At 66.3% G+C, this 114,339-nt stretch carries 97 protein-coding genes and 1 pseudogene (2 of these 98 only partly in view); 51 read left to right on the top strand and 47 right to left on the bottom strand.

The features are described 5' to 3' along the window. A protein-coding gene (locus AC1RJW_RS16390; protein ID WP_493045849.1) for a nitrate reductase subunit alpha crosses the window boundary here: on the bottom strand, positions 1–2,291 show its 5' portion. It extends 1,417 nt beyond the left edge of the window; only the first 2,291 of its 3,708 coding nucleotides appear in the window; it begins with the start codon at positions 2,289–2,291; its stop codon lies off the left edge, out of view. Positions 2,292–2,534: 243 nt separating this feature from the next. Here AC1RJW_RS16390 and AC1RJW_RS16385 point away from each other — a divergent pair, with 243 nt between their 5' ends. Further along, on the top strand, positions 2,535–2,906 hold the full coding sequence (locus AC1RJW_RS16385) for a ribonucleotide reductase subunit alpha (protein ID WP_070223625.1): 372 nt from the start codon (positions 2,535–2,537) through the stop codon (positions 2,904–2,906). Here the strand turns inward: AC1RJW_RS16385 and AC1RJW_RS16380 are convergent. From AC1RJW_RS16380 to AC1RJW_RS16370, 3 genes are read right to left on the bottom strand one after another with little or no spacing between them, the layout of a single operon-like run. After that, positions 2,892–3,587, bottom strand: coding sequence for a carbonic anhydrase (locus AC1RJW_RS16380; protein WP_493045848.1), 696 nt, complete (start codon positions 3,585–3,587; stop codon positions 2,892–2,894). The genes AC1RJW_RS16385 and AC1RJW_RS16380 overlap by 15 nt on opposite strands. A 56-nt stretch (positions 3,588–3,643) precedes the next feature. Next, positions 3,644–5,029 (bottom strand): NarK family nitrate/nitrite MFS transporter, encoded by a 1,386-nt coding sequence (locus AC1RJW_RS16375; RefSeq protein ID WP_493045847.1) that lies wholly within the window; start codon positions 5,027–5,029, stop codon positions 3,644–3,646. Further along, the gene (locus tag AC1RJW_RS16370) at positions 5,026–6,270 is read right to left on the bottom strand and encodes an MFS transporter (protein ID WP_493046054.1); all 1,245 of its coding nucleotides are present in this window, start codon (positions 6,268–6,270) and stop codon (positions 5,026–5,028) included. The genes AC1RJW_RS16375 and AC1RJW_RS16370 overlap by 4 nt, the downstream gene beginning before the upstream one ends. A 282-nt stretch (positions 6,271–6,552) precedes the next feature. Here AC1RJW_RS16370 and AC1RJW_RS16365 point away from each other — a divergent pair, with 282 nt between their 5' ends. Both AC1RJW_RS16365 and AC1RJW_RS16360 read left to right on the top strand, forming a co-directional pair. Continuing rightward, positions 6,553–6,999 carry a GNAT family N-acetyltransferase gene (locus AC1RJW_RS16365; RefSeq protein ID WP_493045846.1) on the top strand — a complete coding sequence of 149 codons (447 nt, stop codon included), beginning with the start codon at positions 6,553–6,555 and terminating at the stop codon, positions 6,997–6,999. Between the two features lie 87 nt (positions 7,000–7,086). Continuing rightward, entirely contained in the window at positions 7,087–7,464 is a 378-nt protein-coding gene (locus AC1RJW_RS16360) for a SirB2 family protein (RefSeq protein WP_493045845.1), read from the top strand. Between the two features lie 15 nt (positions 7,465–7,479). Here AC1RJW_RS16360 and AC1RJW_RS16355 read toward each other — a convergent pair whose 3' ends face one another. The 3 genes from AC1RJW_RS16355 to AC1RJW_RS16345 all read right to left on the bottom strand — a co-directional run bounded on the left by AC1RJW_RS16355 (position 7,480) and on the right by AC1RJW_RS16345 (position 11,513). After that, the gene (locus AC1RJW_RS16355; protein WP_493045844.1) at positions 7,480–9,942 is read right to left on the bottom strand and encodes a TonB-dependent siderophore receptor; all 2,463 of its coding nucleotides are present in this window, start codon (positions 9,940–9,942) and stop codon (positions 7,480–7,482) included. Positions 9,943–10,026: 84 nt separating this feature from the next. Then, complete coding sequence (locus AC1RJW_RS16350) at positions 10,027–11,001, bottom strand: FecR domain-containing protein (RefSeq protein WP_493045843.1); 975 nt, start codon at positions 10,999–11,001, stop codon at positions 10,027–10,029. Further along, a complete protein-coding gene (locus tag AC1RJW_RS16345; RefSeq protein ID WP_070223639.1) occupies positions 11,001–11,513 on the bottom strand; it encodes a sigma-70 family RNA polymerase sigma factor in 513 nt (170 codons plus the stop codon). The genes AC1RJW_RS16350 and AC1RJW_RS16345 overlap by 1 nt, the downstream gene beginning before the upstream one ends. Before the next feature lie 249 nt (positions 11,514–11,762). Between AC1RJW_RS16345 and AC1RJW_RS16340 the strand changes: the two genes are divergently transcribed. Continuing rightward, complete coding sequence (locus tag AC1RJW_RS16340; RefSeq protein WP_493045842.1) at positions 11,763–12,275, top strand: hypothetical protein; 513 nt, start codon at positions 11,763–11,765, stop codon at positions 12,273–12,275. 10 nt (positions 12,276–12,285) lie between these two features. Here AC1RJW_RS16340 and AC1RJW_RS16335 read toward each other — a convergent pair whose 3' ends face one another. The 5 genes from AC1RJW_RS16335 to AC1RJW_RS16315 form a co-directional block, all read right to left on the bottom strand. Beyond that, positions 12,286–13,593: a DUF3472 domain-containing protein gene (locus AC1RJW_RS16335; RefSeq protein WP_493045841.1), complete on the bottom strand. Its 1,308-nt coding sequence runs from the start codon at positions 13,591–13,593 to the stop codon at positions 12,286–12,288. Positions 13,594–13,723: 130 nt separating this feature from the next. After that, entirely contained in the window at positions 13,724–15,115 is a 1,392-nt protein-coding gene (locus tag AC1RJW_RS16330) for a Gfo/Idh/MocA family protein (protein ID WP_493045840.1), read from the bottom strand. Positions 15,116–15,181: 66 nt separating this feature from the next. Beyond that, positions 15,182–18,223 carry a TonB-dependent receptor gene (locus AC1RJW_RS16325; RefSeq protein ID WP_493045839.1) on the bottom strand — a complete coding sequence of 1,014 codons (3,042 nt, stop codon included), beginning with the start codon at positions 18,221–18,223 and terminating at the stop codon, positions 15,182–15,184. 491 nt (positions 18,224–18,714) lie between these two features. Next, positions 18,715–21,660 carry a TonB-dependent receptor plug domain-containing protein gene (locus AC1RJW_RS16320; RefSeq protein WP_493045838.1) on the bottom strand — a complete coding sequence of 982 codons (2,946 nt, stop codon included), beginning with the start codon at positions 21,658–21,660 and terminating at the stop codon, positions 18,715–18,717. 99 nt (positions 21,661–21,759) lie between these two features. Further along, positions 21,760–25,110 (bottom strand): TIM-barrel domain-containing protein, encoded by a 3,351-nt coding sequence (locus tag AC1RJW_RS16315; protein WP_493045837.1) that lies wholly within the window; start codon positions 25,108–25,110, stop codon positions 21,760–21,762. Between the two features lie 356 nt (positions 25,111–25,466). On the opposite strand from AC1RJW_RS16315, the gene AC1RJW_RS16310 reads away from it, so the two are divergent. The 8 genes from AC1RJW_RS16310 (at position 25,467) to AC1RJW_RS16275 (ending at position 35,574) form a co-directional block, all read left to right on the top strand. Beyond that, complete coding sequence (locus AC1RJW_RS16310) at positions 25,467–26,603, top strand: AgaS family sugar isomerase (RefSeq protein WP_493045836.1); 1,137 nt, start codon at positions 25,467–25,469, stop codon at positions 26,601–26,603. Continuing rightward, positions 26,590–27,537 (top strand): ROK family protein, encoded by a 948-nt coding sequence (locus AC1RJW_RS16305; protein ID WP_493045835.1) that lies wholly within the window; start codon positions 26,590–26,592, stop codon positions 27,535–27,537. The genes AC1RJW_RS16310 and AC1RJW_RS16305 overlap by 14 nt, the downstream gene beginning before the upstream one ends. A 5-nt stretch (positions 27,538–27,542) precedes the next feature. Then, positions 27,543–28,886 (top strand): D-tagatose-bisphosphate aldolase, class II, non-catalytic subunit, encoded by a 1,344-nt coding sequence (locus AC1RJW_RS16300; protein ID WP_493046053.1) that lies wholly within the window; start codon positions 27,543–27,545, stop codon positions 28,884–28,886. Between the two features lie 35 nt (positions 28,887–28,921). After that, on the top strand, positions 28,922–29,689 hold the full coding sequence (locus AC1RJW_RS16295; protein WP_034781637.1) for a DeoR family transcriptional regulator: 768 nt from the start codon (positions 28,922–28,924) through the stop codon (positions 29,687–29,689). A gap of 3 nt (positions 29,690–29,692) precedes the next feature. Continuing rightward, on the top strand, positions 29,693–30,787 hold the full coding sequence (locus AC1RJW_RS16290; RefSeq protein WP_493045834.1) for an N-acetylglucosamine-6-phosphate deacetylase: 1,095 nt from the start codon (positions 29,693–29,695) through the stop codon (positions 30,785–30,787). Between the two features lie 38 nt (positions 30,788–30,825). After that, positions 30,826–32,619: an MFS transporter gene (locus tag AC1RJW_RS16285; RefSeq protein ID WP_493045833.1), complete on the top strand. Its 1,794-nt coding sequence runs from the start codon at positions 30,826–30,828 to the stop codon at positions 32,617–32,619. 211 nt (positions 32,620–32,830) lie between these two features. Beyond that, the gene (gene bcaP, locus AC1RJW_RS16280) at positions 32,831–34,228 is read left to right on the top strand and encodes a branched-chain amino acid transporter BcaP (RefSeq protein ID WP_493045832.1); all 1,398 of its coding nucleotides are present in this window, start codon (positions 32,831–32,833) and stop codon (positions 34,226–34,228) included. 59 nt (positions 34,229–34,287) lie between these two features. Then, complete coding sequence (locus tag AC1RJW_RS16275) at positions 34,288–35,574, top strand: DUF445 domain-containing protein (RefSeq protein ID WP_493045831.1); 1,287 nt, start codon at positions 34,288–34,290, stop codon at positions 35,572–35,574. A 7-nt stretch (positions 35,575–35,581) separates the two neighbouring features. Here AC1RJW_RS16275 and AC1RJW_RS16270 read toward each other — a convergent pair whose 3' ends face one another. After that, a complete protein-coding gene (locus AC1RJW_RS16270) occupies positions 35,582–35,830 on the bottom strand; it encodes a hypothetical protein (protein ID WP_493045830.1) in 249 nt (82 codons plus the stop codon). An 82-nt stretch (positions 35,831–35,912) separates the two neighbouring features. On the opposite strand from AC1RJW_RS16270, the gene AC1RJW_RS16265 reads away from it, so the two are divergent. The 10 genes from AC1RJW_RS16265 (at position 35,913) to AC1RJW_RS16220 (ending at position 48,142) form a co-directional block, all read left to right on the top strand. Further along, positions 35,913–36,056 (top strand): hypothetical protein, encoded by a 144-nt coding sequence (locus AC1RJW_RS16265; RefSeq protein WP_493045829.1) that lies wholly within the window; start codon positions 35,913–35,915, stop codon positions 36,054–36,056. Between the two features lie 116 nt (positions 36,057–36,172). Next, complete coding sequence (locus tag AC1RJW_RS16260) at positions 36,173–37,075, top strand: GGDEF domain-containing protein (protein ID WP_493045828.1); 903 nt, start codon at positions 36,173–36,175, stop codon at positions 37,073–37,075. Positions 37,076–37,135: 60 nt separating this feature from the next. Further along, on the top strand, positions 37,136–37,639 hold the full coding sequence (locus AC1RJW_RS16255) for a chemotaxis protein CheW (protein ID WP_493045827.1): 504 nt from the start codon (positions 37,136–37,138) through the stop codon (positions 37,637–37,639). Positions 37,640–37,690: 51 nt separating this feature from the next. Continuing rightward, positions 37,691–38,749, top strand: coding sequence for an HD domain-containing phosphohydrolase (locus AC1RJW_RS16250; protein WP_493045826.1), 1,059 nt, complete (start codon positions 37,691–37,693; stop codon positions 38,747–38,749). 14 nt (positions 38,750–38,763) lie between these two features. Continuing rightward, the gene (locus AC1RJW_RS16245; RefSeq protein WP_493045825.1) at positions 38,764–39,906 is read left to right on the top strand and encodes an FIST signal transduction protein; all 1,143 of its coding nucleotides are present in this window, start codon (positions 38,764–38,766) and stop codon (positions 39,904–39,906) included. Further along, positions 39,903–43,415 carry a PAS domain S-box protein gene (locus AC1RJW_RS16240; RefSeq protein WP_493045823.1) on the top strand — a complete coding sequence of 1,171 codons (3,513 nt, stop codon included), beginning with the start codon at positions 39,903–39,905 and terminating at the stop codon, positions 43,413–43,415. The genes AC1RJW_RS16245 and AC1RJW_RS16240 overlap by 4 nt, the downstream gene beginning before the upstream one ends. A 62-nt stretch (positions 43,416–43,477) precedes the next feature. Continuing rightward, complete coding sequence (locus AC1RJW_RS16235; protein ID WP_493045822.1) at positions 43,478–45,283, top strand: PHA/PHB synthase family protein; 1,806 nt, start codon at positions 43,478–43,480, stop codon at positions 45,281–45,283. 31 nt (positions 45,284–45,314) lie between these two features. Beyond that, the gene (locus AC1RJW_RS16230) at positions 45,315–46,160 is read left to right on the top strand and encodes a universal stress protein (RefSeq protein ID WP_493045821.1); all 846 of its coding nucleotides are present in this window, start codon (positions 45,315–45,317) and stop codon (positions 46,158–46,160) included. Between the two features lie 101 nt (positions 46,161–46,261). Then, positions 46,262–47,326 (top strand): alpha/beta fold hydrolase, encoded by a 1,065-nt coding sequence (locus AC1RJW_RS16225; protein ID WP_493045820.1) that lies wholly within the window; start codon positions 46,262–46,264, stop codon positions 47,324–47,326. 117 nt (positions 47,327–47,443) lie between these two features. Further along, positions 47,444–48,142, top strand: a complete 699-nt coding sequence (locus AC1RJW_RS16220) for an alpha/beta hydrolase (protein ID WP_493045819.1) — start codon at positions 47,444–47,446, stop codon at positions 48,140–48,142. A 226-nt stretch (positions 48,143–48,368) separates the two neighbouring features. On the opposite strand, the gene AC1RJW_RS16215 is transcribed toward AC1RJW_RS16220, so the two are convergent. Further along, positions 48,369–49,355 carry a magnesium and cobalt transport protein CorA gene (locus AC1RJW_RS16215; protein ID WP_493045818.1) on the bottom strand — a complete coding sequence of 329 codons (987 nt, stop codon included), beginning with the start codon at positions 49,353–49,355 and terminating at the stop codon, positions 48,369–48,371. A gap of 185 nt (positions 49,356–49,540) precedes the next feature. Here AC1RJW_RS16215 and AC1RJW_RS16210 point away from each other — a divergent pair, with 185 nt between their 5' ends. The 3 genes from AC1RJW_RS16210 (at position 49,541) to AC1RJW_RS16200 (ending at position 53,488) form a co-directional block, all read left to right on the top strand. Continuing rightward, complete coding sequence (locus tag AC1RJW_RS16210) at positions 49,541–50,053, top strand: sigma-70 family RNA polymerase sigma factor (RefSeq protein WP_493045817.1); 513 nt, start codon at positions 49,541–49,543, stop codon at positions 50,051–50,053. Between the two features lies 1 nt (position 50,054). Next, positions 50,055–51,011: a FecR domain-containing protein gene (locus AC1RJW_RS16205; RefSeq protein WP_493045816.1), complete on the top strand. Its 957-nt coding sequence runs from the start codon at positions 50,055–50,057 to the stop codon at positions 51,009–51,011. Positions 51,012–51,073: 62 nt separating this feature from the next. Continuing rightward, positions 51,074–53,488: a TonB-dependent siderophore receptor gene (locus AC1RJW_RS16200; protein WP_493045815.1), complete on the top strand. Its 2,415-nt coding sequence runs from the start codon at positions 51,074–51,076 to the stop codon at positions 53,486–53,488. Positions 53,489–53,690: 202 nt separating this feature from the next. Here AC1RJW_RS16200 and AC1RJW_RS16195 read toward each other — a convergent pair whose 3' ends face one another. The 7 genes from AC1RJW_RS16195 to paoA form a co-directional block, all read right to left on the bottom strand. Then, positions 53,691–54,839 carry an OmpA family protein gene (locus AC1RJW_RS16195; RefSeq protein WP_493045814.1) on the bottom strand — a complete coding sequence of 383 codons (1,149 nt, stop codon included), beginning with the start codon at positions 54,837–54,839 and terminating at the stop codon, positions 53,691–53,693. 297 nt (positions 54,840–55,136) lie between these two features. Then, entirely contained in the window at positions 55,137–57,653 is a 2,517-nt protein-coding gene (locus AC1RJW_RS16190; protein ID WP_493045813.1) for an ATP-binding protein, read from the bottom strand. A 10-nt stretch (positions 57,654–57,663) separates the two neighbouring features. Then, positions 57,664–58,692: an ABC transporter substrate-binding protein gene (locus AC1RJW_RS16185; protein WP_493046052.1), complete on the bottom strand. Its 1,029-nt coding sequence runs from the start codon at positions 58,690–58,692 to the stop codon at positions 57,664–57,666. After that, positions 58,689–60,326, bottom strand: coding sequence for a response regulator (locus tag AC1RJW_RS16180; RefSeq protein ID WP_493045812.1), 1,638 nt, complete (start codon positions 60,324–60,326; stop codon positions 58,689–58,691). Before AC1RJW_RS16180 ends, AC1RJW_RS16185 begins: the two co-directional genes overlap by 4 nt. A 122-nt stretch (positions 60,327–60,448) precedes the next feature. Next, on the bottom strand, positions 60,449–62,647 hold the full coding sequence (gene paoC, locus AC1RJW_RS16175; protein ID WP_493045811.1) for an aldehyde oxidoreductase molybdenum-binding subunit PaoC: 2,199 nt from the start codon (positions 62,645–62,647) through the stop codon (positions 60,449–60,451). A 4-nt stretch (positions 62,648–62,651) separates the two neighbouring features. Continuing rightward, a complete protein-coding gene (locus AC1RJW_RS16170) occupies positions 62,652–63,611 on the bottom strand; it encodes an FAD binding domain-containing protein (RefSeq protein WP_493045810.1) in 960 nt (319 codons plus the stop codon). Further along, the gene (gene paoA / locus AC1RJW_RS16165) at positions 63,608–64,267 is read right to left on the bottom strand and encodes an aldehyde dehydrogenase iron-sulfur subunit PaoA (protein WP_493045809.1); all 660 of its coding nucleotides are present in this window, start codon (positions 64,265–64,267) and stop codon (positions 63,608–63,610) included. Before paoA ends, AC1RJW_RS16170 begins: the two co-directional genes overlap by 4 nt. A 322-nt stretch (positions 64,268–64,589) precedes the next feature. On the opposite strand from paoA, the gene AC1RJW_RS16160 reads away from it, so the two are divergent. From AC1RJW_RS16160 to AC1RJW_RS16150, 3 genes are read left to right on the top strand one after another with little or no spacing between them, the layout of a single operon-like run. Continuing rightward, positions 64,590–65,606 carry a M14 family zinc carboxypeptidase gene (locus AC1RJW_RS16160; RefSeq protein ID WP_493045808.1) on the top strand — a complete coding sequence of 339 codons (1,017 nt, stop codon included), beginning with the start codon at positions 64,590–64,592 and terminating at the stop codon, positions 65,604–65,606. After that, positions 65,603–66,403 (top strand): alpha/beta fold hydrolase, encoded by an 801-nt coding sequence (locus tag AC1RJW_RS16155; RefSeq protein ID WP_493045807.1) that lies wholly within the window; start codon positions 65,603–65,605, stop codon positions 66,401–66,403. Before AC1RJW_RS16160 ends, AC1RJW_RS16155 begins: the two co-directional genes overlap by 4 nt. A 5-nt stretch (positions 66,404–66,408) precedes the next feature. Continuing rightward, positions 66,409–67,452 (top strand): serine hydrolase domain-containing protein, encoded by a 1,044-nt coding sequence (locus AC1RJW_RS16150; RefSeq protein WP_493045806.1) that lies wholly within the window; start codon positions 66,409–66,411, stop codon positions 67,450–67,452. Positions 67,453–67,455: 3 nt separating this feature from the next. On the opposite strand, the gene AC1RJW_RS16145 is transcribed toward AC1RJW_RS16150, so the two are convergent. Then, positions 67,456–68,586, bottom strand: a complete 1,131-nt coding sequence (locus AC1RJW_RS16145) for a YbfB/YjiJ family MFS transporter (protein ID WP_493045805.1) — start codon at positions 68,584–68,586, stop codon at positions 67,456–67,458. Further along, positions 68,583–69,464: a LysR substrate-binding domain-containing protein gene (locus AC1RJW_RS16140; protein WP_493045804.1), complete on the bottom strand. Its 882-nt coding sequence runs from the start codon at positions 69,462–69,464 to the stop codon at positions 68,583–68,585. The genes AC1RJW_RS16145 and AC1RJW_RS16140 overlap by 4 nt, the downstream gene beginning before the upstream one ends. A gap of 87 nt (positions 69,465–69,551) precedes the next feature. Between AC1RJW_RS16140 and AC1RJW_RS16135 the strand changes: the two genes are divergently transcribed. The 4 genes from AC1RJW_RS16135 to AC1RJW_RS16120 all read left to right on the top strand — a co-directional run bounded on the left by AC1RJW_RS16135 (position 69,552) and on the right by AC1RJW_RS16120 (position 72,421). Continuing rightward, positions 69,552–70,613 carry an NAD(P)H-dependent flavin oxidoreductase gene (locus AC1RJW_RS16135; RefSeq protein WP_493045803.1) on the top strand — a complete coding sequence of 354 codons (1,062 nt, stop codon included), beginning with the start codon at positions 69,552–69,554 and terminating at the stop codon, positions 70,611–70,613. Between the two features lie 18 nt (positions 70,614–70,631). Next, positions 70,632–71,459 (top strand): AraC family transcriptional regulator, encoded by an 828-nt coding sequence (locus tag AC1RJW_RS16130; RefSeq protein WP_493045802.1) that lies wholly within the window; start codon positions 70,632–70,634, stop codon positions 71,457–71,459. Positions 71,460–71,534: 75 nt separating this feature from the next. Next, positions 71,535–71,960, top strand: a complete 426-nt coding sequence (locus tag AC1RJW_RS16125; protein WP_493045801.1) for a cupin domain-containing protein — start codon at positions 71,535–71,537, stop codon at positions 71,958–71,960. A 191-nt stretch (positions 71,961–72,151) separates the two neighbouring features. Further along, entirely contained in the window at positions 72,152–72,421 is a 270-nt protein-coding gene (locus AC1RJW_RS16120) for a DUF4440 domain-containing protein (protein WP_493045800.1), read from the top strand. 47 nt (positions 72,422–72,468) lie between these two features. Here the strand turns inward: AC1RJW_RS16120 and AC1RJW_RS16115 are convergent, their stop codons facing one another. Next, entirely contained in the window at positions 72,469–73,263 is a 795-nt protein-coding gene (locus AC1RJW_RS16115; RefSeq protein WP_493045799.1) for a TOTE conflict system archaeo-eukaryotic primase domain-containing protein, read from the bottom strand. 46 nt (positions 73,264–73,309) lie between these two features. Next, positions 73,310–74,845 (bottom strand): MFS transporter, encoded by a 1,536-nt coding sequence (locus tag AC1RJW_RS16110; RefSeq protein ID WP_493045798.1) that lies wholly within the window; start codon positions 74,843–74,845, stop codon positions 73,310–73,312. A gap of 118 nt (positions 74,846–74,963) precedes the next feature. Between AC1RJW_RS16110 and AC1RJW_RS16105 the strand changes: the two genes are divergently transcribed. Next, positions 74,964–75,824: a LysR substrate-binding domain-containing protein gene (locus AC1RJW_RS16105; RefSeq protein ID WP_493045797.1), complete on the top strand. Its 861-nt coding sequence runs from the start codon at positions 74,964–74,966 to the stop codon at positions 75,822–75,824. 113 nt (positions 75,825–75,937) lie between these two features. On the opposite strand, the gene AC1RJW_RS16100 is transcribed toward AC1RJW_RS16105, so the two are convergent. Next, positions 75,938–77,062 carry a fimbrial protein gene (locus tag AC1RJW_RS16100; protein WP_493045796.1) on the bottom strand — a complete coding sequence of 375 codons (1,125 nt, stop codon included), beginning with the start codon at positions 77,060–77,062 and terminating at the stop codon, positions 75,938–75,940. Positions 77,063–77,354: 292 nt separating this feature from the next. Continuing rightward, on the bottom strand, positions 77,355–78,743 hold the full coding sequence (locus AC1RJW_RS16095; RefSeq protein WP_493045795.1) for an MFS transporter: 1,389 nt from the start codon (positions 78,741–78,743) through the stop codon (positions 77,355–77,357). 75 nt (positions 78,744–78,818) lie between these two features. On the opposite strand from AC1RJW_RS16095, the gene AC1RJW_RS16090 reads away from it, so the two are divergent. Together AC1RJW_RS16090 and gstA are read left to right on the top strand one after the other, a co-directional pair. Further along, on the top strand, positions 78,819–79,715 hold the full coding sequence (locus tag AC1RJW_RS16090) for a LysR family transcriptional regulator (RefSeq protein WP_493045794.1): 897 nt from the start codon (positions 78,819–78,821) through the stop codon (positions 79,713–79,715). A 119-nt stretch (positions 79,716–79,834) separates the two neighbouring features. Then, a complete protein-coding gene (gstA, locus tag AC1RJW_RS16085; RefSeq protein ID WP_493045793.1) occupies positions 79,835–80,449 on the top strand; it encodes a glutathione transferase GstA in 615 nt (204 codons plus the stop codon). A 22-nt stretch (positions 80,450–80,471) separates the two neighbouring features. On the opposite strand, the gene AC1RJW_RS16080 is transcribed toward gstA, so the two are convergent. Next, positions 80,472–80,924 carry a PaaI family thioesterase gene (locus AC1RJW_RS16080; protein WP_493045792.1) on the bottom strand — a complete coding sequence of 151 codons (453 nt, stop codon included), beginning with the start codon at positions 80,922–80,924 and terminating at the stop codon, positions 80,472–80,474. Positions 80,925–81,079: 155 nt separating this feature from the next. Between AC1RJW_RS16080 and AC1RJW_RS16075 the strand changes: the two genes are divergently transcribed. Next, a complete protein-coding gene (locus AC1RJW_RS16075) occupies positions 81,080–81,652 on the top strand; it encodes a DUF4337 domain-containing protein (RefSeq protein WP_493045791.1) in 573 nt (190 codons plus the stop codon). A 6-nt stretch (positions 81,653–81,658) separates the two neighbouring features. Here the strand turns inward: AC1RJW_RS16075 and AC1RJW_RS16070 are convergent, their stop codons facing one another. The 3 genes from AC1RJW_RS16070 to AC1RJW_RS16060 form a co-directional block, all read right to left on the bottom strand. Next, positions 81,659–82,279 carry a ParB-like protein gene (locus AC1RJW_RS16070; protein ID WP_493045790.1) on the bottom strand — a complete coding sequence of 207 codons (621 nt, stop codon included), beginning with the start codon at positions 82,277–82,279 and terminating at the stop codon, positions 81,659–81,661. A 49-nt stretch (positions 82,280–82,328) separates the two neighbouring features. After that, the gene (locus tag AC1RJW_RS16065) at positions 82,329–83,990 is read right to left on the bottom strand and encodes a SulP family inorganic anion transporter (protein ID WP_493045789.1); all 1,662 of its coding nucleotides are present in this window, start codon (positions 83,988–83,990) and stop codon (positions 82,329–82,331) included. A 64-nt stretch (positions 83,991–84,054) separates the two neighbouring features. After that, the gene (locus AC1RJW_RS16060; protein WP_493045787.1) at positions 84,055–84,351 is read right to left on the bottom strand and encodes a hypothetical protein; all 297 of its coding nucleotides are present in this window, start codon (positions 84,349–84,351) and stop codon (positions 84,055–84,057) included. A 117-nt stretch (positions 84,352–84,468) separates the two neighbouring features. On the opposite strand from AC1RJW_RS16060, the gene AC1RJW_RS16055 reads away from it, so the two are divergent. After that, positions 84,469–85,566, top strand: a complete 1,098-nt coding sequence (locus AC1RJW_RS16055; RefSeq protein WP_493045785.1) for an acyl-CoA dehydrogenase family protein — start codon at positions 84,469–84,471, stop codon at positions 85,564–85,566. On the opposite strand, the gene AC1RJW_RS16050 is transcribed toward AC1RJW_RS16055, so the two are convergent. Genes AC1RJW_RS16050 through AC1RJW_RS16040 form a run of 3 tightly spaced genes read right to left on the bottom strand, consistent with a single transcriptional unit; the run spans position 85,549 to position 88,294 of the window. Beyond that, a complete protein-coding gene (locus tag AC1RJW_RS16050; protein ID WP_493045784.1) occupies positions 85,549–86,910 on the bottom strand; it encodes an MFS transporter in 1,362 nt (453 codons plus the stop codon). The two genes, AC1RJW_RS16055 and AC1RJW_RS16050, sit on opposite strands and share 18 nt — an antisense overlap. 36 nt (positions 86,911–86,946) lie before the next feature. Further along, complete coding sequence (locus AC1RJW_RS16045) at positions 86,947–87,594, bottom strand: 4-carboxy-4-hydroxy-2-oxoadipate aldolase/oxaloacetate decarboxylase (RefSeq protein ID WP_493045783.1); 648 nt, start codon at positions 87,592–87,594, stop codon at positions 86,947–86,949. A gap of 34 nt (positions 87,595–87,628) precedes the next feature. Further along, on the bottom strand, positions 87,629–88,294 hold the full coding sequence (locus AC1RJW_RS16040; RefSeq protein WP_493045782.1) for an RraA family protein: 666 nt from the start codon (positions 88,292–88,294) through the stop codon (positions 87,629–87,631). Between the two features lie 93 nt (positions 88,295–88,387). Here AC1RJW_RS16040 and AC1RJW_RS16035 point away from each other — a divergent pair, with 93 nt between their 5' ends. Continuing rightward, positions 88,388–89,281: a LysR family transcriptional regulator gene (locus tag AC1RJW_RS16035; RefSeq protein WP_493045780.1), complete on the top strand. Its 894-nt coding sequence runs from the start codon at positions 88,388–88,390 to the stop codon at positions 89,279–89,281. 25 nt (positions 89,282–89,306) lie between these two features. On the opposite strand, the gene AC1RJW_RS16030 is transcribed toward AC1RJW_RS16035, so the two are convergent. Beyond that, on the bottom strand, positions 89,307–90,434 hold the full coding sequence (locus AC1RJW_RS16030) for an aldo/keto reductase (protein WP_493045779.1): 1,128 nt from the start codon (positions 90,432–90,434) through the stop codon (positions 89,307–89,309). A 133-nt stretch (positions 90,435–90,567) separates the two neighbouring features. Then, positions 90,568–91,467, bottom strand: coding sequence for an AraC family transcriptional regulator (locus AC1RJW_RS16025; protein ID WP_493045778.1), 900 nt, complete (start codon positions 91,465–91,467; stop codon positions 90,568–90,570). 183 nt (positions 91,468–91,650) lie between these two features. On the opposite strand from AC1RJW_RS16025, the gene AC1RJW_RS16020 reads away from it, so the two are divergent. From AC1RJW_RS16020 to AC1RJW_RS16005, 4 genes are all read left to right on the top strand, one after another. Beyond that, complete coding sequence (locus AC1RJW_RS16020; protein WP_493045777.1) at positions 91,651–92,247, top strand: NAD(P)H-dependent oxidoreductase; 597 nt, start codon at positions 91,651–91,653, stop codon at positions 92,245–92,247. A gap of 61 nt (positions 92,248–92,308) precedes the next feature. Beyond that, a complete protein-coding gene (locus AC1RJW_RS16015) occupies positions 92,309–93,175 on the top strand; it encodes an HDOD domain-containing protein (protein ID WP_493045776.1) in 867 nt (288 codons plus the stop codon). A 92-nt stretch (positions 93,176–93,267) separates the two neighbouring features. Further along, positions 93,268–93,699, top strand: coding sequence for a hypothetical protein (locus AC1RJW_RS16010; RefSeq protein ID WP_086147704.1), 432 nt, complete (start codon positions 93,268–93,270; stop codon positions 93,697–93,699). Then, positions 93,696–94,613 (top strand): DUF2145 domain-containing protein, encoded by a 918-nt coding sequence (locus AC1RJW_RS16005; protein WP_493045775.1) that lies wholly within the window; start codon positions 93,696–93,698, stop codon positions 94,611–94,613. Before AC1RJW_RS16010 ends, AC1RJW_RS16005 begins: the two co-directional genes overlap by 4 nt. Here AC1RJW_RS16005 and AC1RJW_RS16000 read toward each other — a convergent pair whose 3' ends face one another. The 4 genes and pseudogenes from AC1RJW_RS16000 to AC1RJW_RS15985 all read right to left on the bottom strand — a co-directional run bounded on the left by AC1RJW_RS16000 (position 94,614) and on the right by AC1RJW_RS15985 (position 97,648). Further along, entirely contained in the window at positions 94,614–95,219 is a 606-nt protein-coding gene (locus tag AC1RJW_RS16000) for a flavin reductase family protein (RefSeq protein WP_493046051.1), read from the bottom strand. 3 nt (positions 95,220–95,222) lie between these two features. Then, positions 95,223–95,645: pseudogene (locus AC1RJW_RS15995) on the bottom strand (GNAT family N-acetyltransferase); the annotation flags it as partial. Positions 95,646–95,691: 46 nt separating this feature from the next. Beyond that, positions 95,692–96,321 carry a Rossmann-fold NAD(P)-binding domain-containing protein gene (locus AC1RJW_RS15990; RefSeq protein WP_493045774.1) on the bottom strand — a complete coding sequence of 210 codons (630 nt, stop codon included), beginning with the start codon at positions 96,319–96,321 and terminating at the stop codon, positions 95,692–95,694. Between the two features lie 46 nt (positions 96,322–96,367). Continuing rightward, entirely contained in the window at positions 96,368–97,648 is a 1,281-nt protein-coding gene (locus tag AC1RJW_RS15985; RefSeq protein WP_493045773.1) for an arsenic transporter, read from the bottom strand. A gap of 251 nt (positions 97,649–97,899) precedes the next feature. On the opposite strand from AC1RJW_RS15985, the gene AC1RJW_RS15980 reads away from it, so the two are divergent. Next, positions 97,900–98,187: a 7(1) septoil knot domain-containing protein gene (locus AC1RJW_RS15980; protein WP_493045772.1), complete on the top strand. Its 288-nt coding sequence runs from the start codon at positions 97,900–97,902 to the stop codon at positions 98,185–98,187. A gap of 22 nt (positions 98,188–98,209) precedes the next feature. Further along, entirely contained in the window at positions 98,210–98,794 is a 585-nt protein-coding gene (locus AC1RJW_RS15975; RefSeq protein WP_493045771.1) for an Hcp family type VI secretion system effector, read from the top strand. On the opposite strand, the gene AC1RJW_RS15970 is transcribed toward AC1RJW_RS15975, so the two are convergent. Continuing rightward, positions 98,784–99,542 carry an IclR family transcriptional regulator gene (locus AC1RJW_RS15970; protein WP_493045770.1) on the bottom strand — a complete coding sequence of 253 codons (759 nt, stop codon included), beginning with the start codon at positions 99,540–99,542 and terminating at the stop codon, positions 98,784–98,786. The genes AC1RJW_RS15975 and AC1RJW_RS15970 overlap by 11 nt on opposite strands. Before the next feature lie 134 nt (positions 99,543–99,676). Between AC1RJW_RS15970 and AC1RJW_RS15965 the strand changes: the two genes are divergently transcribed. Both AC1RJW_RS15965 and AC1RJW_RS15960 read left to right on the top strand, forming a co-directional pair. After that, the gene (locus AC1RJW_RS15965; RefSeq protein WP_493045769.1) at positions 99,677–100,849 is read left to right on the top strand and encodes an MFS transporter; all 1,173 of its coding nucleotides are present in this window, start codon (positions 99,677–99,679) and stop codon (positions 100,847–100,849) included. 4 nt (positions 100,850–100,853) lie between these two features. After that, positions 100,854–101,540, top strand: coding sequence for a DAPG hydrolase family protein (locus tag AC1RJW_RS15960; protein ID WP_493045768.1), 687 nt, complete (start codon positions 100,854–100,856; stop codon positions 101,538–101,540). A gap of 10 nt (positions 101,541–101,550) precedes the next feature. On the opposite strand, the gene AC1RJW_RS15955 is transcribed toward AC1RJW_RS15960, so the two are convergent. From AC1RJW_RS15955 to AC1RJW_RS15945, 3 genes are read right to left on the bottom strand one after another with little or no spacing between them, the layout of a single operon-like run. Beyond that, positions 101,551–102,924, bottom strand: coding sequence for an efflux transporter outer membrane subunit (locus AC1RJW_RS15955; protein ID WP_493045767.1), 1,374 nt, complete (start codon positions 102,922–102,924; stop codon positions 101,551–101,553). Further along, positions 102,924–106,070 carry a multidrug efflux RND transporter permease subunit gene (locus AC1RJW_RS15950; RefSeq protein WP_493045766.1) on the bottom strand — a complete coding sequence of 1,049 codons (3,147 nt, stop codon included), beginning with the start codon at positions 106,068–106,070 and terminating at the stop codon, positions 102,924–102,926. Before AC1RJW_RS15950 ends, AC1RJW_RS15955 begins: the two co-directional genes overlap by 1 nt. A gap of 26 nt (positions 106,071–106,096) precedes the next feature. Further along, a complete protein-coding gene (locus AC1RJW_RS15945) occupies positions 106,097–107,266 on the bottom strand; it encodes an efflux RND transporter periplasmic adaptor subunit (RefSeq protein WP_493045765.1) in 1,170 nt (389 codons plus the stop codon). A gap of 133 nt (positions 107,267–107,399) precedes the next feature. On the opposite strand from AC1RJW_RS15945, the gene AC1RJW_RS15940 reads away from it, so the two are divergent. Both AC1RJW_RS15940 and AC1RJW_RS15935 read left to right on the top strand, forming a co-directional pair. Further along, the gene (locus AC1RJW_RS15940) at positions 107,400–108,149 is read left to right on the top strand and encodes a response regulator (RefSeq protein WP_493045763.1); all 750 of its coding nucleotides are present in this window, start codon (positions 107,400–107,402) and stop codon (positions 108,147–108,149) included. Next, on the top strand, positions 108,149–109,234 hold the full coding sequence (locus AC1RJW_RS15935; RefSeq protein WP_493045762.1) for an ATP-binding protein: 1,086 nt from the start codon (positions 108,149–108,151) through the stop codon (positions 109,232–109,234). Before AC1RJW_RS15940 ends, AC1RJW_RS15935 begins: the two co-directional genes overlap by 1 nt. Here AC1RJW_RS15935 and AC1RJW_RS15930 read toward each other — a convergent pair. Next, on the bottom strand, positions 109,231–110,121 hold the full coding sequence (locus AC1RJW_RS15930) for a LysR family transcriptional regulator (protein WP_493045761.1): 891 nt from the start codon (positions 110,119–110,121) through the stop codon (positions 109,231–109,233). The two genes, AC1RJW_RS15935 and AC1RJW_RS15930, sit on opposite strands and share 4 nt — an antisense overlap. Before the next feature lie 115 nt (positions 110,122–110,236). On the opposite strand from AC1RJW_RS15930, the gene AC1RJW_RS15925 reads away from it, so the two are divergent. Both AC1RJW_RS15925 and AC1RJW_RS15920 read left to right on the top strand, forming a co-directional pair. Further along, complete coding sequence (locus AC1RJW_RS15925; RefSeq protein ID WP_493045760.1) at positions 110,237–111,235, top strand: aldo/keto reductase; 999 nt, start codon at positions 110,237–110,239, stop codon at positions 111,233–111,235. A 106-nt stretch (positions 111,236–111,341) separates the two neighbouring features. After that, entirely contained in the window at positions 111,342–111,980 is a 639-nt protein-coding gene (locus AC1RJW_RS15920; protein WP_493045759.1) for an NAD(P)H-dependent oxidoreductase, read from the top strand. A 59-nt stretch (positions 111,981–112,039) separates the two neighbouring features. Here AC1RJW_RS15920 and AC1RJW_RS15915 read toward each other — a convergent pair whose 3' ends face one another. Next, entirely contained in the window at positions 112,040–113,350 is a 1,311-nt protein-coding gene (locus tag AC1RJW_RS15915) for an ATP-binding protein (protein ID WP_493045758.1), read from the bottom strand. Beyond that, positions 113,344–114,009 (bottom strand): response regulator transcription factor, encoded by a 666-nt coding sequence (locus AC1RJW_RS15910; protein ID WP_493045757.1) that lies wholly within the window; start codon positions 114,007–114,009, stop codon positions 113,344–113,346. Before AC1RJW_RS15910 ends, AC1RJW_RS15915 begins: the two co-directional genes overlap by 7 nt. Before the next feature lie 190 nt (positions 114,010–114,199). Here AC1RJW_RS15910 and AC1RJW_RS15905 point away from each other — a divergent pair, with 190 nt between their 5' ends. Continuing rightward, positions 114,200–114,339, top strand: partial view of a LodA/GoxA family CTQ-dependent oxidase gene (locus AC1RJW_RS15905; RefSeq protein WP_493045756.1) — the start only. The gene runs 1,726 nt beyond the window's last position; 140 of the gene's 1,866 nt are visible here — the first part of the coding sequence; its start codon is at positions 114,200–114,202; its stop codon lies off the right edge, out of view.

The following is a 114,339-nucleotide window of genomic DNA, read 5'->3' as shown; positions in this document are numbered from 1 at the left end:
ATGCGGAAGTCCAGCACCACCAGCAGATCGAGCTTGCCTTCGGCGGCCGGGCGCACTTTCACCTGTTTCGGCGTGATGCAGTCGTCTTCGTCGCTGAGCAAGCCGTTCTGCGTGCCCAGCAGGTATTTCAGGAAGTACTCGTGGCCCTTGCCCGAGCTGCCCAGGATGTTCGAGCGCCAGACAAACATATTGCGCGGGAAGTTGGCCGGGTTGTCCGGGTCGTCGCACGAGAACTGCAGCTGGCCCGCCTTGATCTGATCGAGCGCATACGCGGCCGGCGCCTGCCCCGCCGCCTTGGCGGCCCTGGCCACTTCCAGCGGATTGGTCTGCAACTGCGGCGCCGATGGCAGCCAGCCCATGCGCTCGGCCTTGGCGTTATAGTCGAGCAGGGTCAGGTCGCCCGTGCCGCCGGCCGCCGATGGCGAGGCGATGTCGCCCGTCTCCAGCTTTTCGTGGCGCCACTGGCTCGTGTGGGCATAGAAGAACGAGGTGCCGTTCATCTGGCGCATCGGGCGCACCCAGTCCTGGGCGAAGGCCAAAGGCGTCCAGCCCGTTTGCGGACGCAGTTTTTCCTGGCCCACGTAATGGGCCCAGCCGCCGCCCGACTGGCCGATACAGCCGCACATCATCAGCATGTTGATGATGCCGCGGTAGGTCATGTCCATGTGGTACCAGTGATTCAGGCCGGCGCCCACGATGACCATGCTCTTGCCGCGCGTCTGGTCCGCGTTTTCCGCGAACTGGCGCGCCACGGTGATGACGTCGGCGCGTTTCACGCCCGTGTGCTTCTCTTGCCACGCGGGGGTGTACGGCACGTCGTCGTCATAGCTCTCGGCCACGTTCTCGCCGCCCAGGCCACGGTCGATGCCGTAGTTGGCCAGGGTCAGGTCGAATACGGTGGTGACGAGGCCCGTCGTGCCGTCGGCCAGGCGGATGGTTTTCACCGGCACCTTGCGCAGCAGCATGTCGGACGCGTCCTTGCCGCCGAAGTAGGCAAAACCCACTTCCGTGACGGCGTCGCTGTCGTTGATCATGGAGAGCATCGGCACGATGGGCGCGCCGCTGCCGCCCGCCTTCTGTTCCAGGTTCCACTTGCCCGACTCGCCCCAGCGAAAGCCGATGGAGCCGGCCGGCGCGGTAATGGCACCCGTGGTCTCGTCGATGACGAGGGTTTTCCATTCCGGGTTGTTGGTTTCGTCGAGGTTGTTGTCCAGGTGCGAAGCGCGCAGGAAGTAGTCGGGCACCAGGGTGCCGTTATGCTCCTTGAGCAGCACCAGCATGGGGAAGTCCGTGTACTGGCGCGCATAGTCGCGGAAGTAGGCGCTCTGCCCTTCCGAGTGGAATTCCTTGAGGATGACGTGGCCCATGGCCAGCGCCAGCGCGGCGTCCGTGCCCTGTTTCGGCGCCAGCCAGATGTCGCCGAACTTCACCATTTCGCCGTAGTCGGGCGAGATGGCTACGGTTTTCGTACCCTTGTAGCGCACTTCCGTGTAGAAGTGGGCGTCGGGCGTGCGCGTCATCGGCACATTCGAACCCCACACCATCAGATAGGTCGAGTTGTACCAGTCGGCCGATTCCGGCACGTCCGTCTGCTCGCCCCACACTTGCGGACTGGCCGGCGGCAAGTCGCAGTACCAGTCGTAGAAGCTCAGGGCCACGCCGCCGATCAGCGACAGGTAGCGCGTGCCGGAGGCATAGCTGACCATGGACATGGCGGGAATCGGCGAGAAGCCGACGATGCGGTCCGGGCCGTATTTCTTGATCGTCAGCGCGTTCGCGGCGGCGATGATTTCATTCGATTCTTCCCACGTGGCGCGCACGAAGCCGCCCAGGCCGCGGATGGATTTGTACTGCTGCGAGCGCACGGGGTCCTGGCTGATCCAGTCCCAGGCCGTGACGGGGTCCATGGTCTTGCGCGCTTCGCGCCACATTTCCATCAGCCGGCCGCGCACCATCGGGTATTTCACGCGCTGGGCCGAATACACGTACCAGGAATAGCTGGCGCCGCGCGGGCAGCCGCGCGGCTCGTGGTTGGGCAGGTCGGGCCGCGTGCGCGGATAATCGGTTTGCTGGGTTTCCCAGGTGATCAGGCCATTCTTGACGTACACCTTCCAGCTGCACGAGCCGGTACAGTTCACGCCATGCGTGGAGCGCACGATCTTGTCGTGCTGCCAGCGCTGGCGGTAGGCGTTTTCCCAGGTGCGGTCTTCGTCGACCACGGTGCCATGGCCGTTGGAAAACGGCTCGGCGGGCTTGCTAAAAAATTTAAGACGGTCCAGAAAGTGACTCATGCTACCTCCACATTGCGCCGCAGGAGCGGCGCCAGGTCATAAAAACGCTGCAAGCCGGATGGCCCACGCGTCGATACAAACAGTCTATCGACGCGCCGTGCCCGGCGGTATTGGCAAGAAGTCGGTTTCCGGCACCAGGAATGCATAGGCGCGTAGTCACCCGGATAGTCACTATTGCCTATGGGCGCCGCGACCGTGCTGCGGTATACCTGTCGTCATCGTTCAACACAGAGAAAGAGCACCATGTCGATTACCGATTACGCCAGCCTGCTGCACAGCGCCCGCAACCAGGAGCAGCCGCAACGCCTGCTGTTCACCTTTACCCAGGCGCAGGCCCAGCCTGGCGGCCAGGGCAAGTCCCTCACGCCCGTGATGTGCGCCGACAAGCTGCCCGATGAACTGGGCAGCTTCGAGACATTGAAGGAGGAATCGAAACAGATGCAGACGCACTGGGACGTGGTCTTCGTGGCGGGACTGGCGGGTCGCGAGGGCCAGCCGCCAGCGGCGCAGGAATGCGAAGCGCCCCTGCGCGCCATGGTGACGGCCATCGAGCAAGGCCGCATCGACAGCCTGCTGGCGTTTGACCGCAGCGGGGATTTGTTACGCTTTAGTTGAATCTGGCCACGGGCGCTCATGCAAATGACGCGCCCGCTCTATCGGGCAGACCAAGGGCAAAAACTGCTGCTGGCGCGCGGAATAGGCCATCAGCGCCCCGCTGTCGATGTCGAAATACCATCCATGCAGTTTCAATACGCCCTGCTCCACCCTGCGCTTGAGCCACGGGTAGGTAAGCAGGTTGTCCAGCGACTGCAGGATGCTGGCCAGTTCGCACGCATGGTGCTGTTCTTCCGACGAACGGTGCGCCAGCTCGCGCCGCACGCGCTGCGCCACTGGTTCGGCGATGCGCATCCACTGTCCCACAAAGTCCGTTTCCTGGCCTTCCGCGCGCGGCTGCGGTTCCAGCAGCGCGCGGATGCCGCCGCAGCGTGCATGGCCCAGCACGATGACCCTGGCCACTTCGAGCTTGCAGACGGCGAATTCGATGGCCGAACTGACGCCGGGCGGCGCGTCGGGCGTGCACGGCGGCACCAGGTTGGCGATATTGCGCACGACGAACATGTCGCCCGGGTCGCTGCCCGTCAGCAGCATGGGGTCAACGCGCGAGTCGCAGCAGCCGATCAGCAAGGTCGAGGGCCGCTGCCCGTCGCGCAGGTTGTCGTACAAGGTTTGCGGCTCGCTGAAATACTGCTGCTGAAACAGGCTGAAGCCGTTGACGAATTTTTCCAGTTCTTCCATAACATACTCTCATTTCCTCAACGTCTGGCAAGAACGACTTGCCAGACATTCCAACTTTAGCAAGGCATCGGCGCATTCTTGCGCGCATAGCACCACCAGGTGATGGCGATGCAGCTGACATAGAAGCCGATGAAGCACCACAGGGCCGCGTCGGGGCTGCCCGTCAGCGCAATCGAGGTGCCATAGCTTTTCGGGATGAAGAAGGCGCCGTAGGCCGCCACGGCCGACGTGAAGCCCAGGACGGCCGCGCCTTCCTTGTTGGCGTCGACGATCGCTTGCTCCTGCGCCGCCTTGCCCTTGCCGGCGGCAGCGCGCTGGTGCTCCGTCAAAAAGATCACGGGGATCATGCGGAAGGTCGACGCATTGCCGATGCCCGTGCCGGCGAACAGCAGCATGAACATCCAGAAGAAGCCGCTGAAGCTTCCACCCACGCCCGCTTGCGGCATGAAGTACAGCACGCCCAGCACGGCGCCTATCATCAGGAGGAAGGACCACAGGGTGACGCGGGCACCGCCCAGTTTGTCGGAAATCACGCCACCGGCCACGCGCGCCAGGGCGCCGACCAACGGTCCCAGGAAGGCGTAATCGAGCGGGTTCACGTCGGGGAACTGGATCTTGATCAGCAGCGGGAACGCGGCCGAGTAACCGATGAAGGAGCCGAAGGTGCCCGTGTACAGCCAGCACATGAGCCAGTTGTGCTTGCGCTTGAAGATCACGGCCTGTTCGGAAAACGAGGCCTTGGCCGACGCCAGGTCATTCATGCCGAACCAGGCCAGCAAGGTGGACAGCGCGATGAACGGCACCCAGATGAAGCCCGCGTTTTGCAGCCACATCTCCTTGCTCACGCCAGTCTTGACCCAGGTGAGCGAATCACCGCCCCAGGCGCCGAAGACGGCGAACGTGATCACCAGCGGCACGACGAACTGCACCACCGACACGCCCAGGTTGCCCAGGCCCGCATTCATGCCCAGCGCGAAGCCCTTGCTCGCCTTCGGATAGAAAAAGCTGATGTTGGCCATCGACGAGGCGAAATTGCCGCCGCCGAAGCCGCACAGCAGCGCCAGGATCAGCATGGTCGGATAGCCCGTGTTCACGTCCTGCACGGCCAGGCCGATGCCGATGGCGGGAATCAGCAGCGAACCCGTGGAAATGGCCGTCCAGCGCCGGCCGCCGAAGATCGGCACCATGAACGAGTAAAAGATGCGCAAGGTGGCGCCGGACAGGCCCGGCAAGGCCGTCAGCCAGAACAGCTGGTTGTTACTGTAGGTGAAACCGATGTTGGGCAGGTTGACCACCACCACGCTCCACACCATCCAAACGGCGAACGCCAGCAGCAGCGCGGGAATCGAGATCCACAGATTGCGCGCGGCCGTGGCCTTGCCCGTGTTTTGCCAGAAGCTGGGCGTTTCCGGCTCCCAGGTATTGATCATATAGCGGCTCATGCTTTAACTCCTGCAGGTTGAGTAGTTGGTGCCGCACGCAGCGGCTTGAACGAGAAATGCATCCAGACGAGGGAAACGCAGACGGTGCCGTACAGCAGCATGAAGGAGCTCGAACGCACGCCCGTCAAATCCACCAGGGCGCCGAACATCACGGGCAGGATGAAGCCGCCCAGGCCGCCGGCCAGGCCGACTACGCCCGAGACAGCACCGATGTTGTCGGAAAAATCATCGCCGATGAACTTGAAGACGGACGCCTTGCCGACAGCCATGGCAATGCCGACGATGAACAGCAGCACGGTGAACCACAGCGGCGACAGGCCGATATGGAAGGCCAGCGGTCCCGTGACGGTTTCCACGACCATCTGCGTTTGCGGATACGACAGCAGGAAGAAGCACACCCAGCACACCCACATCACGGCCCAGGTGACTTTCGCCGCACCGTATTTGTCGGAGATCCAGCCGCCCAGCGCGCGCAGCACGCCGCCCGGCAGCGAGAAGCAGGCGGCCAACAGCGCCGCATGCTTCAGATCGAAGCCGTATTCGGCCACGTAGTACTTCGTCATCCACAGGGCCAACGCCACGTAGCCGCCGAACACCACCGAGTAGTACTGGCAGTAGCGCCACACGCGCGGGTCCTTCAGCACCTTCATCTGGGCCGAAAAACTTTCGCCCGATGGGGCCAGGTGCGACTTGTCGGTGTACGAAAACAGCCAGAAGAGGATGGCCGTGGCCAGCATGGCCACCGCATACACCTTGGGCAGCATCTGCCAGCCGAAGGCGGCGACGATGCCCGGCGCGACGAACTTGGTCAGCGCGGAACCGGAGTTGCCGGCGCCGAAGATGCCCATCGCCAGGCCGCGGCGCTCCTTTTCGTACCAGCGCGCCACGTACGGCGTGCCGACGGAAAACGAGCCACCCGCCAGACCGACGAACATGCCCAGCACGAGGAAATGCCAGTAGGCGGTGGCGTAGGAGATCAGGTAGATCGGCACCACGCTGGCCAGCATCAGCAGGAAGAAGACGCGGCGTCCGCCGTATTTGTCCGTCCAGATGCCCAAGGGAACGCGCACGAGGGAGCCCGTCAGCACGGGCATGGCGGCCAGCAGGCCGAATTGTGTTTCAGTCAAGCCCAGGCTGGCCTTGATGGGGATGCCGAGCACGGCAAACATCATCCAAACCGCAAAGCAGATGGTAAATGCGAAGGTACTGCTGATCAATACGGATGCCTGCTTGCGCCGCATGCCCGGTTCGACTGCCTTGTTAATACTGTTGTTCTTAGTGCCATCTAGGGTAGCCACGATGTTTCTCCATGAATGCACTGGCCGTCTGGCCAGCCGTCCCGACCAGCTTACGTGGCAGAGGCGAAAGGCACTATCGGCCACAGGGTGATTCTGGGAAGGCAATCTGGATAGCCACATCGGCAAAAGTGACTAGCTACGGGGCCGTGAAACTAGTCTGGATGGCGGGTGTTTTACAAACCGGCGCATTTTTGGCACACTCGGCGCCTGGAGAAAAGGAGCGGCATGCAGAACAGGCACGAAACAGACGAGATCATCACGCGCGCGGCCCAAGCTGGCGATGTGGACGCCATGCTGGCCTGCGACGCCTATGCCCAGGCGCACCCGGAGCGTGGCGAGGCCGTGCGCGATGCCGTCGGCAAGGGGTACTGCCAGGTGGCCATCCGGGCCGGCCAGGTGGCCGGCTATGTCCTCACGCACGGCGACTTCTTCGGCCACGATTTTGTCTCGCTGGTGGTGGTCTCGCCCGCGCACCAGTGCTGCGGCGTGGGATTGCGCCTGCTGACGGCCGCCGCTGCCACTTGCAAGACAGGGAAGCTATTCACCTCGACGAACCAGTCGAACGGCGCCGCGCAACGGCTGTTCGCCAGCGCGGGTTTCGTGCGCAGCGGCCAGATCGACCATCTCGATGCAGGCGATCCGGAATGGGTGTACGTGAAATTCCTGCCTTAGGCCCGTCTCATCCCGACGGCGTATGGTGCGGAAGGCCAAAGGCGGCTATGCTGTCGCCACGATCAATCAACGCCCACCACATCACGCATGGATTATCTGAGCCTCAAGCATTTCCACATGGGCTGCGCCGCCGCCAGCGGCTGTCTTTTCCTGTTGCGCGGCGCCTGGATGCTGCGCGCCTCGCCCGCCTTGCAGCAGCGCTGGGTAAAAATCCTGCCGCACCTGATCGACACGGCCCTGCTGGCCAGCGCCATCGGCCTGGCCGTGTGGAGCGGCCAGTCGCCGGGCAGCCAGCCGTGGCTGGCCGCCAAGCTGTGCGCGCTGCTGGCCTACATCGTGCTGGGCACCATCGCCCTGAAGCGGGGCAAGACGCCGGCCGTGCGCGGCGCCGCCTTCGCGGCAGCCGTGCTGGTATTCGCCTACATCGTCGCCGTGGCCGTTACCAAACAGGCATGGCCGCTGTAGCACCAGGTAAGCGCATCAGAAGAGGTAGCGCAGGGTGACGCTGGCATTGCGCGGCGCGCCCCAGTAGCCCTGGTTGTACATGCCAAGCTGGCTGTAGTAATGCTTGTCGAACAGATTGTTGACGTTCGCCTGCAGCGACAGCTGACGCGACAGCGCATATTTCACCATCAGGCCGGCCACCGCATAACCGCCCTGCTCCACGCGCTCGACACCGTTCGGTCCCGTGGCATCGCGGTAAGCGCCGCTCTGCCAGTTCACGCCGCCGCCCAGCGACAAGGCGCGCCAGCCGCCAGGCAACTGCCAGGTGGAAAACACGCGCGCCAGGGTCTGCGGCACATAGCTGTTCAGGCGCGCGCCCGTGTTGTCCTCGGCCGCCGCGTGCGACACGCTGGCCGAGACGTTCCAGCCCTTGGCCAGCTCGCCCGACACGTCCAGTTCCACGCCCTTGCTGGTGGTGCCCGAAGCCGCGTAGTACGCCTGCGTCAGGGAGTTGCCGACAAAATGGCCCGTGTCTTCCTGCGCCAGGCCATCCTGCGCGATGCGGAACACGGCCAGCGCCGCATTGAGTTTGCCGCCGAAATACTCGCCCTTCACGCCCGCCTCCGCATTCTTGCCCTGCACGGGGTCGAGATAGCGGCCGAACCGGTCCTGGTAGCCCTGCGGCTTGAAGATCTTGCTGTAGCTGGTGTACAGCGCGTGCTGCGCATCGATATCCCATACCAGCCCCGCGTACGGTGTGACGGCATGCTTGGCGTAGGCGTAGCCGCCACCCCAGTCATCGATATGATCAGCCTTGTAGCGGCTGTAGCGCGCGCCGACGATCAGCTTCAAGGGGTCGGCCAGCGAAAAGCGCGCCGTGCCATAGATCCCACGCTGCTGCACCGTGTCGAGCAACTTCCAGCGGTAGAAGTCAGGATCGTTCCAGTCCGGCTCCGGCGCCACGCCCTGCCACTGGTAGAAATTGCCATAATCGACGCTGCCGCCCGAAATTCCCGGATTGCTGGCGAACTGATTGCTGCCCGAGACGCCGAACGCCAGGTCGTGCGTGCGGCCCAGCAGCTGCACGGGCCCCTGCACATAGGCGTCGACGCTGTTCTGGCGCCGCGTGCCCGAATAAAACCCGGGACTGCCCGTGACGCCCTGTCCCGTGACCTTGTCTGGCCAGGTGTAGGCGAAGGTTTCGGCGGCCGAGTAATTGCCCCAGCCGTGATTCAGCATGGCCGTCAGGTTCCAGCCGCTGCCCAGCTGCTGCTCCAGGCGCAAAAAGGCCGTCTGGCTGCTGCTGAACCAGCGGCTCCAGGTGGCGGCCGTGGTGGTGGAGCGGGAAAACGTGGCCCGTTCGCCATCCGCGTACCACAGCGGCAAGCCGCCGTACATGCCGCCACGCGGGCGGTTGTCCTGGTATTCATAGCCGGCGATCAGCACGCTGCCCGGCGCCAGATCCGCTTCCACGGTGGCATAGGCCATGGCCTTCTTGCCATGATACAGATTCACATACGATTCGCTGTCCTGGTAGCTGGCCACGACGCGGCCGCGCACCTTGCCATCCGCCGTCAATGGCGCGGACAGGTCCGCGCTGGCGCGCGCATTGTTCCAGGAGCCCAGGCTCAGGGCGGCAGCGCCGGCCAGCTGCGCCGACGAGGCACGCTTGCGCACCAGGTTGATGGTGGCAGACGGTTCCCCCGCGCCTGTCAGCAGGCCCGTGGCGCCGCGCACGATCTCGACCCGGTCGTAGGCCGTCATGTCCAGGGTGCTGTCACCCACGTTATAGGCATTGTCGACCGTGGTGGGAATGCCGTCGTACTGGTAGCTGGCGATGGAAAAACCGCGCGCGAAGAACGAGGTGCGGTCGCTGTCGTAGCGGTTGATGGCCACGCCGGCCGCGTTTTGCAGCACCTCTTCCACCGTTTGCAGGTTCTGGTCATCCATCTGCTGGCGCGTCACCACGCTGACGGCCTGCGGCGTTTCGCGCACGGACAGGCCCAGGCGCGTAGCCGAGCGCATGGCCTGCGTCGTGTACGACCCGCTGCCTTCCGTCGTGCCTTTGGCATCGGCAGCCGCCGTCACCGTCATCTCCGGCATGGTCTGTCCCATGCTGGCAGGCGCCGCTTCCAGCACATAGCCGCCATTCGCCTGCGCCACGGCGCGCAAGCCCGAGCCGGCGACGATGGCGCCCAGCGCCTCGGGCACGCTGTAGCTGCCCGCCAGGCCGGCGCTGCGCTTGCCCGCCAGCGCGGCGGCCTGGTAGGAAATCATGGTGCCCGTCTCCTGGCCGAAGCGCACCAGCACCTGCTCCAGGGAGCCTGCCGGTATCGCCAGCTCGATGCGCGCCGCATTCGCGGCCTGGGCCGAAGGAGCAAAGATGGTGGCGCCGCTGGCGGCGAGCAGCCACAGGGCCTGGCTGACAGCCAGCGCCGCCACGCTGCGGCGGCAGGTACGGGAGGCGGAAGAAGCGTGAATAAGTGTTGTGCTGGGCATGCGGACTGTTTTCCTGAAAGTGAATGAAGGGTTCACTTGCTATGTCACGCGAAAATCGCAAACCCCTCACTTTCCAGAAAATATTTATGCATGCTGCCGATGCGGCACCACGCTCACCCAGAAGCGCGTGGTCTGGCGCACGTCGACGGGCAAGGTGCGCGTCAGCATGTCCAGCACTTGCGTCGTGTCGGCCAGTGGATAGATGCCGGACACGCGCAAGTGGGCAATGGCCGGATCGCAAGCCAGGCGCCCAGGGCGGTAGCGGGCCAGTTCGCCGATAAACTCCGCCAGCGGCATGTCGTGCGCCACCAGCATGCCAGCCGTCCAGGCATCCGCACCGGCAGGCAAGGTTCCGACGGTCCCGATACGCTCCGCCGTGAACGTCGTTTGCTGCCCCCCCTGCAGCCTGCGCGCCGCATCGGGCGCATGTTCCAGTTGAATGTCGACGGCACCGGCGAACACGCCCAGCTGCGTGCGCGCTCCTTCCACGCGCACGGCAAAGCGCGTGCCCACCGGTTGCAAGCGGCCTTGCGCCGTTTGCACGAAAAACGGCCGGCCAGCCGGATCCCGCGCCGTACTGACCATGATCTCGCCTTTGACTACCGTCACCAGGCGCTGGCCCGCGTCATAGCGCACGTCGATGCTGGATGCCGTATTGAGCGCGATGCGCGTGCCGTCGTCCAGCACGACGTGGCGTAATTCTCCCGTGCCCGTGCGGTAGTCGGCAAGCCAGAAGCGCGCCTGCTCATCGCCGCCCGCCAGCCAGGCGCCGCCGCCCACGGCCAGCAGCGCCAGCAACTTGAGGGACTGCCGCCGCGCCGCATTTGCCTGCGCATGGACCGGCTTGCGCGCCAGCGTGCCGTGCGCCAGCGGCGCGGGCAAGGCACGCATGCGCGCCATGCAGCCTTCCACATGCTGCCAGGCTTGCTCGTGTTCCGGGTCACTGTCGCGCCAGGCGCGCCAGGCCTGCTCCACTTCCGGCGTGGCGTCGCCGGCCTGCAGGCGCACCAGCCATTCCACCGCTTGCAGGTTGGCCGCTTCGGGCGTGAAGGCCCCCATCACGATGCCGGATGGGCAAAGAAACACTGGTGCATGGCTTTGACCAGGTAGCGCTGCACGGTCGCCAGCGAGACATTCAGTTCCAGCGCGATGGCCGCCTGCGGCATGCCATCGAGCTGCGACAGCAGGAACGCGCGGCGCACGGCAGGCGCCAGGCCATCGAGGCGGCGGTCGATATCGAACAGGGCTTCGAGCAGGATCGCCTGCGCCTCGGGATCGGGCGCGTGCTGCGCCGGCAGGCTGGCCAGGGTTTCCAGGTAGGCCGCCTCCAGGTCGCGCCGGCGGTACAGATTTCCCAGCACGCCCTTGGCCACCGTCGTCAAAAAGGCGCGAGGCTCGCGTGCGGCGATGGCTTCGTCGCGATTGAGCAGGCGCATGAAGGTGTCATGCGCCACGTCGGCTGCGTCAAAGGCGTTGCCCAGCTTGTGCCGCAGCCAGCCTTGCAGCCACCGGTGGTGTTCGTGATACAGGCTGCCCACCTCCTGGTGAGCGCCGGGTTGGGCCGCCGACACGTCGCATACTCCCTGATTCGCAAATAATAATGATTCGCATTCTATATCCATGCCGTACCGCGGCGCAAGCGCCCTGCCTACGCTTGTTTGACGCGCTTCTTTCCAAAATTTCCTTGCTGATCGTATCCGGTGGCGTAGCCTGCATTGCAAATTCTGCAGAACGCGCCCGGCTACGCGGCAATGATAGTATCGGCAACATCATCAACAAGCCGGCCACCCTGGCCATGCATCCCCCATTGAAAGGCGAACATGCTGCTATCCGAACTGCTGACCAAGCTGACCTGCGGTGACCTCGAAGGCGAGGAGCTCGACGAGGCCGTCGCCGCCATCACCGCTGCGCCCTCCGCGCCACGCGACGAATGGATCGACAGCGATGCGCAAGCCTACGCGGTCGCGATCCTCTCGCACCTGGGCGGCTATATGGCGTCGAGCGACAAGCTCGATGAGCTGCACGAACAGATACAGGACATGTTCGACGAATTCCCCGACTTCCCTTATGAGCTGCTCAAGGACAGTGACAATAGCGCGCTGCCGTATTTCGAGTGGCTCGATACGGAACTGGCGCAGCGCGCCGTGGATGAAGGCGGCTATGAGGTGATCCAGATCGACGGTAACGGCACCGACGAAATGGATGCGCTGGTGGTGTACCGGCGCGATACAAACGACATCATCCAGGCGGCTGCATTGATGGGCGTGACGATAGGCCGGCCGCTCACCTACTATCGCGGCATCGAAGCGATGGCGGGCAAGCGGCCGGGCTAAGAACCCACGCCTATTGCATCGGCAAGGTATTCACATCGATGGCGGGCGCCTGGCCTGTCGCGGGGCGCGTGAAGTTCTGGCTGGTCTTCACGTAATCGGCAAAGAAGCCGCCGTTATGCAGGTAGAACTTGCCGTTCTCCACGCCGCCCGCGTAATCCATGCGCTGCGCATTGGTGGCCGTGGCGTCGCCCGTGAAGCGCCCCGCCGTCACTTCCGACCAGGTGCCGGCAACGTTCCTCGCCCACTGGTTGCCGAACTGGACGCGGCGCTCCGTGTAGCCCAGGGTATCGATGAAATTCTCGAGGAAGGAATGCACGCCCGTCAAATACGTGGAAATCGCCGGCCGCTTCCAGGTGGCGATGTAGCGCCACTTGCCCGTTTCCGGCGCAAAGAACCAGGCCGAGTAATCGCTGCCGCCATTGCCGTCGGGCCGCGCGCGCGTGATGAAACGGTAGGTCGTGCCGGCCGCCCAGTTATACGACAGATAGGTCTGCCCGCCCGTGCCCTCGCCGCCGAACGCATTGTCGACCACGCCGGCGCCCTTGCTGACCAGGGTGGTTTTCGCGCCATTGTCGGCATCCCACACGGAGAACAGGATCCAGCGCTCGCTCGGCGATTTCACCTGGATGCCCATGTAGCCCTGGCTGAAGCCGTTGGCCATGAAGTAGGAGCCGATGGCGTCCTGGCCGACGGGGATCGTCATCTCGTTATAAAAATACTCGGTATTGGCCGGCACCGTATAGCCCATGTGCACGGACGGGCCGCGCCGCGACCAGTAGTAATTGGCGGGGTCGTTGGCGTAGGTCAGCGCGGCGCTGGCCGTCACCTTCAGCGCCGCAACGTCGCCGAACGTTTCCTTGACCCGGGACAGCCCCTGCAAGTCGACCTTCACATAGCCGGCCGCCGCCACGTTCACCGTGCCGACGGCATAGGTCTTGCGTTCCTTGCCGGCCAGCTTGACGTCGAACGGCGTGCCGTTGATCTTCACGCGGATGGTGCTGTTGCCGCCATCGGCCAGGCTGGCGTCGAGCGCCACCTGCACGGGTCCCGCCTCGGCCACGCGGAAATACGTGCTGGCGACGGCATCGGGATTGCTCCAGCCGGCCAGGCCACGCTCGTTGATGACGGCGCCTTTATCGCCGCTGGTGATGAAGGCGTTGCCGGCCAGTTCCACGGTGGCGGAAGTGGCGGGCGCGGCCACGGTGGCGGCCAGCAAGGCGGTGCCGCCCGAGCCGGTGGCGGTGGCGCCGCCGCAGGCCGCCAGCAGCATCGGCATGGCGGGAAGGAATGCAAAGAGCAATGAACTTCTGTGTTTCATCAACGTCTCCTGGTGTGGTACGGCTTGCGGCGGACGAACAAGGGCCTGCGCGCCTGCGCCGCGGTTGAAAAACGGATCGGGAAAGAAAAAACCCGCTACGGCAACTGGTGCGGTAGCGGGTCGTTAAGGCTTAGTACTTGCCGTCGAGGGCGAAGATCGGCTTGCGCGATTTCCACTGCCCGCCCGTGAAGTCCGGGAAGTCCAGGGTCTGGAAGTTGGCGGCGATCGACTGTTCGGACAGCGGCGTGATGGCGCTCCACGTCACGGCATCGTAGATATCGATCGGCATCGGCGCGTTGGCCTTCAATGCTTCGACAAAGGCGTGGATGACGAAGAAGTCCATGCCGCCGTGGCCCGCGCCTTCGGCTTGCGCCGCATACTTGCGCCACACGGGATGCTCATACTTGTCCTGGTAGACCTTGAAGTCGTCCCACTGGTGCGGCTTGCTGACGCCTTCGATATGGATGGAATTGTTCAAGTCCATCCACAGGCCGTCCGTGCCTTGCACGCGGAAGCCCAGCGAATACGGGCGCGGCAGACTCGTATCGTGCTGCAGGATGATGGTTTCGCCGTTCTCGCACGCCAGGGTGGTGGTGACCACGTCGCCCAGCTTGAATTTCACTTTGGCGTTCGCATGCTGCGCGCCGCCCGGCTGCTTGACGATGTAGTCATGCAAGCCGCGCGCCTTGGTGGCGAAGGCGTTGATGCGCGTGAAACGGTTGCCGCGGTTGATGTTGGTGTACATGGCGCAGGGGCCGATGCCATGGCTCGGATACAGTTCGCCATTGCGCTCGACCGAGTGCTGCGTGCGCCAATGGGCTTCCGACCAGCCCTTCTCTCCGAACTCCACGCCGCCGCCATACGGCTTGGCGGGATTGCCGCTGTTGAATTTCACGGCGCGCAAATCGTGCTGGTAGCCGCCCTGCAGGTGCAGCAGTTCGCCGAACAGGCCCGCGCGCACCATCTGCAGCGCCGCCATCACGTCGCGGCGGTAGCACACGTTTTCCAGCAACATGTACGGCGTGCCAGTTTTCAGCTGGGTGTTCAGGACATCCCAGTGGTCTTGCAGGGTGATGCCGGCCACCACTTCACAGCCGACGGCGATCTTCGCCTGCATGGCGGCGATCGCCATCGGCGCGTGGAATTCCCACGGCGTGGCGATGATCACGCCATCGAGCCCGCCCGCGTCCAGCATGCGCTTGTACGCTTTCTGGTCGCGGTCTTCGCCATACGTGCGCGGACGCGGCTTGCCGGCTTTTTCCACCTGGCCCAGCGCATGTTTCAGCATGATCGGTTCGATATCGCACAGGGCAACGACTTCCACGTCGTCGCGGCGCACCAGTTCGGCCAGCAGCACCTGGCCGCGCATGCCCGTGCCGATCAGGCCCAGGCGGACCTTGTCGCGGCCGGCGGCGGGTGCGGCATTGGCCTCGCCAGGCAGCAAGGCGCTGCCGGCCATGGCGCCACCGGCCAGCGCGGCGCTGGCGGACAGGAAATTGCGTCGATTGAATTGTGTCGTCATTGGTCTCTTCTCGCTTCCATTGGTAATGATCGTCGCCGGCCCGCCGCACGGCGGGCCGGCTGCAGGTTAATAGGTGTATTCCGCCGTGAAGCGCACCGAACGCGGCGCCGTGCGGCCTGCCACCTGCAGATAGCTGCGGGCGATGGCGCCATGGTCTTCGCGCGTTTCGTTATAGCGGGTCACGGTCTGGCTGTTGAACACATTGAACACGTCCACTTTCAGGCTCAGGCCCTTGACGGCGCTGGGAGTATAGGCCAGATTCATGTCCAGCTGGGCTTGCCATGGCAGGCGGCCCTGGCTGCCGCGCGGCGCCGGCTTGCCATTGCAATAGAAGTAGGAATCGCCGTAGTCGTTCTCGAACTTCAGGTTGTCGGGCAGCGCGCCGATGCAGTTGCGCGGCGCGCCCGAGGTCAGCGACAGGTTGGCGCCGACCGTCACGTCCGGGATGACCTGCATGAAGCCGTAGGCCTTGAACGCATGGCGATGGTCGCCCGGCAGGTAGCCATAGGCGTTGTACATCAGTTCCTTGTGGTCGTCGCTGACCGTCAGGCCCACGTCGCCGCCGCCGATGCTGTCCGTCTGGCCTTCCATATTGCCCTTCAGCGCAGACAGGGTGTAGGTCAGCTTGCCGTACCAGCCGTTCGTGTACGGGTGCTCGACGAACAGGTTCAGGGCGCGGTAGGTGCGCGATGGCAGCGGATTACCCCACTCGGCCGCCGAAATATCCACGCGGCGCAAGCCCTTGCCGTCGTCGAAGTCCACCATCAGGCTGTTGTCGCGGCCCGGGTTGATGATGGCGCACTGGAAGCCGCCCCAGTTGCTCGTGTCGACGCTGTTGCGCGTGGCCCAGGCTTCCAGCGGACGCGCATCGCAGACGTCGTCGTTGGTGTCGTTCAGCTTGCGGTACAGGACGCTGGCGCCCACCACCAGCTTCTTGCTCAGGGCGCGTTCGAAACCGAGCGAGAATTCATCCTGGGACAGCGGCTTCAATCCGATGGCCGTCACTTCGCGCGCATCGCGGCTCTGGCCATACGCATTGTTGGCCGAATACGGCTTGCTGATGGCGTGCAGGCCCGTCGGCGCGCCCGTGACGGGATCGACGCCCGTGTAGGTGTACATCTCGCTGGTGGCCAGGAAGGGGCTGGCCATGTTGCTCGACAAATTCGATGGCACCGGCAGGTGGTAGCGGCCGCCGTTGGCGAAGAATTTCAGGGTGCCGTCGCCCAGGTAATCCCAGGTGGCGCCCACGCGCGGGGCGATCATGTTGCGCTGCGAAATGAAGGCCACGCCGTCGGTGCTGTAGTTGGTGAACTGTTCGCGGCGCAGGCCCAGGTCCAGCAGCACCCGTTCCGTGACCTGGTAGTGATCCTGGATGTATTGCGCCGATTGCACGCTGGTGGGGCGCGCCAGGTTGGCGTTCAAGTCCTTGCTGACGTAGTAGCCCTGCGCGCCGTAGCCGCCGCCCTGGGCCGGCGTCTCAAACGCGCCGTTGATCGGGCGGTTCGGATCGGTCGCGCGCTGGTAGCTCCAGCGGTAGCCGCCGGCCAGGCTCAGGCCCACCTTCGATTCCACGTCGATGCGGTCGATGCCGCCGCGCAGCGAATGCTTGCCCAGCTTGTATTCCAGGTCCAGGCGCTTGGCTTTCTGGCGGTCTTCCGATGACGGGTCGACCAGGGTGCCGGTCACCGTCTGCGGATTGGCGTACGTCAGGCCCGGCACCTGGGTCGATGCGTTCGACGACGTTTGCGCCAGCAGCGGATTGTAGCCATTCGGCGTGCGCGTGTGCGAGGTGCGCGATTCGCCCATCATGGCCGTCACGGTCAGGTTGTCCGTCAGGTAGCCCGTGTACTTGAAGATGTCGATGTTGGCGCCCGGCGCGGCCGACGAGCCGCAGCAGTTGACCGTCGTCTCGCCCTTGCCTGCCTGTACGCCGTTGCTCGCATGCGTGGCGTAGCTGTAGCCGTACGCCTGGCTGTCCGTCTTCGTGCGGTCATACAGCTTGGTATATTCGAAGTGATGGTCGTCCGTCAGGTTGAAATCGAGCTTGGCCGTCATGCGGTCCACCTTGCTCTGGCTGGTGCTCCAGCCGCGCGCCAGGGCCGTGCCCGAGTCGGCGGTGGCGGCGACGGCCTGGCTGTCGGTGCGCGTCTGTTCCAGCGCCACGAAGGCGAACAGCTTGTTCTTGATCAGCGGACCGCTGCCGTACAGGCCCACCACCTTGCTGGTGCTGCCGTTGTCGCGGTTCCAGTACAGCAGATTGCCGTCCGTCTTGGGATTGGCGCCCGTGTTCGGGTAATGCGTGTTTTCCGGCTCGCCTTTCAGCGAACGGGGAATGATGGAGACCTTGCCGCCGAATTCGACCTTGTTGCCGCCGCTCTTGGTGGTAATGTTGATCACGCCGCCCGTGGAGCGGCCAAACTCGGAACCGTAGCCGCCCGACAGCACCTGCAGGTTCGAGATGGCGCCAAACGGCAGTTCCGACGCGCCCACCTGGGTCAGGATGTTGGTGATGGGGAAGCCGTTGACATAGAACGCGTTTTCCGACTGGCCCGAGCCGCCGATCGACGGCGCATTGCCATACACGCTGTTGGTACCGCGCGACACGCCCGGCGTCAGCTGCACGATGGAGGCCACGTCATTGCCGACTGGCAGCGCCTTCAATTCCTTGGCGGTGAAGATCACGCCATTGTTCGTGTTCGACACGTCGATCGGATTGCGCGACGCCTTCACCACGACGGTCTGTTCCTGGCCCACGGGGCCGGCCGCGCTGGCCGGGCCGAAGTTCGCTTCGGCGCCCGCGCCGATCAGGGCTTCGACTTCCTGCGACGCTTCCACCGACCCGGCACGCAGCACGCGCACCGCGTAGCGGCCCGGCGGCATGGAGTTGGCCACATAGCGGCCCGACGTATCCGGCGTCAGGGTGCGCTGCACGCCCGTCGCCAGGTTTTCCAGCACCACGGTGGCGCCGGCGGGCGCGCTCACTTCGCCGAAAATGGTGCTGGTGGCGTTCGACTGTGCCCAGGCCTGGCCTGGCACGCCGGCCGCCAGGGCGATCACGATCGCGGCGGCGCGGCTGATGTCGCGCAATTTGAGTCGGGTGGTATGCATGTGTCTCTCCGTCTATATCGAGGGTTATACGCGCCCTCCCCGCTCCAGGGCGAAGTCGGGGGGATGCAATTTTTATGGTGAGCGTCGGAAGGGAGAGCCAGGCAGCCGTCCCTTCCGGGAAATCAGTCCGTTTCGGCTGATTTTCGTTTTCTTGGGATTACTTTAAAAAGAAAAATAAGTATCGTCAACAAAAAGAAAGTTAAAGCGACAATTTAATGGGAAATTGATGCAATAAAGGCGTTTTATCTTTCGATTTAATCCACGATGCGGCAGATAACTTTCGTTATAGTGGCGTGACGGATACACGCACAGGCAACAAGGCGGCCCGGAGGGGACATTCCGCACGGCAATCCTGATGAAAAAACGCGAGAGCAGCCGTGACAATCACCTTTCACTTACGTTTATCTTTCGTATTGTGCATATCGGAATATTGTCTTTTTCTTTTCATGGCAATACCCCGGCCCGCTGGCAGGCCGGGGAGGCGTCACGTCTTAAAAGAACTTGTAGCTGGCCGACAGGGCAAACTGGCGGCCGAACAAGTCCTGGCTATGGTTGTAGCCTTCCCAGCCGTTCGGGTCGTAGTACGGCTGCTTGTTGAACGCGTTCTTCACGTTCAGGCCGATGTCCAGGTGCTTGATCGGCTTCCAGCTGAAGGCCAGGTTCACCGTGGTGTACGACGGCGCGCCCTTGCACTGGCCGGCCGGCAGCGATACCGAGGCGGCGGTGCAGTTTTCCGGCGTGTTGTCCTTGTCCCAGGGACCGTAGGCCCAGCGCGTCTTGCCCGAATAGTTGATGAAGACGCTGCTGACGAAGTTGCGGTAGCTCCAGTCGGCGTTGACTGTCGCGCGGTAGCGCGGCGAATCGTAGTAGCCGACGGTATTGCCCTTGATGTCGCTGCCGTCTTCGCTGTCATGGGTGTCGCGCTTGCGGATGGTGGCGGCGATGCCCGTGCTCAGCTTGCCCCAGTCACCGAGCGCAAAGCGCGTGCGCGCATCGATGTCCACGCCGTCCATCAGGGTGCGGCCGCGGTTCGAGTACGAGTTGATCAAGCCACCCAGGTTGCCCACCGAGTAGCCCGGCACGCCGCCCGCGCACACGCCCGCATTGGCGGGATTGGCGCACATGGCCGCCACCGCCGCCATATTGCCCCGGTCCGCGTCCGTCAAGTCGTTGCGGATGGCGCTGGACGTGCCGGCCAGGGTCGGGCCGTACTTGTCCACCAGTTCCGTAAACAGCTCGTTGAAGTCCTGGCGCACGATTTCGTCGCGGCGGTTGATAAACCAGTAATCGATGGAGATGCTCACGTCCTTGGCCGGCTGCAGCACCAGGCCCACGGTGGAAATCTTGGCCTTTTCCGGACGCAGGTTCTGGTTTGGCGGCGTCAGGCCGCCCACCGTCGTCGAGCAGTTCGAATTGAGCAGGCTCTTGCCCAGGTCCGCATCCGTCGCCACCTTGGACTTCATCAGGGCGCGCGCCATGGCATTCGTTTCATCGCAGCGCACCGTGTCGCGGATGCCGCCCACCTGCGCAAAGACGCCGCCCGAACCCGATTCAGCCAGGTTGGGCGCGCGGAAACCTTCCGAATACGTCCCGCGCAGCATCAGGTCGGGCCGCGCGCGCCAGATCACGCCCAGCTTGGGCGCCAGGTTGGCCGAGAAATGCGGGTATTTGTCCAGGCGCGCGGCCGCGTTGACTTCCAGGGTCTCGCTGAGCGGCACCACCACTTCGCCAAACACGGCGGCGATGGTGCGCTTGCCATCGAACCAGGAACCGCCCTGCTGCGTGATCAGGCCATTGGCCGCATCCGCGTTGCCGGGCGTGAGAAAGCTCTCGCGCATGACGTTGGTGCCCACGGCGGCGCGCACTTCCCGCTCGCCCAGCTTGAACAAAGTTCCTTCCAGCTTTGCATCCCAGGTCATCAATTTGGTCCAGGATTCGATGGCGAAGGTCGGATAGGCGGCGCGCAGCAGCGCTGCGTTGGCTTCGCTGATTTCGCCGAACTTGTAGGCGGGATTGTCCGAGATATACGTGCGGCCGCTGACGGGATCTTTCGTGAACGGGCCGAACGCCTGCTTGAAGCCATTGATATTCAGGTTGGCCGTCTGGAACAGGGTGGAATGGCTGCCTGCCACGCTGAGTGCCGTTTCAAAATCCCAGCCGCCGCCGATGCTGCCGCGCAGGCCGACGAGCGCGCGGTAGTTTTCATCGACATTCTTCTGGCCGAAGTGGCCCGTGGCATCCTGCAGAAGGTAGTTCAAGCCCGCCGCGCCGCCCATCTTGGCCAGCATATCGGCATCGAGCTTGCCCTTCAGGTAGACGTTGTTCGGACTCAGAAAAGGCGTGGCGAAGGTGTTCAGGGTATTGCCCGTGTTGCGCGCGAACCAGTTGTTCGTGCTGCCGCTGTTGAAGCTGGACGGACCATTCTCGCCGCGCATCTTGATGTGGGTGAAGGCGCCTTCCGCGAACGCTTCCATGTCGCCGCCCAGCTTCAGCCGGCCGCTCAGGTAGGCCGTGGCGCGTTCCGAGGTGGGGCCCGTATCGAGCTGGTTGGGCAGCGCATTCCACACGCAGCGCGTGCCCGACGCTTCGGTGATGCTGTTATTGCAGCCGGGTGCGGCGCGCTGCGTGCGCGCATTGTTGTTGGCCTTGTCGAAGACAAAGAAGGTCCCCGGATTCATCACACCCGGCTCGCTGCCCACGCCCACGCGCATGTTCGGGATGAAATTGGGATTGTTCACATAAAAATACGAGGGGCGCTTCTGCCAGGTATCGGCCAGCGCGATGCGGTCGCGCTGGTAGACGTTCACGGAACCGTAGACGTTGTAGCCGTCGCTGGCCAGGTCGCCCACGCCATACAGCACGCTGGCCTGGCGCTCGCCATAGGCTTTCACACTGGGCGAAAACTCGCCGTTGGCGCGCGCTTCCAGGCCTTGATACGACTTCTTGGTGATCACGTTGATAACGCCGGCCACGGCATCAGAGCCATACACGGCCGACGCGCCGTCCGTCAGGATTTCCATGCGCTCGATGGCGGCGGCGGGAATGGCGTCGATATTGACGAACATGGTCTGGAAGCCTGCCGGGGCGCCGTAGAACGACAGGCGGCGGCCATTGAGCAGCACCAGCGTGCCCTGCGCGCCCATGCCGCGCAAGTTCGCCTGCGAGCCGCCATCGGAACCCGTGAACATCGAGCGGAAGTCCTGCTGCGCCGGGCGGGCCGCGGGCAGATTGTCCAGCACCTGCAGCAAGGTGAGCGCGCCCATGTTTTCGATCTGCTTGGCGTTGATCACCTGCACGGGCGACGCCGTTTCCGCGTTGATGCGCTTCAGGCTGGAACCCGTCACTTCGACGCGCGCCAGTTTTTCCTCCTCCGCTGCCAGCGCTGTCGACGCCAGCCCTACCGCCACCATGGCGGCCATCAGTTTTTTCAAGTGCATTCCCGACTCCCTTTTATAAGTGATTTGTTTTCGTAAGGCTGCAAGAGCCCCTCCCCGGTCCGAAGAGGGGCTCGATTTGGTGAAATGAAGTGATTGCGGTTAGCGCGGTTTGACGGTCGCGCCTTCCGTGCCGGTCAATACGGCGTTGGCCCAGTTGCCGCAGACCTGGGCCGGGTGGGCGCCGCGCGCGCCCAGGGTGCGCAAACTGAGCTGGCTCAGGCCGCGCACGTCGATTTCGGGCTTGACTACCCCGGGAGCCGTGACCAGGCCGCTGTCGTACAGCAGCCGCTCGCCGCTCCAGACCTGGAATTGCAAGCCGCCCGCGCTGCGGCAGCTATCGTCCACGCCCAGGTCGGCGCGCAGCAGATTCCAGTTGCCCGCCAGCTGCAAGTCGATGCGGCTGACTGGTCCCACGCCGAGGCCCTTGCGGAACCACAGCCCGTTCATGCGCATTTCGGCCGCCTTGCCGGCTGGCCGGTCTTTCGCGATATTCTTCGGCAGTGCCAGGTCCGACAGGTAGCGCTGCACCTCCTCGCCTTCGGCCACGCGGTGTTCGAGCACGCGGAATTCGGACAAGGTCACGGGCGCCACGTCGGTCGCCAGCGCCGCGTCGAACGCTCGCGCCACCGGCCCGGCCTGCGCCGCCGTCACCATCGGGTCGGTGGACGCCGCGCCGTCGCCTTCCGGATTTTGCGTGCTCATGACGCGGAAGCGCAGCAAACGCCCTGCCGTGGCGGGGAAATTGATCGTCTGCACGCCCTGTTCCAGCTTGAGTGTGCCGCGCGCAAGCGCCGCGCCCCACTCGCCGTTGTTGTCGCCGACGTAGATTTCGTAATCCCGCACCTGGCCATGCTTCCAGTGCTGGTCGTTGCGCGGCGCCAGTTCGATGCCATCGACCAGGCGCCGCTCCGTAAAGCCGATCACCCATTCATGCGGACCGCTTTTCACGGACGGGCTGCGCACGGTACGGAACCACGTCTCCGGCTTGCCATCGAAAGCGTTTTCCAGCGGATAGCCGCTTTCTTCCGCAGGACGCGCCACCACCTGCATGGCATCGGCCGGCAAGGCGCGGCCCGGCACGGGGGCGACGGGGAAGTCGGCATCGACTCTCGCCACGGCCAGCGCGCCGGCCACCTGCATGGTCAAGGGCTGGCGGATATCCTGCGCCGCCACTTTCACGTTCAGGGTGCCTTGCCGGTCGGCAGCGTCGAAATACCAGCCTTCGCTTGTCTTGTCGTAGGCGGCACGGTCGGCGGACGCGGCGAGCAACCGTTCGCCCGCCTTGACGGCGGTCGGGCGCTGGCCCGCCAGCATGCGCAACGCATAGCCGCGGCGCGCTTCCTGGCCCTGGTACTTGCCATCGACGGTACCGATGTCGACCTGCACGTCGCCACCCGTCTGGCGCATGCGGATGACTTGCTGGCTGAAGGCGCCGCCCTGGTACTGGCGCGTGTTGCCATCGTCTTCATACAGGGTGTACTGGGAGTCGCCGTGCGGGTAGATGTCCAGCGTGAGCTGGTCCTTCGGCTTCTGGCCGTCGTACAGCATTTCCGGATACATGGGCAGGATGGCGCCGGCACGCACGAACACGGGCAGCTTGTCCAGCGTCACCTGCAGGTCCAGGTCGCGCCCTTTCGCGTCCGCCGTGGCCTGGCGGCCATCCCAGTAGTCGTACCACGTACCTTGCGGCAGGTGGATGCCCTTGCGCCAGCCGCCGCTGACGGCCTGGCTGCGGTAGACGGGCGCCACCAGCACGTCGCGCCCCAGCAGGAATTGATACTTATAGGCTTCCGTGTAGGCGGCCGGGTCTTGCGGATAATCCCACATCAGGCCGCGCACCAGCGGCGCGCCCGATTGCTCCGCTTCGCGCACCAGGGTATACATATACGGCGTCAAACGCATCTTGAGCTTCAAATAGCGGCGGTTGATGTCGCGGTACGGCTGCTCGAACCACCACGGATGCTTGCGCTCGGCCGCGGCCCAGCCGGACATGCCCATCAGGACGGGCGTAAAACTCTTCCACTGCAAGTCGCGCAGATAGGTTTCCGGGCTGCCGCCGAAGATGGCATCCACGTCGCCCGATGCATACGCCTGGCCGGACAGGCCCGAGCCGATCAGGGTGGGGATGTGCCAGCGGATGTAGTCCCAGCTGGCGCTCTGGTCGCCCGTCCACGCCACGGCGTAGCGCTGGATGCCGGCCCAGCCCATCACCGTCCACAAAAACGGGCGGCTGTCGGAGTTGTTCAGGATGCCGTCGTAGGCCGACTTGTTCGCATCCATGGCAAACTGGTAGCCCTTGCCCGTCCACGCCACGTCCAGCTTTTGCACGCGGCTGCCCGCCTGGCCCACTTCCCAGGCGATCTTGTCGACGCCGTTTTCCGTCCACAGGCCCGTGCGGAAGCCATAGCCGGCCAGGCCCTTCACCGTTTCCGGCAAGTTCGTGTAGCCGCAGCCATAGCCGTCATTGGGCAGGATCCAGCCGCCCGGCATGTCGTGGTCTCGGTACTGGCGCGCCACGCTTTCCACCACGTCCGGCGTCTTGCCCGTGGGGCCGTCGGTCCAGCCTTTGGGCACGGAACCGGGCTTTTTCACGTTGTCGCCATCGTTGTAGCAATCGGCATCGCCGTATTCGAGCGCCCAGCGGGGCAGCATGCGCGCGCGGCCCGTCAAGTCCGTGTAACGGGCGACGACGTCGCGCAAGTCCTTGCCGACGAAGAAATACGCATCAAAGCGCCCTTCCGCGTGCTGCAGCGAGATCTGTTCCTTGTCGCGCAAATCGTAATTGCCGTCGGACCAGGTATTGCGCAGCATGCCCCAACCCCGTGAACTCATCAAAAATGGCGCTGGATTCGGCCGGTCGCCCTCTTCCCAGCCGCCCGAATACGACACGGGCACCTGCTTGCCCTTGAATTCGAAGCGGCCATTCTGCTGGCCGCCGCCAAAATAACGCTCGCCCGGCAAGCTCGATAGCACCTGCACGCCCTGCTTGTCGTCGAGCGACAGCGGCTGCACCTCGCGCCACAGCGGCACCGCATCGCCCTTGCGGTACAAGGTAAAACGCAAGGGTTTGCGGTCGATGCGCAGGCTCAGGCTTTCGGTGCGGATCACGATATGCTCCGGCTGTTCATCGATCTGGTATGCCACCTGCGCGGCAGGCTGGCCCACGACGATGGGCGCGGCCTTGTCGCCGGGCCCCGTCAAGCCCCCTTTGCCGCCCGCCTGGATGCGCAGCACGTCCGCCTGCGGCAGGCTGATATGCAGCTGCATGCCAGTGTCGCTGCGCAGATCCCAGCCCAGTGCCTCGCCCTTGGCCACGTCGGCTGCATGCACGGCGGACAGCGACTGCAGATTGCCGATAGTCGCGGCCTGCAGGCCAGGGGCAGCCAGGGTGGCAAGGGCAGCGAGGACACAGGCGGCAAGGACGCGGCGGGGAAGCGGGAGAGGTTTCATCTGCTGGCTTTCAGAAGTGATTCAATGAAATTACTTTAAGAAGAAAAATAAATATCGTCAACAAAAAGAAAGTTAAAGCGGCAATTTATTAATAAAATGCCCAGGATTGGCGCATTTTTCTTACGTTTCACCAAAATGTCACAAAACATACTTTCGTTATCGTCGCATTTCAGCGACAGGCGGCGGCACGACTGGGTTTCATGCGGCACCGCAACACGAATGTGTTCCAGGAAAACGCCAATAAGACGACATTATTTCGCAAGCCGCACAACTATTTACTTTCGTTTTACTTTCGTATTTGACTTTTCGAAATTTAGTATTTATGCTTTCTCCAACAAACACTTTACTGACCTCCCATGACTACCCTTCTTCAGCGTGACATTCAAACCTGGCGCGACATCGGCGGCCTGCACACGGCCGAGGAAATCGTCCACCAGCCGGCCATCTGGCGCGCGCTGGCCGGCATTTTGCGCAATGAACAAGCCAGCCTGGCCGCCTTCCTGGGCGACGCGCTGTCCAATCCCCTGCAACGCGTGATCCTGACGGGCGCCGGCAGCTCGGCGTATGTGGGCGAAATCGTCGTCGACACCCTGAACGCGGCCTGGCCCGCGCAGATCCGCGCCATCGCCACCACCACCCTGCTGACGCACCATGAGCTGTACCTGGAAGCGGATGCGCCCACCCTGCTCGTCTCGTTTGCCCGCAGCGGCGACAGCCCGGAAAGCCTGGCGGCCGTGGAGCTGCTGCGCCAGGTCGTGCCCGGCGCGCGCTTCCTGAACATCACCTGCAACGCCGACGGCAAGCTGGCGCGCCAGGGCGCCAACGACAGCAATACGTATAACCTGCTGATGCCGGAAGGCAGCTGCGACCGCGGCTTCGCCATGACCAGCAGCTTTAGCAGCATGCTGCTGGCCGCCCTGTCGGTACTGGGCAAGGACGTCGACGTGGCGCGCCTGGAGACCCTGGCGCAGCTGGGCGAACAAGCCTTGCGCGACTGGTCGGCGCCCGTGGCGGACCTGGGCTCGACACCCGTGCAGCGCGTGGTCTACCTGGGTAGCGGCCCGCTGGAAGCGCTGGCCAAGGAAGCGGCCCTGAAAATCCTCGAATTGACGGGCGGCCGCGTGATGGCGATGGCAAATACGCCCCTGGGTTTCCGCCATGGCCCGAAATCGGCCGTCACCACGGAGTCCTTGGTGATCCTGCTGCGCAGCAGCAAGCCATTGGCGCGCCAGTACGAATATGATTTGCTCAAGGAGCTGCAGCGCGACAGCGTGGCGCAGACATGCCTGACGGTAGGCATCGGCGGCGACCTGTCGGCCGACGCGCCGGCCTGGCCCGACGCCTGGCTGGCCCCGCTGTGGCTGCTGATGGCCCAGCAATATGCGCTGCACCAGTCCGCGCTGCTGCAACTGCGCCCCGACAACCCATTCGCCGGCGGCATCGTCAACCGTGTCGTGCAAGGCGTCACCATCTATGGCCATGACCAATTCTAATCACGCGGCCGGCTACCACGGCATCGACATCGGCGGCAGCAAGATGGAGCTGGTCGCCTTTGCCGACCGCGACGGCGCGCTGAGCGAGGTGTTCCGCGAACGCGTGGCCACACCGGGCGACGATTTTAGCGCTTTCGTGCAAGCCATCGTCGACCTGGTGGCGCGCGGCGACGCCGCCCTGGGCGCGACGGCGCCTGTCGGCATCGGTTTACCCGGCGTGATCGACAGCGCCAGCGGCCGGCAACTGAGCTCCAACGTGCCGGCCCTGAACGGCCGCCTGGTGGCGCAAACCCTGCAGCAAGCCTTGCAGCGCCCTGTCGCCATCGGCAACGATTGCCAGTGTTTCGCCCTGTCGGAAGCACAAGGCGGCGCGGCCGACAATGCCGCCAGCATGTTCGGCGCCATCCTCGGCACGGGCGCCGGCGGCGGCTATTGCGTGGGCGGCCAGCTGCTGCGCGGCTTTAACGGCGTGGCCGGCGAGTGGGGCCACTGGAGCCTGCCCGCCACCCTGCTGGCGCAGCATGGCCTGATCGACTATTCCTGCCCGTGCGGCAAGGCGGGCTGCCTGGAACGCTACGTCTCCGGCCCCGCCATGAGCAAACTCCATGCGCACTTTGGCGGCGATGGCGCCGAACCGCTGGCCATCGTGGCGCGCGCCAACATGGGCGACGCCGTGGCCGAACGCACGGTGGCCGTGCACCTCGACTTGCTGGGCCACGCCCTGGCCGGCCTGGTACTGGCCTACGACCCGCACGTCATCGTGCTCGGCGGCGGCCTGTCCAAATTGCCGCACCTGTACGACAAGCTGCCGGCCGCCGTGAAGCGCCACCTGTTCCCCGGCGTGCACGTGCCGCCCATCTTGCCGCCCCGCTTTGGCGACGCCGGCGGCGCGCGCGGCGCGGCACTTTTGATACGACAACATATAAAGGCGTAAACATGATGAAGCAAGCGGAAAACCCGACTTTTACCCTGTCTCCCATCCAGCAAGTGATCAAGGCGCACCGCCGCGGCGAGCGCGTGGGCCTGTACGCCGTCTGCTGCAGCCACCCGAGCGTGCTGCGCGCCGCCATGCACGTGGCCAGCGACTACGATACCGTGCTGCTGGTCGAAGCGACGTCGAACCAGGTCGACCAGTTTGGCGGCTACACGGGCATGACGCCGGCCGTTTTCCGCGACACCATGCTGGCACTGGCCCGCGAACAGGGCTTCCCCGCCAGCCGCCTGGTACTGGGCGGCGACCACCTGGGTCCGAACGCCTGGCAGCACCTCGATGCGGCCACCGCCATGGACCACGCCGAGACGCTGATCGCCGCGTATGCGTCGGCCGGCTTCCATAAAATCCACCTCGATTGCAGCATGCGCTGTGCCGACGACCCCCTGCAGCTCGACGATGAAACCGTGGCCGCCCGTTCGGCGCGCCTGTGCATCGTCGCCGAAGCGGCGGCCGCCGCGGCCGGCTTCGCGCCGCCCGTCTACGTGATCGGCACGGAAGTGCCGATTCCCGGCGGCGAAGCATCGCTGGCGCAGGCCGGCGCCGTCACCAGCCCGCAAGCGGCGCGCCGCACCCTCGACGTGCATTGCCGCGCCTTCCTCGACAACGGCCTGCACGACGCCTGGCGCCGCGTCATCGCCATGGTGGTGCAGCCGGGTGTCGATTTCGACCAGAGCAGCATCCAGCATTACGATGCGGATGCCGCCGCCGAACTGTCGGCCTTCGTCGCCGAGCAGCCTGGCCTCGTGTTCGAAGCCCACTCCACCGACTACCAGCGCGAATCGGCGCTGCACACCATGGTGCGCGACCATTTCGCCATCCTGAAAGTGGGCCCGGCCGCCACCTTCGCCCTGCGCGAGGCGCTGTTCGCCCTGTGCCAGATCGAGGAAGAACTGCTGCCGGCGCACGCCACCTCGCAGCTGATGCAGGTACTCGACGACGTGATGGTGGCCAAGCCGAAGAACTGGATCAAGCATTACCTGGGCACGCCGGAAGAACAGCGTCTGATGCGCCGCTACGGCTTGAGCGACCGTTGCCGCTATTACTGGGGCGAGCCGGAAGTGGCGGCTGCCGTCGGCAAGCTGCTGGCCAACCTCGATGCACTCGCGATTCCGCTGCCGCTCCTGAGCCAGCATTTGCCGGAACAGTATGCGGCCGTGGTGCAGGGCAGCCTGCAAGCGCAGGCGCCGGCCTTGATCGAGCACAAGATCGGCAGCTTGCTGGCGCAATATGCGCGCGCCTGCAACCGCAATGCGGCAGTGGCCGTCATTGCCGAAGCGGCAATCTGTTAAGCTCGGTATTTTCATTTTTTACTGAGCCCGCCACCATGCGAAATACCAGCCAACGCCGTGAATCCATCCTCCAAATGCTTGCCCAGCAGGGATCGGTGCAGGTGACCGATCTGGTGGAAAAGCTCGGCGTGTCCGCGGTCACCATCCGCAGCGACTTGAATGCGCTGGAAGCGCAAGGCATGGCCACGCGCAGCCACGGTGGCGCGACCCTGACGCGCACGCCGCCGCCCGAGCATACGATACGCCAGAAGGACGCCATCAACCACGAGCAGAAGGAGCGCATCGGCGCCTATGCGGCGCGGCTGGTGGAACCGGGCGACAACATCATCATCGACTCGGGCACCACCACCATCTCGCTGGCGCGCCATCTGCGCGATGCGACGGGCGTGACGGTGGCCACGAATGGCCTCAACATCGCGTGGGAACTGGCCGACGCGCCCGGCGTGGACCTGATCCTCACGGGCGGCCTGCTGCGCAAGCAGTCGCTGTCGATCCAGGGCAGCCAGGCCGAGACCTGCTTGCAGGCCTACAGCTTCGACAAGCTGTTCCTGGGCGTGGACGGCTTCGACCTGCAGTTTGGCGTCACTACCCACCACGAAGCTGAAGCCAGCCTGAACCACAAGATGGTGGAACGGGCCAAGAAAATCATCGTCCTCACGGATGCCTCCAAGTTCGGCCGCGTCAGCCTGCACCGCATCGTGCAACTGGACCGCGTCGATACCGTCATCACCGATGCCAGCATCAGCCAGGAATACCGCGAAGGGCTGCAAAAGCTGGGCATCGAACTTTTTATAGCGGAATAACACATGCTGAGCGGCAGAATCCTTACCCCATCTGGCTGGATCACGGGCACCATCACTTTTGACCAGCGCATCGTCCAGATACAGGAAGACCCTGCCGCCGACAGCGCGCTGACCATCCTGCCCGGCTTCATCGACCTGCACGTGCATGGCGCGGCTGGCGTCGACATCATGGAAGGCGGCAACGCGGGCGCCACCGTGGCGCAGGTGCATGCGCGCCACGGCACCACGGCCCTGCTGGGCACCACCCTGACGGCCAAGGAGCCCTCGATCGTGCGCGCCCTGCAAGGCCTGGCCGGCGTCATCGCCGAACGTCCCGCCAACGGCGCGCGCATGCTGGGCGTGCACCTGGAAGGACCGTTTTTGAACCTGCACCGCCTGGGCGCGCAGCCGCCCGACGTGGTGCAGGCGAGCCTGGCTCTCGTGCAGCGCTTTCACGCCATCGCGCCCATCAAGGTCTTGACCATGGCGCCGGAAATCCCCGGCCATCTGGAACTGATCCCGCAACTGGCGGCGATGGGCATCCGCGTGCAGATCGGCCACAGCGCCGGCACGTATGACGAAGGCGTGGCCGCGCTGCAAGCCGGAGTCTCCGGCTTTACCCACCTGTACAACGGCATGACGGGCATGACGCATTACGACCCCGGCATGGTGGGCGCGGCGCTGGCGCATGCCGAATACGCGGAAATCATCCCCGACCTGCAGCACGTGGCCAAGGGTGCCCTGCGCGCCGCCCTGCGCGCCATCCCGCGCCTGTACGGCGTGACGGACGCCACCTCGGCCACCGGCATGCCAGATGGCGAATACGGCCTGGGCACGCAGCGCGTCTACAAATGCATGGGCTGCGTGCGCCTGGCCACGGGCTCGCTGGCCGGCAGCGTGCTGACCATGGACCAGGCCCTGCGCAATTTCGTCGACCTGGGCCTGGACCTGGCCGACGCCTCGAACCGCCTGTCGCTGTACCCGGCCGATTACCTGGGCGAATCCGAACGGGGCCGTTTGGCACCGGGCGCCTGGGCCGATATCGTCGTCCTCGATTCCACACTACAGCCAGTGTCCGTCTTCGTCGAAGGCGCGGCCATCGATCTTTCCACCCGCTAGACCACCTCAACCTACCTCAACCCCGTCCCGGAGTTACCATGCACGACACGTCACACAAGGCCCCCGTGTGGGCCATGCGCTACCTGCTATTTATTGCCGGCATGGGGGGATTGCTGTACGGCATAGACATCGGCATCATCGCCGGCGCCCTGCCCTACCTGGAATCAACGGCCTCCGTGGCCTGGAAACTGACGGCCCAGCAGCTGAGCTTTATCGTCGCCGCCGTGCTATTGGGTTCAGTCCTGTCGTCGCTGTTCGCCGGCGCCCTGGCCGATATCCTGGGCCGGCGCTGGGTGATGTTCCTGGCCGGCGCCCTGTTCAGCGCCAGCATCCCGCTGATCGCCCTGGCCGACGGCTACATGCCGCTGCTGCTGGGCCGTCTGCTGCAAGGCATCAGCGGCGGCTTCATCGGCGTCGTCGTGCCCCTGTACCTGGCCGAATGCCTGCCCGCGCAACAGCGGGGACGGGGCGCCGCCCTGTTCCAGCTGCTGCTGACCATCGGCCTGGTGGCCGCCGCCCTGATCGGCCTGCAGCAGGCGCAGACGGTGGAAACGGCCACGCAGGCGGCGCAAGCCTTGCCGGAAGCGGGCCGCATCGCCGCCATCTTCACGGCCAAGGACCACGCCTGGCGCAGCATCTTCTGGGTCTGCCTGACGCCGGGCCTCGTGTTTACCATCGGCGCCCTGCTGCTGGCCGAGTCGCCGCGCTGGCTGGCACGCCGCGGCCGCGTCGAACAGGCGCGCCAGTCGCTGCTGCGCACGCGCCTGCCCGCTGCCGCCGACCTGGAACTGCGCGAAATGCTCGACACGCCCGAAAACGCGGCCAAGGCCAGCGGCAATGCCAGGGCCAAGGACCCGCTGCTGAGCCGCCGCTACGTGCTGCCCTTCCTGCTGGCCTGTCTGATCCTCGCCTGCACGCAGGCGACGGGTATCAATTCCATCCTCGCCTATGTCGTCAATATCCTCAACCAGGCGGGCCTGTCGGGCGCCTCGGCCAATATGGCGGATGTCTTGTTGAAAGTGCTGAACGCCGTGATGACCGTGGTGGCCGTGCTGCTGGTGGACCGCAAGGGCCGCAAGTTCCTGCTGATGCTGGGCACGGGCGGCATCGTCGTCTCGCTGCTGGCGGCCGGCTTGCTGTTCCGCGGCGCGGAAGCCCACCTGGCCGACGTACGCCCCGCCATCGCCGCCCAAGTGCAAAACGACGGCCTGGCCGTGCACCTCGATGCGGCCACCCTGACGGCCCTGGGCGCGGCCGCCGACGGCACGCCGCAGCAGCTGACCATCGCCTACGCCTACGGCCCCTTCACCAACGTGAAAAGCCTGCGCAGCGACGATCCCGTGCTGCGCCAGGTGACGATCACCCGCGAAGACGCCGTACAGGCCGACAGCGTGATCGGCGTGTTCTTCCGCAAGCTGCACCTCAATCCGTTCGCCGACCCGGCCGCCGGGCGCGAGGCGCCGCTGCGCATCGAGAAGGCCAGCCTGGGCCCCGTACCCCCGTCCACGCACGGCTGGCTGGTGGCGATCGCCATCTGCGTGTTCGTCTCCAGCTTTGCCGTGGGACCGGGCGTGTGCGTGTGGCTGGCCCTGTCCGAGCTGATGCCGACCCGCATCCGCTCGAACGGCATGAGTATCGCCCTGCTGGTCAACCAGTTCGTCTCGACGGTGATCGCCGCCATCTTCCTGCCGACCGTGGGCTTGCACGGTTATTCGACCCTGTTCTTCTTCGGCGCCGGCTGCACCGTGCTCTACTTCCTGGCGGCCGCCTTCCTGCTGCCGGAGACGAAGGGCAAGACCCTGGAAGAGATCGAGGCGCACTTTTCCAAGTAAGCCCGAGTAACCATTTGTAGCAGTCTCCTTTACGGCCCCGGTCCATCATCCCGGGGCTTTTTTTTGCGTGCCGGGCAAGTTGACAAGGCGGGCGCGCACGGTAGCGTACGGTTTTCCTTCTGGAATCACGGGCGCGTGGGCTAGAATCTGGCTGCGTCGTGCTACTCACGAGGCGGCAATGGCGCCATGACAAAAACCACCAGGAGACACAGTGAGCTTATTTAGAACCAAGAATTTGGATGACATGATTGCCCACAGCAAGAAGCCGGGAGGTCTGGCCAAGGTGCTGGGACCGTTCGACCTTGTGCTCATGGGCATCGGCGCCATCGTCGGCACCGGTATTTTCGTGCTTACCGGCACGGGTGCGCTGACGGCCGGCCCCGCCCTGTCGCTGTCGTTCGTCGTGGCGGCCGTCGCCTGCTGCTTTGCCGCCCTCTGCTACGCGGAATTCGCTTCCACCGTGCCCGTGGCCGGCTCCATCTACACCTACAGCTATGCGACCTTGGGCGAGCTGGCCGCCTGGATGATAGGCTGGGACTTGCTGCTCGAATACGGCCTGGCCGCGGCCGCCGTCTCCGTCGGCTGGTCCGGCTACTTCCAGTCGCTGCTGTCGGGCTTTGGCATCGTACTGCCCGTGGCCCTGACGGCCGCGCCGGGCGCCCTGCCCGGCGTGACGACCTTCATCAACCTGCCGGCCCTCGTCATCATGCTGCTGCTGACAGCCATGCTGGGCTGGGGCGTGCGCGAATCGGCGCGCCTGAACAACATCATGGTGGCCATCAAGGTGGGCGTGGTGCTGCTGTTCATCATCTTCGGCGCGCGCCACGTGCAGCCGGCCAACTGGCAGCCCTACATGCCGTTCGGCTACCACGGCATGCTGAGCGCCGCCGCCCTCGTGTTCTTCGCCTTCATCGGCTTCGACGCCGTCACCTCGGCCGCCGAGGAAGTCAAGAAACCGTCGCGCGACCTGCCGATCGGCATCATCGGCTCGCTGGCCGTGTGCGCCGTGCTGTACGTGGTGGTCTCGGCCATCATGACGGGCATCGTGCCATATCAAAAATTCCTCGGCGTCGACCATCCCGTCTCGCTGGCCCTGCAATATGCGGGTGAAAACTGGATCGCCGGCTTCGTCGACCTGGGCGCCATCCTCGGCATGACCACTGTGATCCTGGTGATGGCTTTCGGCCAGACGCGCATCATCTTCGCCATGTCGCGCGACGGCTTGCTGCCCAAGCGCCTGTCGACCGTGCACCCGCGCTTCCATACGCCGTTCTTCGCCACCTGGCTGGTCGGCATCGTCTTCGGCCTGATCGCCGCCGTGATCCCGCTCAACATCCTCGCCGAGCTGATCAACATTGGCACCCTGGCCGCCTTCACCATGGTCTCCGTCGCCGTGGTGGTGCTGCGCAAGAAGCGCCCGGACCTGCATCGCGCCTTCCGCTGCCCCGGCGTGCCGTACGTGCCGACGCTGGCCGTGATCCTGTGCGTGGGCCTGATGACCTTCCTCAGCTGGGTCACCTGGATGGCCTTTTCCATCTGGCTGGTGATCGGCCTGGTCATCTACTTCGGCTACGCGCGCCGCCGTTCGCTGCTGCATCCGCAACAGTAAGCCCGTCACTGCGCCATCGCAGTAAGATGGCGGTCTCGCAACCCTGCAGGCCGCCATCCATGCAACCTTCCCCCGACCTCATCGCACAGCTGGAGCAGAGCACGGACCAGCTCAAGCGCGCGCGCCTGCGCAGCATGCAGTGGCTGGCCGCCGGCTTGCTGCTGCTGGCCGCGCTGGTCTTCGCCGTGGCCCGCTCGCAGCGGGGCGGCCACCCCGCCTGGGGCTACGTGGAGGCATTCGCCGAAGCATCGATGGTGGGCGCGATTGCCGACTGGTTTGCCGTCGTCGCCCTGTTCCGCCATCCGCTGGGCATTCCCCTGTGGCACACGGCCATCATCCCGAACAGCAAGGCCGACATCGGGCGCAGCCTGGGCGCCTTCGTGGAAAACCATTTCATTACCGAGCAAGGCATCGCCGAGCGGATCGCGCAAGCCGATCCCGCCGCGCGCCTGGGAGCCTGGCTCAGTGACGAGGCCCACGCGCGGCAGCTGGGCATCGCCGGCGCCGACGTGGCGAAACAGCTGCTGGCGATGGCCGACCATGACAAACTGGGGCGGCTGCTGCGCGAACAGGCCAGCGCCTACCTGGGTCAATTGAATGTATCGGACGTGGCGGCCGACTGCATCGATGCGCTGATCGCCGACGGCAAGCCGCAGCTGCTGCTGGACTTCCTGCTCGACCGCAGCGCCGCCTACCTGGACGACGAGGCGCACCACGCCGCCATCGGCGACTTCGTGCTGGGCGCCTTCCAGATCGAAAACGCGCTGGTGAAAAAGGCCGTGAAAGCGTACGAGCCGCGCATGATCGCCTCGCTGCAAAAGTTTGCCCTCGCCGTGCGCATCGATCCGGCCCACCCGCTGCGCCAGCGCATGGCCGGCTGGATCGCCGACAGCGCGCTGCACCTGAAGGCCGACCCGCAGTGGCAGGAAACGGTGCGCCGCTACCAGCTGCAGCTGATCGCCAGCGACACGCTGCAAGCCATGCTGGGCGAGCTGTGGGGCGCCATCCGCGCGCGCCTGCTGGCCGACCTGCACACGGATGTCCCCGTGCTGGCGCAAGCGATCGCCGGCCTGGCGCGCAACACGGGCCAGGTGCTCGGCACGGACCAAGCTGCGCGGGAATGGCTGAACGGCGCCATCGTCGCCGGCAGCGGCGCGCTGGTGCGCCGTTACCGAGGCGAAGTGGGCGCCTTTATCGCCGCCCGCCTGGACCTGTGGAGCAAGGACGAAATGAGCGAGCGCATCGAACTGGCCATCGGGCGCGACCTGCAATTCATCCGCATCAACGGCACCATCGTGGGCGGCCTGGCCGGCCTGCTGATTTACACCGTCAGCCAGGCCTGGTAGACGCCACCTACCAGCCAGGGACGTTGCCAGCCAGCGCCGCGCACGACACCACGCCGCACGTAGTACTGAACAGCACCGGCACGCCGGCGCGCCCCGTGGCGATGCAGGCCGCGGCCGGCACCACGGCAAACAACAGTACCAGGTAGCCGATCGCCTTCAGGCGCGGCACGGATGAACGGCGGACGCCCGCGCCCGGCCCGTGCGGGCGGCCCTTGCCTGCCTCTTTGCTGCTCCTTGCCGACATCGTCGTATGCATGTCCGTCTCCTGTATCGACCGTTACTGGTCCGTCTCCACTCTATTTTGCTGCATAAATTTACCAAATACAATAAATAAATGCATGAAAAATGAATTTTTCTTCCCGGCGGAAAGCCGTGCGACGGAAAAAATTGGCCTCTCCACACTGAGGATGTGGCGCAAAAACAGGCTTTTGACACCGTCCATGCGCAAACCTGCTTGTGTGAAAAATCAACATAAATCATGAAAATCATAATATTCGTTGAAATCATTTTTATTTGGTGTATGATGAGCTCAAAGGAGAACGCAAGGCGAGGCCCTCAACCTCCCGGTATCTCCAGCTTCTTTGTAGGGGACAAGCACATGAACCAAATCCTGGCCTTGCGCCTGCTCGACGCCGCCGATGATGCCGCCGTCATCATCGATGCGGGCTCGCGCATCCGCTATGCGAACGACGCCATGTATGCGCTGAGCGGCTATGACGCAGGCAGCCTGCCTGGCCAGCAGATCGAGGCGCTGCTGCCCGACGCCGTGCGCGAGCAGCATGGCGCGCAGATCGGCGCGTATCTGGCCGGCTACAAGAGCTCCAGGGTGCTGGGCCACAAGCGCCATTTTGCCATTCGCCACCGCGATGGTTCGATGCTGCCCATCGTGCTCAAGGCCATGGACCTGGGCAAGCTCGATGATGAAAACTTCATGGGCGCCTTTTTCATCGACCAGCGCCACGAACGCGCCATCGAACAGCAGAATGCGGCCCGCTGGCAGCAGCTGCAGCGCATCGCCCTCAGCGATCCCCTGACCCAGCTGCCGAACCGCCGCGCCTTCGAGATCGACGCCGTGCGCGCGGCCGCGCGGGCCCGGCGCTCGGGCCATCCGATGACCATCGGTATCGCCGACATCGATTTCTTCAAGCGGGTCAACGACCAGCATGGCCACGCGGCCGGCGATGCCGTGCTGCAAGCCGTGGCAGCGACGATCCAGTCCCAGGCGCGGGCATCCGACGTCGTTGCCCGCGTGGGCGGCGAGGAATTCGGCTTGCTGTTCCCCCATACAGACATGGCCACGGCGCACCAGGTCGCCGAACGCATCCGCCTCGCCGTGGCCGATACATGCGTCGACTTCGAGCACGCTCCCATCACGGCGACGATCAGCATCAGCCTGGCGCCACTGCCCCACAACGGCGACTGGAAGGCCGGTTTCATGCAAGCCGACGCCGCCCTGTACCAGGCCAAGAAGAATGGCCGCAACCGCGTCGGGCAGGCTTGAGCGCCGCCCGGCATCCCCCGCAGTTTCATGCATCACGCAATACCTGACAGGAGCAAGGACATGGAAACGACCACCACACATGCCGCGGCAGCGGGACAACCGGCGCAAGCGGGCGCCCGGGAATTGCTGGTCTTTGGACTCGGCAAGGAGGAATATGCGATCGACATCGGCCTGGTGCAGGAAATCCGCGGCTACGGCACCGTCACCCGCATCGCCAACGCGCCCGCCTTCCTGAAGGGTTTCATCCACCTGCGCGGCAGCATCGTGCCGCTGCTCGACCTGCGCATCGCGCTGGGCCAGGCAGAACCCGCCTACGACGCTTCGACCGTGGTCATCATCCTGATCTTCGCGCATGGCGCCACCGGCATCGTGGTCGACCGCGTGGCCGACGTGGTGCCGCTGGCGCCGGCGCAGATCAAGCCGCCGCCGCAGCTGCACGGCTCGGCCATGGCCGGCCACGTGACGGCCATCGGCGCCCTCGACGAGCGCATGCTCATCGTGCTGGACATCGACAGCCTGCTGGCCAGCCTGGGCATGCACGCCACGGGCAGGCTGGCCGCCTGAGCCGGCCATCGCCGCCCCGCCCGCCACTGACCGCCGTCCGCCGGAGATACCATGAGCATCCTGATCGTCGATGACAACGATACCAACCTGAGCCTGCTGTCGACCCTGGCGCGCAAGGCCAGCGCCATCGAGTCCGTCTGCATGAACGATCCCATCGATGCGCTGACCTGGTGCGAGTCGCACGTGCCGGACCTGGTCTTGCTCGACTACCGGATGCCCAGCCTGTCGGGCAACGAATTCCTCAGCATTTTCCGCAAGATGGAGGGCATGGCCGACATCCCCATCGTCATGGTCACCACCGAAAACGACCGCGCCGTGCGCAAGCAGGCCTTTTCGCTGGGCGTGACCGAGTTTCTCACCAAGCCCGTCGACACCATCGAGTTCAGCCTGCGCGTGCGCAACCTGCTGGCCCTGCGCACGGCGCAGACCATGCTGGCCGACCGCGCCAAGCTGCTGGAACACGAAGTGGCCGAGGCCATCGCCAACGTCACGGCCAGGGAGATGGAGCTGGTCGCGCGCCTGGCGCGGGCGGCCGAATTCCGCGACCCCGAAACGGGCGCCCACATCATGCGCATGGCGCGCTACTCGGCACTGATCGCCAGGGAACTGGGCCTCGACGCGCAATGGCAGGACCTGCTGCTCAAGGCGGCGCCCATGCACGACGTGGGCAAGCTGGCCACGCCCGACCATATCCTGCTCAAGCCGGGACGGCTGGACCCCGATGAAATGGCCATCATGCGCCAGCATGCGAAGATCGGCGGCCATATCCTTGCCGGCAGCGACTCGCCGCTGATCCGCCTGGCCGAGGAAATCGCCTGCGGCCACCACGAAAAATACGACGGCAGCGGCTATCCGGATGGCCTGGCGGGCGAACAGATACCGCTGCCGGCGCGCATCGTCGCCGTCGCCGACGTCTTCGACGCGCTCAGCTCCGAACGCCCGTACAAGCCGGCCTGGCCTTTGGCCCAGGCGCGCCAGTACCTGGAGCAAAACAGGGGCAGCCATTTCTGCCCACTGTGCCTCGACGCCTTCCTGGGGGCCTGGGACGAGGTGCTCGCCATCCGCAACAGCCTGCCCGACCCTGTCCATCACGACGCCCACCCACTATAAGCGAGGAACCTGCCATGCGCGTGCAACAACTGATCCTGAACAGCCATGCGGACTTCGATGCCGCCCTGGCGCCCCTGGCCGCCATGGCGCCCGACCTGGTGCTGGTCTTCGGCGCCTGCTCCTACTTTGCCACGCCCGGCCTGACGGCGGCGCTGCGCCGCCAGTTGCCGGGCGCCGTCGTCGCCGGCTGCTCCACGGCCGGCGAGATCGCCGGCAAGCGCGTCTACGACGACAGCTGCGTCATCACCGCCATTTGCTTTGCCCGCACCACGGTGGCGATTGCCGACGCCATCATCTGCGACATGGCGGACTCGCGCGACGCGGGCGAGCGCCTGGCGCAGGCCCTGCCGCAGGACGGCCTGGCCGCCGTCTTCATGCTGGGCACGGGCGTGGCCATCAACGGCAGCGCCCTGATCGCCGGGCTGCAGGCGAACCTGCCGCCCGGCGTGACGGTGTCGGGCGGGCTGGCGGCGGACGGCGGCGCCTTCCGCCAGACCTGGACCCTGGGTCCGCGCGGTGCGGCCGACAATACCATCGTCGCCGTCGGCCTGTACGGCGAACATATCCGCCTCGGCTACGGCAGCCATGCGGGCTGGGAAGCGTTCGGCCCGGCGCGCAAGGTGACGCGCTGCGTCGACAACGTGCTGTATGGCCTGGACGGCGCGCGGGCGCTGGACATCTACAAGCTGTACCTGGGCGACCATGCGCGCGGCCTGCCCGGCTCGGGGCTGCTGTTCCCGTTTGAAATGCTCTCGGCCGCGCATGAGAAAAGCAATGTCTTCCGTACCATCCTCGCCGTCGACGAGGAACAGGGGTCGCTGACCCTGGCCGGCGACATCCTCGCCGACGGCTACCTGAAATTGATGCATTCCAGTACCAACCGGCTGATCGACGGAGCCGAAACGGCCGCGCGCGGCGTCGCGCCGCATGCCGATGCGCAGGGCGACCAGCTGACCCTGCTGGTCAGCTGCGTGGGACGCAAGCTGGTGATGGGCGACCGGGTCGAGGAAGAAGTCGAAGCGGTGGCCGACCAGCTGGGCGGCGCGGCCTGCATCGCCGGTTTTTACTCGAACGGCGAAATCGGCATCGCCCAGCCGCACGGCGCGTGCCAGTTGCACAACCAGACGATGACCGTCACCGTCCTGAGCGAAGCATGAACCGCACCCTGGCACGCCAATTGAACCGCGTCTGCAACATCGACTCGGAAAGCGCCTGCGCCGCCTTGCTGGAACAGGCGCAGGCACTGGGCGGGCAAGCGGGCACGCCGCCCGAACTGGCCGGTTTCCTGGCCGGCTTGCCGGCCCTGCTGCAGCGCATCGACGGCGCCTACGAGCAGTCCGAACGCGACCTGGACTTGCGCTCGCGCAGCCTGGAACTGAGTTCGAATGAGCTGAGCCTGACGAATGACTTGCTGCGCACGGAACTGGCCAGCCGCAACCGCGTGATCCAGTCGCTGCGCGTGGCAGCCGTGCGCCTGCTCGACAACAACGATTCGGGCCTGCGCCTGCCGCAGGACGGCGATATCGAGGGCCTGTCGGCGCTGCTGGCCGAGCTGGTGTCGCAGCAGGAGCTGCGCCGCATCGAATTGCAGAACCAGCGCTTTGCGATGGATCAACATGCCATTGTCAGCATCACCGACACGGCCGGCACCATCATCTACGTCAACGACAAGTTCTGCGCCATCAGCGGCTTCGCGCGCGAAGAACTGGTCGGCCAGACGCACCGCCTGATCAACTCGCACACGCATGCGGACGCCTTCTTTGCGCAGATGTGGCAAACCATTACGGCCGGCCAGGTCTGGCACGGCGAAATCTGCAACCACGCCAAGGATGGCGGCCAATACTGGGTGGACGCCACCATCGTGCCCTTCCTCGATGCGGCCGGCAAGCCCTATCAGTACATCGCCATCCGCACGGAAATCAGCGACAGCAAGCGCATGGCCGAGACCATCGCGAAAAGCGAACGCGAATACCGCAACGTCGTCAACAGCCTCAACGAGGTGGTGTTCCGCACGGATTTGCAGGGCGCCTGGACCTTCCTCAATCCCGCCTGGCACACCATCACGGGGTTTTCCATCGCCGGCAGCCTGGGCAAGCATGTCCTGCAATTCGTCGATGCGCGCGATCGCGAGCGCGCCGCGTCCGGCCTGTCGCAGTTGTGGTCGGGCCAGGTGGACAGCATGCGCCATGAAGCGCGCTATGTCACCAGCGACGGCAACGTGCGCTGGATCGACGTGTGCGCGCGCGCCGAACGCGATGGCCAGGGACGGCTGGCGGGCATCACCGGCAGCCTGACCGACATCACGGAGCGGCGCCAGGCGGCGCGCGAGCTGCGGCATAACCTCAACTTCGTCGACGCGCTGATCGAGACCATCCCCATCCCTTTGTACCTGAAGGACGTGCACGGCCGCTACCTGCGCGCCAACCGCGCCTTTTGCGCCCTCTTCCATCTCGACCAGGCGCGCATCGCGGGCCTGACGGTGGCCGACATCCTGCCGCGGCAGGAGGCGCAGCAAGTGCTGCGGCACGACCTGGCGCTGCTGCAGGACCGGGGCAACCAGACGTACGAAGACCGGCTGACCATCGGCACGCGGCAGGTCGATGTCCTGTTCAGCAAGGCGGCCCTGCTGAAGTCCGACGGCGGCCTGCACGGCCTGGTGGGCACCATCGTCGACATTTCCAGCCAAAAGGCGGCCGAGCGCGCCCTGCTGCTGGCCAAGGAAGTGGCCGAATCGGCCAGCCGCTCGAAGAGCGAATTCCTGGCCAACATGAGCCACGAGATCCGCACGCCGATGAACGGCATCCTGGGCATGACGGACCTGGTGCTCGATTCCGACCTCGATGGCCACCAGCGCAAGTACCTGGAAATCGTCAAGGCCTCGGCCGACGCCCTGCTGTGCATCATCAACGACATCCTCGATTTCTCGAAGATCGAGGCGGGCATGCTGACCCTGGAAAGCATCCCCTTCGACCTGCGCCAGCTGCTGCAGGAAACCCTGCGCGCCCACGCCATGCGGGCGCAGGCGAGCGGCCTGGAACTGGTGCTCGACGTCGACCCCGCGCTGCCGCACACGCTGCTCGGCGACCCGGGCCGGCTGCGCCAGGTGCTGACCAACCTGGCCGGCAACGCCATCAAGTTCACGCAGCAGGGCGAGGTGGTCGTCAGCGCCCGGTTGCGCGCCAGCGGCGACGGCATGGCCCGCCTGCGCCTGTGCGTGCGCGACACCGGCATCGGCATCGCCGCCGACATGCAGGAGGCCGTCTTCGACGCCTTCCAGCAGGAAGACGGGTCGACCACGCGGCGCTTCGGCGGCACGGGACTGGGCCTGTCGATCACGCGCCGCCTGGTGACGATGATGGACGGCAGAATCAGCCTGTCGAGCGAACTGGGCAAGGGCAGCTGCTTCAGCGTGGACCTGGCCCTGCCCATCGGCGAGCAGCAGCCCTTGCCGCCGCCCGGCGCCACGCTGGCGGGGCGCAGCATCCTGCTGGTCGACGACAACCCCAGCAGCCTGACCATCCTGCGCCGGATCTTCGGGCACAGCGGCGCCATGGTCAGCGCCTGCGAGTCGGGCGAGGCGGCGCTGGAGCACTGCCGCGGCGCCTTGCCGGCGGACTGCATCATCATGGACTGCGCCATGCCCGGCATGAACGGCTTCGACACGGCAGCGGCGCTGGCCGCCCTGCCCCACTGGAGCCAGGTGCCCATCGTCATGCTGTCGTCGTGCGGCAGCCTGGGCGACGCCGCGCGCTGCCGCGAACTGGGCATCGGCGGCTATCTGCTCAAGCCCGCCAGTCCCGAAGAGCTGCTGGCCATCACCACGAACATGCTGGGCACGTGCCGCGGCATGCCCGGCGCGGCACCCGCCGCCATGCGCCACGCCGCGCGCGAAGGCATGCCCGGGCTGGACATCCTGCTGGTCGAGGACAACGCCATGAACCGCGAACTGGCCACCGTGCTGCTGTCGAATGCGGGCCACCGGGTCACGCATGCGGCAAACGGCCGCATCGCCCTCGAGTGCCAGGCGGCCGGCCATTTCGACCTGATCCTGATGGACCTGCAAATGCCGGAAATGGGCGGTTTCGACGCCACCGCGCAGATACGCGCGCGCGAAGCGCAGGGCATGCCGAGGAGCGTCATCATCGCCATGACGGCCAGCGCCCTGGAAGGCGACCGCGAACGCTGCATCGCCGGCGGCATGGACGACTACCTGTCCAAGCCGTTCCGCACGGCCGCCTTCCAGAGCCTGATCGAACAGCATGTGCTGCAAATAGGCCAGCGGATGCCGGCGGCGGACAGCCTGCCCGGCTTCGACTACGGCGCCGCGCTGGCCCTGGCCGACACCGACGTGATCGGCATCATCGGCGCATCGTTCCTGGCCGGCTTGCCGGCGCAGCTGCAGGCCCTGCGCGCGGCCCTGCAGTCGGGCGACCGGCCCACCGTAAGCCGGCAGGCGCATACCCTGGCCGGCTTGCTGGCCAACTTCCGTGCCGCACCGGCCGTCGCCATCGCCGCCGCCATCGAGCGCGAAGCGGCCGAGGCCCCGCAGGGCGCGTTGCTGGCGCGGCTCGCTGCGCTGGAAGAGCAATTGCGGCTGTTTGTGCAGGAAACGGACGCGGCCATCCAGGCGGCAAGCCACATGCTGCACGCATCCGGCCAAACTTGATGTAGATCATAATTTTTTGAACAAGCTCTTGCTATCCTGTAAAAAAATGACGGGAGTCCTGGATGAGCAAGACGCAGCCGAGCAAGGTGGAGCAAAAAGTGGAGCATGAGCGCCTGGGCAGCGCCTGGCAAGGCGTGCCGGTACCCGACTATCCGGAAAGCGCGCCCGAGGGCGCCACCCTGGACCTGCTGCTGAACGCCTGGCTGGGCAAGTTCACGGGCGGCATTTCGCCGGCCGCGCTGGGCAACGCGTATGCCGACTGGCTCAGCCACCTGGCGCTGGCGCCATCGAAACAGCAGGCGCTGCTGCAGGAAGCGTGGAAAAAGATCGGCCGCTGGCAGCAGTACGCCATGCAATCGGCCATGGCTGGCGGCGCCACCGAGCCGCCGTGCATCGCGCCGCTGCCGCAGGACCGGCGCTTCGAGGACGCGGCCTGGCGGCGCTGGCCCTACAACCTCGTCTACCAGGGCTTTTTGCTGCAGCAGCAGTGGTGGCACCGCGCCACCACGGGCGTGCGCGGCGTCGCGCCGCACCACGAGGATGTCGTCACGTTCACCGTGCGCCAGTGGCTCGACATGCTGGCGCCGTCGAACTTCCTGCTGACCAATCCCGTGGTGCAGCAGGCCACCCTGGAAAGCGGCGGCGCCAACCTGGCGCGCGGCATGGCCCATGCGGCCGACGACTGGCAGCGCGCCGCCATGGGCGCCCGTGCGCCCGACCAGCGCACCTATCAAGTGGGCGTGAACGTAGCCGTCACGCCAGGCAAGGTGGTCTACCGCAACGACTTGATCGAATTGATCCAGTACGCCCCCGCGACCGCCAGGGTGCATGCCACGCCGCTGCTGTTCGTGCCCGCCTGGATCATGAAATTCTATATTCTCGACCTGTCGCCGCACAATTCGCTGGTGCGCTACCTGGTGCAGCAAGGCCACACGGTGTTCATGATTTCCTGGAAAAACCCGCTGGAAGAGGACCGCGAGCTGTCGCTGGAAGACTACCGCCAGCTGGGCGTGATGGAGGCGCTCGATGCCGTTGTCCGCCTCACGGGCGCGCCGCAGGTGCACGCGGCCGGCTACTGCCTGGGCGGCACCCTGCTGGCAATCGCCGCCGCCAGCATGGCGCGCGACGGCGATGCGCGCCTGGCCAGCCTGACCATGCTCGCGTCGCAAGTGGACTTCAAGGAGCCGGGCGAACTGTCGCTGTTCATCGACGACAGCCAGGTCAGCTTCCTGGAAGCGGCCATGTGGAAGCAGGGCTACCTCGATACCAAGCAGATGGCGGGCGCCTTCCAGCTGCTGCGCTCGAACGACCTGATCTGGTCGCGCCGCCTGCGCCACTACCTGCTGGGACTCGACGAGCAGGACAGCGACCTGATGGCCTGGAATGCGGACGCCACGCGCATGCCCTGCCGCATGCACTCGGAATACCTGCGCCGTCTGTTCCTGCACAACGACCTGGCCGAAGGGCGCTACCGCACGGCCGGCCGCCACATCGCCCTGCCCGACATCAAGGCGCCCATCTTCGCCGTCGGCACCCTGACGGACCACGTGGCGCCGTGGCGCTCCGTCTACAAGCTGCAGCTGCTGACCGACACGGACGTCACCTTTTTGCTCACCTCGGGCGGCCACAATGCGGGCGTGGTCTCGCCGCCGGGCCAGCCGCGCCGCAGCTACCAGCTGGCCACGCACCGCCACGACGCGCCCTACATCGACGCAGACAGCTGGCAGCGCGACGTGCCGCACCACGACGGTTCGTGGTGGCCCGCCTGGCAAGCCTGGCTGGCGCAGCGCCCGGACGCGCAAGCGGCGCCACCGGCCATGGGGGCTGCCCTGGGCGACGCGCCGGGCAGCTACGTGCTGCAGACCTGAGAACCGACAACCGACAACCGAGGAAAACGCCATGCCCTACACTACCCTGCTGGTCCACGTCGACAATTCCCGCCACTGCGCCCAGCGCATCCGCCTGGCCGTGCGCCTGGCCGTCGCCGAGGGCGCCCACCTGATCGGCTCGGCCATGAGCGGCATCTCGCGCTACGCGTATGGCGGCGGCGTCAACGCGCTGCAGTTTGCGCCGGCGCAAATGCAGGCGCTGCGCAGCCAGGCCAGCGAGGCCTTGCACGACTTCGAGCGCATCGCCCGCGAAGAAGGCCTGGGCACCTACGAAACGCGCTTCGTCGACGATGACGCGCAAGGCGCGCTGCTGCTGCAGGCGCGCTATTGCGACTTGCTGATCCTGGGCCAGACGGATGCGCAGGATACGCCGTCGCGCGTGATCGCCGGCACGGCCGAATACCTGATGCTCCATTGCGGCCGGCCCGTGCTGATGGTGCCGCACGCGCCGTCCGCCGCGCCAGCGGGCACCGCGCAGCATCCGCTGCTGGCCTGGAACGGCAGCGCCGAAGCGCTGCGCGCCATCACCGATGCACTGCCGCTGCTGCAAAGGGCGCGGCAGGTGACCCTGGCCGTCGTCAATTCGCACGCCCAGCCGGCCGCGCACGGCGAGCAGCCGGGCGCCGACCTGGCCCTGTACCTGGCGCGCCATGGCGTCAACGTCGAGGTGCTGCAGCACGACACGCCGCCGGGCCAGGATGTGGGCACGGCCCTGCTGGCCATGGCGGCCCAGCGGCACTGCGACCTGATCGTGATGGGCTGCTACGGCCACATGCGCCTGCGCGAGGCGCTGCTGGGCGGCGTCACGCGCACGGTGCTGCAGGAAATGACCTTGCCGGTGCTGGTGTCGCACTAGCGCCGCCGGACGGGCCTTCAGCCTTCCTTCACCGGCCCCTCACCTGCGCTTCATGCGCGGCGCCGATACTGCTCATGCCCCCAACCACACAGGAGTACGGCATGAGCAACACACCCGACACCAGCACGCATTGCCACACCCGCCGCCGGCTGTTGCTGGGCACAGCCGCGTTGGCCGCCCTGGCCGCCTGCGGCGGCAGCGGGCCGCACGGCGCCCGCGCGACGGACCGGCAGATCGCCGTCGCCCCCGGCGTCAGCCTGCATGTGCGCGACTGGCCATCGGCGCAGGGCGACAGTGGCGACGTGATCGTGCTGCTGGCCGGCCTGGGCGCCAATGCCTACGCGTTCGACAGCCTGGCGCCCGCGCTGGCGCGCCGCCACCGCGTGCTCGCCATCACCCGGCGCGGCTACGGTTCCTCCAGCAAGCCTCCGCCGGTGAACGACGCCAACGATATGACGTATGCGCCCGCCACCCTGGTGGCCGACCTGCTGGCCGTGCTCGACGCCCTGCACGTCGGACGGATCATCCTGGCCGGCCATTCCATCGCCGGCAACGAGGTGACGCTGTTCGCCGGCAGCCACCCGCAGCGCGTGCGCGGACTCGTCTACCTGGATACGACCTTCGATTATCTGGCCAGCGGCGGCGAAGACGAGGAAAGCGAGAAGCTGTCCTTCGAGGCACCCGAGCCCGGACCGGCCGACCTGGCGTCGATGGCCGCATCGATCGCCTATGCCAGGCGGGTCAACAAGCACTGGTGGCCCGCGCTGGAGGCATTCTGGCGCGATACGCTCGAAGTGCAGCCCGACGGTTCCGTGCGGCCGAATACGCCGCCCGCCATCGCCAGGGCCATGGGCAAGGCGGCGCACCATTTTTCGCCCGACTACCGCCGCGTGCGCGCCCCGGCCCTGGTCATCACCGTCGATCCCGGCACCGTGGGCAACCTGCTGCCATGGCTGTCGCCGCAGTCCGATCCCCAGATCGTGGCGGACGGACTAACGTTTTTCAATGTTTTCCGCCCGCTGCGCCTGGCCGACGGCGAGCGTCTGGCCGCCGCCTTGCCCGGCTGCACCCATCTGCTCATCCGCAACGGCTTCCACAGCGATTTCTTCATCGAATATGAATCCACGGTGGTAGCCGCCATCGACGCCATGCGCTGGGAAAAATAAAGCTACGATGGCGGCGGCGCCGGAAGGTCTACAATGGATGCGCACCTGTCCGCCGCGCCGTTGCTCCTTTGCAACTGTGCGGTCTCCGCTGTTTCCTTTGCCACAAGGAGTATCCGCATGAGCCAGCCAGTCACCATCGTCCTCGTCCACGGTTTCTGGGGCGGCGCCGCCCACTGGAGCCGCGTCATCCTCGAATTGCGCCGCCAGGGCCACACGGCCATCCGTGCCGTCGAACTGCCGTTGACGTCGCTGGCCGACGATGCCGAACGCACGCGCAAGATGGTGGCGCAGGTGAATGGCCCGGTATTGCTGGTGGGACACTCCTATGGCGGCGCCGTCATCAGCGTGGCCGGCAATGCGCCGAATGTGGCGGGCCTCGTGTACATCGCCGCCTTCGCCCCCGACGCGGGCGAAAGCCCGGGCAGCATCACGCAGGAACACCCGCCCCTGGGCGCGGCCAATCTGGAAGGCGACAGCGACGGCTATCTGTGGGTCAAGCCCGAGCAATACCATGACAGCTTTTGCCAGGACCTCGATGCGGAAGAAGGCGCCGTGCTGGGCGTGGTGCAGAAAGCGCCGCTGGCCAGCACCTTCGGCGACACCGTCAGCGACCCCGCCTGGAAGCATAAACCCAGCTGGTACCAGATTTCCAGCGCCGACCGCATGATTTCCCCCGTCAACCAGGAGCGCATGGCCGCGCGCCTGCAGGCGCGCAAAGTCATCACGCTCAACGCCAGCCATGCGTCGCTGGCCTCGCGTCCCGTGGAGGTGGCGGCGCTGATCCTGGAGGCGGCCAGCGCGGTGGCGCAGGCATAAGCGGCACGGGCAAAAAAAAGGCTCCTGAAAACCAGGAGCCTTGTGGCGTCGGACAGGCAAGGTGGTCCGCACCGGCGGCTCTGGGGTGCAGCGCCGGCCGGACCGCTATCCACGCCAAGGAGGTTCATTCACCTGCCGTCAAGCGCATTCACCGGGACAGTTTCATCGTAGCAGCTGATTGCGCGGCAAAACTCTCCAATATTTGCATGCCGGCCATCTGCTGCCGCTACAGCCAGCCTTCGCGCTTCAGGCGCCGGTGCAGCCAGCAGCAGCCGGCGATGATGATGACGATCACGGCCGGATAGCTGCCGCGCCACTTCAGTTCCGGCATGAATTCGAAGTTCATGCCGTACAGGCTGAAGACCATGGTGGGCACGGCCAGGATGGCGGCCCAGGCGGCCAGGCGCTTGACCACCTCGTTCTGGCGGATCGAAATCTGTCCCAGCGCCACCTGCATGGCTGAATTGACCAGCTCGCGCATCTGCCCCGCCGTGTGCGTGACCCGTTTGACGTGGTCGAGAATGTCGCGGTAATAGATGCGGTTTTCCTTGGGCACGATATCGCCATGGAAACGGATCAGCTGGGTGCAGATGTCGTGCAGGGGATTGACGGCCGCATCGAGCTTCAGCAGCTCCGTCTTGAGCTGGTAGAAGTCCTGCAGCTTGTCTTCGTTCAGGCTGGGTTTGAACAGCTGCAGTTCATAGTGCTGGAAACGGGCCTGCAAATGGTCGATGCAGGGCTGGTACTGATCGACGATGAAGTCGATGATGGAATACAGCACGTAGCCGGGGCCGCTGGCCAGTTTCTCGGGCACGCTTTCCTTGCGCTCGCGCAACTTCGCATAGCCAGCCGAAGGGCCGTGGCGCACCGTGATGATGAAGCGGGGGCCGAGAAAGACGTGGGTTTCGCCGTAGACGATGGCGTCGCCGTCCAGGGTGGCCGTGTGCACCACCATGAACAGGGTGTCGCCGTACTCTTCCAGCTTGGGCCGCTCGTGCGCGCCCTGCGCATCCTCGACGGCCAGTTCGTGCAAGCCGAAGGCCGATTGCAGCGCCTGCATGGCCGTGACGTCGGGGCTGGCCAGGCCGATCCAGACGAAACAATCGGCGTCGCCGAGAAAGTCGCCCACCTTGTCGATGTCGAAATGGGCGATCTTCCTGCCGTCGCGATATGCTTCGCAATTGACGACGGCGGCGTGGGTACTGAGGTCCATGGTGATCTTCGGCTGATGGCGGCAATATCGGGTCGCCAGTATAGCGGAAATGCCATGATGGCCATGCCAACTGAGCCAGCGCATTGACATTCGGGCACGCCAATGTAAAATGAGAACCATTCGCATTTAAGAAGAGCCTGCATGCGCCAGCGGCACGGGACTTCCGCGCCAACTTGGAGTGTGCCGTGACGTATGCCGTATCCCCTGCCGCCGATCCTTTAGCTCAGATGTATGGCCAGCACCATCCCTGGCTGCTGCGCTGGCTGCGCGGCAAATTGTCCTGCACCGATCATGCGGCCGATCTGGCGCAGGATACCTTCGTCAAGCTGCTGGCCACGCCCGGCGAACGCGCCGCCACCCTGCGCGAACCGCGCGCCTACCTGACCACCGTGGCGCGGCGCCTGCTGATCGACCACTACCGCCGCCAGTCGCTGGAGCAAGCGTGGCTGGCCACCCTGGCGCAGCTGCCCGCGCCCGCCGCGCCATCGGCGGAAGAGCGTTTGCTGATCCTGGAAACCCTGCACCGGATCGATGCCATGCTCGACGGCCTGGGCGCGAAGGTGCGCACGGCCTTTTTGCTGTCGCAGCTGGAAGGCATGGCGTATGCGGTCATCGCCGCGCGCCTGAAGATCAGCGAACGCACCGTCAAGCGCTACATGGTGCGGGCGTTCGAACAATGCATTTTGTTGCTGGCCTGATATGGGTGCGGCTCTCGATGCGCGCGCCGCGCGCGAGGCGGCGCACTGGATGATGCGCCTGCAAGGCGGCGAACTCGACGCAGCAGCGCAGCAGGGGCTGGCCCGCTGGCGCGCCGCCCACCCCGACCATGAAACGGCCTGGCAACGCGCCGAGCAAGTCTGCTGCACCTTCGGCATGCTGCCCCCGCCCTTGGCCATGCCGGTGCTCGACCGCCCGGCCGGCGGGCCGCGCCGCGCCGCCCTGAAAATCCTGGCGCTGCTGATCGCCGCCGGGCCAGCGGGCTGGGCCATGCTGAAAGTGCCGCCGTGGCAGGCATGGACGGCGGACCTGCGCACGGCAACGGGCGAAATCCGCCATCTCGCCTTGCCCGATGGCAGCGCCCTGAGCCTGAACACGGCCAGCGCCGCCGATATCGCTTTCAGCGACGCGCTGCGCCTGCTCCAGCTGCGCGCCGGCGAGCTGCACGTGGCGACCAGTCCCGATGCTCTCGGGCGTACCTTCATCGTGCGCACCAGCAACGGCAGCATCCGCGCCCTCGGCACGCGCTTCACGGTGCGCCAGGAAGACAGCCTGTTCGGCGCGCGCACCCAGGTGGCCGTTTCGCAGGGCGCCGTCGAAGTGCGGCCCGCCGAGGGCCAGCCCGTCATCGTGCGAGCGGGCTGGCAAGCCAGCTTCGACGAGGCGGCCGCCAGCGCGCCGCAGCCGCTGGCGCCGCATGCGTCCGCGTGGACCAAAGGATTACTGTACGCGGACGATACGCCGCTGGCCGACGTGCTGGCGCAGCTCAGCCGCTACCGCCACGGCGTGGTGCGCTGCGACCCTGCCGTGGCGCGGCTGCGCGTGTCGGGCGTGTACCAATTGCATGATACGGATCAATTATTATCACTATTGCAAGCCTCGCTGCCCATCCGCGTGCAACGCCACAGCCGCTGGTGGATTTCCATCGAACCCGCATAACTATTTTAAAAAATAATGTCCCTTTCGCGCATGTGCCCCGTCAATCCACACAGGACCAACACATGAACGAAGGGAAACAAGCAATGAAGCACTACCGCAACACCAGCATGACCCTGGCCCTGTTGGGCGGCCTGGCCTTGACGCCGCCCGCATTCGCCCAGCATCAGGAAGCGCCCGCGCGCCACTACCAGGTGGCAGCCGGCCTCCTCAGTACCGCCCTGTCCGCCTTTGCGGCCGAGGCGGGCGTCAGCATTTCCGGCGCCGCCAGCCTGTACACGGGCTTGCACAGCCGGGGCTTGAGCGGCAATTACCAGGTGGCCGACGGCTTTGCCCGCCTGCTCGATGGCAGCGGCCTCATTGCCGTCGACCAGGGCGGCGGCAACTACGCCGTGCGCAGGCTGCCGTCCGCCAGCGAGGCAACCACCCTGCCCGGCATCGCCGTGCGCGCCACGGCCGAACGCAGCACCAGCACGGAAGGGACGAATTCGTACACGACACCGGCCACGGCCAGCGCCACGGGATTGGTGCTGTCCTTGCGCGAGACGCCGCAATCGGTCAGCGTCATCACGCGCCAGCGCATGGATGACCAGGACTTGCTGACGGTGCGCGACGTGCTGCGCAACACGCCCGGCATCGCCGTCAACCAGTTCGACACGGAGCGCAGCACCTTTTCCGCGCGCGGTTTCGACGTCGACAATTTCCAGTACGACGGCGTGCCCACCACGTATAAGGTGCAGTATTCGGGCGGCGAATCGGAAATGGATTCGCTGATCTACGACCGCGTGGAAGTGACCCGGGGTGCCACGGGCTTGCTGACGGGCGCCGGCTACCCGTCCGCCTCGATCAATCTGGTGCGCAAGCGGGCCAGCGCCAGGCAGTTCGAAGGGCAATGGTCGCTGGCGGCCGGTTCCTGGAGCGATTACAGGGGTACCGTCGACCTGGCCACGCCGCTGAACGCGGACGGCTCCGTGCGCGGCAGGATCGCCGGCGCCTGGCAAGACCGCAAGTCGTTTACCAATGGCTATTCCAACCAGCGCCAGCTCGTCTACGCCACCGCCGAGGCGGACCTGGCGCCCGGCACCGTGGCCACGCTGGGCGCCAGCTACCAGAAGAACGACCCGAAAGGCAGCAACTGGGGCGGCTTCCCCCTGTGGTACAGCGACGGCACGCGCACCGATTTCGACCGTTCCGTCACCACGGCGCCCCGCTGGGCCGCCTGGGCCACCGAGCAGACGAACGTGCACGCCACCGTGGAACACGCGCTGGGCCAGGGCTGGAAGGCGCAGGCGCAAGCCATGTACAGCAAGCACACGGAAGACACGCCGCTGGTGTTCCTGGCCGAACGGCCCGACCGCATCACGGGCCTGGGCATGCTCGGTTACCCGAACCGCTACATCGGCCAGCGCGACCAGAGCAGCGTTGATGTGAAGCTGTCCGGGCCATTTACCCTGGGCGGACGCGAACATGAGGTCATCGTGGGCGCCAATTACACGCTGCAGCATGCCGAATTCAGCGTCAAGGAAGCGCTCGATCCCGAACCGATCGGCAATTTTCTCGCCTGGGACGGCAGCTACCCGCAGCCCGCCTGGGGCGAACCCGTGCTGTCGGAAAAATATACCACTAAGCAATATGGTGCCTACGGCGCGGCGCGCCTGAACCTGGCCGACAGCACCAAACTGATCCTCGGCGGACGCCTGAGCCGCTGGGACAAGGACCGCATCGGCTTTGACGGCAGTGCCCGCTTTGCCTTCGCCAAGAGCAAGTTCGTGCCCTACGCGGGCCTGGTGGTGGACCTGAACGACACGTATTCGATGTATGCCAGCTACACGGACATCTTCCGCCCGCAGGAAAACCAGGACCGCGCGGGCGCTTGGCTGGACCCGCTGACGGGCCAGAGCATGGAAGTGGGCGTGAAGGGGGAACTGGCCGGCGGCCAGGCCAATGGTTCCATCGGCCTCTTCGAGATCAAGCAGGACAAGCTGGCCCAGCCGGACGGCGCGCACCGGGTCCCTGGCACCACCACGCAAGCATATTACGCGGCGCGCGGCGCCACCAGCCGCGGCATCGAGGGGGAATTGTCGGGCCGCCTGGCGCCAGGCTGGAACGTGACGGCCAGCGCCAGCCACTTCCGCGCCAGGGACCGCGAGCAGCAGGACATCAACACCCTGTCGCCCCGCTCGACGGCGCGCCTGTTCACCACCTGGAAGGTACGACCCGACCTCACCGTGGGCGGCGGCATCAACTGGCAAAGCAAGTTCTACTTTGACGACGAGGGCCCGAACGGCAAGGAAAGAGTGACGCAGCAAGCCTACAGCACGGTGAGCCTGATGGCCACCTACCAGCTGTCGCGCCAGCTGACGGCCCAGCTGAACGTGGAAAATGTACTCGACAAGAAGTACATCAACATCAATACCTATGCGCAAGGCACGTATGGCGCGCCGCGCAGCGTGCGGGGGACCTTGACGTACCGGTTCTGATACAAGCGGTACCGGCATAAAACGCCAGGCGAACGGTGGCAACGGCTGAAAAATGCCGTTGCCGCAACTCGTCTTACTGCGTTCTTGCGTACATCACGCGCACCTCCACCCTGCGGTTCAAGGCATTGCACTGTTCCGTTTCATAGGAGGTGGTACTTGCCTCGACAGGGCATGTCACGCGCGGTTCCCGCGCACCCGCCCCTTACGAGGCAAATGTCAGGTTCTTTCCCTCCAGCGTCGTTCTGAGCACATTGACAATCGCCTCTGCGCGCAACTCCGAAAGACGCTGGTTATCCACGCCTTTTCCTGCAAGGCTCCTGGCGAAAGGACGGGTATCGCTGTGACCGCGTACCAGAATGTCACGCGGCGTACCCGATGCCACAATGGCTGAGGCAAGAGCCCGCAGACGCGCTTGTGCCGTTGGCAACAATTGATCGCTGCCAGTCTTGAACAGCAAGTCGTTGGAAAGGTCGAAACAGGGATTCAGCGCAGGCCGGCTCTTGATGATGCGCATCGTGGCCGCGTCCAGGCGCAAGGTGGCAACCCTGAGGATGGTCGGTTCGGGGCTGAAAATGCCGGCCTCCGGCTTCGTGCGTACACTGAACGTGACAAGCGACACGCCGCCAACGCCAGTCCACAAGACATCGGCATGATGTACCAGCAATCGTCCCCCCGCGCCCCTGCGGCAGTCAAGGATGGGGCGGCCGACGACTTCCGTGACGCGCTCGATTTCACCGAGCTCGCTATCGGGCACTTCGATGCTCACGTCGGGAATACGCACACCCAATAGCTGGAAAGCCATATGCACCATCTTCATGAACGGCCCGAAGAACAGCACGAGTACCAGCGGTGCCACGAACACTGCGGCAAGCTGCGCCAATCTGCGCTGCGGCTTCGGCTGCGCGCCGGCGACCGTGATGCCGCCTTGCGTGCCAGCCGTGCCTAGCATCAGGGCGAGAAAACCGGCACAAAAAAAGATCAGTATCAGCAAAAACAAGGAAGGTTGTGCGCCGGCGAAAGCAAAATGCAAGGACAGCAAAAAAAAGGAAAGCGATACTAGAAAATAGCCAACGCCGTGCAGCCCGGCTGGAACGACAAACAGGGCCGCGCGCCCATGGAAGGCGCGCCGCGTGGAAACACACCGTTCCAACAAAGAAAGCAGTTGCAGCAGCCACAGTGCAGACATGGCCCCGAACAACAAAAAGATGCAGTACAGAAAACCGAACATCAGTGCCACAAAGATAAAGAACACCACTTCGCCTGGCGTCAGGCCACTGGGGAAAAACTGGATGTCAAACAGATAGGTCAGCGTGACGATGGCCCCCGCTGCAACGGCCAGTTTATATGTCAAGGTCGTCACGAGATCGAGGATCGCTATTTTCTTGCTCAGCGAATCGCTGCTGTACGTCGGGACAGGTGCTGCTCCTGGCGGGGGTCTCGGTATGATCACAGTATCGCCCTAATTTAACGACAAGTCGTTTGACTCGCGTGGACAGACAACAGACATTCTCATCACGCCTTTGGCAAAGGCTGGAATGACGGGTCCATCCATACAAGTCTAGTGAGTCGTCACGCGGCTGTGCGGACATCGCAGCGAAGCTTGATACGGATTAAACAAGGATGATCGGGGTTGAACGACTCGGCGGCGCTACCCCGTCGAAATGACCTTGTTCAAGGCACGCCGCAATTCCTTCAGCCGGGGCGGCTTGCCCAGCACGCAGTTGACGTGTTCGGGATAGTCGCTGTCGGCCGCCAGGCGCTGGCCCCAGCCCGTGAGCATGATGATGGGCGTGGCCGGCGAGCACTGGCGCACCGCGCTGGCCACCTTGCGCCCGTCCACGTGGGGCATGCCCAGGTCCGTGATGACCACGGCGAAGTATTCATGCCGCTCGTATGCGGCCTGGAAGCAGTCGATGCCGGCCTGGCCCCCATCGGCCGACACCACGTCGTGGCCATCGATTTCCAGGATGTCGCGCAGGGACTTGAGCACCATCGGGTCGTCGTCCACCACCAGGATGCGCAGGCGCGGCGGCACAGCGTGGGCCATATCGGGCGCTTCCGCCCCCTCGTGCGCGGCGCAGGCGGGAAAATCGAGGCGCACCGCCGTGCCCTGCCCCGGCGCCGTGACGATGTCGATGCTGGCGCCATGGCGCTCCATCATGCCATACACCATGGCCAGGCCCAGGCCCGTGCCCCGCTCGCCCTTGGTGGTGAAAAACGGTTCCAGGCAGCGGCGGCGCGTATTGTCGTCCATGCCGACGCCCGTGTCGCCCACTTCGATGCGTACCTGCCGCGCCGCCTCTCCCGCTGCGCCGGCGCAGCTGGTGCGCACGCTCAGGGTGCCGCCTTCCGGCATGGCGTCGACGGCGTTGAAGACCAGGTTCGTCAGCGCTTCGCGCAGTTCGCCCACGCTGCCCGGCAGCATGGGCAAGCCGTCTGCCAGCTCCATGCGCAGGGCGATGACGATGCCGCGCTGCTGCGGCATGTCGCTCCAGCGCGCGCGCGTCAGGTCCAGCACCTGCTGCACCACCAGGTTGGCGTCGATGGGAGACAGCGCCAGCTGCGGTTCGCGCTGGCGGTAGAATTCGCGCATGCGCGCCACGGTGGCGGCCACGTCGTCGATGGCGCGCTCGATCACTTCCAGGCAATGCCGGCCCTGCGGACTGAGATTGGTTTCCGTCTCCAGCAGCGATTCCGTGTACAGGGCCACGGGGGAAATGGCGTTGTTGATATCGTGCGCGATGCCGCTGGCCATCTGCCCCAGCGCGCGCAGGCGCTCCTGCTGCATCACAGACTGCTGCGTCTGGCGCAAGTCGTCATACGCGCGCTGCAGCGCGCCGTAGAGCTGCGCCTGATTGGCGGCCAGCGCCACGTGTTCGCTCAGCTGGCTGAGGAATTCGCATTCGCCGCTGGTAAAGCTGTGCGCGGCGCGGCGCGCCACGATCAGGATGCCGAAGACCGTGTTTTCGGCCAGCAGCGGCGCCATGACGAGGGCCCGCAGCCCCCCTTGCGCCAGCCGCTGCGGAAACGGAAACGCCACCCCGGCAATGTCGGCTTCATATACGAGCTTGCCGCGCACGCAGCTCGACAGGCCATTCTCGTCGATGGGGATGTGCGCGTGTTCGCTCATCATGAACGATAGCGCCAGCGCCTCGCTGCGCACGCCCACGCACGTCACCTGCAGCGCATGCTCGGACGGCTGATACAGGCAGATGCAGCTGAAATCGATAGGCAGCTGCTCTTCCAGGCTGCGCACCACCACCTGGAAGATGCTGCGCAAGTCCTGCCGCTCGCCGATCGAGCGCGTGATCTGCTGCAGCAGGTTCAGGCGCTCCAGCTGTTCATGCACCTTGCGCTCGGCCAGCTGGCGTTCGGCAATCTGCGTTTCCAGGGCGGCATTCGTCTGCGCCAGCTCGTCGCGCGAGACTGTGGTGCGCCGCAGCTTGTCCGTCATGCCGTCGAAGGCGCGCGCCAGGTCGCCGATTTCATTTTTCGTGTGCACGCCGAGCGCAAAATCGAGCTTGCCGGCGCCGACGATCAGGGTGCCCTGGCGCAACTTCTCCAGCGGTCCCGTGACGCTGGTCATGGTGAAATAGATCAAACCGGCCACCAGGGCGATGATCAGGCCGCCAAACAACATGACGGCCACGTTGGCCCGCTGCTGCGCGTCCAGCACGCCTTGCCGGCTCAATTCGGACAGCCGCATCGCATCCGAGATCATGCCCTGCACCTTGCCCATGATCTGGCCGGACAGGCGCGATTCCAGCTCGCCCAGCACCTCGCGCCGCTGCGGGTCCTGCCCCAGCTCACGGTGATTCGCGACAAACAGGTTGAACAGGCCGCCCACGCGGGCCAGGTCGCCCTGCAATTCGCGCAGCAGCGCGCGCTCCTCGACGCCGTTGAAGGCGGGCGTAGCCAGCAGCCCCGTGGACAGCGACTCGCTGCGCAGCTGCCACTGGGCCCGCGTGCGCGCACCATGGTGCAGCGCGTATTCGATCGACAGGTAGCGCAGCGACGTGACGGCTTGCAGGATATCGGCCGCTGCCCTGTTCTTCGCCAGTTCGCGCTGCATCGCCATGCTGGTGGAAAACAGCACGGCGACGATGATGGCCACGAGCGCCACGCAAAACAGTTCGGCCAGCTTGAAGCGCGTGACGATTTTCACGGTAGCCTTCTCAATGAATGACCGTCACGGCCGATGGCGCCACGGTTTCCAGGCCGTCCAGGTAGACGGCGTCGAGGAAGTTCGGCATCTCGCCATTCCCGGCCAGGCGGTTCCTGATGGCCCAGCGCGCCTCGTCTTCCAGCGCCAGCAGCAAGCCCTGGTCGAGCACGACGCCGAACTGATAACCATGCCAGGCCGCCTGCAGGCGCGCCGCCTCGCTGGCCGAGGCGTTGGAAAACAGCGCGCGCGCGGCGTCGGGCTCGTCCTGGCAAAAGCGCGCGCCGGCGAGCAGCGCGCGCAGCACCTTGCGCATCATGGCCGGGTGGCTGCGCACATAGGCGCCCGTGCCGGCCACGTTGAACAGGCCGGCATACACATCCTCGCCATAGAAGATGGCCGCGTTGCCCGCAATGGCATGCGTCATGCCCGTCAGGAACGGTTCCCAGCCGGCCGCCGCGTCGACCTCGCCCCGCGCCAGCGCCCCGGCCAGCTGCTCCGGCGCGTAGTTGCGCACGGTGACTTCGCCGGGCAGCAGCTTCTGGCGGTTCAAAAAGGCGTCCAGCGCGAATTGGCCCGACGTGCCCAGGGTCACGCCGATGCGCTTGCCCTTCAGGCTGGCGGGCGTGGACACGCCGCGGTCCAGGCGCCCCACGATGCCGTGGTCGCGCTCGGCCTCGAAGATGCTGGCGATGATGACGACGGACTGCTTCTGCAGGCTGGCCAGCACGACGGGGATGTCGGACACGGTGCCCAGCTCCGCCCGGCCCTGCAGCACGGCTTCCAGCGACGCCTTGCCCGACGAATACGGCTGCAGCAGCGCGTCGATGCCTTCGCGCGCGAAATAGCCCTGGCTGCGCGCGGCCAGCACGGGGCAGCTGCCCACGTATTCCCCATTCACGGCCAGGCGCAGCGCTTCCACGGGGCCGGCCGGCGGCGCGGGACGGGCATTGAGCCGCCAGATGGCCACGGCGGCCAGCGCCAGCAGCAGCAGTGCGGCCGCCCGCCTGAGCGTCCGCCGCGCCGGCGCCGCGCCGCTCATGCGCTGCACGGCGCCGTGGCCGACTCCAGCGCGCTGTTGATGGCCTCGGAAAACGCCGCCACGTCGATAGGCTTGGTCAGATAGCGGTAAAAGCCCGCCGCCAGCCCCTGGCGGATATCGCCGGGTCCGGCCACGGCCGTCAGGGCGATGACGGGAATATGCGCGGTGCGGGCATCGGCACGCAGCAGTTGCATGACTTGCGTGCCGCTGATGTCGGGCAGGTCGCTATCCATCAGTATCAGCTGCGGCAGGTGGCGGCGCGCCAGGTCCAGGCCCGTCTGCCCGTCGCCGGCCGACAGCAGGTCGAGATCGGGACGGAAATGGATCAGGTTCGCCACCAGGGTCACGTTCAGGGGATTGTCTTCCACGTACAGCAGCGTCTTGCGCTCCGGCAACGGTAGCGTTTCAGCGGGCCGGGCAATGGCGAACAGGCGCGGGCTTTCCTGCAGCGGCTGGCGCGCCGGGCAACTGGCGATATCGAGCCAGAAGGTGCTGCCGCGCCCGGGCGTGCTGGCCACGCCCAGCCTGGCCTGCATGGCTTCGGCCAGGCGCTTGCTGACCACCAGGCCCAGGCCCGTGCCTTCCTCGTCGCGCGCATCGCGCCCCAGGCGGTTGAAGGGCTGGAACAGCGCCTCCAGCTGCGCGGCGCTCAGCCCGGTGCCCGTGTCGCGCACGGACAGGCGCAGCTGCCGCGCATCGGCGGGCTGGCAATCGACGTGGATCTCGCCCTGTTCGCGGTTGTACTTGACGGCGTTCGACAGCAGGTTGATCAGCACCTGCTTGAGGCGCGTGCGGTCGGCCAGCACGTGTACGCCGCCCGCTTCGACGAACGTCAAGGTGATGCCGCGCTTGTGCGCCAGCGGCTCCATCATTTGCCAGCATTCGTGGTAGATGTCGGCCAGGCCCACGGGTTCCATCGACAGCGACAGATTGCCCGACTCGATTTTGGCGATATCGAGGATATCGTTGATCAGGGTCAACAAATGCCGGCCGGCGCCAAAGATGTGCGAGGCAAAGGTTTTCTTTTCCTGTGCCGTCGAGGGGATGGAATCGGACGTCAGCATCTGCGAAAAGCCCAGGATGGCGTTGAGCGGCGTGCGCAGCTCGTGGCTCATGCTGGCCAGGAAATTGGTCTTTTCCTGGTTCGCCCGCTCGGCCACTTCGCGCGCCAGCCGCAAATCCCGGTTCATGGCGTCGAGTTCGTCCGTGTGCTGGCGCAGCAGCAGTTCCAGGCGCGCATTGGCGAGGCGCAGCTGGCGCGTTTCCAGCGCCCGCGCCAGTATCAGCAGGATGCCGGACACCTTGAACGGCTTGACGACATAGTCGAGCGCCCCCGCCTTCATGGCTTGCACGGCCGAGGCGATCGTGCCTTCGCCCGTCATGATGATGCAGGCCAGGTCAGGATCGATCTTGCGCGCCGCTTCCACCACGGCGATGCCGTTCATGCCCGGCATCATCAGGTCGACCAGCAGCAGGTCGAACGATTCGACGGCCAGCAGGGACAGCGCCGCCTCGCCCGACGCGAGCCCCGTCGTGTCGTACGCCTGGCCGCGCAAGGTGTCGCACAGCGCGCGCACATGCGCCAGCTCGTCATCGACGATGAGTATCCGCGGCGGCATTGATGAGCTGTTCATGCATTCTCCTGGCGGCATGGCCTTGCGGACAGGGAACTTGCCCCGCAACATGCGTTCCGAGCATAGCACTTGAAAATTACCAAAAATACACGCTTTGTCACGCGCGCGGCGGCGCCGGGATACTAAGCCATCACGGGCAGCCCCCGCAGCAGCTTGTCCAGGGTCAGCGGATAGTCGCGCACCCGCACGCCCGTCGCGTTGTAGACGGCGTTGGCGACCGCCGCCGCCACGCCGCAGATGCCCAGCTCGCCCACGCCCTTGGCTTTCATGGGCGAGGACGTGGGGTCCGTTTCTTCCAGGAAAATGACGTCCTGGTGCGGGATGTCGGCGTGCACGGGCACTTCGTAGCCGGCCAGGTCGTGGTTGACGAAGAAGCCGCGGCGCCGGTCAACGACGAGTTCCTCCATCAGGGCCGCCCCCACGCCCATGGCCATGGCGCCGATCACCTGGCTGCGCGCCGCTTTGGGATTGAGGATACGGCCGGCCGCGCACACGGCCAGCATGCGCCGCACGCGCACTTCGCCCGTGTCGCTGTCCACGCCCACTTCCACGAAATGCGCGCCGAACGTCGATTGCTGGAATTTCTTGTCGAGGTCGCCGTATTCCATGTGGTCTTCCGCGACGACATCGCCATGAAAGGCGGCGGCCGCGAGCGGCACGCTGCGCTCGCCCTGGCTCACCTGTCCATCGGAAAAGCGTGCTTGATTTTCATCAAAGCCCAGCTTGCCGGCAATGGCCTGGCGCAGGCGCACGCAGGCCGCGTACACGCCGGCCGTCGAACTGTTGCCGCCCCACTGCCCGCCCGAACCGGCCGAAACGGGAAAATCCGAGTCGCCCAGGCGCACGACGACACGGTTCAAGGTCACGCCCAGCATTTCCGCCGCCGTCTGCGCAATGATCGTGTAGCTGCCCGTGCCGATATCCGTCATGTCCGTTTCCACGGTCACGATGCCGTTGCCGTCCAGGCGCACCCTGGCGGCGGACTGCATGACGAGGTTGTTGCGGAAGGCCGCCGCCACGCCCATGCCCACCAGCCAGCGGCCGTCGCGCCGCGCGCCGGGCTGGCTTTGCCGCTCTTTCCAGCCGAATTCCACGGCGCCCGTGCGCAGGCAGTCGATCAGGCGGCGCTGGGAAAACGGTCTGCCCGGCTTTTCCGGGTCTACCTTGGTGTCGTTCAGGATGCGCAAGACGATGGGATCCATTTTCAGCTTGTCCGCCAGCTCGTCCATGGCGATTTCCAGCGCCATCAGCCCCGGCGCCTCGCCCGGCGCGCGCATGGCGTTGCCTTCCGGCAAGTCGAGCACGGCCAGGCGCATGGCCGTCATGCGGTTGGCACCCGCGTACAGCAGGCGCGTCTGCATCACGGCCGTTTCCGGCTGGCCGCCCTTCAAGTCGCCCGACCACGATTCATGGCCGATGGCCGTGATCTTGCCATCGCGCGTGGCGCCGAGGCGCAGGCGCTGGATGGTGGCGGGCCGGTGCGTCGTGTTGTTGAACATCAGGGGCCGCGTCAGGGCGACCTTGACGGGACGCTGCGCGGCGCGCGCACCCAAGGCAGCCAGCAAGGCTTCCGCGCGCACGAACAGCTTGCCGCCGAAGCCGCCGCCGATATATGGCGAAACGATGCGCACCTTGTCCTTCGGCACGCCCAGGGTGCGGGCCAGGTCGCCCCGGCCCCAGTCCACCATCTGGTTCGCCGTCCACAGCGTCAATTGATCGCCCTCCCACGCGGCAATCGAGGCGTGCGGCTCCATCATGGCGTGCGACTGGTCAGGCGTCGTGTAGGTCGCGTCCAGCCGCACGGGGGCAGTGGCAAAGGCGCTGGCGAAGGTGCCCGTCTTGCTGTCGGGCTTGCCATCCTTCGGCTTTACAGCGCTGCCCTTGGCCTTGGCCAGGTCGAAGGCGCCCGGCTGCTCGACATACTTTACGTCGAGCAACTGCGCGGCCGAACGCGCTTGCTCGAAGGTTTCCGCCACCACCAACGCGATGGCCTGGTGGTAATGCTCGATGTCCGGGCCGCCCAGCAGTTTCGCCGTGTTCATCTTGCCTTTGCCCAGCTTGCCAGCCGATTCCGCCGTCACCACGGCCAGCACGCCCGGCGCCAGGCTCGCCGCGCTTGTGTCGATGGACGCGATGCGGCCCTTGGCAATCGCCGCGCCGACGACGTGGCCGTAGGCGGCATGCGGCGCGGCCTTGTTCTGTTCATACGCGTACGGCGCCGTGCCCGTGGTTTTCAGGGGGCCGTCGATGCGGTCCGTGGGGCGGCCCACGACTTTCAGCTGGTCGATGGGATTGGTGGTCGCAGGTGTCGTGAATTTCATGGCTCTAGCCTTTCTTCGCTTGCGCTTGCGCCAGTACGGACGCCACGGTGCGCTGCGCCAGGATCAGCTTGAAGCCGTTGTCGGCCGTCGGCCTGGCGCCGGCCAGCAGGCGTTCGCTCACGGCAGTGGCGCCATTCGGTATCGCCTGCTCGGCGGCGGCAATTCTCCACGGCTGCGGCGCGACGCCGCCCAAGGCCAGCCTGCCCGTGCCATCGGGCAAGATGATGGCCGCCACGGACACCAGCGCGAACGCATACGAGGCGCGGTCGCGCACCTTGCGGTAGACGTGCGTGCCGCCGATAGGCAGGGGCAAGGTGACGCTGGTGATCAATTCGCCCGGCTGCAGCACCGTTTCCAGCTGCGGCGTACTGCCCGGCAAGCGGTAAAAATCGGCGATGGGGATGCTGCGCGTGCTGCCGTCGGCCCGCACCGTGTCGATGCCGGCGTCGAGCACGCGCATGGCCACGGCCATGTCGCTCGGGTGCGTGGCGATGCAGGCCTCGCTGCTGCCCAAAATCGCCAGCGGCCGGCTGAAGCCGGCTATGGCCGAGCAGCCGCTGCCCGGCACGCGCTTGTTGCACGCCTGGTTCGTGTCATAGAAATACGGGCAGCGCGTGCGCTGCAGCAGGTTGCCCGCCGTCGTCGCCTTGTTGCGCAATTGCGCCGAGGCACCGGCCAGTAAGGCGCGCGACAGCACGGCGTAGTCGCGGCGCACGGTGGCGTGCGCCGCCAGCGCCGTGTTGCGCACGAGGGCGCCGATGCGCAAGCCGCCGTCCTTCGTCGTCTCCACCTTGTCCAGCGCCAGGCCATTGACGTCGATCAAATGCGCGGGCGTTTCGATCTCCAGCTTCATCAGATCGAGCAGATTCGTGCCGCCCGCGATGAAACGGGCGCCCGGCGTATGCAAGGCGGCAGCAGCCGCTTCGGCCGGCGTGGCGGGTTTTTGATAACTGAACACTCTCATGCCGGCCTCCCCGCCACCTCGGTGATGGCTTCGATGATGTTGGAGTACGCGCCGCAGCGGCAAATATTGCCGCTCATACGTTCGCGCAATTCTTCGGGCGTCACCGAGGGGGCCGCGTTCAAGTCCGCGCTGACGTGGCTGGGGATGCCCTGGCGGATCTCGCCCAGCGCGGCGACGGCCGAGCAGATCTGCCCCGGCGTGCAGTAGCCGCATTGATAACCGTCATGCGCGATGAAGGCGGCCTGCATCGGATGCAGTTTCTCGGGCGTGCCCAGCCCCTCGATGGTGGTGACCTTGGCGCCGTCATGCATCACGGCAAGCGTCAAACAGGCATTGATGCGCTGGCCGTCCAGCATGACGGTGCAGGCGCCGCACTGGCCGTGGTCGCAGCCCTTTTTTGTGCCCGTCAAGTGCAGGTGTTCGCGCAAGGCGTCGAGCAAGGTGGTGCGCGTGTCGAGTTCCAGGCTGTGGCGCCGGCCGTTGATTTCCAGGCTGACTTTCATCAGGACGGGCGGCGGGGAGGCGCCTGCCTGGGTGGCCGTGTTGACCGCTTCCGCCGCTCCCGCCACGCCGGGCACGGCCACCGCCGTGGCCGACAGCGCGCCGGCGATCAGCAAGCCGCGCCTGCCGGCACTGATGTGATTACACTCTGTCATGTTGCGCTTCCTCCTGGCTGTGGACTGGCTGGGTGGGCGCATGCAGGCCCGAAGCAGCAGTCTGACGGCCGGATTTCCACGCGTCTGTACGCGAACGAACGCAGAATACCGCTCAGCGCCACGCTGCACCTGTCCTTTGCGCAAGCGCAAACGACGCCGGGGTGTAGCCAGGCAGTGATTTTTTGCCTCAACCGCAATAAGCTACACAAGCAAGATGACGGCCTCATGACATGCTTGCCATCCATAAATTTCGCCATGCGGGACGTCTGGCGCGGCAATGATTTCGGCTACACTGGCTGTCACTTTCCCTTTCAGACGCCTGATGATCGAAAAGAATCTGCCCGAGCTGGTCATGCTGAAGCGCCTCATCGACGAGGGCGGCAGCCACCTGGAAGTGGCTGCGCCCTGCAGCATCGCCATGGATGGGCGCGCATTTCCCGTGTACTCGATTGCGCTGGGCAATCCGAGTCCCGACGTGCCCGTGCTGGGCTTTTTCGGCGGCATCCACGGGCTCGAACGTATCGGCACACAGGTACTGCTGTCCTTCCTGGAAAGCCTGATCGCGCGCCTGCGCTGGGACGCCACCCTGCACCAGCAGCTGGAAACCATGCGCCTCGTGTTCATGCCGCTGGTCAATCCGGGTGGCATGTGGCAAGCCACGCGCAGCAATCCGCGCGGCGTGGACCTGATGCGCAACGCGCCCCTGAGCGCGCGCGAAAGAGTGCCGTTCATGCTCGGCGGGCAGCGCTACAGCGCACGCCTGCCCTGGTACCGCGGTGCGGCGGACGGCCCGATGGAGGCGGAAAGCCAGGCCGTGTGCGATCTCGTCGAGCGCGAGCTGCTGTCGCGCCAGTTCAGCATCGCCCTCGATTGCCATTCCGGCTTCGGCTTGCGCGACCGCATCTGGTTTCCCCACGCTCACACCAAGGTGCCGATAGCCCATCTGGCCGAGATTGGCGCGCTGGAAGAGCTGTTCAGCCAAAGCTACCCGAACCACAACTATGTGTTCGAGCCGCAAAGCCGGCAATACCGCACGCATGGCGACCTGTGGGACTATCTGTACCTGAACGGCACCAGCTACAGCGGGCGCGTGTTCCTGCCGCTGACGCTGGAAATGGGCTCGTGGCTGTGGGTCAAGAAAAACCCGCGCCAGCTGTTCAACCGGGTCAGCATCTTCAATCCCACGGCCGCGCACCGCCTGCAGCGCGTGCTGCGCCGGCACCTGGTGTGGTTCGATTTCCTCATGCGCGCCGCCAGCAGCCACGGCCGCTGGATGCCGGAAGGCTTGCTGCGCAAGGCGCAGCGCCGGCGCGCCCTGGCGCAATGGTATGAAACATGATGCAGATCAACACGCGTGAGAACTGGATCCTGCTGCGCGGCCTGATGCGTGAACAGCGCCACTGGGGAAGCTTCCCGGACACCCTGGCGCGCGCCCTGCCCGGCGCCCGCATCGTCACGCCCGACCTGCCCGGCAACGGCACGCGCCATACGGACGACAGCGCTACCCGCGTGGCCGGCATGGTGGAAAATTGCCGCCAGGACTTGCTGGCGCGCGGCATCCCCGCACCGTACCATCTGCTGGCCCTGTCGCTGGGCGGCATGGTGGCCGTGGAATGGGCGCACCGCTACCCGCAGGAAATCGGATGTTGCGTGCTTATCAACACGAGCATGCGGCCCTACAGTCCGTTTTACATGCGCCTGCGCTGGCAAAACTATGGCGCGCTGCTGCGCCAGTTGCTGGTCGGCGATGCACGCAGCCAGGAGGCGCTGATCTTGCGCCTGACCAGCCGCAGGCATGCCCATGGCAACCCGGCGCTGCTGGCCGACTGGCTCAGTTTCCAGCAGGAATACCCCGTCAGCCGGCGCAATGCGCTGCGCCAGCTGCTGTCGGCCGCCCGTTACCGCGCCCCGGCGATCCGCCCGGCCATGCCCGTGCTGGTGATGGCCGGCGCGCAAGACTGGCTGGTCGACCACCGCTGCTCGCAGCGCCTGGCGCGCGCCTGGCAAGCCGATTGCCTGATCCACAGCGATGCGGGCCACGACCTGCCCCTGGACGAGGGGGAATGGCTGGCGCAATCGGTGGCGCGCTGGCTGGGGGTGGCAGCGGCAGAGCATGACAAGACAAACACAGCATAATCATCATGCAAATAAGCAACAATTCAGAGCAATTGACAGCGCTAGTGGAAGCCGGCGTGCACGATCACATCTTCCCGGGCGCGGCCTGGGCCGTGGGCACCGTCGACCATGGCGTGGCGGGCGCAGCCGGGCGGCTCACGCCCGAGCCCGCCAGTGCCGCGATGCAGGTCGACACCCTGTTCGACATCGCTTCGCTGACCAAGATCGTCAGCGTCTGGTCGCTGACGGGCCGGCTGCTGAAGCAGGAACGCCTGGGCCTGGACAGCAGGCTGGCCGACCTGCTGCCCGGCACGGCAGGATACGCGCTGGCGCCCGTCACGATTTTCCAGCTGCTCACGCATACGGCCGGCCTGCCGCTGCGCGCCCGCCTGCGCGCCAGCTATGGCGAGGTGTACGACGATATCGTGCGCGGCGTGCTGCGCGAGCCGCTGGAAGGCATACCAGGCCAAGCCGTGGAGTACACGGACCGCGCGGCGCTGATCCTCGGCCTGGTCATCGAGCGGCTGCTGGGCATGCCCCTGGACCGGGCCCTGGAACAGCATATCCTGCGGCCGCTGGGCATGGCCGCCACCGGCTATGGCCCGCTGGCGCCACGCCACGGCCAACTGGTCGCGCCGACCGAGTATTGCGAACAGGCGGGCGCCCACCTTGCCGGCGTGACGCATGATTTTTCGACGCGGCTGCTGGGCGGCGTATGCGGCATTTCCGGGCTGTTTTCCAACGTGCCCGACCTGCAGCGCTTCCTGCAGGCGATACTGGCGCAGGAGCGGCACGGCGAGGTGTTCGATGCCGGCTGGGTGCGTGATTCGCTGACGGTACAGACGGGTTCCTTGAGCCCGTCGCGCGGCCTGTTCTGGCACCCGGCGGCAGGCACAGGGCCGCACGACGACATCTGGTGCCACCAGGGTTTCACCGGCACGGCGCTGTGGCTCAGCCCCCGGCGCGGCCGCTATGCGGTGCTGCTGACCAATAAGCTGTACTACACGCGCGATTCCGCCAGGGTCAACGTGCTGCGGCACGCTTTCATGCGCTGCGCGTTCGATCTCTGAGTTTTATAGCCGCAAGCTCACGATGATGGCCAGCAGCAGCGCGCCGGCGGCCGCCAGCAGCGAACTGTTGAAACTGTGCGACTGCGCATACAGGCTGCCCGCCAGCACGGGGCCGATGATCTGGCCGATGCCATACACCACCGTCATGATGGCCATCATGTTGGTGCCCGCCTTGACGGCGGCCCGCTGCGCGGCCGGCATGGCGATGGTCACCGTGCCGACGAACGTGCCGCCGACGAGGATGGCGCTGAGCAGGTAACCGGCGGCCGAGGGCGCCAGCACGGGCAGCGCCACGCCCAGCGCCTGCAGCAACAGGTTCAGCCGTAGCGCCCGGCGCGTGCCCAGGCGCCCGTGCAGCCGGTGCCACAGGAAGCACGACGGCGCCGCACCGAGGCCGAAGACGGCCCACACGTGGGCGGAGTTCAGCCCGGGCAAGGCCGCGCCGACCAGCACAGGCAGGTACGTGGCCGTGACGATGTAGCCGAGCCCTGCCAGCCCGTAGATCAGCACCAGCGGCCACGACGCCACGGACGCCAGCGCCGGTGCGGCGGCTTGCGGCGCCGCGTCCAGGGTCGCTTCGCCGCTGGCGGCAATGGCCGGTGCGGCCGCCAGCCCCGCCAGCACGGTGACGCCGGCCAGCAGCAGCCACATGCCGGCGCTGTGCCAGCCCAGGTGCGATGCCAGCACCAGCAATTCGGCCGAGACGGCGATGCCGACGCCCACGCCTGCGTATAGCAGCGGCGCGCCGCGCGCCTGCCGGCGCTGTTCCAGCAGCCACAGCGAAGCCGCCACCATGGCCAGGGCGCTGAACACGCCCGCCACGCCCCGCACCGTCACGATGAGCCAGACGGGCATCGGCACAGCCAGCACGCCCAGGCACAGCGCCGTGCCGGCCACCGACCACAGGCACAGCCGGTGCGCGCCGTGGGCCCGCGCGCGCATGGCCAGGATGGCGCCCAGCAAGTAACCGGCATAGTTGGCCGAGGCGGCCAGGCTGCCGTCGCGCAAGCTCAAGACGCCCTCTCCCACCATGTGCGGGTAGATGGCCGTGAAGGCGAAGCGGCCGAAGCCCATGCCGATGGCAAGGATCGCCGCCGCGGCGATGGCCGCGCGCAGCCTGGCCGCCCCGCTCACGGCGCCACCTCCACCTCGCCCAGCTGCGCCTGCAAATGCTGGAACGCGGGCACGTCGAAGCCCGCGCGCCAGACCAGCACCGTGTCGATTTTCCCTACGGAAATAGTCGCCAGGGTGGCCGGCGCGTCCGACAGCGCCAGCACGCTGGCGGGCAGCACGGTCACGCAGGCGCCGGCCGCCACGCAGGCGATCATGGTGTGATACGAACTCAGCTCCTGCACCCGCCACTGCGTGCTGCCGGCCACGCCCAGCAGCTCTTCGGCGATGCCGCGGTAGGTGCAGCCTTGCGGAAACGCCGCCAGCGAGCGCGTGCGCACGTCCGCGGCGCGGCGCGCCTGCCCTTCGCTGGCTGGCAGCAGCAAGCACAGTTCCTCGCGCCACACGGCGGCCGATGCCAGGCCCAGCTCCGCCAGGGCGGCGGCACCGCCGAACGCTGGCGGCAAGGCGACGAAGGCGCAGTCGAGTAAACCCGTGCGCACCTGCTCGATCAGGGGCCGCGACGGCCCCGTGCTCAGCGCCAGCCGCGTCTCCGGATGACGGGCGTGATACGCGGCCAGCAGCGCCGGCAGGCGGCTGGCCGCCGTGCTTTCCATACTGCCGACGCGCAAGGTGCCGCCCTCGCGCCCGCCCGTGACGACGTGGCGGGCCTCTTCCGCCAGCGCCAGCAAACGCTGCGCATACTCAAGAAAGCGTTCGCCCGCCGCCGTCAGGGCCATGCGCTTGTTGGCGCGCACGAACAGTTCCGCGCCGATATCGGCTTCCAGCTGCTGGATGCGCGTGGTGACGCTGGACGGCGCGCGGCCCAGCCGGGCTGCGGCCTGGGTGACGCTCAGCTCACTGGCCACGGCGCAAAAAATCGTCAGGGATTCCATGTCCATCACGTTCTCGATTGAAGAATTATTATGCTATTATATTCTTCAAATAAGAATATTGCGCAACATCCTCAACTTCATGAAGGACACATCATGAGCACCTCCCAGCGCTTCCTCGACCGTCTCGCCCTGCAGCACCCCATCATCCAGGCGCCGATGGCGGGCGTCTCCACGCCGCGCATGGCGGCCGCCGTCTCGAATGCGGGCGGCCTCGGTTCGGTGGCCATCGGCGCCGGCAGCGTGGCGCAGGCGCGCCAGATGATCGAGGAAACCCGCGCGCTGACGGACCGCCCCTTCAACGTGAATGTGTTCTGCCATGCGCCGGCGGTGCGCGATGCGCGGCGCGAAGCGGCCTGGCTGGCCCATCTGGCGCCCCTGTTCGCGGAGCTGGGCGTGCCCGTGCCAGAGGAACTCGACGAGATCTACCAAACCTTTCTCGGCAACGAGGCGGCGTTTGCCCTGTTGCTGGAACAGCGCCCCGCCGTCGTCAGCTTCCATTTCGGCTTGCCGGCGCCGCAGCAGATCGCCGCCCTGCGCCAGGCCGGCGTCTGCACCATGGCCACGGCCACCAGTCTGCGCGAGGCGATGCTGATCGAACAGGCAGGCGTCGACGCCATCGTGGCGCAAGGCGTGGAAGCGGGCGGCCACCGGGGCGTGTTCGACCCGCAAGCGCCCGACGAGCGCCACAGCACCAGCGTGCTGCTGCGGCTGCTGGCGGGCCGCACTGCCCTCCCCCTGATCGCCGCCGGCGGCATCATGGATGGACAAGGCATCCGCGCCGCGCTGGACCTGGGCGCCGTGGCGGCCCAGCTGGGCACGGCGTTCGTGCTGTGTCCGGAATCGTCGGCCAACGCGGGCTACCGCGCCAACCTGCACAGCGCACGGGCCGCAAGCACCCGCCTGACCAGCGTGCTCTCGGGCCGCCTGGCGCGCGGCATGGTGAACCGGCTGATCGAACATGGCGAGGCGCCGGGCAGCCCGCCGCCAGCTGCCTATCCCGTCGCCTACGATGCCGCCAAGCAATTAAACGCGGCGGCCAGCCGGCATGGCGACAGCGAATTCGCCGCGCAATGGGCCGGCCAGGGCGCGCCGCTGGCGCGGGAAATGGGCGCGGCGCAGCTGGTGGCCGCCTTGCTGCGGGAAATGGCGGCTTGATGTACGGATGCCGCTGACATGACACGCCGATTGCCCGACAAAAAAACCGACTGGGTCCGGCACGCCAGGCCGGTAGACGGCATGGAGCGCATCGAAGCCTGGTTTCACGGCAACGCCTATGCCATGCATCGCCATGACACCTATGCCATCGGCCGCACGCTGGCCGGGGTCCAGAGTTTTCATTACCGGCGCGGCAAGCAAAACAGCGTGCCTGGCAACACCATGGTGCTGCATCCCGACGAGGCCCACGACGGACAGGCGGGCAGCGGCGAAGGCTTCCAGTACCGCATGATGTACGTGCCACCCGCACTCTTCCAGGACTTCCTCGGCGGACAGGCGCTGCCCTTCATCGAAGGCGGCGTGAGCAGCGACGCACGTGTCGCCGCGGCAACGGTGGCCTTGCTGCACCCCGTCCACCATGCGCCCGAAGCGCTGGAGCAAAGCGATGGACTGGCCGAGCTGGTGCACGCGCTGGCCGCTGTCGCCGGCCTGCCCGCACGCCGCCACGGCGGCGATTTCCTTGCGGCACGGCGCGCCCGCGAGTATCTGCACGCGCACCATGCGCAGGTCGTCACTTTGGCACAACTGGAACAGGCCACCGGGCGCGACCGCTGGAGCCTGTCGCATGATTTTCGCCTGTTCTACGGCACCAGCCCCTACCGCTACCTGACGATGCGGCGCCTCGATACCGTGCGCCGCCTGCTGATCGCAGGCAGTTCGCTCGCCCACGCCGCCGCCAGCGCCGGCTTCGCCGACCAGAGCCATATGACGCGGCATTTCTCGAAGGCATTTGGCATGACGCCGGGACGCTGGCTGCGCATCGTCCAGAGCGCCGGGCCCGGCTGACGCCGCCACGATCGTTCAATACGGGTGCGCGCCGCCGGCGTATCGTCGGCACATCTACATTGAATGGAGCAAACCATGTCCCAGCCCCAAAGCCACACCGCCATGCCGCTTGACCGCGGTCAATGCAAGAGCATCGACCTGGCCAGCAAGGTGGCGCTGATCCACGAACAGTGGCAACCACGTGTCGTGGCAGAAATGAATGATTATCAAATCAAGGTCGTCAAGGTGCAAGGCGAATTCCAGTGGCACCGGCATGCTGAAACGGACGAGACCTTTTTCGTCCTCGAAGGCGAACTGCGCATCGATTTCCGCGGCGGTCCGGCGGGCGATGGCGCCATCGTGCTGCGCGCCGGCCAGATGGCCGTGGTGCCGAAGGGCGTCGAGCACAAACCGTGTGCCGGCGCCGAGGTAAAACTGATGCTCATCGAACCGCGCGGCGTGGTCAACACGGGCGATGGCGCCAGGGGCGCGCGCAGCGCCGAAAACGACCAGTGGGTTTGATCTGCCCCCGTCGCCGCTGGCAGCCTGGTCCTGCGCGCCTTGGTGGATGATACGGCCTGGCATGCATGGGCGCGCCAGCCTGGCGTTCATCTCCGTCATCACCCTGGCATCTTGCGCCACGTCAAATAAAAATGGCACAGCAGTCATCCTTTTCGACAGCACCCGAGCCGCTGAGGAAAACAATTGAACAGATGGACGATGCATTGTTCAGTGCCTTCAATTCCTGCGATATCGCCGCATTTACGCAGTACCTGGCCCCGGATGTGGAGTTCTACCACGACGAAGGTGGCCTCATGCTATCGGCCGCTTCCCAGGCCGAAGGCTTGAAGGTTCGCTGTGCCGAGCAAGCGAACAACGGCGGGCTGCGGCGAGAACTGGTCAAGGCGAGTCTGGAGGTCTATCCGGTCAAGAATTACGGTGCAGTGGAAATCGGTAGTTACGCACATTCGGCACCCAACTGACGAGGTGTAAAAAAGCTGGCGGGCCAGCCTGCTCGACAATGCCCCCGCTACGGCAGCCGGTGCCGGAACGTCGGCTCGATATGGCGCGCATGCAGCCAGCGCACGATGTCTTCCAGGGTGGCGTCCTGCAACAGCAAACCCGGCGCCATGGCGGAGGTTGCCGCTGGCAATGGAGCGGCGACGGGAGCAGGCGCCGCCTCAGCCAGCCCCGCATGTCCCTGCAGCTTGGCCAGTGCCTGCGCGAATTGTCCCGGATTGATGCTGCGTAAGCTTTCCAGGAAACCCAGCTGGGCGGCCGGCGGCGGCGGCATGTCCAGGCCCGGCTCGTCGACGAAGGCGGCGCCCATGCTGGGGTGGATGAAGGCGGCCCACTTGCCCGAGGGCTGCAGGCATGGCGGCAGCGCCGCCTGTTCCACGTAGTCTGGCGGCGCGACGGCGAGGATGTCCGTCGAGGCGGGCAAGAAGGTCGAGCGCAGCAGTTGCACGAACTGGCGCGCCTGGTCGGCGGGCACGGGCGTGGCCAGGGACAGCCACAGCTGGAACGCCGTGCCCGAGATGCTGACGGCAGGCGCCGGCAAGTCCAGCTCGTGCTGCACGGCATTGGCGATCGTGCACAGCGCGCTCCAGTGCGCCTCGCCGCCGCCCTTGCCGCCAAACTCCAGCACCAGCGCGCGCGCCAGGCCGTGTCCGCTCACCAGGCGCACCGCCACCGTCTGCTCGCCCGACAGGTGCCGCGCCAGCACGGCCGGCATCAAAGGCTGGGCGCCGCCCTGCGCATCGACGTAGTGCTGCTGTTCCTCGAACAGGTACAGGCGGGTGAGTTCGGAAATCAGTTTATGCATGGGCAGCCTCGTAATGACGTTGAGCAACACTTGTCAACGTGCCCGATTATAGCCTCCCCGCACTTGGCGCACCCATCCTCGCGGCGCCAAACACCAGCCAGCTGGCCACGGCGAACAGGCAGGCGGCCACGCCGCCATACAGCATCACGGCGCCAAAGCCTTGCGCGAGCGCAAGCTGGGCCACGCCGGCCGGCAGCGCGCCGGCGCCCTTGCCTGCCGACAAATCCTCGGCCATGGCGCGCAAGGCGGCTGCGTCCAGTCCGCCAGGCACATGCTGGCGCAAGGCGGACTGGATGCCTTCGACGAGGATAAAACCCATCAGCGCGATATTGATGGACAGGCTGACCATGCGCGCGCTGATGTCGATGCTGGATGCCATGCCGGCCCGTTCGCCGGGCACGGCGCCCGTCGTCGTGTTGGTGACGGGCGTATTCGTCAAGCCCAGGCCCGTGCCGGCCAGCAGGCAGCCGGGCAGGATCGTCAGCCAGCTGGCGGCATCCGCATGGCTGCCCCACAGCATCAGCAGGAAACCTGCGCCGATGGCCAGCATGCCGGCAGGAATGACCAGGTCGGCGCGGTAGCGCAGCGCCAGCCGCTCGGCCAGCGGCGGCATGAGCAAGGTGGGCAAGGTGTAGGCCAGCAGGGTCAGGCCCGTGCCCAGGCCGCTGTAGCCGAGGCCATGCTGCACGTACAGGGGCAGATAGATCATGAACGGCCAGAAACTGCAGTTCATGCCGGCCGAACCGAGCAAGGCGCCCGAGAAACGGCGAATGCGAAAGACGGCAAAATCAACCATCGGTTCAGGCTGGCGGCGTTCGATGACGGCAAACAGCATCAGGCTGAGCAGCGCCACGGCCAGGCTGGCCACGCTGCGCGGATCGGAAAAGCCCAGCGCCGGCCCCTGCGTGATGCACCAGGCCAGGCTGAACACGCCCAGCGACAGGGTGGCGATGCCTGTCACGTCCAGCTTGCGCCGCTGCGGGTCGCGCGATTCCGTCACGCCCTGGCCCGCCAGCAGCAGTGCGACGACGGCCAGCGGCCCGTGCACGAGAAATACCCATTGCCAGCTGGACAGCGCGACGATGGCCGCGCCGATGATGGGTCCGAAGCCCAGGCCCAGTCCAAACACGATGCCCCAGGCGCCAAACGCCCTGCCCCGCGCGGCGCCGGCCGGGAACTGCTGCGACAGCACGGCCACCTGGCAAATCAGCATGGCGCCGCCGGCCGCGCCCTGCAGTGCGCGCGCGGCGATCAGCACGCCCGTGCTGCCGGCCCAGCCGCACACGAGGGAACTGACGCCGAACAGCGCCAGGCTGCCCAGCAGCAAACGCTTGCGGCCATAGCGGTCGGCCAGGGTGCCCGTGGCCATCAGCACGGTGGTGCAGGCCAGGGTGTAGGCGTTCATGATCCACTGCAAATCCTTGAAGTCGCCATGCAGCAGCGTTTCCAGGGTGGGCAGGATGACGGGCACGCTGGAAATTTCCAGGCCGAACATGAGCGAGGCCAGGCAGACGGCGGCCAGGGTCAGTGCATTTTGTTGCGAAGTAGTCGGTAGCATCGAAGCCTTGATGTCGGTAGTCATGGAGGCGCGCGTGGAGACGGCGCACCGCGAGCCGCCATTCTAGAAAGCCTCGACTCATGAGGGAAATGATAAAATTTTGTACAATTCATTCATTTTCATCATGAATCACGGGAGCTCCATGGACTTCGATACCGCCCTGCTGCGCGCCCTGGTTGCCGTAGCGGACACGGGCGGCTTTACGCGCGCCGCCGAACGGCTGCACCTGAGCCAGTCCGCCGTCAGCCACCAGATCCGCCGCCTGGAACAGCAGGCGGGCACCGCATTGCTGGTGCGCACGACGCGCAGCCTGCGCCTGACGGAAGACGGCGAGGATTTTTTGCGCCACGCGCGGCAGATCCTGGCGGCCCAGGATGCGCTGTCGCGGCGCTTCCAGCGTTCCTCGATCGCGGGCGCCGTGCGCTTCGGCGTGCCGGAAAATTTCATGGGCGCGCGCCTGCCGGCCCTGCTGGCGCAATTCGCGCACCTGTTTCCCGCCGTGCGCCTGGACGTGACGGTCGGCACTTATCTTGACTTGCAGAAACTAGTCGCCGCCGATGCGCTGGACCTGGCCGTCGTCATGGCCCTGGCCGGCGACCAGGATGAGGCAGCCGTGCTGCGCCGCACGCGCTTCGTCTGGGCCGCGGCGCAGGATTTCCGGCATGACGGCGCGTTGCCCCTGCCGCTGGCGTTTTCGCCGGCGCCGTGCATGCACCGGCAAGTGGGCGTCGATGCCCTCGATGGCGCCGGAATCGACTGGCGCGTGGCGTTCACCTCGCCCAGCCAGCAGGGCTTGCGCGCCGCCGTGCTGGCCGGGCTGGCCATCACGGCCCTGCCGCAAGGCGACCTGGAAGCGGGCATGGTGGTCATCGATGGCCAGCATGGCTTGCCCGCCCTGCCCGCCGCGCAATTTCAATTGCTCTGGCGTGCCGCCAGCAAGACGGCGGCGGCCGAAGCGTTTGGCCAGATGCTGCGCGCATGGTCGGCCGCGGCGTTGGCTTGACACTGCGCGCCGTCCTGTTCTACCGCACGACGCCGGGGCGGCGCCAGCGTCATCTGCGCCGGCACGCCGTCAGCCGGCCCAGCCCCCCCCCCCCCCCGGTTTCCTGAATACCGTTACTCATAACTGATCGTAAACGTCGCCGAGGTATTTGCCGGGCCCGTCGTCACCCGGCTGCTGGTCTGCAGGTAACGCGCGCGCAGGGGGATGGTATAACTGCGGTCGCTGGCGCTCAGGGTCAGGCCGCTGCTTCGCTTGGCTGCCAACGGCAGCGGCGTGCCGGCCGTGGTCGCCACCTGCACGCCTATGCCGCTGGCGGCGGGAGGACGGCCCGCAGGACTGGGATCGAGGCCCAGCACGCCATTGGCCGGGTTGATCGCGGCGCCAGCGGGATCGATGCGGTACTGCAGGCTGTTATTGTCGCGGGATCCGCTGTCACCCGTGCCTCTCGGCGGGCTGCCGCTTTGCGAGACCCAGCTGGCAGGCGTCTTGTTCACTGTGCCATGGAAGGCCGGGCAATTGTTCAAGGAAATGGAAAAATCCGTCCAGCCGGTGGCGCTGTTGACCCCGGTGAATGCTTTGGGCCGGTGCGTGCCCATGGACACCGCCACATCCGGCGTGCTGCAGGTGCGCGAGACAATCTGCAGACTGCCGGAGACGCCCATCTTGAAGCCCAGCACTCTCGCATCGTCGAAATTGCCGAACAGGCTGACGGTCGGCAGGGAGTCGCCCCGCAGCACGCCCGGCGTCACGTCGCCCAGCTTAATCAATATCAACTCGAAATTGGCTGGCCCATCAAAAGGAACAAGGCAGCGAAAGCCCGCTTCGCAAGTGGTCCATACCTTGCCTGTCTGTCTGGGCAGCAGACCGCCCGTACTGCTGAAGGCAACCCCCAGCCCCGCAATGTTGGTTTTGTAGACTTTGCCGGCATACGTCCCGCTGGTCCATGCGGCCAGGCCGAAACCTGCCTCAACCAAAAACTCGGTAAATTGTTGATATGGGGCATACAGGCACTCCGCTTTCACCGCCTGGCCGCCGGCCATGTTGAATGTCTGGCGATACACTTCGGTGCCCACCGGCACATCTCGCCCGACGGTGAGTGCCGAGACCTGCAAGGGCATGTTGCCCACCGCCGGCTGGATTCCGTTCATGTAGGTGCAGGTGACCGCGAAGGCCGGGCCGGCCGCCGCCCACAGTAGTGCGGCGGCCAAGCCTGATTTGACCAAAGAGCCAATATTCATAACGGTACCTTTACGATGTTGATTGGTGCAACTTACTGAGAATGCATGAGGTACATCAAGGAGTTGATGAGGGCGCCCGGACCTGCTGCGGCCATGGCAGCACGCCCGCAGGCGACCTGGCCGGCTTGCGCTTCCCGTCCGTTCCTGGAAGCCCCGTTCCTGGAAGCCCCTTTCGTGGCAGCGCTCCTGTGTCATTGCGGGATGAAGTGTAAAACCCCCGCAGCACAGGCACTATAGGAGCACTCCGAAAAATGCGGCGGCCGCGGGGCCCGGACGGTTGCTGCGTAAACGCTCAGCCGCGCCGGCGGCATGACAGCACCAGCAGCAAGGCCAGCGCCAGCATGGCGGCCGCGCTGCCCAGGGCCACGGTGACGCGGTGCGCCAGCAGGGCCACGCCTGCCAGCTGGTGCGCGCCAACAGCCGAGATCGCCACCAGGGCAGCCAGCCCCAGCGAACTGCCCAGCTGGTGCGCCACGTTGACGATGCCAGATGCCGCGCCCGCATCCTGCGCCGGCACGCCGGCCACGCCAGCCGCCGTCAGCGGACTGAGCGCCATGCCCTGCCCCGCGCCGATCAGCACCATCGGCAAGGCCACGCCCAGCCAATAGGCCGTGCCAAGGTCGACTCTGCTCAGCCATGCCATGCCCAGCAGGGTCAGGCCCAGGCCCATGGCCAGCAGGCGCGCATTGCCGAAGCGCCGCGTCAAGCGCGGCACGCACAGGGCCACGCCGAAGTTGACCAAAGTCATGGGCAGGAAGGCCAGGCCCGTCAGCGACGGCGGATAGCCGAGCACCACTTGCAGGAATTGCGTGGTGAAAAAGAAGAAGCCGATCATGGCGCCCAGGAACAGCACCCTGGCCCCGTACGCGGCATTGCGTTGCCTATCGGAAAAAAGACGCAGCGGCAGGACCGGTTGCGCGGCGCGCCGCTCGATCAATATGAAAGCGGCCAGCAGCAGCACGCCCGCTGCCAGGGAGCCTTGCGTCAAGGCATCGTCCCAGCCGGCGCCGGCCGAACGGATCAGGCCATACACGAGCGCCGTCATGCCGATGGTCGAACTGGCGGCGCCGGCCACGTCGAACGAGCCCCGGCTGCGGTCGCTTTCCGCAATGTAACGGCGCGCGGCCGCCAGCATGGCCGCACCGATGGGCAGGTTGAGGAAGAAGCCGACTCTCCACGACAGCCATTCGGCCAGCACGCCGCCCAGCACCAGGCCCACGCTGGCGGCGATGCCGGCCACGGCGCTGTACAGGGCGATGGCCCGCGTGCGCTCGCGCCCCTCCGCAAACGTGGTTTGCAGCAAGGCCAGGGTCGACGGCGCCAGGATGGCCGCGCCCACGCCCTGGATGGCGCGCGCGGCGATCAGCATGGCCGGCGACTGCGCCAGGCCGATGGCCAGCGACGCCACGGTAAACAGCGCCAGGCCCAGCTGCAGCATCCTGCGCCGGCCGAAAGCGTCGCCGGCGCGCGCGGCCAGCAGCAGCAAGCCGCCAAACGTCAGCGTATACGCGCTTTGCACCCAGGCCAGGCCCGTGTCCGTAAAGCCCAGTTCCTGGTGAATTTTCGGCAAGCCCGTCAGCACGATGGACGTGTCGAGCACGATCATCACATAGCTGACGAGGATGATGGCGAGGATGGCCGCCTTGTGCGGCGCGGCGGGGATAGCGGGGAGATTTTTCATGCCGCCACTGTAAGGCTGGCGCATTACGATGAATAGATGCTAAAGTCGGCATGAACTTATTAGCAGGATTAATGAATGGCGCAAACCAACTTCAACGACATCCTCGCCTTCGTGGCCGTGGCCCGCGCAGGCAGTTTTACCCGGGCGGCGGCCAGGCTGGGCGTGTCGCAGTCGGCGCTGAGCCAGACGGTGCGCGCGCTGGAAGAACGGCTCGGCTTGCGCCTGCTGGTGCGCACCACGCGCAGCGTCTCGCCCACGGAAGCGGGCGAACAGCTGCTGCGCACAGTGGCGCCCCGCTTCGACGAGATCGAGGCGGAACTGGCCCTGCTCAGCGAGCGGCGCGACAAGCCGGCCGGCAACATCCGCATCAGCGCGGGCGAGCACGCGGCGCTCACCGTCCTGCAGCCGGCCATCGCCCGCTTGCTGCCGGAGTATCCCGACATCAACATCGAAGTCGTCGTCGACAATGGCATGACCGATATCGTCTCCGCGCGCTGCGACGCGGGCGTGCGCCTGGGCGAGCAAGTGGCCAGGGACATGATCGCCATGCCCATCGGCCCCGATTTCCGCATGGCCGTCGTCGCCTCGCCCGCGTATTTCAGCCGCCATGCGCCGCCGGCCACGCCGCAGGACTTGATGGCGCACAACTGCATCAACATGCGCCTGCCGACATTGGGCGGCCTGTTTGCCTGGGAATTTGCCAAGGATGGGCAGGAGCTGAAAGTGCGGGTGGAAGGACAGATGATTGTCAACAACATGGCCATGCGCCTGCATTCGGCGCTCGATGGCCTGGGGCTAGCCTGCATGGCCGCAGATGTGGTACAGCCTTACGTCGCCGATGGCCGCCTTATCCGCGTGCTGGACGACTGGTGCCCCGCGTATGCGGGCTACAAGCTGTATTACCCGAGCCGGCGCCACCCGTCGCCCGCGTTCACCTTGCTGCTCGACACCTTGCGCTATCCCCGTGTTTGAGCCAGCGCAATCGTTCACCGGGCGTGCACCGTGAAATGCGGTCAATTGCGCGAACACGCGTTTACCGTGCGGCGGCACAGGACTATAGTGACTGCTTTCCCACCTGTTCAAGGATCGCCATGAAACTCTTTTATTCGCCGGGCGCCTGCTCGCAGGCACCGCACATCATCCTGCGCGAAACGGGCACGCCATTCACCCTGGCCAAGGTCGACCTGGGCCAGCACCGCACGCAGGAAGGCGGCAATTACTACGAACTCAACCCGAAAGGCCAGGTCCCGCTGCTGGCGCTCGACGATGGGACGACCTTGAGCGAAGGCCCCGTCATCGCCCAGTACGTCGCCGAACGGGCCGGCAGGCAGGACTTGTTGCCGCCCGTGGGCAGCCTGGCCCGCTACAAGGTGCTGGAATGGCAGAATTACATCACGTCCGAGCTGCACAAATCGTTCAGCCCCCTGTTCGATCCCCGCATCGACGCCGCCACCAAGGCCTTGTTCATCGAGCAACTGGGCAAGAAATACAAGTGGATCAACAGCCGCCTGGAAGGCCAGTCCTACCTGACCGGCGAGCAATTCACCGTGGCCGACGCCTACCTGTTCGTCGTTACCGGCTGGGCGCCGAACGTGGGCGTGGATTTGTCCGCGCTGGCGCATGTGCAGGCCTTTCTGGGCCGGGTGTCCCAGCGCGACAGCGTCAAGGCGGCTTGGGAAGCGGAAGGACTGGCCAAGGCGGCTTGAACGCCGTGGCCCGGTGCACGGCTCAGGTCTTTTCCGACTTGCCGTGCATCACCATGATGGTTTGCTGCATCAGCGCGCACAGGGTTTCCCGGCCATCCTTGACGGCAAATACTTCGGCCTGCGTGACGATCAGGGTGCGTCCCGGACGCACCACCTTGCCGCGCGCGATCAGTTTCTCGCCATCGGCGGGCGCGAGCAAATTCATCTTGTATTCCACCGTCAGCACGGATGCGCCGTCCGGCACCATGGTCATGGCCGCGTAACCTGCGGCCGAGTCCGCGATCATGCCCACCACGCCGCCGTGCACGAAACCGTGCTGCTGCTCGATGCCGCTCCAGTGCGGCACGTGGATTTCCGTGCTGCCGTGCGCCACCACGGGCAGGCTTGCCTGGATCAGGGTCATGGCGTTCTGCAAATCAAAACTGGCGCGGACCCGGTCGGCGAATTGCGGGTCAGGAAGACGGGACGTGCTCATGGGCTGTACGCTTTCAGGGAGGGAACGCTGTACTGTACCCGCTTATGCCCGTTCGCACCATGCCGCGGCGCTTGCCAGCTCGCATGGCGGATGCGGTAGTATCATCATGTCAACGCCAGTTCGCTCCCTCCACCTGCCGCCGCGAAAGATCCGCCATGGAAGAAGAATACGAAGTGCCGAGTCCCCATGAACATGCCGTGGAAGAGGCGACGGAGAAGGAACGCGATGGCCTGACGCAAAAAATCGCCCTGATGACGGCCATCCTCGCCACCATCGGCGCCCTGATCAGCTACCAGAGCGGCAATGCGCAGAACGAGGCCATGTTCCTGAAGAATGAAAGCATCCTGAAGCAGGCGCAGGCCAGCGACCAGTGGGCCTTGTACCAGGCAAAGTCGACCAAGGGCCATATCGCCGAAGCGACGGCCGCGCTGGCCACGGTGCCCGAAGTGCAGTCCCGCTTCCGCGCCGAGCAGGCCAGGCAGGAAAAGGAAAAGGTGGCCGTGCAAGCCATCGCGCGCCAGCTGGAAGAGCAATCGCGCAAGCTGGGCGAGGAATCGGAAGCCAAGCTGCGCCCGCACGAACGCCTGGCCATGGCCCTGACCTTCATCCAGATCGCCGTGGCGCTGGCCGCCATCACCGTGCTGACGCGGCGCCGCTGGCTGCTGTGGGGTTCCGTCGGCGCGGCAGCGGCCGGCATACTGGCCGCCGGCAGCGCCTTCCTGCTGTAGACGCCGTCAAGCGGGCGGCAGGACGCCGCTCCAGCCGGGCAGATAGCGCGCCTGCTGGCTGCGCGCCAGTTTCATCGCTTGCGCCAGTGCTTTGGGGAAATTCTTTTGCAGGCTGGCCGGCGCGATGCGGCTGCGCAGGAAATCGGCCCATAAAAACTCGCTGAACGGCGTCACATCCTTGGCATAGCCGCCTGCGTTGCGCAATTCGCCGGCCAGGCTGCGGTAGGGATCGTCGTGCAAGCCGCTCAGGTGCCGGGGGATGGCGGAAAAGTCGCGGCGCACGCCTTCGCTGTCGTACGGGTGCACCCACTGGTGGTGGTCCATCACATGCCAGAAGTGCAGCGGTTCCAGCCAGGACAGATCCTTGAGGATCATCAAACTGACGCTTTTCACGCCTTCCTGGTGCAGCGCCAGGCCGAAATGGTGGTGGTCGACGATGTAGTGGCGTCCTTCCGGGCCGATGATGCCGGGAAACCAGTGATCGGCCAGCGCCGCCGCCCGCGCCTTCCTGCCCAGGCTGGCCCAGTGCGCGCGCTTGAGTGCCACCTCGGCCATGCCGACCGTGATTTGCGTGGGCAGCAGCTTGTTCAGCCTTGCCTTGACCAGTTGCGGTTTCGCCCTTGTCATGCCGTCTCCCCAGATGCCTCGCCTGGCCGCCAGCGTAGCATAGTCGCCGCTACTTTTCAGGCGCGGCAGCGTCCAGCAGGCGCACGGCCTCGGCCACGCTCAATTCGCTCAGCAGCAGCGCCGGCCCGCCCTGGACGGCCAGCATGTCGCCCAGCGCCAGCTGCAGCACGGTGTACGCCGGCTCCTTCAGCCGCGCCAGCGCCAGGGACAGCCCCTGCTGGCGCACGAACGCGGCAAAGTCGCGCAAGGCTTCGACGCTGCTGCCGTCGAGGTCGGGCGACTCTTCCAGGCTAAGGATCACCTTGCGCAGCGGACCGGCCCGCTCCTCCAGCATGGCGCGCGCCAGGTGCAGGCTGCGCTCGGCATTGACAAAGAACAAGGGTTCATCGAGGCGCAGTATCAGCAGCTCCGGCTGCGCCCGGGCATCGCGATGCAGCGCCAGCTTGACGTAGTCGTGGCTCTCGCCCAGCCGCCCCAGCACGGACATGCCCGGCCGCGACAGCCGGCGCAGCATCAGCAGCAGGCTGATGGCGATGGCCACCAGCAGGCCGTCGAGCACGCCGAACAGCAGCACGCCGGCAATCGCCGCCAGCACCAGCAGGCGGTCGCGGCGCCAGGCAAAGTATGGCTGCAGGGAAACAGGGTTCAGGGTATGGCTGACGGCGTGGATGACCACGGCGGCCAGCACGGGCACGGGCGTGAACGCCACCAGCGGCAGCAGGGTCAGCACGATGACGCCCACCACGGCGGCGGCCACCAGCCCCGTCAGGCGCGAAGTGGCGCCGGCCGCCTCGTTGGCCGACGTGGCCGAATAGCCGGCGCCCACCGGCATGGCTTGCAGCAATCCCGCCAGCACGTTGGCCGCGCCCAGCGCCAGCAAGTCGCGCTCGGGCGCCACGGGGTCGCCATGCTTCAAGGCAAAACTGCGGATGGCGCCGTACGATTCGGCATACAGGATCAGCGCCAGCGCAAACGCCAGCTCGGCCAGGCGCGTCCATTCCGCCTGCGTCAGGCGCGGCAGGACGGGCATGGCCAGGCTGACATCGATGGCGCCCACCAGGGCCACGCCGTGGCCGGACAGGTCCAGCCAGCGGCCCGCGCCGATGCCCAGCGCGATGACGATCAGGCCGGCGGGCCAGCGCTGCGCGCGCCGCAGCAGGAACAGCAACAGCAGCGCCGCCGCGCACAGGGCCGCGCCGCGCCCGTTCCACTGCCCCGCCCGCGCCAGCAAGCCGGGCACGAGATGCAGCACGTCGCCCTGCGGCGGCTGCACGCCCAGCACGCCGGGCAGCTGTTTGACGATGATGACGATGGCCAGGCCGAAGGAAAAGCCGCGCAACACGGGCTTGGCGATGAATTGCGTGACGCTGCCCAGCCTGGCTACCCAGGCCAGCAGGAAGAATCCCCCCGTCAGCATCACCAGCCCCGCCATCAGCATGAGCCGGTGCCCCGCCGTGCCGCCCGGCATGGACGCCATGGCCGCGGCCAGCACGGCGGCCGACGACGACGTGGCCGAAACGATGGCAAAGCGGCTCGTGCCCAGCACGCCATAGCACAGCAAGCCCGCGAACAGGGCCAGGATGCCCGCCTGGGGCGCCAGGTTGCCGATGCTGGCATACGCCACCGCTTCCGGCAGCAGCAGGCCGGCGATCGACAGGCCGGCGCTGACATCCTGCCAGCGCTTCGTTTGCGGCGCAGCCGATGCGCTCATGGCGAGGCTCCTGGTGGCTGGCACGGGTCCGCGCCATGGTGCGGCAAAACGGCGGCATGCGGGCTCACGGCGCCTTGGAGCGGTCCACTTCCGTCACTTGTCTGCCGGCGCGAAAGATGGAATAGATCGCCTCGCCGATGCGTTCATAGGGCACATCCGGCTCCGTCCGCAAGGCAACGCTGGCAATGTTCTTCTCGGCCAGGACGGCCAGCATCTCTTGCACCGTATGGACGCGCTGGCCCGCCACGATGATGTCTTCCTTGCCCACCATGACGACCGGCGGCGGTGGCGGCACGCTGGCGCAAGCCACCAGGCACAGCAGCAATGCCGCCGCGCTCCCCGCATGGACGATTTTGCACATATTTCCCCCTTTCCTGCAGCTTACAGGCGCCGGACTGGCGCCGCAACAGGCGCGGACTATCCCCGGCCCGCCGCGCTGTGCGAAAATGCCCGCCTTTGCCATTGCCGGACTTTACTCATGCCGCACGCTGCCATTGCTACCCTTTCCGAGCGCGACGCCCGGCGCATCGCCCGCCACGCCCAGGCGGCCGATGCCGCCCGCTTCCTGCACCCGGTGCAGCAAGCCTTGCTGCACCGGCGCGGCTGGCTGAGGATGCTGGCGCCGCGCAGCGCGGGCGGCGCCGAGCTGCCCTTGCCGCAGGTGGTGCGCCTGGAAGAAGCCGTGGCCGCCGCCGATGGCAGCATGGGCTGGGTGCTGACCCTGTGCGCGGGCGCGGGCTGGTTCGCGGGCTTTCTGGCACCCGACATGGCGCGCGCCATCATCGGCACGCCCCGCGCCTGCCTGGGCGGCAGCGGCGCGGCCACCGGCTACGCTGAGGAAGAAGGCGATGGCTACCGCATCACGGGCAGCTGGGATTACGCCAGCGGCGCGCCGATGGCCACCCACTTCACCCTGAACGCCCGCCTGCAGCGCGACGGCCAGCCCCTGCTCGATGCGGACGGCAAGCCGCGCATCCGCGCCTTCCTCGTGCCCGCCGCGCTGGTGCAGCTGGTGCCGTCGTGGAACAGCCTGGGCATGCGCGCCAGCGCCTCGCACAGCTACCGCATCGACGGCCAGTGGCTTGCCAAGGAACACGGTTTTACCATCAGTCCCGATACCGCGACGGCCGATGGTCCCCTGTACCGCTACCCGTTCTATTCGCTGGCCTACGTGACCCTGGCCGCCAACGTGGCCGGCATGGCCGGGCATTTCATGGAATTGGCCGAGGAATGCATGCGCCACCGCCGCCATGCGCGTGCCGGCCTGCCGCTGCTGGATGTGCCGGAAGTAATATCCATGCTGCAAGGCAAGAAAGACGCATATACCGCCGCCCGCGCCCGCTTCTACGCGGTGCTGGACGACAGCTGGGCGCAGGTAGCGGCCGGCGCGGCGCTCGATGACAACGCCATGCAGGCCGTGCAGGCCGGTTCGCTGGCCTTGGTGGCCGCCGCGCGCTCAGCCGTCGACGAGCTGTATCCCTACTGCGGCCTGTACGCGGCCCGCGAAGACAGCGCCATCAACCGCGTGTGGCGCGATTTCCATACGGCCAGCCAGCATTCATTGCTGCTGCCCTGAGGGGCGCAGCTGCAGCGGTTCGGCGATCGTCAGCACCACCAGGAAGGTCAGGCAGGAAATGGCCGCCATGAAGCCGAACACATAATCCCAGCCGTAGTGGTCGAGCAGCATGCCGACGATCCACGGCGTGGCCGCGCCGCCCAGCTGGCCGCCCATGTTGACGACGGCATTGGCGACAGGAAATTTCTCCTTGGAAACAAACTGCATGGGATAGACCATGTAGGCGGAAAAACCGATGCTCAGCAGCACGCCCGTCAGGAACAGCAGCGCGCCGTACTGCAGCGGGTCGGCCGGCGCATGGATCAGCAAGTACATCATGACGGCCGTCGACAGCGCGGAAATCAGCATGCCCGGTTTCCTGCGCTTGTCGAGCACGCGGTCGGCCAGCACGCCGCCCAGGATATTGCCGAAGACGGCGCCCACCCACGGCGCGGCCGCCACCATGCCCATGTTCATGATGGAAAACTGCTTGACCGTCAACAAATACGTGGGGATCCAGGCCAGCAGCACGCTGGAAATGCCCAGCTGGCAGCAGTAGCCGAGCGCGCAGCCGAGGATATTCCACGAAGCAAACACGCCCCGGCTGGTACTGACGGTGGGCACCGCGCGCACGCGGATCAGCCTGTCGAGCCAGGGCATGGGCCGCGACGTGGCCGCCGCGCTCGTGCTGCTGCCGTCGGGCGCCTTTTCCTCGATCACGGCCAGTTCTTCGGCATTGACGAAGCGGCTCTCCATCGGTTTGTTGGCAACCAGGAAATACCAGACGATGGCCAGGATCACGCCGGGCACGGAAAACCAGATGAACACTTCGCGCCAGCCCCAGGCGGCAATGATGGCCGCGCCGAGGATAGGCGTGATGACGGGGCCGAACTTGACGGCGGACAGGAACAGTCCCGACGCCGTGCCCTTCTCGCGCGAGGGAAACCAGTGATTGATGGTGGTCGTCACGCCGATCGGCAGCGGCCCTTCCGCCAGTCCCAGGCCGATGCGGCACAGTTTCAGCGACAGCAGCGAGCCCACGAGTCCCGTCAGGCCGGTGGCGATCGACGTGAGGACCATGGAAATGGTAAACACCTTGCGCACACCGAACTTCGACAGCAGCCAGGCGGAAGGCAGTTGCGCCAGCGCATAGGCGACGAGGAACAGGCTGACGAGGCCGCCCGCGTCGGTATTGCTCATTTCAAATTCCTTGCGCAAGAAGGGCAAGACCACGCCCAGGTTGGCGCGGTCGGCGGCGGCAATCGTGTAGACGATAAAAAACAGGGCCGCGACGACCCAGCGGTAGCGCGTGGGACGGCGTGCCGCCGGGGCCGCGTCGGAAGCGGCGATGGTGGTGGTATGCATGGGGTGTCTCCTGGTTTTTATAGTGGTATGCGCGTATCAGCCCAGCTGCAGCCGGCGCAGCGTCTCTTCCAGGCCCAGCAGTTCGACGGTCGTGGCGCCGTCTCGGATCCGCTGGCGGAATTGCGCTTCCTTCTCTTCGCGCTGGCGGCTCTTCAGCAGCACTGCGTCCACCTCGTGGCGCCGCACCACCACCACGCCGTCCTGGTCGCCGACGATGATGTCGCCGGGATCGATGCCGACATCGCCGATGGTGACGGTCACGTTGAGGCGCCCCGGCTGGTGCTTGCCCGTGCCCTTGATCGACAGGCCCCGGCTAAAGACGGGAAAGCCCGCCTCGGTCATGGCGGCCGCGTCGCGCACTGCGCCGTGGATCACGAGGCCGGCCAGGCCGATCCGCTGCGCCTGCTCGGTGAACACGTCGCCCCATACGCCCGCTTCCAGGAAACCCTTGGCGTCGACCACCAGCACGTCGCCGGGCCGGGCCTTGAGCATGGCGTAGTGCAGCATCAGGTTGTCGGCCGGGCGCGTGTCGACGGTCAGCGCGGGGCCGGCCAGGCGCATGCCGGGCGCAATCGGCTTGATGCCGCTGTCGAGCGCGCCTTTCGCGCCCTGCGCCTCGTAGATGGTGGCCGCGCCCAGCTGGCGCAGGGCGTGCAGGGTTGCAATGGAAACAATCTGGTCCATGGTGTGCTTTCAGGTAGGTAGGGAGATGACTGCTTCAGGCTGCGGCCGCGGGCTTGCGCTGCAGGGTGTGATAGCCGAACTGGCGCCGCGCGTCACGCAGGGACATGCCGTCCAATGCGGCGGCGACGATGCGTCGCTCCACGGCCTGCATGGCCAGGGCGCGCTCGAACACGGCATGCGCCCGGCCTGCAGGCACGATGACGACGCCATCCTGGTCGGCCACGACGAGGTCGCCGGGCGCCACGCGCACGCCGGCCAGGCTGACGGGCGCGCCGACGGCGTCCACCTGCACCCGGTCCTTGCCGGTGCGCATGAAGCGTCCCCGCGCAAACAGGGGGTAGCCGGCGGCATCCGCTTCGGCCGTGTCGCGGCACGCGCCGTCGATGAGCGTGCCCGCCACGCCCCGGTGCGCCGCCAGCTGGCTCATGATGCCGCCCCACACGGTGCAGTCGCCGCGGCCTGCGTTGTCGAGCACGACAATGGCGCCCGCGGGAATATCGTCGAGGTAATCGCCCACCGTACCGGGAGACTGGCTGTCGACGGGGGCGAAGCGCACGGTGAAGGCGGGGCCGAACAGGCGCTGCGGCCCGGCCACCGGGGCGAGGCCGGGCACGCTGCCGGGCAAGCCGAAATAATCGAGCGCGTCCGACACTTCCGCGCTGCTCAGGCCGCGCGCCTGCGTGAATAAACGGTCTTCCATGAAACGTCTCCAGATCTGGTTGTCGTGGAACCCAGTTTCATATAAAGTGTTTTCAATATCAAACATCGAATATTGACTCTTGGATCAATAAAAATGAACTTAAGACAGTTGCGCTATTTTTGCGAAGTGGTAGAAGCGGGCAGCGCCGCGCATGCGGCCGAGCGCCTGCACGTGGCGCCGACAGCCATCAGCATGCAGCTGGGGCAGCTGGAGGCCCACCTGGGCGGCGAGCTGTTCGACCGTTCGCGCCGGCCCATGGAGCCGACGCCGCTGGGCCGGTTCTTCTATCCGCGCGCCAGGGAACTACTGCAGCAGGCGGCGCGCCTGGACGACGAGGCCAAGGGCCTGGCGACGGGCAGCCATGGCTGGCTGGGCATCGCGTTCACGCGCTCGGCCACGTTTTCCGTGCTGCCGCGCGCCATCCGCCAGTTTCGCGCCGCCTATCCGCAGGTGCAGCTGGACCTGGTCGAAGCGCTGTCCGAATACCAGCCGGCGCAGCTGCGCCAGGGGCGCATCGATATCGGCCTGTCGCGCTTCATCGGTCCCTGCGAGGCGCCGCCCGACCTGTGCCACGCGGTCACGCTCGACGATCCGCTGGTGGCCGCCCTGCCCCTGCACCACCCGCTGGCGGCACGCACGTCGCTGCGCGCGGCCGAACTGGCCGACATTCCCTTCATCCTGTATCCGAAGGACCCTATCAGCCCGTTTGGCCAGCAAATCGTCGCCGCGCTGAAGGCGGCGGGCGCCGAGCCGGCCGTGGCGTATTCGGCCGTGGAAATCTACACGGCCCTGTCGCTGGTGGCCGCCGGCCTGGGCGCCACCCTGGTGGCCCGCTCGATCGCGGAAAACAACCGCACCGACGTGGTCTTCGTGCCCGTGGACGACCTCGCCACCAGCACCACCGTGGTGGCCGTCACGCGGGCCGATGAAAAAAGCCGCCTGGTGGCGGCTTTCCTGGACATCCTGACGCATGGCGGCCAACCCTGACCCGCCGTGCCGCCGCGCCCCACTGCTAAGACTCGACGATCGCCATCTGCGCGGCATTCATGCGCCCGCCCCGCACGGCGATGGACGACAAGGCCGCATCGAGCTCGCGCAGCTCGGCGGGTGACAGCCGCACGGCGGCCGCACCCAGGTTTTCGCGCAGGTGCTCACGGTTGCGCGTGCCGGGGATGGGCACGATCCACGGCGCCTGCGCCAGCAGCCAGGCCAGCGAAACTTGCGCCGGCGTCGCCTGCTTTTGCAGGGCAAAGCGCTGGAGCACCTGCAATAGCGGCCCGTTGGCCGCCAGGTTGGCGGCAGAAAAGCGCTCGAAGCCGGCGCGCAGGTCCATGTGCGGATCGAAGACGGTTTGCGCATCGAGCTTGCCGGACAAATAACCCATGCCCAGCGGCCCCCACGGCACGAAGCCGATGCCCAGCTCGCCGCAAACGGCCAGCACGCCATTGCGTTCGGGGTCGCGGTTCATCAGCGAGTATTCCGTCTGCACGGCCGTGACCGGCTGCACGGCATGGGCGCGGCGGATGGTGGCGGCGCTGGCTTCGGACAGGCCGAAATGCAGCACCTTGCCTTCCCTGATCAAGTCGGCCACGGTGCCCGCCACGTCCTCGATGGGCACAGCGGGATCGACGCGGTGCTGGTAGTACAGATCGATGCGCTCCGTCCTGAGGCGCGTCAAGGATTGCTCCACCACCTGCCGGATATGGCGGGGCCGGCTATTCAAGCCGCCCTTGCCGATGTCGAAGCCGAACTTGGCGGCGATGACGACGTCGTCGCGGAACGGCGCCAGCGCCTCGCCCACCAGTGCCTCATTCGTGTAGGGACCGTACACTTCGGCCGTGTCAAAGAAAGTGACGCCATGCGCATGGGCGGCGCGCAGGAGGGCGATGCCCTGCTGCCTGTCCGCCGGCGGGCCGTAGTTGGCGCTGATGCTCATGCAGCCGCTGCCCAGTTCGGACACGGCCAGGGCGCCCAGCATGCGCGTCGCCGGCGCGGCGCCCGGCGACGCCGCGCCAGGAGCGGCCCGGGCCCAGCTTCCTAAGGCCAGGCTGGCGCCGGCGATGGCGGTGCCGCCCAGGAAGCGGCGGCGGCTGGCTTGGCGCTCGTCGCGGCCGGCCGGCGTGGAGGTGCTCGATATCATATTGGATCCCTGTCAAGGTGCGCCGCAGCCCATGCGGCGGCACGCCCAGTGTGACGCAGGTGGCGCCCGTAGCGTTTGCCGGAAACGCCATCGTTCTTGCCCGATCCGCCGCGTCAGGCCGGCTACAGGCCTGCTACAGGCCCGCCTCCTGCAGGCGGCGGATATCGCGCTGCGGCGGCGCGCCGAACAGGCGCGTGTACTCGCGGCTGAACTGCGACGCGCTCTCGTAGCCCACGCGCACGGCCGCGCTGCCCGCATCGATATCCTCGTTCAGCATCAGCTGGCGCGCATCCTGCAGGCGCAGCTGCTTCAGGTATTGCAAGGGACTCATGCCGGCCACCGCCCGAAAATGCTGGCGAAAGCTCGATGGGCTCATGTGCGCCTGCGCTGCCAGCGCGTCGACAGGAAAATGTTCGGTGAAGTGCAGCTTCATCCAGTGCAGGACGCGGGCGATCTGCTGCCCCGGCGTACCCGCTTGCATCAAATGGCGCAAGCCGGGACCATGCGCGCCATGCAGCAGGCGGATGATGATTTCCTCCTCGGCCAGGGGCGCCAGCTGCGCCAGCAATGGCGGCTCTTCCAGCAGGCGCAGCAGGCGGATCAGGGCTTGCACCAGGCCCTCGTCCAGGGCCACCACGGACATGGCGCGCACGCTGGCGGCGCGTGGCGGCGCCGGCATGGCCAGGCGCGCCGCCACCTGGGCGATGCGGCGCGCGTCGAGCTCCAGGCGCAGCCCCAGATACGGTTCCGCGGCGCTGGCCCGCGTCACGTACGACACCACGGGCAAATCCACGGTCGTCAGCAGCGACTGGCCCGGTCCGTAGTCGTAAATCTCGCCGCCCAAGGTGACGCGCTTGTCGCCTTGCAGCGCGATGCCCAGGCCCAGGCCGTAAATGCAGGGCATGGGATCGCTGGCCGCGCTGCGCCGGTACAGCATCAGCGCGGCGATGGCGCTCGCGTGGTCGCCGTCGGTTTGGGCAAGCGCGCCCACCAGCCGCGCCAGTTCGGCGCGCGATGCTTCGCTTGAATTCATCGCTCATATCCCCTTATCCATCGATGCCGCCAGCGTAGCACGGGTGCAGCAACGGCTGCTGGCATCCGGCATCGATTCGGCAGCGATTCGGCGAATCAGGCAAGAGGCGCGTCGGTTCCGGCAAGCGCGAAGCGGCCCTTGCGCCGCACAATGCCAGACATCGCCACCACCACAGGAAACACCATGCAACATGCCTTGATTATCCATGCCCACCAGCATTACGCTGGCATTTCCACCGGAAAACTCAACGAGGCCATGGCGGACGTCATGCGCCAGGCACTGGAACAGCGCGGCTACCTCGTGCAGGAAACCGTCATCGCCGCCGGCTACGACACGGAGGCGGAAGTGGACAAGCATGAATGGGCCGACCTCATCATCCTGCAGTCGCCTGTCTTCTGGTTCGGCACGCCGTGGATCTACAAGAAATACGTCGACGACGTCTTCACGGCCGCCCTGATGCAGCAGCGCCTGCTGTCGAATGACGGGCGCAGCCGCGATGAACCGGCGCGGCAATATGGCACGGGCGGCAAGATGCAGGGCACGCGCTACATGCTGTCGCTGACGTGGAATGCGCCGCGGGAAGCGTTCGGCGATGCGCGGCAGATGTTGTTTGAAGGCAAATCCGTGGACGATGTCTTCCTGGCCAACACGGCCAACTACAAGTTCTGCGGCGCCGCCATCCTGCCCGCCTTTTCCGCCCACGATGTCATGAAGCAAGCCGATATCGGCGCCGACATCGCCCGGCTGCAGGCCCACCTGGCCGCCGTGCTGGACAGCTAAGCCCGGGTGCGCATGGCCAGTTCCGCATGCTGGCGCCATGCGGCCCGGATTGCCTGATAATATGGGGGCATTGCCATTTCTCGCTCCCCACTCCATGCACGTCAACACGCTCAGCAGCCTGGCGCAACTCCTGGCCAGCGCCGAAACGGAAACCCTGGCCTTTCCCACCAGCATCAATACGGCCCTGCTCCTGCAAAAGGAACTGGCCAACCCGGATTGCCACTCGGCCGACATCAGCAGGCTGCTGCTGTGCGAACCGACCTTGTCGGCGCGCGCCGTGGCGCTGGCCAATTCGGCCCTGTTCGCGCCCGGCCAGGCGCCCGCCATCACCAGCGTGCGCGCCGCCGTCGAACGGCTGGGCCACCGCAACCTGTATGCGCTGGCGACGGCGGCCGTCATCCGCCAGCTGAACGCGGGCATCCGCGACGAAGCCCTGCGCGCCCATGCCACCCAGCTGTGGGCGCACACCGTGCACGTGGCGGTGCTGGCGCATGCGCTGGCAAACGCCGTCACGCACACGGATGCCGACACGGCGCTGTTCGCCGGCATCGTGCATGAAGTGGCCGGCTTCTATTTGCTGGCCCAGGCCGACAAGACCCCGGGCCTGTACGCCCAGCTGGAAACGCAGATGGCGTCCGCGCTGGAAGTGATCGGCCGGGGACTGATGCGCCAGCTGGGCGTGCCGCAGCAGGTGGCCGACGCCGTCAATGCCTTGCCGGGCTCGACCATCATGCTGCCGCCCGAAGGCTTGCGCGATACCCTGCTGCTGGCCAAGGCGCTGGCGCCGGTTCCTTCGCCCCTGCCGCAGGCCGGCATCACCGTCGGCGCGCCGCTGCAAGCCTACCTGGAGCACGATCCCGTGCTGCAGGCGCTGCGCACGCAGCCGTCGGCCGAAGCGAAGGGCCTGATCGAGGTACTGCTCAGCTGATGGCCGATCTGCTATGATGGCGCAGGCCGGGATGGACCCGGCCCGCTTTCATTGACGTCCACTGGAAAACTGCCTTGACTATCTCCTTACGCATGCTCGGCCTGGCCGCAGCACTGACCGTGGCGTGCAACGCCAACGCCGACAGCTTCGTTTCCTCGGCCTCCAGCGCCGGCTCCCAGTCGAGCGGCAGCATTTCCGATTCGCTCAACGGTTCGAGCAACAGCTCCTCGCGCGACAACAAGGTGGCCAATGGTCCCTACCGCATCATCGACGTGGCCGCCGTGCCGGGCCGCGACGGCATGACGCGCTTGACCATGCAGGCCGACGCCACGGCAACGCCGCTGGTGCTGGACTTGCCGCAAGCGGCGCTCGACAAGCAGCAACTGGCCCAGGGCGACGTGGTGCATGCGCAAAACCGCGCCTACGGCATCGAATTCTCGCGCAACGACACGCGCGCCGCCTTCTTCCTCGTGCTGGCCGACGACTGGTACGGCGAACTGGCCACGCGTCCCGTCAGCCTTTGATTTTGCGCAAGCTGGCGTTGCTGCTGGGCGTTTGCGCCATCGTCAGCACTGGCGCCGCCCGGGCGGGCACTTCGCTCGCCTCGTCGCGCTTTTGCGACCGCGCCCAGGAACTCACCGCCACGGAACAGGACCGGCTGCTGCGCTTTGCCGCGGTCGTGCGCGAGGAACTGGCCGCCAGCGAAGGCAGCGTGGCCCTGATCAGCCGTTCCGGCCTGGACCTGGCCCGCTTCGGTATCCGCTATTCCCACGCCGCACTGGCCTGGCGACACGACAATGACAGCGGCTGGTCCGCGCGCCAGCTGTACTACGCCTGCGACGAAGGCCGCCCGCGCATCTTCGACCAGGGCACGGCCGGTTTCGCCATGGGCACGGCCAATCCATCGCTCGGCTACATCTCGCTGGTGAAACTGCCGGCGGAAACCGTGCCGCCCCTGCGCCGCGCCCTGCTCGACCCCGTGCGCGTGCAGCAACTGCTGGCGGGCCGCTACAGCGCCAACGCGTATGCATTCAACTTGAAATATCAGAATTGCAACCAGTGGGTGGTGGAAATGCTGGCCGCCGCCTGGGGCGAACTGGCCGCGGGCAGCGACTTGCGCGCGCGCGCCCAGGACTGGCTGCGCGCGGCGCCCTACAACCCCGCCGCCGTCGACGTGGGCGCCCGCTGGCTGATGCTGGGATCGATCTTCGTGCCCCTGGTGCACATGGACGACCATCCGCCCGAGGCCATCGGCACGATGCAGCTGGAAGTCAGCCTGCCGGCCAGCCTGGAAGCGTTCGCGCGCCAGCGCCTGCCCGCCAGCGAGCGCGTGGAAATCTGCCACGACGGCAAACAGGTGGTCGTGCACCGGGGCTGGGAACCGGTCGCCGACGGCTGCGTGCCCGGCCCGGACGACCGGGTCCTCGCCCTCGACTGATCAAACCTGCGCGTCGAGCGCCTCGCCGATTGCATAGAAACGCCCGCCGGCGATGTAGTGCAGGCTGCGCCACGATGCATCGGCCTCCTCGAAATGCCAGTGCCCGTCGCGGAACACGCGCGTGTCGGCCCAGGCCCCCACCACTTCGCCGATGAACAGGTCATACGTGGCCTGGTTGTGCGGCTCGGGAATCAGGCGGCAGGCCAGCCAGGCGGAGCATCCGGCCACGAACGGCAAATCGCAACCATCCATGTGAAACAGCCGCACGCCGGCGCGCGCCAGCTTGTCGGGCTGCGCATCGAGCCCGTGCGTGCCGACGGCGTGCGTCAGCTGCAACTGCGCCGCCGTCGGCACCTGGATGACGAAGGTGCCGCTGCCCTCGACCAGCGCGCGCGTGCGCGTGGCCTTGTCCAGCACCACGGTGAGTTTCGGCGGCGCGAAATCGAGGGCGCAGGCCCAGGCGGCGGCCATCACGTTGTCCACGCCAGCGTGGCGGGCCGAGACGAGGATGGACGGGCCATGGTTGAGCAGGCGGTAGGCTTTTTCCAGCGGCACGGGGGCGATATGGCTATGTTCAGGCCCCCTGCTTTTCAGGGACAGGAGCATGTCCCACTGGTCGATGCCCGGCCCGAAGCCGTCCGGCGTCACCTTCACGGGCACGAAGCCGAAGCGCGCATAAAACTGCTGCGTATGCTGGCTGGTATTCATGCGCACGCTGGCGATTCCCTGCACGGCGCGGATGGCGTCCAGGCGCGCCTGCGTCAGCGCCCGGCCCAGTCCCTGGCCATGCAGATCCTGCGCCACCATGCCCCAGCACAGGCTGGCGACGCTGCCGCCCGCCTCGATGGCATGGCCGCCGCAGGCAACGATGCGGCCGTCGCGCAGAATGACCAGATACGGATGCGTCGAGGTATCGAGCCAGGCGGCAAAGTCCGCGCGCTCGGACGGGTCGAAAAAGCGCGGCGTGTTGCCGTCAAAGAGGGCCAGGCAGGCGTCGCGGTCGCCGGCCTGGTAAGGACGTACAGTCTGCATGTGTTGTACCTTCAGGAACAGGAACGCAGATTATACGGGCGCGCACTCACAGCAGCTGCGCCGACGTCACCACATGCACGCCCGGCGCGGCGGCCAGCGCCGCGTCCAGCAGGGCGGCGGCGATGCGCGGCGCGGGATTGATGCGCCAGCGGCGCGGCAGCACGGGCCCGAGCACGCGCAGGATGCGCAAGGCGGCGCCCTCGCCCGCCCGCGCCACGGCGCGCTCGCCGCCGATCAGCCCGGGCCGCACGTGCGTGAGCGATGCAAAACCCAGCGCTTCCAGGTCGCGTTCCAGCTCGCCCTTGACGCGGTTGTAGAAGATGCGCGAGCCGGCGTTGGCGCCGGCCGCGGAATTGAGCACGTACGCGCGCGTGCCGGCCGCCAGCGCCAGCCGCGCCACGGCCAGCGGATAGTCGTGGTCCACGCGCGAAAATATTTGCCGGGTGCCGGCCACCTTCATCGTCGTGCCCAGGGTGCAGATGACGGCATCGGCCTGCCACCAGGATGCGTCGGGCGGCAATTGATCGAAATCAATGAGCGGCGCGGACAGCTTGGGATGGGGCGGCAGCGGCCGCCGCACGGGCGCCACGATGGCTGTGATCCGTGCATCCATCAACGCCAGGCGCAGCACTTCGCTGCCGACGAGACCGGTAGCGCCTACGAGCAGTAATTTCATTACGTCCCAGTATAAAGTTGCTCACAGACACCACCATACACGGAACTCAGGACAGGCGCAGCGCCAGCGCCGCCAGGGTCACCAGCAGCACGGGCACGGTCAGCACGATGCCGACGCGGAAATAGTAACCCCAGGAAATGTGGATGTTCTTACTGTCGAGCACGTGCAGCCACAGCAAGGTAGCCAGGCTGCCGATGGGCGTGATCTTCGGCCCCAGGTCGCTGCCGATGACGTTGGCGTAGATCATCGCTTCGCGCACGGCCCCCTGCGCCGTCGTCGGGTCGATGGCCAGCGCGCCCACCAGCACCGTCGGCAGGTTGTTCATCACGGACGACAGCAAGGCCGTCAACACGCCCGTGCCCATGGCCGCGCCCCACACGCCGTACTGGGCACTGTGGTTCAGCAGTCCCGTCAGGTAAGCCGTCAAGCCCGCATTGCGCAAGCCGTACACGACCAGATACATGCCCAGCGAAAAGACGACGATTTGCCATGGCGCATGGCGCAGCACGTGGCGCGTGGAAATCACATGGCCCTTGCCTGCCACGCCCAGCAGCAGCGCGGCGCCCACGGCGGCGATCAGGCTGATGGGCACGCCCAGGGCTTCTTGCGAGAAAAATCCCGCCAGCAGCAGCGCCAGCACCAGCCAGCCGGCGCGGAAGGTCCCCATGTCGCGGATGGCGGCGCCCGGGCGCTTGAGTTGCGCCACGTCATAGTCGCGCGGAATATCCTGGCGGAAAAAGAGCAGCAAGGCCGCCAGGGTGGCAGCCACGGCGACGACGTTGACGGGCACCATCACGGACGCGTACTCGGCAAAGCCGATCTTGAAATAATCGGCCGAGACGATGTTCACCAGGTTCGATACCACCAGCGGCAGGCTGGCCGTGTCGGCGATGAAACCGGCCGCCATCACGTAGGCCAGGGTGGCCCTGGCGGAAAACTTCAATGCCCGCAGCATGGCGATGACGATGGGCGTCAATATCAGCGCGGCGCCGTCGTTGGCGAACACGGCGGATACCAGCGCGCCCAGCAAGACCAGCAGCACGAACAGTTTTGTCCCGCTGCCGCCGCCCCAGCGCGCCACGTGCAGCGCCGCCCACTCGAAGAAGCCGGCCGCGTCCAGCAGCAGGCTGATGATGATCACGGCAACAAACGTGCCGGTGGCGTTCCACACGATATGCCAGACGACGGGGATGTCGCCCCAGTGGATCACGCCGGCCAGCAAGGCGACGCCAGCGCCGATGACGGCGCTCCAGCCGATGCCCAGGCCGCGCGGCTGCCAGATGACGAGGATCAAGGTGGCGAGAAAGATCAGGAAGGCGGTCAGCATGCGGCGAGGGTCCCGTGCGGTGCGGCGTCGCGGGCACCATGCGCCGCAGCCTGTGTTTGTTCATATAATTCCATAATACTGGAATTATTGAATGAATGCAAAACTGCGGGGCTTTACCCTCATTGCAAGGCGATGGCCAGGCGGGCAGCCCGCAGCGAAAAAAAAAGGGCCGGCACCTGCGTTTCCTATTGTCTTTTAGCAACTTAATCGGTGTATAGTCGCAGGCACGATTGAAACTGGGGTCAGGAAAAGTGGCACGCATCTATCAGACCAACAACATGGGCGAAGCGGACGTGCGGGTGGCCATCGTGCAGCGCGGCAATGCCGACTTGCTGGTGCACCGCGCAGCCAGCTGGGGCCTGGCGACAGGCGACGCACAGTGGTTCATCACGCGCGAGCGCCAGGATGCCACGGCCAGCGTGTATTTCACCTCGCCAGGCTTTGCGCAGCTGACCATCTGTTTTGTCGACCAGGCCGGCGAGGCCGGCTGGAGCAGGCCACATCGGCTCAAGGGCTGCCTCGCGCACGGCGGCGGCTGACACTCAAGCGGAGGAATGCGTCATGGATTTGATTTTGCTCGAACCCGGCAACGGGGAACTCGTGTTCGGCAAGACGCCGGACGGCGGCATCGACAGCAGCGGCGGCAGCCTGATCGACACCGCCTGGAGGGATAGCGGCGCGCCGCAGGGTATCGGCCGCTGCATCGAACTCGTGTCATTGCATCAAGGCATGAAGCAGCAGGTGACGACGGACGTCAGCAACTCGGCGCGCACGTCGGGGCGGCCCGTGATCACCGAATTTACCTGTGTCAAATATATCGATGCGATCTCGGTAAAACTGTACGAACTGTGCCTGAGCGCCCGGCCGCTGGGCAGCGGCGCGGCCCAGCCGACCAAACTCTACATCGCCCGCAACTCGGGCGACAAGACGGTCAACATCATCACCATCGCCCTGCGCGACGCCCTGATCAGCGAAATCCAGCTGCAATCCCATCCCAACGACATGCCGACCGAGCAGTTCAAGCTGAACTTTACGGAAATCCTCTGGAGCTACAGCGTGCAGCAGGCGGACGGCCAGCCAGCAGCCCAGCACACGACGGGCTGGAGCCTGGCGCGCAACCGCCCGATCGGGGCGTTTACGGCTTGACACCGAGCACGGCTTCGACTTCCGCCTTGCACTGCAATAGCGCCGACAGCAGCAGCTCCCGCTGAGCGTGGAAACGCAGGGCCGGCACGCCCAGCGACAGCGCGTAGCGCTCGCTCGTGCCCGTGTTCAGGGCCACGCCGATGCCGCACACGCCCGGCGCATGCTCTTCCATATCGACGGCGTAGCCCTGCGCGCGCACCTGTTCCAGGTGCGGCAGCAATTGCGCAAGCGCCGCGATGGTCTGGCCCGTACGCGCTTCCAGGCGTTCGCCGAACAGCCGGCCCAGCGCCTCGTCTGACAGCCCCGCCAGCAGCGCCTTGCCATGCGCGGTGCAGTGGATCGGGTAGGCCGTTCCCACGGCCGAGACGACGCGCAGTTCCCGATCGGAACAATACTGGTCCACCGACACCGCATGCAGGCCGCGGTACACGCACACGTCCACCGTTTCGCGCGTGCGCCGGCCCAACGCTTCCGCATGCGGCCGCAGGACCGCCACCACGTCCGTATGCGCCGACGCGGCCAGGCGCGCGATGGCCGGCCCCAGCTTCACCCCGCCGGCGCCGGAACTGACCAGTTGCTGGGCTTCCAGCGCGGCGACGATGCGGTGCACCGTGGTGCGCGGCAAGTCCGCGCCCTTGGCAATCTGCGCCAGGCTCAGGCCGCCCGTCTGGTTTTCCAGCGCGCGCAGCACCGCCGCCGCGCGCGCAATGACTTGCTTGCCGCTATTGCCTTCGTTTTCTTCACTCATCTCTTTACCCAATTGTGCATGACGATAGCTGCCGTGACGGCATTGACCGGCATTGTACATGGCCCTATAATTGTTCCATCATTCGGAACAGTGTTCCGATTAACGGTTTTTAACGCAAGCACCGGGGGAGGCGCATGTCCAGCCGCAGTATATCGAAGACAGGAACGTGCACGCTCCTGTCCGTTGCCAGCCTGACCATCATGGTGGGATGCGTGCTGGTCCCGGGATTACCGTCCATCGCCGCGCGCCTCGGGGTGGCCGACGCCGCCAGCTGGCTCGTCACGCTGCCCTCGCTGGGCGTGGTGCTGTCCGGCCCCTTCGCCGCCATGCTCATGCAGCGCCTGGGACTGCACCGCACCCTGCTGGCGGGGCTGTTCCTGTACGGCTTGCTGGGCGTCTCGGGCATGTTTTTGCATGGCCACCTGGCCGTGTTCGCCAACCGTTTCCTGCTGGGCGCGCCGACGGCGCTCGTGATGGCCTCGGGCACGGGACTGATCTCGGCCTTGTTCAGCGGCCAGGCGCGGCTGCGCATGATCGCCAGGCAAGGCATGACGATCGAACTGGGCGGCATGCTCTTCCTTGCGCTGGGCGGCCTGCTGGCCACGGCGGGCTGGCGCTATCCCTTCCTGCTGTATCTGGCCTCGTGGGTACTGCTGGCCTTCGCCTGGCGCTGCGTGCCGGCACCCGGGCCGGCCGGGGATGCCGGCATGGATGGCGCGCCGCCGGCGCCCGGCCCGTCGCGCGCCCTGCTCCTCGTCCATGCGCTGGCCGCGCTCTCCATGACGGTGTTTTTCGCCGCCATCATCGTTCTGCCCCTGCGCCTGCAGCAGCTGGGCTGGAGCGAGGACCGGGCCGGGTATCTGCTTTCCTTCGTGTCGCTGGTGGCCGTGGTGGCCGCCTGGCTGATGCTCCAGGCGGTCCGGCGCCTGCATGAACACGGCACCCTGGGCGCCGCCTTCGCCTGTTATGCGCTGGCACATCTGCTGTTTGCGGGCGCCGCCGCACTGCCCGCGCTGCTGGCCGGCGCCGTGGCGCTGGGGATGGGCTTCGGCCTGTCCGTACCGCTGTGCACGCACATGACGGTCGAGCGCAGCCACTTGCCCAGCCGCAACCGCAACCTCGCCTATCTCTCGATGGCCATCTTCGGCGGGCAATTTCTCTCTTCCTTCATGACGTATCTGCCCGGCAGCCACGCCACGATGTTTGCCGCCACGGCCGCGCTGGCCCTGCTGGGCGCGGCCGTGGCGGCCGCCCCGCTGCTGCGCCGCCGCGCCGCGACTGTCTCCACCACCCGCACTGAAAGGTAAGACCATGGATCTCAACGACGTCCACGCCCTGCTGCACCCCGCTCCCCTGGCACTGGAAACGGGCTTCGAACGGCTGCCCAGCGGCGTGCTGCACGTGGCGTGCCGCACCGACTTGCCAAATTGCACTGGCGAGATGTTTGAATGGTGGTTCCGCTCGCGGCCCGACACGGAGCGCTACCTGATGTGGCACCCGGTCGACCACCTGGCCAGCGGCTGGATCGAAGGCAGCGCCGGGACGCACGTCGGCTCCATCCATCTGGCGGAAGAATTTTTCAGCGGCATGCCGGCCGAACAGCTGGCCATCCAGTTCCGCGATCCCCGTGAATTCTTCGAGGGACGACAATACGAGGCGGCGCGGGCCGAGGGCCGCATTTCAGCCGCCGTGTGCGCCAGGGTGGGCATGAGCTATGCGCCGCCCCGCACGGCGGACGGCGCCGTCACCGGCGGGCGCCTGCTGCACATGGGCCGCGACACGGCCTGGGGCATGACCTTGCGCAGCCATTTCTACATGGGCCAGGACTTGCCGGCCGCCGGCCACAGCCCGCAAGAGATCGCCGCCCTCTTCCCCGATGCATTCGCCCGCGCCCTGCTCATGCATTGCTACAACGAATTCACCTTCCTGGCGCAATTCCTGCGTTCCCACTACCAGGCGAAGCACCGCGACAGCGTGCCCGTGGCGCTGCCCTGGTAGGCGAGAAGGTTCACTCCTCGAGGCCGCCCCCCAGTGCCTTGTACAGCGCCACGGCCGACTTGAACTGGTCGCGCCGCGCGTCGAGCAGGGCTTGCTGGGCCGCATACGACTGGCGCTGCGCGTCGAGCAATTCCAGGCGGCTGTCCTGGCCCGCGTCGTAGCGCAGCTGCGACAGGCGCTGGCGCTGCCGCGCCGCCGCCACCACGCGCTCTTGCGCGGCGATCTGCTGCGCAAACGTGGCGCTCCCGGCCAGGCCGTCGCGCACGTCGCGAAACGCCGCCTGGATCGCCTGTTCGTATTGCAGAACAGCAACATCCTTGCGCAGCCGCGACAGCTGCAGTTCCGCGCGCAGCTGGCCGCTCTGGAACAGCGGCTGCGTCACTTGCGGCGCGAACGACCAGCTGCGCGCGCTGCCGCGGAACAGGTCGCCCAGCTCCGGGCTGGCAAAGCCCAGCGACGCCGTCAAGGACAGGCGGGGGAAGAAGGCGGCGCGGGCGGCGCCGATTTCCGCATTCGCCGCCGCCAGCGCGTATTCGGCCTGCAGGATGTCGGGCCGGCGCGCCAGCAAGTCCGACGGCAGGCCGGGCGGCAGCTGCGTCAGCACGGGCTGGCCGTCGAGCGGCCGGCCGGCGGGCAAGTCCGTTGGCAGCGGCGCACCGAGCAGCAATTCCAGGCTGTTGCGCGAAAGTAGACTGGCCCGTTCGCGCGCCTGCACGTCCGCTTCCGCTGTCGCCGCCTGCCCTTCGGCTTGCGCCACGTCAAGGCCGCTGCCCTGCTGCGCGCCGTGCAGGCGCTGCGTCAGGACCAGCGCCTGGCGCCAGTCAAGCAGCGTTTGCCGGGCCAGCGCCAGCTGATCCTCGGCCAGGCGCTGCTCCAGGTAGGCGTCGGCCACGGCGCCGATCAGGGCCATATGCGCGGCGCGCTGGCCCTGCTGCGTGGCCAGGTAGCGGGCAAACGCCGCGTCCGACAGCGAGCGCAGGCGGCCGAACAGGTCGATCTCGAACGCGCTCATGGCGATGCCGGCTGTGAACTGATTCTGCGTCACCGCATCGGCGCCGCGCTGGCGCACGCCGCCCGCATTCGCGCCGACGGCCGGATAGCGGCCCGCATCCTGGATCTGGTACTGGGCCCGCACGGCTTCCACGTTGAGCGAGGCCACGCGCAAGTCGCGGTTGTTTTCCAGCGCGATATCGACCAGGCGCTGCAGGCGCGCATCGAGCAGCATCTGGCGCCAGCCCAGGGCGGCCGCGGTGTCGGCCGCGGCTGGCGCGGCAGATTCTGCATAGCTGGCCGGTATCGGTGCCGCCGGCTTGACCAGCGGCGGCGTCAGGGAACACGCCGACAAGGCCAGCGCGGCCAGGGGCGTGAGAAAAAAGAAACGCATTACAACTCTCCTTCCACCGCCTTGACGGCGATGCGATCACTGCGTTTGTTGAAGTACATACCCATCTTGTCGACGGCGCCCAGCACCACGACAAAGAACACGGGCACGAAAAACACGGCCAGCACGGTGGCGGTAATCATGCCGCCGAACACGCCCGTGCCGATCGCGTGCTGCGTCTCGGCGCTGGCGCCCGTGGCCAGCATCAGCGGCACCACGCCCAGCGCGAACGCCAGTGACGTCATCAAAATCGGGCGCAAGCGCAGGCGCGCCGCTTCCACTGTCGCCTCGACCAGCCCCTTGCCCTGCGCCCGCAGCTGGCGCGCATATTCGACGATCAGGATGGCATTCTTCGCCGACAGGCCGATGATCGTGATCATGCCCACCTTGAAGAACACGTCGTTCGGCATGCCGCGCAGCATCACGGCCAGCACGGCGCCCAATAAGCCCAGCGGCACCACCAGCATCACGGAGACGGGAATCGACCAGCTTTCATACAGGGCCGCCAGCACGAGGAAGACCACCAGCATCGACAGCGCCATCAGCATGGGCGCCTGCGACGCCGATTCCTTCTCCTGCAGCGACTGTCCCGTCCACGCCAGCGCGAAGCCCGGCGGCAGCTGCTTCACCAGACGCTCCATTTCCAGCATGGCGTCGCCGCTCGACACGCCGGGCGCCGCGCTGCCGGAAATGCGCGCCGACGGATAGCCCTGGTAGCGCACCAGCTGCAGCGGCGACTCGCTCCATACGGGGCGCACCAGCTCGCCCAGGGCCACCATGCCGCCCGCGTTATTGCGAATGCGCAAGGCCAGCACGTCGTTCAGTTGCATGCGCGACGGCGCATCGGCCTGGATGATCACTTGCTGCATGCGGCCCGCGTTCGGAAAATCGTTGACATAGGTCGACCCCATTGCCGCCGTCAGCATGTCGGCAATCGCCGTAAACGGCACGCCCAGCGCTTCGGCCTTGGTGCGGTCGATATCGAGGCGCACGCTGGCGCCGGGCGGCAAGCCGTCCGGATACACGCCCGCCACCTTGCTGCTTTGCGCAGCCAGGCCCAGCAGCTGGTTCTGCGCCGCCTGCAAGGCCGCGATGCCCTGGCTGGCGCGGTCTTGCAGGCGCAGCGAAAAGCCGGACGAGTTGCCCAGTTCATCGATGGCGGGCGGCATCAGGCTCATGATCACGCCCTCCTTCGCCTGCGACATGGCTTCCTGCGCCAGCGCCACTTCTTCCTGCGCCGTGGCGCCGTTGCGCTGTTTCCAATCCTTCAGCATGGTGAACGCCAGGCCCGCATTCGGCCCCGCGCCGGAAAAGCTGAAGCCGAGGATCGATTGATTTACCTCAATGCCGGGCCGCGTGGCCACGTGCTGTTCGTACAATTTGACGACATCGAGCGTGCGCTCCATGGTAGCGTCGGACGGCAGCTGGATCGAGGTGATGAAATAGCCCTGGTCTTCCTCCGGCAAGAAGGCCGACGGCAGCTGCATGAAGGCCACGCCCAGCGCCGCGACAATGGCGCCGTAGACGACCATCGAACGGCCGGCGCGTTTCAGCATCGCCACCACGCCCTTTTCATAGCGGGCCGTCATGCGGTCAAACTGGCGGTCGAACCACCGGAAAAAGCCTTTTTTATCATGGTCATGCGGTCCGATGGGTTTCAACATCGTGGCGCACAGGGCCGGCGTCAGGGTCAGCGCCAAAAAGGCCGAGAACAAAATCGACACCGCCATCGCCAGCGTGAACTGGCGGTAGATGGCGCCCACGGAGCCGCTGGCCAAGGCCATCGGGATGAACACGGCCGTCAGCACCAGGGTGATGCCGACCACGGCACCCGTGATTTCGCGCATGGCCTTCGACGTCGCTTCCTTCGGCGACAGGCCTTCGGTCGCCATCAGCCGCTCCACCGCTTCCACCACGACGATGGCGTCATCGACGATGATGCCGATGGCCAGCACCATGCCGAACATGGTCAGCACGTTGATGGAATAGCCGGCCAGCAGCATCACGGTAAATGTGCCCATCAGGGCGATCGGCGCGACGATGGCGGGAATCAGGGTGTAGCGTATCTTTTGCAGGAACAGGTACATGACGAGGAAGACCAGCACCATCGCCTCCAGCAAGGTGACGATCACCTTTTCGATCGAGATCTTCACGAACGGCGCCGTATCGAACGGCACCGAATACTTGATCCCGGCCGGCATGGTATGCGCCAGTTCGGCCATGCGCGCGCGCACGGCGCTGGCCGTCCGCACGGCGTTGGCGCCCGGCGACAGCATGATGGCGGCGCCCGACGCGGCTTGGCCGTTTTCGCGGATGCTGAAATTGAAGCTTTGCGCGCCCAGCGACACTTTCGCCACGTCGCCGATGGTCACTTTCGAGCCATCCGCATTCGCGCGCAGCACGATGGCGGCAAATTCGGCCGGCGTGTGCAGCTGGCCCTGCACCGTCAGCGGAATCGTCACGCGCTGGCCGTGCACGGCGGGCGAATCGCCGAGGCGGCCCGGCGCGATCTGCGCATTCTGCTGCGCGATAGCGGCCGTCAGCTCGCCCATGGCGATGTTGTACGACACCAGCTTGGCCGGATCGACCCAGATGCGCATGGCCCGCTCGGAACCGAACAGCTGCACCTTGCCCACGCCGGGAATGCGGCGCAGCTCTTCCGTCACATTGCGCGCCAGGTAGTCGCCCAGCGCCACTTCGTCATGCTGGCCATTGTCGGAGATCAAACTGACGATCATCAAAAAGCCCGACGACGCCGATTCCACCGTCAAGCCGTTTTGCCGCACGGCTTGCGGCAGGCGCGGTTCGATGGCTTTCAGGCGGTTCTGCACGTCCACCTGGGCCATTTCCGGATCGGTGCCCGGCTGGAAGGTGACGGTGATCGAGGCCGAGCCCGAGGTGTCGGTGGACGACTCGAAGTACAGCAGGTGCTTGACGCCCGACAGTTCGCGTTCGATCAGGCTGACCACGGAATCGTTCATGGTTTGCGGCGTGGCGCCAGGGTAGTTGGCGCTGATGCTGACGCTGGGCGGCGCCACGGAAGGAAAACGCGCAATCGGCAATTGCGGTATGGCGATCAGTCCGAACAGGACGATGAAGACCGCCACCACCCACGCAAAGACCGGGCGGTTGATGAAAAACTGAGGCATGTGGTTACACTTTCAATAAGTACGGATCAGCGCACGGCGCTGACGACGGGCGCAGTGGCGACGGCGGCGGCGGCGGCGCGTTTCCATGGCTGCGGCGCGGCGGTGGCGCCCGGCTGCAGGCGTTCCTGGCCTTCGACGACGACGGTGTCGCCCGCCTTCAGGCCGCCGCTGACCACGTACTGGTGCTCGACCACGTCGCCCACGGTAATCGCTTTCAGGCTGGCTTTGTTCGTGCCGTCCAGCACCCAGGCCTGCGCCTGGCCGCCGCTGCTGCGCAGGACGGCTTGCTGCGGCAGCAGCATGCCATTGGCCTGCACGGCGCGGGCGATGCGGGCGCGCACGAACATGCCCGGCAAGAGCTGGCGCTGCGGATTGTCGACCAGCACGCGGATGACTGCGTCGCCCGTGCCCGCATCGACGCTGATGCCCGAGAACAGGATGCGGCCCGTGACGGGATGCGGCTGGCCATCGGCGCCTAAAATGGTTACGGGCAGCTTGTCGGCACCGCCAGTACCCGAGGCTTGCAGCGCGGCCAGCGCGGCGGCCGGCTGGCGCACGTCGACATACACCTTGTCGATCTGCTGGATGCGCGCCATCGGCGCTGCATCGGCCAGGCCCACGAGCGCGCCTTCCGTCACCAGTTCGGAGCCGATGCGCCCGGCAATCGGCGCCTCGATGCTGGCAAAAGCCAGGTCCAGGCGGCGGCGCGCCAGGGTCGCGCGCGCCTGCGCCACGGTGGCCACGGCTTGCTCGCGCTGGGCCACGGCATCGTCATACGCCTGGCGGCTGATGGCGTCCGCCTCCACCAGCGGTTTCAACCTGTCCGCCTGGCTGCTGGCGCGGTTCGCCGTGGCCACCGCGTGCTGCAGGGCGGCGGCGGCCGAATCGACGTCCGCCTGGAATGGCGCCGGGTTGAGCTGGAACAACTTCTGCCCCGCTGTCACGTCGGCACCCTGCTCGAACTGGCGGCGCAGCACGATGCCGCCCACCTGCGGGCGGATGTCGGCCGTGCGGAAAGCGGCCACCCGGCCCGGCAATTCATCGCTGAGGACGACGGGCGCCGCTTGCAGCTTGAGCACCGTGACGGCGGCGGGCGGTGCCGCCGCCTCTTCCGGCGCGGGTTTGGAACAGGCGGCAAGGCTGAGCAGTGCCGCGGCGATCAACATGTTTTTCTTGGTGAAGTGGCTCGGATGCATGGTCTTTCTCTATGGCAGATCCCAACCGGCGGTCCGGTCGACAGATAAGCGCAGCATAAAAGGCCAAGGTGGACATTTCGTCAAAGAAATGTGGAGATTCGATGGAGAGAAAGAAGAATGCTAGACTATTTGCATGAACTATCATCACAGCGCCAGCCAACCCTCCTTTCTTGCCACCACGCCCCCTTCCGCCCTCGTCCTGATCGCCGAAGATGAACCGCAAATCGCCCGCATCCTCGCCGGTTACCTGGAGCGCGACGGCTACCGCACGGCCTTCGCCCTCGATGGCCAGGAAGCGCTGCAGCAGCACCTGGCGCTGGCGCCGGACCTGCTGCTGCTCGACGTGCAGATGCCCCGTGTCGACGGCTGGGGCGTGCTGGCGGAAGTGCGGCGGCGCGGCGAGACGCCCGTCATCATGCTGACGGCCCGCGACCAGGATGCCGACAAGCTGGCCGCCCTGCGCGTGGGCGCCGACGACTACATCATCAAGCCCTTCAATCCGGCCGAAGTGGTGGCCCGCGTGGCGGCCGTGCTGCGCCGCTCGCGCGTGCGCCACCACCCGGTGGGCGGCCAGCGCCTGCGCTGCGGCCCCATCGAAATCGACCAGGAAACGTACGTGGCCAGCGTGCTGCGCGACGGCGCGCCCGTGCCCTTGAGCCTGACCTTGACGGAATTTCGCCTGCTGGCGCACCTGGCGCGCACGCCGCGCCGCGTCTGCAGCCGCCTGGAATTGCTGGAGTCATGCATGCCCGAAAGCAATTCGATGGAACGCACGGTGGACAGCCACGTCAGCAAGCTGCGCAAGAAACTCGAGGAAGCGGGCGTGATGAACATGCCGGCCAGCCTGCGCGGCGTGGGCTACCGCCTGGAAAGCGACGCCTGATGCGCTTCACTGGCCTGAACCGGCAGATCGTGCTGTCGATGTCCGTGCTGATGGTGTGCAGCATCCTGATCATCTGGATCGGCTCGTGGATCTTCTTCGCCGTCGCCTTCAAGATCGATCCCGGCATGCTGTCCGAGCCCGACGACTGGTCGCCCAGCACCGTCGAATGGCTGTGGATCTTTGCCATCACCATCTTCGGCCTGGGGCTGGCCGCCTTTTTCGCCTTCAAGCTGGCCGCGCGCATCCTGAAACCGATCAATTCCGTGATGGACAGCGTGCGCCGCGTGGCGCATGGCGACCTGTCCGCGCGCGCCTTCGCGGGCGACCGCAGCCTGGGCGAGACGGCCATGCTGGTCGATGACTTCAACAGCATGGCCGAGCGCCTGCAGCGGGGCGCCAAGGAAAGCGAAACGTGGAATGCGGCCATCGCGCACGAACTGCGCACGCCCGTGACCATCCTGCGCGGCACCTTGCAGGGCGTCGTCGATGGCGTCTTCAAGCCCGAGGAAGTGCCGTTTTCCAGCCTGCTGGCGCAGGTCGAGGACCTGGGCCGCCTGATCGAGGATTTGCGCACCCTGAGCCTGGCCGACAGCGGCCACATGCAGCTGCGCATGGCGTGGACGGACCTGACCCTGGAAATCGAGGAAGTGCGCCGCCTGCTGGCGCAGGAAATGGAAGCGGCCGGTTTTACGCTGCAGCTGCACCTGTCCGACCATCCCGTCTGCTGCGACGCGGCGCGCATCCGGCAAATCGTGCTGGCCCTGCTCGACAACGCGCGCCGCTATGCGCAGCCGGGCCTGCTGCGCGTGCGCACCCGCGTGCAGGCCGGCCAGTACTACCTGAGCATCGAGGATGCGGGCCCCGGCATTGCAAAGGAACTGGCGCCGCACGTGTTTGAGGCGTTCCGCCGCGGCGACAGCGACGGCGGCGACCTGAACGCGGGCAGCGGCCTGGGCCTGGCCGTGGTCGAAGCCATCGCGCGCGCGCATGGCGGCAGCGCGGCCTGCACGCGCGGCAAGGCGGGCGGCAGCGTGTTTACCGTCAAGTGGCCGGTCGAGCACGGCGCGCCGCCGGCCGCTGCCTAGGCAACACCGTCGGTGCGGACCATGTCGACAAAGGCGCGCAGCACGGGCGGCATCTGCCGCCGGCCCGGGTAGTACAGGAAGTAGCGGGACGGCGGCGGCAGGCAGCGCTCCAGCACGCACGCCAGGCGCCCCGCCGCGATATCGGCGCGCGCATCGGCTTCGTACACATACGCCAGTCCCGCCCCGTCGCGGGCCGCGCGCAGCATCAGTTCATCGTCGTCGAACACCAGCGGCCCGCCGACGGCGATGCTGACGGCGTCTTCCTCCCGCCCGAATTCCCACGCATACTGGCGCCCGCTGGGAAAGCGCCGGCCTATGCAGGCGTGCGCAAGCAAGTCGCGCGGCGTGCCTGGCGCGCCATGCGCCGCCAGGTAGGCGGGCGACGCCACCACCACGAACGGCTGCGGCGCGCCCACGGGCACGGCGATCATGTCGGCCGCCACCTGTGCGCCGAAGCGGATGCCCGCGTCAAAACCGTCGCGCACGATATCGATCATGCCGTCATCGGTGACCACTTCGACCTGCACGCGCGGATAGCGGGCCACAAAACCGGCCAGCATGGGCCCCAGCAGCAGCCGGGCGGCCGGACGGGGCACGTTCAGGCGCAGCTTGCCTGCGGGCACATCCTGCAAGGCGCTCAAGTCCTGCAAGGCATCGTCGATCTCGCGCATGGCCGGCGCCAGCCGCGCCAGCAGCTGCTGCCCCGCCTCGGTCGGCGTGACGCTGCGCGTGGTGCGATTCAACAGGCGCACGCCCAGACGCTCTTCCAGCGCGCGCAATGCGTGGCTGAGGGCGGAGGCGGACACGCCCCGTTCGAGGGCCGCCTGGCGGAAGCTGCGCAGGCGGGCGACGGCGGCAAAGGCCGTCAATTCGTTGAGGTCAGTCATTGTCGAGGAAAAAAATTCATGAACAAAATTCAGTAATGCATGCAGGATTAGGCATCTTATCGCATGCTGTTGCGTCATCCATACTCCTTGCATCTTTTTTTGAAAGGAAATGACAATGGAACACAGAACACTGGGCCACTCCGGCTTGCGCGTCGCCCCCATCGGCCTGGGCTGCATGGGCATGAGCTTTGCCTACGGCGGCGCCGACGAGGCCGCCTCGCTGCGCGTGCTGCACCGGGCAGCGGAACTGGGCGTAACCCTGATCGACACGGCCGAAGTCTACGGCCCCTACGCCAACGAGGACTTGGTAGGCCGCGCCCTGAAGCAATTGCGCGGCAAAGTCAGCGTGGCCACCAAGTTCGGCTTCAAGATCTTGCCTGAAGGAAAAGGCGTCGAACGCATGGCCGGCGTCGACAGCCGCCCCGAACACATCGTGCAAGCCGTGGAAGCGTCGCTGTCCCGGCTCGGCATCGAGTGCATCGACCTGCTGTACCAGCACCGCGTGGACCCGGCCGTGCCCATCGAAGACGTCGTCGGCACCATGGCGGAGCTGGTGCGGGCCGGCAAGGTGCGCCACCTGGGGCTGTCGGAAGTGTCGGCCGCCACCCTGCGCCGCGCCCACGCCGTGCATCCGATTGCGGCCGTGCAGTCCGAATACTCGCTGTGGAGCCGCGACGTGGAAGCGGACGTGCTGCCCGCCTGCCGCGCGCTCGGCATCGGTTTCGTGCCCTACAGCCCGCTGGGCCGGGGCTTCCTGACGGGCCGGCTCGCATCCGCCGCCACGCTGGCGCCAGACGATTACCGCCACAGCCTGCCCCGCTTCCAGCCGCCGGCGATGGCGGCCAACGCGCATATGGTTGCCGAATTGCAACGCCTGGCGGCGGCGCGCGGCGCCACGGCGGCCCAGCTGGCCCTGGCCTGGCTGCTGGCGCAAGGCGACGACATCGTGCCGATTCCCGGTGCCCGCAGCCTGGCCCACCTGGAAGAGAACGTGGCCGCAGCGCAACTCACCCTGAGCGGCGCCGAGCTGGCCGCCATCGGCGCCGCCATCGCGCCCGCCAGCGTGCAAGGCGCGCGCTACCCGGCAGTGGAGCTGGCCATGGTGGGGCTGTAAAGGGCAAGAGACAGCTCATCTATACAACTCTTTGAGGGGCCGCACTTGAAATGGCTGAATCCGCTATCATTTCCAGTCTGAACTATTCACTCTGAAAGGGATTCACATGTCCGATTTGCTCGAAACACTGCAATGGCGCTACGCCACCAAGAAGATGGACCCGGCGAAAACGGTGCCGCAAGAGAAGGTCGAGCGCATCCTGGAAGCCGTGCGCCTGACGGCCAGCTCCAGCGGACTGCACCCGTATGAAGTGTTCGTCGTGACGAATCCGGCCATGCGCGAGCAGATCAAGCCGCACGCGTGGAACCAGTCGCAAGTGACGGAAGCCTCGCACTTGCTGGTGTTTGCCGCCTGGGACAATTACACGGCAGAACGCATCAACGCCCGCTTTGACCTGGTCAACACCGTGCGCGGCTTCAAGAACGAAGGCTGGGAAGCGTACCGCCAGCAAATTCTGGCCACGTATCCGCAGCGCGACGCGGAAACCAACTACCAGCACGCGGCGCGCCAGGCGTATATCGGCGTGGGCACGGCCCTGATCGCCGCGGCGCAGGAAAAAGTCGATTCGACGCCGATGGAAGGTTTTGACCCGGCCAAGGTCGATGAAATCCTGGGCTTGCGCGAAAAAGGCTTGCGCTCCGTCGTCATGCTGCCGCTCGGCTACCGCGCCGGCGAAGGCGACTGGCTGGTGGACCTGAAAAAAGTGCGCCCTGCACGCGAGCAATTCATCACTGAGCTGGCCTAAGCGCCTCACGCGTGACTGAAAAGCGGATGCCCTCGCCGGCATCCGCTTTTTTTTTGCGGTCAGGCGGGCTGCGGAAAGCGCACCGTCACCTGCAGGCCCCGCCCCGCCTCGCCCTCGGCCAGCGCGATATCGGCCTGGTGATGTTCGGCGATGTGGCGCACGATGGACAGGCCCAGGCCGCAGCCCCAGGCGTCGTTGCCGTCGGGGCGGAAGAAGCGGTCGAACAGCCGTGCATGGTGCTGGCGCGGCACGCCGGGGCCGTTGTCGGAGACGCGCAGCAGGGGCCGGCCCTCTTCCAGAGCCGCCTGCAGATCGACCCTGCCGCCCTGCTGCGTGTAGCGCAAGGCGTTGTCGATCAGGTTATTCAACAACACCTGCAAGCCGTCGGGATCGGCCTGCACCAGCACCGGGGCCGGCAGCGTCTCCACCACGCCCAGGTCGATCGCGCGGCTGTCGGCCAGCGCGCTGTGGTCGGCCACGGCCGCTTCCAGCAACTGTCCCAGGTCCACCGTGTGCAGCTGGCTGGCCGCCAGCGCCGTTTCATGGCGCGCCAGGCTCAATAGCTGGCGCACCAGGTGCGTGCTGCGGTCCAGCCGTTCATGCAGGCGCGCCAGCGCCACGCGGCGCTCTTCCTCGCTGCCGGCCCGCTCGGCCACCTGCAGCTGCAATTTCAGCGCCGTCAGCGGCGAACGCAATTCATGCGCGGCATCGGCGACAAAGGTGCGCTGCGCCGTCAGCGCCGCCTCGAACTGCCCCATCAGGCTGTTGAGCGCCAGCGCCACGGGCCGCAGTTCAGGCGGCATGTCGTCGGCCGCCAGCGGCGTGAGCGTATCCGGCGAACGCCCGGCCACCGATTCGGCCAGGCGGTGCAGCGGCGCCAGAGCGCGCCCCACGACGGCGACGATCAGCAGCGCCAGGATCAGCGCGAACACCAGCAGGGGCGCGCCCGCGCGCATGGTCATCTGCCAGGCCAGCTGGTCGCGCACGGCCTGCGCCTGCGCCACCTGCACGTAGCGGCCGCGCCGCGTCTCGCCGTACAGGCGCCAGTCCTCGCCGTGCACCGTGACATCGGCAAAGCCGGCCAGCGCATAGCGCGGCAATGCCGGCTGGCCCTGCAGGACGGGCAATGGCTGCCCCTCCTCGTCCCACGCCTGCAGCACGAACGCTTCTTCCGGCTCCTGCGCGGCGGCCAGGCCCGTCTGCGGCTCGAACTCGTCGGGCAAGGCCACGGCCAGCTGGCGCAGCTGCAAGTCGGCCAGCTCATTGGTTTCTTCCAGCAGCGAGCGGAACAGCGAAATGCCGGCGCCCAGCACGCACAGCAAGGTGGCGGCCAGCAAACCGAGCAGCAATTGGCGGCGGATGGTCAGCAAGATGCCGCCCGCATCTTGTAGCCCACGCCGCGCACGGTCTGGATGGCGTCCGCGCCCAGCTTCTTGCGCAGCTGGTAGACGTAGACGTCGACGGTATTGCTTTCCACTTCGCAATCCCAGCCGTACAGCTTTTCGCTCAGCTGGCGCTTCGACACCACCTTGCCCGGATGGTCGAGCAAGGCGCGCAGCACGGAAAACTCGCGCGGCGGCAGCTTGATCTGCTCGCCCTCGTATGTGACGTCGTGGCTGGCCAGGTCCAGGATCAGCGCGCCATGCTCGATGACGGAGCGCGAACGGCTGACCCGGCGCCGCAGCAGCGCGCGGATGCGCGCCAGCAGCTCGTCGAGATCGAACGGTTTGACCAGGTAATCGTCGGCGCCGCTGTCGAGTCCTTCCACGCGGGCCGGCGTGCCATCGCGCGCCGTGATGATCAGCACGGGCAACTCGGCGCCCCGCGCGCGCATGGCGCGCAGCACCTCCATGCCCTCCTTACCGGGCAAGCCCAGGTCCAGCAGCATCAAATCGTAGGCGAAGCCGGCCAGCGCCAGCTCCGCATCGTGGCCATCGCGCACCCAGTCCACGGCATAGCACTCGCCGCGCAAGCCCTCGACCAGGCTTTCCCCGATCATCGGATCGTCTTCCACCAGCAACACGCGCACCTGGGTCCCTCGCAGTCTTGAAAATACCGCTATCTTAACGTGGCTGGGGGAAGCTCGCCTGGCGCGCCGCCGCACGCCTTGTGTCCGGCGTCCATCGCGCGAATTCACGAAGCGGTGACTATGTGCGCATTTGGCACGTTTTTTATGCGGTATATTTTCCTTCCCTCCACGCCACCTGGAAAGGCATGCCATGTCCAGCTCCTCCCAAGATACCGTCATCGTCAAGGCGGCGATTTATCCGCCCATCGGCATTGCCCGCGTGGGCAACAGCCCCAGCGAGTACTTTCTGGGACCGGAGGTGCCGGAACCGGCGGCGCGGCCGGCCGGGTA

This window comes from Janthinobacterium sp. GW822-FHT07A03 (assembly GCF_058798815.1).
The sequence above is the reverse complement of the archived record's forward strand: the minus strand, read 5'-3'. Positions and strand labels throughout refer to the sequence as shown.

Coding starts and splice junctions, on each gene's coding strand:
- AC1RJW_RS16180 (WP_493045812.1), bottom strand. CDS start 60,326: ATGAACAGCTCATCAATGCCGCCGCGGATACTCATCGTCGATGACGAG.
- AC1RJW_RS16025 (WP_493045778.1), bottom strand. CDS start 91,467: ATGAATTCAAGCGAAGCATCGCGCGCCGAACTGGCGCGGCTGGTGGGC.
- AC1RJW_RS16350 (WP_493045843.1), bottom strand. CDS start 11,001: ATGGGGGCCTTCACGCCCGAAGCGGCCAACCTGCAAGCGGTGGAATGG.
- AC1RJW_RS16040 (WP_493045782.1), bottom strand. CDS start 88,294: ATGGAAGACCGTTTATTCACGCAGGCGCGCGGCCTGAGCAGCGCGGAA.
- AC1RJW_RS16385 (WP_070223625.1), top strand. CDS start 2,535: ATGTCGATTACCGATTACGCCAGCCTGCTGCACAGCGCCCGCAACCAG.
- AC1RJW_RS16050 (WP_493045784.1), bottom strand. CDS start 86,910: ATGCATACCACCACCATCGCCGCTTCCGACGCGGCCCCGGCGGCACGC.
- paoA (WP_493045809.1), bottom strand. CDS start 64,267: ATGACAGAGTGTAATCACATCAGTGCCGGCAGGCGCGGCTTGCTGATC.
- AC1RJW_RS16035 (WP_493045780.1), top strand. CDS start 88,388: ATGAACTTAAGACAGTTGCGCTATTTTTGCGAAGTGGTAGAAGCGGGC.
- AC1RJW_RS16105 (WP_493045797.1), top strand. CDS start 74,964: ATGGACTTCGATACCGCCCTGCTGCGCGCCCTGGTTGCCGTAGCGGAC.
- AC1RJW_RS16275 (WP_493045831.1), top strand. CDS start 34,288: ATGCAACCTTCCCCCGACCTCATCGCACAGCTGGAGCAGAGCACGGAC.
- AC1RJW_RS16325 (WP_493045839.1), bottom strand. CDS start 18,223: ATGCATACCACCCGACTCAAATTGCGCGACATCAGCCGCGCCGCCGCG.
- AC1RJW_RS16150 (WP_493045806.1), top strand. CDS start 66,409: ATGCAAATAAGCAACAATTCAGAGCAATTGACAGCGCTAGTGGAAGCC.
- AC1RJW_RS16380 (WP_493045848.1), bottom strand. CDS start 3,587: ATGGAAGAACTGGAAAAATTCGTCAACGGCTTCAGCCTGTTTCAGCAG.
- AC1RJW_RS16245 (WP_493045825.1), top strand. CDS start 38,764: ATGCGCGTGCAACAACTGATCCTGAACAGCCATGCGGACTTCGATGCC.
- AC1RJW_RS16100 (WP_493045796.1), bottom strand. CDS start 77,062: ATGAATATTGGCTCTTTGGTCAAATCAGGCTTGGCCGCCGCACTACTG.
- gstA (WP_493045793.1), top strand. CDS start 79,835: ATGAAACTCTTTTATTCGCCGGGCGCCTGCTCGCAGGCACCGCACATC.
- AC1RJW_RS15950 (WP_493045766.1), bottom strand. CDS start 106,070: ATGCCTCAGTTTTTCATCAACCGCCCGGTCTTTGCGTGGGTGGTGGCG.
- AC1RJW_RS16080 (WP_493045792.1), bottom strand. CDS start 80,924: ATGAGCACGTCCCGTCTTCCTGACCCGCAATTCGCCGACCGGGTCCGC.
- AC1RJW_RS16295 (WP_034781637.1), top strand. CDS start 28,922: ATGCGAAATACCAGCCAACGCCGTGAATCCATCCTCCAAATGCTTGCC.
- AC1RJW_RS16070 (WP_493045790.1), bottom strand. CDS start 82,279: ATGACAAGGGCGAAACCGCAACTGGTCAAGGCAAGGCTGAACAAGCTG.
- AC1RJW_RS16260 (WP_493045828.1), top strand. CDS start 36,173: ATGAACCAAATCCTGGCCTTGCGCCTGCTCGACGCCGCCGATGATGCC.
- AC1RJW_RS15945 (WP_493045765.1), bottom strand. CDS start 107,266: ATGCATCCGAGCCACTTCACCAAGAAAAACATGTTGATCGCCGCGGCA.
- AC1RJW_RS16300 (WP_493046053.1), top strand. CDS start 27,543: ATGAAGCAAGCGGAAAACCCGACTTTTACCCTGTCTCCCATCCAGCAA.
- AC1RJW_RS15935 (WP_493045762.1), top strand. CDS start 108,149: ATGCGCTTCACTGGCCTGAACCGGCAGATCGTGCTGTCGATGTCCGTG.
- AC1RJW_RS16140 (WP_493045804.1), bottom strand. CDS start 69,464: ATGGACATGGAATCCCTGACGATTTTTTGCGCCGTGGCCAGTGAGCTG.
- AC1RJW_RS16365 (WP_493045846.1), top strand. CDS start 6,553: ATGCAGAACAGGCACGAAACAGACGAGATCATCACGCGCGCGGCCCAA.
- AC1RJW_RS16340 (WP_493045842.1), top strand. CDS start 11,763: ATGCTGCTATCCGAACTGCTGACCAAGCTGACCTGCGGTGACCTCGAA.
- AC1RJW_RS15930 (WP_493045761.1), bottom strand. CDS start 110,121: ATGACTGACCTCAACGAATTGACGGCCTTTGCCGCCGTCGCCCGCCTG.
- AC1RJW_RS15955 (WP_493045767.1), bottom strand. CDS start 102,924: ATGCGTTTCTTTTTTCTCACGCCCCTGGCCGCGCTGGCCTTGTCGGCG.
- AC1RJW_RS16170 (WP_493045810.1), bottom strand. CDS start 63,611: ATGAGAGTGTTCAGTTATCAAAAACCCGCCACGCCGGCCGAAGCGGCT.
- AC1RJW_RS16235 (WP_493045822.1), top strand. CDS start 43,478: ATGAGCAAGACGCAGCCGAGCAAGGTGGAGCAAAAAGTGGAGCATGAG.
- AC1RJW_RS16370 (WP_493046054.1), bottom strand. CDS start 6,270: ATGCGGCGCAAGCAGGCATCCGTATTGATCAGCAGTACCTTCGCATTT.
- AC1RJW_RS16330 (WP_493045840.1), bottom strand. CDS start 15,115: ATGACGACACAATTCAATCGACGCAATTTCCTGTCCGCCAGCGCCGCG.
- AC1RJW_RS16090 (WP_493045794.1), top strand. CDS start 78,819: ATGGCGCAAACCAACTTCAACGACATCCTCGCCTTCGTGGCCGTGGCC.
- AC1RJW_RS16110 (WP_493045798.1), bottom strand. CDS start 74,845: ATGACTACCGACATCAAGGCTTCGATGCTACCGACTACTTCGCAACAA.
- AC1RJW_RS16135 (WP_493045803.1), top strand. CDS start 69,552: ATGAGCACCTCCCAGCGCTTCCTCGACCGTCTCGCCCTGCAGCACCCC.
- AC1RJW_RS15985 (WP_493045773.1), bottom strand. CDS start 97,648: ATGCTGACCGCCTTCCTGATCTTTCTCGCCACCTTGATCCTCGTCATC.
- AC1RJW_RS16225 (WP_493045820.1), top strand. CDS start 46,262: ATGAGCAACACACCCGACACCAGCACGCATTGCCACACCCGCCGCCGG.
- AC1RJW_RS16375 (WP_493045847.1), bottom strand. CDS start 5,029: ATGAGCCGCTATATGATCAATACCTGGGAGCCGGAAACGCCCAGCTTC.
- AC1RJW_RS16200 (WP_493045815.1), top strand. CDS start 51,074: ATGAACGAAGGGAAACAAGCAATGAAGCACTACCGCAACACCAGCATG.
- AC1RJW_RS16010 (WP_086147704.1), top strand. CDS start 93,268: ATGCTCGGCCTGGCCGCAGCACTGACCGTGGCGTGCAACGCCAACGCC.
- AC1RJW_RS16290 (WP_493045834.1), top strand. CDS start 29,693: ATGCTGAGCGGCAGAATCCTTACCCCATCTGGCTGGATCACGGGCACC.
- AC1RJW_RS15965 (WP_493045769.1), top strand. CDS start 99,677: ATGTCCAGCCGCAGTATATCGAAGACAGGAACGTGCACGCTCCTGTCC.
- AC1RJW_RS15920 (WP_493045759.1), top strand. CDS start 111,342: ATGTCCGATTTGCTCGAAACACTGCAATGGCGCTACGCCACCAAGAAG.
- AC1RJW_RS15975 (WP_493045771.1), top strand. CDS start 98,210: ATGGATTTGATTTTGCTCGAACCCGGCAACGGGGAACTCGTGTTCGGC.
- paoC (WP_493045811.1), bottom strand. CDS start 62,647: ATGAAATTCACGACACCTGCGACCACCAATCCCATCGACCAGCTGAAA.
- AC1RJW_RS16360 (WP_493045845.1), top strand. CDS start 7,087: ATGGATTATCTGAGCCTCAAGCATTTCCACATGGGCTGCGCCGCCGCC.
- AC1RJW_RS16335 (WP_493045841.1), bottom strand. CDS start 13,593: ATGAAACACAGAAGTTCATTGCTCTTTGCATTCCTTCCCGCCATGCCG.
- AC1RJW_RS16130 (WP_493045802.1), top strand. CDS start 70,632: ATGACACGCCGATTGCCCGACAAAAAAACCGACTGGGTCCGGCACGCC.
- AC1RJW_RS16205 (WP_493045816.1), top strand. CDS start 50,055: ATGGGTGCGGCTCTCGATGCGCGCGCCGCGCGCGAGGCGGCGCACTGG.
- AC1RJW_RS16095 (WP_493045795.1), bottom strand. CDS start 78,743: ATGAAAAATCTCCCCGCTATCCCCGCCGCGCCGCACAAGGCGGCCATC.
- AC1RJW_RS16315 (WP_493045837.1), bottom strand. CDS start 25,110: ATGAAACCTCTCCCGCTTCCCCGCCGCGTCCTTGCCGCCTGTGTCCTC.
- AC1RJW_RS15960 (WP_493045768.1), top strand. CDS start 100,854: ATGGATCTCAACGACGTCCACGCCCTGCTGCACCCCGCTCCCCTGGCA.
- AC1RJW_RS16185 (WP_493046052.1), bottom strand. CDS start 58,692: ATGAGCGGCGCGGCGCCGGCGCGGCGGACGCTCAGGCGGGCGGCCGCA.
- AC1RJW_RS16270 (WP_493045830.1), bottom strand. CDS start 35,830: ATGCATACGACGATGTCGGCAAGGAGCAGCAAAGAGGCAGGCAAGGGC.
- AC1RJW_RS16220 (WP_493045819.1), top strand. CDS start 47,444: ATGAGCCAGCCAGTCACCATCGTCCTCGTCCACGGTTTCTGGGGCGGC.
- AC1RJW_RS15925 (WP_493045760.1), top strand. CDS start 110,237: ATGGAACACAGAACACTGGGCCACTCCGGCTTGCGCGTCGCCCCCATC.
- AC1RJW_RS16075 (WP_493045791.1), top strand. CDS start 81,080: ATGGAAGAAGAATACGAAGTGCCGAGTCCCCATGAACATGCCGTGGAA.
- AC1RJW_RS16125 (WP_493045801.1), top strand. CDS start 71,535: ATGTCCCAGCCCCAAAGCCACACCGCCATGCCGCTTGACCGCGGTCAA.
- AC1RJW_RS16120 (WP_493045800.1), top strand. CDS start 72,152: ATGGACGATGCATTGTTCAGTGCCTTCAATTCCTGCGATATCGCCGCA.
- AC1RJW_RS16055 (WP_493045785.1), top strand. CDS start 84,469: ATGCCGCACGCTGCCATTGCTACCCTTTCCGAGCGCGACGCCCGGCGC.
- AC1RJW_RS16000 (WP_493046051.1), bottom strand. CDS start 95,219: ATGCTCCTGTCCCTGAAAAGCAGGGGGCCTGAACATAGCCATATCGCC.
- AC1RJW_RS15990 (WP_493045774.1), bottom strand. CDS start 96,321: ATGAAATTACTGCTCGTAGGCGCTACCGGTCTCGTCGGCAGCGAAGTG.
- AC1RJW_RS16250 (WP_493045826.1), top strand. CDS start 37,691: ATGAGCATCCTGATCGTCGATGACAACGATACCAACCTGAGCCTGCTG.
- AC1RJW_RS16045 (WP_493045783.1), bottom strand. CDS start 87,594: ATGGACCAGATTGTTTCCATTGCAACCCTGCACGCCCTGCGCCAGCTG.
- AC1RJW_RS16160 (WP_493045808.1), top strand. CDS start 64,590: ATGATCGAAAAGAATCTGCCCGAGCTGGTCATGCTGAAGCGCCTCATC.
- AC1RJW_RS16240 (WP_493045823.1), top strand. CDS start 39,903: ATGAACCGCACCCTGGCACGCCAATTGAACCGCGTCTGCAACATCGAC.
- AC1RJW_RS15940 (WP_493045763.1), top strand. CDS start 107,400: ATGAACTATCATCACAGCGCCAGCCAACCCTCCTTTCTTGCCACCACG.
- AC1RJW_RS16020 (WP_493045777.1), top strand. CDS start 91,651: ATGCAACATGCCTTGATTATCCATGCCCACCAGCATTACGCTGGCATT.
- AC1RJW_RS16355 (WP_493045844.1), bottom strand. CDS start 9,942: ATGCCCAGCACAACACTTATTCACGCTTCTTCCGCCTCCCGTACCTGC.
- AC1RJW_RS16065 (WP_493045789.1), bottom strand. CDS start 83,990: ATGAGCGCATCGGCTGCGCCGCAAACGAAGCGCTGGCAGGATGTCAGC.
- AC1RJW_RS16230 (WP_493045821.1), top strand. CDS start 45,315: ATGCCCTACACTACCCTGCTGGTCCACGTCGACAATTCCCGCCACTGC.
- AC1RJW_RS16265 (WP_493045829.1), top strand. CDS start 35,913: ATGAAAAATGAATTTTTCTTCCCGGCGGAAAGCCGTGCGACGGAAAAA.
- AC1RJW_RS16015 (WP_493045776.1), top strand. CDS start 92,309: ATGGGGGCATTGCCATTTCTCGCTCCCCACTCCATGCACGTCAACACG.
- AC1RJW_RS16285 (WP_493045833.1), top strand. CDS start 30,826: ATGCACGACACGTCACACAAGGCCCCCGTGTGGGCCATGCGCTACCTG.
- AC1RJW_RS16255 (WP_493045827.1), top strand. CDS start 37,136: ATGGAAACGACCACCACACATGCCGCGGCAGCGGGACAACCGGCGCAA.
- AC1RJW_RS16305 (WP_493045835.1), top strand. CDS start 26,590: ATGACCAATTCTAATCACGCGGCCGGCTACCACGGCATCGACATCGGC.
- AC1RJW_RS16310 (WP_493045836.1), top strand. CDS start 25,467: ATGACTACCCTTCTTCAGCGTGACATTCAAACCTGGCGCGACATCGGC.
- AC1RJW_RS16155 (WP_493045807.1), top strand. CDS start 65,603: ATGATGCAGATCAACACGCGTGAGAACTGGATCCTGCTGCGCGGCCTG.
- AC1RJW_RS15970 (WP_493045770.1), bottom strand. CDS start 99,542: ATGAGTGAAGAAAACGAAGGCAATAGCGGCAAGCAAGTCATTGCGCGC.
- AC1RJW_RS16060 (WP_493045787.1), bottom strand. CDS start 84,351: ATGTGCAAAATCGTCCATGCGGGGAGCGCGGCGGCATTGCTGCTGTGC.
- AC1RJW_RS16030 (WP_493045779.1), bottom strand. CDS start 90,434: ATGATATCGAGCACCTCCACGCCGGCCGGCCGCGACGAGCGCCAAGCC.
- AC1RJW_RS16115 (WP_493045799.1), bottom strand. CDS start 73,263: ATGCATAAACTGATTTCCGAACTCACCCGCCTGTACCTGTTCGAGGAA.
- AC1RJW_RS16215 (WP_493045818.1), bottom strand. CDS start 49,355: ATGGACCTCAGTACCCACGCCGCCGTCGTCAATTGCGAAGCATATCGC.
- AC1RJW_RS16320 (WP_493045838.1), bottom strand. CDS start 21,660: ATGCACTTGAAAAAACTGATGGCCGCCATGGTGGCGGTAGGGCTGGCG.